This is a genomic window from Citrobacter sp. Cf136 (genome assembly GCF_030333815.1).
Taxonomy (GTDB): Bacteria; Pseudomonadota; Gammaproteobacteria; order Enterobacterales; family Enterobacteriaceae; genus Citrobacter; species Citrobacter freundii.
Genome location: NZ_JAOWFE010000041.1, coordinates 57,672 through 167,286 on the forward strand (window position 1 = coordinate 57,672; position 109,615 = coordinate 167,286).

At 50.7% G+C, this 109,615-nt stretch carries 92 protein-coding genes, 1 tRNA gene and 2 pseudogenes; 48 read left to right on the plus strand and 47 right to left on the minus strand.

The window, feature by feature from the left end:
- Window positions 1–313: 313 nt before the first annotated feature.
- Window positions 314–592: pseudogene (locus tag OGV98_RS22070) on the minus strand (phage polarity suppression protein); the annotation flags it as partial.
- A 126-nt stretch (window positions 593–718) separates the two neighbouring features.
- On the opposite strand from OGV98_RS22070, the gene OGV98_RS22075 reads away from it, so the two are divergent.
- Complete coding sequence (locus tag OGV98_RS22075) at window positions 719–1,219, plus strand: DUF6998 domain-containing protein (RefSeq protein WP_202581046.1); 501 nt, start codon at window positions 719–721, stop codon at window positions 1,217–1,219.
- Between the two features lie 216 nt (window positions 1,220–1,435).
- Here the strand turns inward: OGV98_RS22075 and OGV98_RS22080 are convergent, their stop codons facing one another.
- Window positions 1,436–1,654 carry a hypothetical protein gene (locus tag OGV98_RS22080; protein WP_174501426.1) on the minus strand — a complete coding sequence of 73 codons (219 nt, stop codon included), beginning with the start codon at window positions 1,652–1,654 and terminating at the stop codon, window positions 1,436–1,438.
- 166 nt (window positions 1,655–1,820) lie between these two features.
- On the opposite strand from OGV98_RS22080, the gene OGV98_RS22085 reads away from it, so the two are divergent.
- The 3 genes and pseudogenes from OGV98_RS22085 to OGV98_RS22095 all read left to right on the plus strand — a co-directional run.
- Complete coding sequence (locus tag OGV98_RS22085) at window positions 1,821–5,363, plus strand: inverse autotransporter beta domain-containing protein (protein ID WP_286552157.1); 3,543 nt, start codon at window positions 1,821–1,823, stop codon at window positions 5,361–5,363.
- Between the two features lie 433 nt (window positions 5,364–5,796).
- Complete coding sequence (locus OGV98_RS23670; RefSeq protein WP_373365816.1) at window positions 5,797–6,159, plus strand: ESPR domain-containing protein; 363 nt, start codon at window positions 5,797–5,799, stop codon at window positions 6,157–6,159.
- Window positions 6,160–6,182: 23 nt separating this feature from the next.
- Window positions 6,183–7,685, plus strand: a pseudogene (locus OGV98_RS22095) (autotransporter outer membrane beta-barrel domain-containing protein); the annotation flags it as partial.
- A 215-nt stretch (window positions 7,686–7,900) separates the two neighbouring features.
- Here the strand turns inward: OGV98_RS22095 and iolB are convergent.
- The 10 genes from iolB to OGV98_RS22145 all read right to left on the minus strand — a co-directional run bounded on the left by iolB (window position 7,901) and on the right by OGV98_RS22145 (window position 21,071).
- The gene (gene iolB / locus OGV98_RS22100) at window positions 7,901–8,719 is read right to left on the minus strand and encodes a 5-deoxy-glucuronate isomerase (RefSeq protein ID WP_003845950.1); all 819 of its coding nucleotides are present in this window, start codon (window positions 8,717–8,719) and stop codon (window positions 7,901–7,903) included.
- A 9-nt stretch (window positions 8,720–8,728) separates the two neighbouring features.
- Window positions 8,729–9,619 carry a myo-inosose-2 dehydratase gene (gene iolE, locus OGV98_RS22105; protein ID WP_003845952.1) on the minus strand — a complete coding sequence of 297 codons (891 nt, stop codon included), beginning with the start codon at window positions 9,617–9,619 and terminating at the stop codon, window positions 8,729–8,731.
- Window positions 9,620–9,633: 14 nt separating this feature from the next.
- Entirely contained in the window at window positions 9,634–11,538 is a 1,905-nt protein-coding gene (locus OGV98_RS22110; RefSeq protein ID WP_008321519.1) for a bifunctional 5-dehydro-2-deoxygluconokinase/5-dehydro-2-deoxyphosphogluconate aldolase, read from the minus strand.
- 12 nt (window positions 11,539–11,550) lie between these two features.
- The gene (locus tag OGV98_RS22115; protein WP_048232637.1) at window positions 11,551–12,684 is read right to left on the minus strand and encodes a Gfo/Idh/MocA family protein; all 1,134 of its coding nucleotides are present in this window, start codon (window positions 12,682–12,684) and stop codon (window positions 11,551–11,553) included.
- Between the two features lie 8 nt (window positions 12,685–12,692).
- Window positions 12,693–13,721, minus strand: a complete 1,029-nt coding sequence (locus OGV98_RS22120) for an ABC transporter permease (RefSeq protein WP_003826102.1) — start codon at window positions 13,719–13,721, stop codon at window positions 12,693–12,695.
- An 11-nt stretch (window positions 13,722–13,732) separates the two neighbouring features.
- Window positions 13,733–15,280 (minus strand): sugar ABC transporter ATP-binding protein, encoded by a 1,548-nt coding sequence (locus tag OGV98_RS22125; protein ID WP_003839789.1) that lies wholly within the window; start codon window positions 15,278–15,280, stop codon window positions 13,733–13,735.
- 50 nt (window positions 15,281–15,330) lie between these two features.
- Window positions 15,331–16,260 (minus strand): sugar ABC transporter substrate-binding protein, encoded by a 930-nt coding sequence (locus tag OGV98_RS22130; RefSeq protein ID WP_032949851.1) that lies wholly within the window; start codon window positions 16,258–16,260, stop codon window positions 15,331–15,333.
- A gap of 38 nt (window positions 16,261–16,298) precedes the next feature.
- Window positions 16,299–17,285, minus strand: a complete 987-nt coding sequence (gene iolG, locus OGV98_RS22135; RefSeq protein ID WP_003845960.1) for an inositol 2-dehydrogenase — start codon at window positions 17,283–17,285, stop codon at window positions 16,299–16,301.
- Window positions 17,286–17,628: 343 nt separating this feature from the next.
- Window positions 17,629–19,554: a 3D-(3,5/4)-trihydroxycyclohexane-1,2-dione acylhydrolase (decyclizing) gene (gene iolD / locus OGV98_RS22140; protein WP_202581043.1), complete on the minus strand. Its 1,926-nt coding sequence runs from the start codon at window positions 19,552–19,554 to the stop codon at window positions 17,629–17,631.
- Between the two features lie 11 nt (window positions 19,555–19,565).
- The gene (locus OGV98_RS22145; protein WP_046670418.1) at window positions 19,566–21,071 is read right to left on the minus strand and encodes a CoA-acylating methylmalonate-semialdehyde dehydrogenase; all 1,506 of its coding nucleotides are present in this window, start codon (window positions 21,069–21,071) and stop codon (window positions 19,566–19,568) included.
- 293 nt (window positions 21,072–21,364) lie between these two features.
- Between OGV98_RS22145 and OGV98_RS22150 the strand changes: the two genes are divergently transcribed.
- From OGV98_RS22150 to OGV98_RS22165, 4 genes are all read left to right on the plus strand, one after another.
- Window positions 21,365–22,219 (plus strand): MurR/RpiR family transcriptional regulator, encoded by an 855-nt coding sequence (locus tag OGV98_RS22150; RefSeq protein ID WP_003839777.1) that lies wholly within the window; start codon window positions 21,365–21,367, stop codon window positions 22,217–22,219.
- A 244-nt stretch (window positions 22,220–22,463) separates the two neighbouring features.
- Entirely contained in the window at window positions 22,464–23,030 is a 567-nt protein-coding gene (locus OGV98_RS22155; protein WP_003839775.1) for a Slp family lipoprotein, read from the plus strand.
- A gap of 280 nt (window positions 23,031–23,310) precedes the next feature.
- Window positions 23,311–24,465, plus strand: coding sequence for an efflux RND transporter periplasmic adaptor subunit (locus OGV98_RS22160; protein WP_202581042.1), 1,155 nt, complete (start codon window positions 23,311–23,313; stop codon window positions 24,463–24,465).
- 28 nt (window positions 24,466–24,493) lie between these two features.
- On the plus strand, window positions 24,494–27,610 hold the full coding sequence (locus OGV98_RS22165; RefSeq protein ID WP_199400521.1) for an efflux RND transporter permease subunit: 3,117 nt from the start codon (window positions 24,494–24,496) through the stop codon (window positions 27,608–27,610).
- Window positions 27,611–27,817: 207 nt separating this feature from the next.
- Here the strand turns inward: OGV98_RS22165 and OGV98_RS22170 are convergent, their stop codons facing one another.
- Window positions 27,818–28,165, minus strand: coding sequence for an HdeA/HdeB family chaperone (locus OGV98_RS22170; RefSeq protein WP_102191021.1), 348 nt, complete (start codon window positions 28,163–28,165; stop codon window positions 27,818–27,820).
- Entirely contained in the window at window positions 28,165–28,761 is a 597-nt protein-coding gene (locus OGV98_RS22175; RefSeq protein ID WP_044699615.1) for a DUF308 domain-containing protein, read from the minus strand. The genes OGV98_RS22170 and OGV98_RS22175 overlap by 1 nt, the downstream gene beginning before the upstream one ends.
- Before the next feature lie 281 nt (window positions 28,762–29,042).
- On the opposite strand from OGV98_RS22175, the gene OGV98_RS22180 reads away from it, so the two are divergent.
- Window positions 29,043–29,675, plus strand: coding sequence for a YfdX family protein (locus OGV98_RS22180; protein ID WP_044713267.1), 633 nt, complete (start codon window positions 29,043–29,045; stop codon window positions 29,673–29,675).
- Between the two features lie 74 nt (window positions 29,676–29,749).
- Here OGV98_RS22180 and OGV98_RS22185 read toward each other — a convergent pair whose 3' ends face one another.
- From OGV98_RS22185 to dpaL, 6 genes are all read right to left on the minus strand, one after another.
- Window positions 29,750–32,992 (minus strand): ATP-binding protein, encoded by a 3,243-nt coding sequence (locus OGV98_RS22185; protein WP_286552161.1) that lies wholly within the window; start codon window positions 32,990–32,992, stop codon window positions 29,750–29,752.
- A gap of 4 nt (window positions 32,993–32,996) precedes the next feature.
- The gene (evgA, locus tag OGV98_RS22190) at window positions 32,997–33,611 is read right to left on the minus strand and encodes an acid-sensing system DNA-binding response regulator EvgA (RefSeq protein ID WP_003839762.1); all 615 of its coding nucleotides are present in this window, start codon (window positions 33,609–33,611) and stop codon (window positions 32,997–32,999) included.
- Between the two features lie 469 nt (window positions 33,612–34,080).
- Window positions 34,081–35,367 carry an MFS transporter gene (locus OGV98_RS22195; RefSeq protein WP_102191024.1) on the minus strand — a complete coding sequence of 429 codons (1,287 nt, stop codon included), beginning with the start codon at window positions 35,365–35,367 and terminating at the stop codon, window positions 34,081–34,083.
- A gap of 78 nt (window positions 35,368–35,445) precedes the next feature.
- Window positions 35,446–37,038: an N-acyl-D-amino-acid deacylase family protein gene (locus tag OGV98_RS22200; RefSeq protein ID WP_286552165.1), complete on the minus strand. Its 1,593-nt coding sequence runs from the start codon at window positions 37,036–37,038 to the stop codon at window positions 35,446–35,448.
- A 67-nt stretch (window positions 37,039–37,105) separates the two neighbouring features.
- Complete coding sequence (locus OGV98_RS22205) at window positions 37,106–38,290, minus strand: YgeY family selenium metabolism-linked hydrolase (RefSeq protein WP_003839756.1); 1,185 nt, start codon at window positions 38,288–38,290, stop codon at window positions 37,106–37,108.
- Between the two features lie 32 nt (window positions 38,291–38,322).
- A complete protein-coding gene (dpaL, locus tag OGV98_RS22210) occupies window positions 38,323–39,537 on the minus strand; it encodes a diaminopropionate ammonia-lyase (protein ID WP_202581318.1) in 1,215 nt (404 codons plus the stop codon).
- Between the two features lie 381 nt (window positions 39,538–39,918).
- Here dpaL and OGV98_RS22215 point away from each other — a divergent pair, with 381 nt between their 5' ends.
- Window positions 39,919–41,667 (plus strand): sigma-54 interaction domain-containing protein, encoded by a 1,749-nt coding sequence (locus OGV98_RS22215; protein WP_003845986.1) that lies wholly within the window; start codon window positions 39,919–39,921, stop codon window positions 41,665–41,667.
- A 78-nt stretch (window positions 41,668–41,745) separates the two neighbouring features.
- Here the strand turns inward: OGV98_RS22215 and OGV98_RS22220 are convergent, their stop codons facing one another.
- Window positions 41,746–42,237, minus strand: coding sequence for an anti-virulence regulator CigR family protein (locus OGV98_RS22220; RefSeq protein WP_202581039.1), 492 nt, complete (start codon window positions 42,235–42,237; stop codon window positions 41,746–41,748).
- Window positions 42,238–42,495: 258 nt separating this feature from the next.
- Between OGV98_RS22220 and OGV98_RS22225 the strand changes: the two genes are divergently transcribed.
- The 3 genes from OGV98_RS22225 to galE all read left to right on the plus strand — a co-directional run bounded on the left by OGV98_RS22225 (window position 42,496) and on the right by galE (window position 45,354).
- Window positions 42,496–43,131 (plus strand): carbonic anhydrase, encoded by a 636-nt coding sequence (locus OGV98_RS22225; protein ID WP_003037157.1) that lies wholly within the window; start codon window positions 42,496–42,498, stop codon window positions 43,129–43,131.
- A 215-nt stretch (window positions 43,132–43,346) separates the two neighbouring features.
- A complete protein-coding gene (locus OGV98_RS22230; protein ID WP_061549698.1) occupies window positions 43,347–44,285 on the plus strand; it encodes a glucosamine inositolphosphorylceramide transferase family protein in 939 nt (312 codons plus the stop codon).
- A gap of 52 nt (window positions 44,286–44,337) precedes the next feature.
- Complete coding sequence (gene galE / locus OGV98_RS22235) at window positions 44,338–45,354, plus strand: UDP-glucose 4-epimerase GalE (protein WP_202581038.1); 1,017 nt, start codon at window positions 44,338–44,340, stop codon at window positions 45,352–45,354.
- 46 nt (window positions 45,355–45,400) lie between these two features.
- Here galE and OGV98_RS22240 read toward each other — a convergent pair whose 3' ends face one another.
- The 11 genes from OGV98_RS22240 to OGV98_RS22290 are packed head-to-tail and all read right to left on the minus strand — an operon-like array spanning window position 45,401 to window position 58,524.
- Window positions 45,401–46,792, minus strand: coding sequence for a DUF4832 domain-containing protein (locus OGV98_RS22240; protein ID WP_139935715.1), 1,392 nt, complete (start codon window positions 46,790–46,792; stop codon window positions 45,401–45,403).
- A gap of 30 nt (window positions 46,793–46,822) precedes the next feature.
- Entirely contained in the window at window positions 46,823–47,230 is a 408-nt protein-coding gene (locus OGV98_RS22245) for a hypothetical protein (protein WP_032938074.1), read from the minus strand.
- 2 nt (window positions 47,231–47,232) lie between these two features.
- On the minus strand, window positions 47,233–48,345 hold the full coding sequence (locus tag OGV98_RS22250; RefSeq protein WP_048218463.1) for a glycosyltransferase family 4 protein: 1,113 nt from the start codon (window positions 48,343–48,345) through the stop codon (window positions 47,233–47,235).
- 1 nt (window position 48,346) lies between these two features.
- Window positions 48,347–49,558, minus strand: a complete 1,212-nt coding sequence (locus tag OGV98_RS22255; RefSeq protein WP_202581037.1) for a glycosyltransferase family 4 protein — start codon at window positions 49,556–49,558, stop codon at window positions 48,347–48,349.
- 14 nt (window positions 49,559–49,572) lie between these two features.
- Window positions 49,573–50,562, minus strand: a complete 990-nt coding sequence (locus tag OGV98_RS22260) for a glycosyltransferase family 2 protein (RefSeq protein ID WP_202581036.1) — start codon at window positions 50,560–50,562, stop codon at window positions 49,573–49,575.
- Between the two features lie 4 nt (window positions 50,563–50,566).
- Window positions 50,567–51,937, minus strand: coding sequence for a hypothetical protein (locus OGV98_RS22265; RefSeq protein ID WP_003845999.1), 1,371 nt, complete (start codon window positions 51,935–51,937; stop codon window positions 50,567–50,569).
- Window positions 51,934–53,145: a lipopolysaccharide biosynthesis protein gene (locus OGV98_RS22270; RefSeq protein WP_003037176.1), complete on the minus strand. Its 1,212-nt coding sequence runs from the start codon at window positions 53,143–53,145 to the stop codon at window positions 51,934–51,936. Before OGV98_RS22270 ends, OGV98_RS22265 begins: the two co-directional genes overlap by 4 nt.
- Window positions 53,142–55,271: a GumC family protein gene (locus tag OGV98_RS22275; protein ID WP_003839730.1), complete on the minus strand. Its 2,130-nt coding sequence runs from the start codon at window positions 55,269–55,271 to the stop codon at window positions 53,142–53,144. Before OGV98_RS22275 ends, OGV98_RS22270 begins: the two co-directional genes overlap by 4 nt.
- Window positions 55,272–55,273: 2 nt before the next feature.
- Window positions 55,274–55,831: a polysaccharide biosynthesis/export family protein gene (locus tag OGV98_RS22280; protein WP_003037180.1), complete on the minus strand. Its 558-nt coding sequence runs from the start codon at window positions 55,829–55,831 to the stop codon at window positions 55,274–55,276.
- A gap of 1 nt (window position 55,832) precedes the next feature.
- Window positions 55,833–57,119 carry an outer membrane beta-barrel protein gene (locus tag OGV98_RS22285; RefSeq protein WP_003839728.1) on the minus strand — a complete coding sequence of 429 codons (1,287 nt, stop codon included), beginning with the start codon at window positions 57,117–57,119 and terminating at the stop codon, window positions 55,833–55,835.
- Window positions 57,109–58,524: an undecaprenyl-phosphate glucose phosphotransferase gene (locus OGV98_RS22290; RefSeq protein ID WP_003846001.1), complete on the minus strand. Its 1,416-nt coding sequence runs from the start codon at window positions 58,522–58,524 to the stop codon at window positions 57,109–57,111. Before OGV98_RS22290 ends, OGV98_RS22285 begins: the two co-directional genes overlap by 11 nt.
- 1,040 nt (window positions 58,525–59,564) lie before the next feature.
- Here OGV98_RS22290 and OGV98_RS22295 point away from each other — a divergent pair.
- The 4 genes from OGV98_RS22295 to OGV98_RS22310 are packed head-to-tail and all read left to right on the plus strand — an operon-like array spanning window position 59,565 to window position 64,543.
- Window positions 59,565–60,152, plus strand: a complete 588-nt coding sequence (locus OGV98_RS22295; protein WP_003839725.1) for a fimbrial protein — start codon at window positions 59,565–59,567, stop codon at window positions 60,150–60,152.
- A 54-nt stretch (window positions 60,153–60,206) separates the two neighbouring features.
- Window positions 60,207–60,878 carry a fimbrial biogenesis chaperone gene (locus OGV98_RS22300; RefSeq protein WP_044713295.1) on the plus strand — a complete coding sequence of 224 codons (672 nt, stop codon included), beginning with the start codon at window positions 60,207–60,209 and terminating at the stop codon, window positions 60,876–60,878.
- Window positions 60,879–60,891: 13 nt separating this feature from the next.
- Window positions 60,892–63,450 (plus strand): fimbria/pilus outer membrane usher protein, encoded by a 2,559-nt coding sequence (locus OGV98_RS22305; RefSeq protein WP_192468367.1) that lies wholly within the window; start codon window positions 60,892–60,894, stop codon window positions 63,448–63,450.
- A 10-nt stretch (window positions 63,451–63,460) separates the two neighbouring features.
- A complete protein-coding gene (locus tag OGV98_RS22310; RefSeq protein ID WP_202581034.1) occupies window positions 63,461–64,543 on the plus strand; it encodes a fimbrial protein in 1,083 nt (360 codons plus the stop codon).
- Here the strand turns inward: OGV98_RS22310 and OGV98_RS22315 are convergent.
- Together OGV98_RS22315 and tctD are read right to left on the minus strand one after the other, a co-directional pair.
- A complete protein-coding gene (locus OGV98_RS22315) occupies window positions 64,536–65,987 on the minus strand; it encodes a sensor histidine kinase (RefSeq protein ID WP_202581033.1) in 1,452 nt (483 codons plus the stop codon). The two genes, OGV98_RS22310 and OGV98_RS22315, sit on opposite strands and share 8 nt — an antisense overlap.
- Complete coding sequence (tctD, locus tag OGV98_RS22320; protein ID WP_032938097.1) at window positions 65,974–66,648, minus strand: transcriptional regulator TctD; 675 nt, start codon at window positions 66,646–66,648, stop codon at window positions 65,974–65,976. Before tctD ends, OGV98_RS22315 begins: the two co-directional genes overlap by 14 nt.
- Before the next feature lie 153 nt (window positions 66,649–66,801).
- Here tctD and OGV98_RS22325 point away from each other — a divergent pair, with 153 nt between their 5' ends.
- The 3 genes from OGV98_RS22325 to OGV98_RS22335 are packed head-to-tail and all read left to right on the plus strand — an operon-like array spanning window position 66,802 to window position 69,753.
- Entirely contained in the window at window positions 66,802–67,779 is a 978-nt protein-coding gene (locus OGV98_RS22325) for a Bug family tripartite tricarboxylate transporter substrate binding protein (RefSeq protein WP_003846007.1), read from the plus strand.
- Window positions 67,780–67,793: 14 nt separating this feature from the next.
- Window positions 67,794–68,228: a tripartite tricarboxylate transporter TctB family protein gene (locus tag OGV98_RS22330; RefSeq protein ID WP_008321484.1), complete on the plus strand. Its 435-nt coding sequence runs from the start codon at window positions 67,794–67,796 to the stop codon at window positions 68,226–68,228.
- 10 nt (window positions 68,229–68,238) lie between these two features.
- Complete coding sequence (locus OGV98_RS22335) at window positions 68,239–69,753, plus strand: tripartite tricarboxylate transporter permease (RefSeq protein ID WP_286552175.1); 1,515 nt, start codon at window positions 68,239–68,241, stop codon at window positions 69,751–69,753.
- Window positions 69,754–69,823: 70 nt separating this feature from the next.
- Here the strand turns inward: OGV98_RS22335 and OGV98_RS22340 are convergent, their stop codons facing one another.
- Window positions 69,824–70,714 carry a LysR substrate-binding domain-containing protein gene (locus tag OGV98_RS22340; protein WP_048231848.1) on the minus strand — a complete coding sequence of 297 codons (891 nt, stop codon included), beginning with the start codon at window positions 70,712–70,714 and terminating at the stop codon, window positions 69,824–69,826.
- A 98-nt stretch (window positions 70,715–70,812) separates the two neighbouring features.
- Here OGV98_RS22340 and OGV98_RS22345 point away from each other — a divergent pair, with 98 nt between their 5' ends.
- Window positions 70,813–71,418 carry a short chain dehydrogenase gene (locus OGV98_RS22345; protein ID WP_048218472.1) on the plus strand — a complete coding sequence of 202 codons (606 nt, stop codon included), beginning with the start codon at window positions 70,813–70,815 and terminating at the stop codon, window positions 71,416–71,418.
- Between the two features lie 52 nt (window positions 71,419–71,470).
- Here the strand turns inward: OGV98_RS22345 and OGV98_RS22350 are convergent, their stop codons facing one another.
- On the minus strand, window positions 71,471–73,645 hold the full coding sequence (locus OGV98_RS22350; RefSeq protein WP_202581032.1) for an extracellular solute-binding protein: 2,175 nt from the start codon (window positions 73,643–73,645) through the stop codon (window positions 71,471–71,473).
- A 333-nt stretch (window positions 73,646–73,978) separates the two neighbouring features.
- Here OGV98_RS22350 and OGV98_RS22355 point away from each other — a divergent pair, with 333 nt between their 5' ends.
- From OGV98_RS22355 to csiR, 9 genes are all read left to right on the plus strand, one after another.
- Window positions 73,979–74,803, plus strand: coding sequence for an MBL fold metallo-hydrolase (locus OGV98_RS22355; RefSeq protein ID WP_003037212.1), 825 nt, complete (start codon window positions 73,979–73,981; stop codon window positions 74,801–74,803).
- Between the two features lie 11 nt (window positions 74,804–74,814).
- On the plus strand, window positions 74,815–76,050 hold the full coding sequence (locus OGV98_RS22360; protein ID WP_003037215.1) for an MFS transporter: 1,236 nt from the start codon (window positions 74,815–74,817) through the stop codon (window positions 76,048–76,050).
- A gap of 31 nt (window positions 76,051–76,081) precedes the next feature.
- Complete coding sequence (locus OGV98_RS22365) at window positions 76,082–76,795, plus strand: MgtC/SapB family protein (protein WP_149911901.1); 714 nt, start codon at window positions 76,082–76,084, stop codon at window positions 76,793–76,795.
- Between the two features lie 239 nt (window positions 76,796–77,034).
- Window positions 77,035–78,012 carry a glutarate dioxygenase GlaH gene (gene glaH / locus OGV98_RS22370; RefSeq protein WP_202581031.1) on the plus strand — a complete coding sequence of 326 codons (978 nt, stop codon included), beginning with the start codon at window positions 77,035–77,037 and terminating at the stop codon, window positions 78,010–78,012.
- A 19-nt stretch (window positions 78,013–78,031) separates the two neighbouring features.
- Complete coding sequence (lhgD, locus tag OGV98_RS22375; protein WP_003846018.1) at window positions 78,032–79,300, plus strand: L-2-hydroxyglutarate dehydrogenase; 1,269 nt, start codon at window positions 78,032–78,034, stop codon at window positions 79,298–79,300.
- Between the two features lie 23 nt (window positions 79,301–79,323).
- Window positions 79,324–80,772 carry an NADP-dependent succinate-semialdehyde dehydrogenase gene (gene gabD, locus OGV98_RS22380; protein WP_003846020.1) on the plus strand — a complete coding sequence of 483 codons (1,449 nt, stop codon included), beginning with the start codon at window positions 79,324–79,326 and terminating at the stop codon, window positions 80,770–80,772.
- 25 nt (window positions 80,773–80,797) lie between these two features.
- Window positions 80,798–82,081, plus strand: coding sequence for a 4-aminobutyrate--2-oxoglutarate transaminase (gene gabT, locus OGV98_RS22385; RefSeq protein ID WP_210943739.1), 1,284 nt, complete (start codon window positions 80,798–80,800; stop codon window positions 82,079–82,081).
- Between the two features lie 142 nt (window positions 82,082–82,223).
- Window positions 82,224–83,624, plus strand: coding sequence for a GABA permease (gabP, locus tag OGV98_RS22390; protein ID WP_003839698.1), 1,401 nt, complete (start codon window positions 82,224–82,226; stop codon window positions 83,622–83,624).
- A gap of 45 nt (window positions 83,625–83,669) precedes the next feature.
- Window positions 83,670–84,356 (plus strand): DNA-binding transcriptional regulator CsiR, encoded by a 687-nt coding sequence (gene csiR, locus OGV98_RS22395; protein WP_003037236.1) that lies wholly within the window; start codon window positions 83,670–83,672, stop codon window positions 84,354–84,356.
- Window positions 84,357–84,368: 12 nt separating this feature from the next.
- On the opposite strand, the gene lysM is transcribed toward csiR, so the two are convergent.
- Together lysM and OGV98_RS22405 are read right to left on the minus strand one after the other, a co-directional pair.
- Complete coding sequence (gene lysM, locus OGV98_RS22400; protein ID WP_003037241.1) at window positions 84,369–84,818, minus strand: peptidoglycan-binding protein LysM; 450 nt, start codon at window positions 84,816–84,818, stop codon at window positions 84,369–84,371.
- A 94-nt stretch (window positions 84,819–84,912) separates the two neighbouring features.
- Complete coding sequence (locus OGV98_RS22405; protein ID WP_003037242.1) at window positions 84,913–85,071, minus strand: YqaE/Pmp3 family membrane protein; 159 nt, start codon at window positions 85,069–85,071, stop codon at window positions 84,913–84,915.
- Window positions 85,072–85,255: 184 nt separating this feature from the next.
- Between OGV98_RS22405 and OGV98_RS22410 the strand changes: the two genes are divergently transcribed.
- From OGV98_RS22410 to OGV98_RS22420, 3 genes are all read left to right on the plus strand, one after another.
- Window positions 85,256–85,555, plus strand: coding sequence for an ArsR/SmtB family transcription factor (locus OGV98_RS22410; protein WP_003037247.1), 300 nt, complete (start codon window positions 85,256–85,258; stop codon window positions 85,553–85,555).
- Between the two features lie 9 nt (window positions 85,556–85,564).
- Window positions 85,565–86,092: a rhodanese family protein gene (locus tag OGV98_RS22415; protein WP_046670391.1), complete on the plus strand. Its 528-nt coding sequence runs from the start codon at window positions 85,565–85,567 to the stop codon at window positions 86,090–86,092.
- A gap of 90 nt (window positions 86,093–86,182) precedes the next feature.
- Window positions 86,183–86,362 (plus strand): GDFGVC terminal motif YodC-like protein, encoded by a 180-nt coding sequence (locus tag OGV98_RS22420; RefSeq protein ID WP_003037253.1) that lies wholly within the window; start codon window positions 86,183–86,185, stop codon window positions 86,360–86,362.
- 36 nt (window positions 86,363–86,398) lie between these two features.
- Here OGV98_RS22420 and stpA read toward each other — a convergent pair whose 3' ends face one another.
- Window positions 86,399–86,800, minus strand: a complete 402-nt coding sequence (gene stpA / locus OGV98_RS22425) for a DNA-binding protein StpA (RefSeq protein WP_003839690.1) — start codon at window positions 86,798–86,800, stop codon at window positions 86,399–86,401.
- Between the two features lie 557 nt (window positions 86,801–87,357).
- Here stpA and alaE point away from each other — a divergent pair.
- Window positions 87,358–87,807, plus strand: a complete 450-nt coding sequence (alaE, locus tag OGV98_RS22430; protein ID WP_003037259.1) for an L-alanine exporter AlaE — start codon at window positions 87,358–87,360, stop codon at window positions 87,805–87,807.
- A 36-nt stretch (window positions 87,808–87,843) separates the two neighbouring features.
- Here the strand turns inward: alaE and OGV98_RS22435 are convergent, their stop codons facing one another.
- Together OGV98_RS22435 and pdxR are read right to left on the minus strand one after the other, a co-directional pair.
- A complete protein-coding gene (locus OGV98_RS22435) occupies window positions 87,844–88,194 on the minus strand; it encodes a DUF2002 family protein (protein ID WP_044699663.1) in 351 nt (116 codons plus the stop codon).
- A gap of 248 nt (window positions 88,195–88,442) precedes the next feature.
- On the minus strand, window positions 88,443–89,777 hold the full coding sequence (gene pdxR, locus OGV98_RS22440; RefSeq protein ID WP_134215118.1) for a MocR-like pyridoxine biosynthesis transcription factor PdxR: 1,335 nt from the start codon (window positions 89,775–89,777) through the stop codon (window positions 88,443–88,445).
- A 90-nt stretch (window positions 89,778–89,867) separates the two neighbouring features.
- Here pdxR and OGV98_RS22445 point away from each other — a divergent pair, with 90 nt between their 5' ends.
- The 14 genes from OGV98_RS22445 to emrB all read left to right on the plus strand — a co-directional run bounded on the left by OGV98_RS22445 (window position 89,868) and on the right by emrB (window position 104,040).
- Window positions 89,868–90,299: a carboxymuconolactone decarboxylase family protein gene (locus tag OGV98_RS22445; RefSeq protein WP_003037267.1), complete on the plus strand. Its 432-nt coding sequence runs from the start codon at window positions 89,868–89,870 to the stop codon at window positions 90,297–90,299.
- A gap of 285 nt (window positions 90,300–90,584) precedes the next feature.
- Window positions 90,585–90,830 (plus strand): glutaredoxin-like protein NrdH, encoded by a 246-nt coding sequence (nrdH, locus tag OGV98_RS22450; protein ID WP_003037270.1) that lies wholly within the window; start codon window positions 90,585–90,587, stop codon window positions 90,828–90,830.
- Window positions 90,827–91,237: a class Ib ribonucleoside-diphosphate reductase assembly flavoprotein NrdI gene (gene nrdI / locus OGV98_RS22455; RefSeq protein WP_003037273.1), complete on the plus strand. Its 411-nt coding sequence runs from the start codon at window positions 90,827–90,829 to the stop codon at window positions 91,235–91,237. The genes nrdH and nrdI overlap by 4 nt, the downstream gene beginning before the upstream one ends.
- Entirely contained in the window at window positions 91,210–93,354 is a 2,145-nt protein-coding gene (gene nrdE, locus OGV98_RS22460; protein WP_160179873.1) for a class 1b ribonucleoside-diphosphate reductase subunit alpha, read from the plus strand. Before nrdI ends, nrdE begins: the two co-directional genes overlap by 28 nt.
- A 10-nt stretch (window positions 93,355–93,364) precedes the next feature.
- On the plus strand, window positions 93,365–94,324 hold the full coding sequence (nrdF, locus tag OGV98_RS22465; protein WP_016150870.1) for a class 1b ribonucleoside-diphosphate reductase subunit beta: 960 nt from the start codon (window positions 93,365–93,367) through the stop codon (window positions 94,322–94,324).
- A 354-nt stretch (window positions 94,325–94,678) separates the two neighbouring features.
- Complete coding sequence (proV, locus tag OGV98_RS22470; RefSeq protein WP_003037282.1) at window positions 94,679–95,881, plus strand: glycine betaine/L-proline ABC transporter ATP-binding protein ProV; 1,203 nt, start codon at window positions 94,679–94,681, stop codon at window positions 95,879–95,881.
- Window positions 95,874–96,938, plus strand: a complete 1,065-nt coding sequence (proW, locus tag OGV98_RS22475) for a glycine betaine/L-proline ABC transporter permease ProW (protein ID WP_003037285.1) — start codon at window positions 95,874–95,876, stop codon at window positions 96,936–96,938. The genes proV and proW overlap by 8 nt, the downstream gene beginning before the upstream one ends.
- 67 nt (window positions 96,939–97,005) lie before the next feature.
- Complete coding sequence (gene proX, locus OGV98_RS22480) at window positions 97,006–98,001, plus strand: glycine betaine/L-proline ABC transporter substrate-binding protein ProX (protein WP_043017315.1); 996 nt, start codon at window positions 97,006–97,008, stop codon at window positions 97,999–98,001.
- A 190-nt stretch (window positions 98,002–98,191) separates the two neighbouring features.
- Entirely contained in the window at window positions 98,192–99,376 is a 1,185-nt protein-coding gene (locus OGV98_RS22485) for an MFS transporter (RefSeq protein ID WP_202581029.1), read from the plus strand.
- Window positions 99,377–99,498: 122 nt separating this feature from the next.
- On the plus strand, window positions 99,499–100,236 hold the full coding sequence (locus tag OGV98_RS22490) for an AzlC family ABC transporter permease (RefSeq protein ID WP_003839672.1): 738 nt from the start codon (window positions 99,499–99,501) through the stop codon (window positions 100,234–100,236).
- Window positions 100,226–100,561: an L-valine transporter subunit YgaH gene (gene ygaH / locus OGV98_RS22495; RefSeq protein WP_003037297.1), complete on the plus strand. Its 336-nt coding sequence runs from the start codon at window positions 100,226–100,228 to the stop codon at window positions 100,559–100,561. The genes OGV98_RS22490 and ygaH overlap by 11 nt, the downstream gene beginning before the upstream one ends.
- Window positions 100,562–100,651: 90 nt before the next feature.
- Window positions 100,652–101,182 carry a multidrug efflux transporter EmrAB transcriptional repressor EmrR gene (gene emrR, locus OGV98_RS22500; RefSeq protein ID WP_003037300.1) on the plus strand — a complete coding sequence of 177 codons (531 nt, stop codon included), beginning with the start codon at window positions 100,652–100,654 and terminating at the stop codon, window positions 101,180–101,182.
- A gap of 130 nt (window positions 101,183–101,312) precedes the next feature.
- Complete coding sequence (emrA, locus tag OGV98_RS22505) at window positions 101,313–102,485, plus strand: multidrug efflux MFS transporter periplasmic adaptor subunit EmrA (protein WP_003037303.1); 1,173 nt, start codon at window positions 101,313–101,315, stop codon at window positions 102,483–102,485.
- 16 nt (window positions 102,486–102,501) lie between these two features.
- Complete coding sequence (gene emrB, locus OGV98_RS22510) at window positions 102,502–104,040, plus strand: multidrug efflux MFS transporter permease subunit EmrB (protein ID WP_003037306.1); 1,539 nt, start codon at window positions 102,502–102,504, stop codon at window positions 104,038–104,040.
- Between the two features lie 48 nt (window positions 104,041–104,088).
- On the opposite strand, the gene OGV98_RS22515 is transcribed toward emrB, so the two are convergent.
- From OGV98_RS22515 to OGV98_RS22540, 6 genes are all read right to left on the minus strand, one after another.
- Entirely contained in the window at window positions 104,089–105,456 is a 1,368-nt protein-coding gene (locus OGV98_RS22515; RefSeq protein ID WP_048232664.1) for a carbohydrate porin, read from the minus strand.
- 346 nt (window positions 105,457–105,802) lie between these two features.
- Window positions 105,803–106,318: an S-ribosylhomocysteine lyase gene (gene luxS, locus OGV98_RS22520; RefSeq protein ID WP_003037312.1), complete on the minus strand. Its 516-nt coding sequence runs from the start codon at window positions 106,316–106,318 to the stop codon at window positions 105,803–105,805.
- A 149-nt stretch (window positions 106,319–106,467) separates the two neighbouring features.
- Window positions 106,468–108,024: a glutamate--cysteine ligase gene (gene gshA, locus OGV98_RS22525; protein WP_003037314.1), complete on the minus strand. Its 1,557-nt coding sequence runs from the start codon at window positions 108,022–108,024 to the stop codon at window positions 106,468–106,470.
- A gap of 77 nt (window positions 108,025–108,101) precedes the next feature.
- Window positions 108,102–108,530 (minus strand): YqaA family protein, encoded by a 429-nt coding sequence (locus OGV98_RS22530; RefSeq protein ID WP_003839664.1) that lies wholly within the window; start codon window positions 108,528–108,530, stop codon window positions 108,102–108,104.
- Window positions 108,527–109,093: a fructose-1-phosphate/6-phosphogluconate phosphatase gene (gene yqaB, locus OGV98_RS22535; RefSeq protein ID WP_044699675.1), complete on the minus strand. Its 567-nt coding sequence runs from the start codon at window positions 109,091–109,093 to the stop codon at window positions 108,527–108,529. The genes OGV98_RS22530 and yqaB overlap by 4 nt, the downstream gene beginning before the upstream one ends.
- Window positions 109,094–109,340: 247 nt before the next feature.
- Window positions 109,341–109,417 (minus strand) — tRNA-Arg (locus tag OGV98_RS22540).
- Window positions 109,418–109,615 lie beyond the last annotated feature (198 nt).

The window sequence follows — 109,615 nt, forward strand, 5'->3', positions numbered from 1 at the left end:
AATTACTATCCCAACAAACACGACAAGAAGTTTCAGCAACAAACCAATGGCTAGCATGACAGTACCTTCATGCTTAATTCTGACATTGATCTTTAATAATACGTTCCATCACTGGCGCGCAATGCTCTCCCCGCCACGCCTGCCCGCTTAAGAGGTCGCTTTTAATGCAGGTGCATGAACGGCCTCAGGCCGCACCGGTACTGGTGTTGCATGGGAAATAAAATACGGGGATTTGCATGCAAAACCATGCACCTTATGGATGCATGGCTTTTTTCGGGAAAAATAGCGGAATTTTCGGGGATTTTTTTGCGTGCTACCGTGTGGCCAGTTCTGCACGTCGGCGGGTGTAAATCAGGTTCTGTGCCGGGGTGAATTTCTGGCGATTATCATCCCGCGAGACCGCATCAGGCCTGAATCCGATAGCCGTTAAAATATCGCTGTCCTGCACGGAATAATTAATTTTTTCACCTGCGACCAGCCACACCGACAGGACTTCACGCAGATAATCAACCGAGTGCTGCATGGCGCTCTGTTTTACTGCGGGAAGCTGTTCGTTATACCCCATCAGCTCAGGTGCCAGCGTGGTGAACAGTTAAATGCAAAAAAACTTTTTTGAGTATGATATAGCTCTCCATACTCTATGGAAAGATCCAAGTTAGCTGAAAGCCTCACCAAGACAGCACATTAATTCGTAACGTGTTAAGCCAAAGGGAATCCTATGGGGACTACTTTGCTTCAAGAAAACCATGAAAAAATTTTAAACATACTAAATGAAGCTAAAGATGTGGCGCTAAGGTATTACAAATTAACCAACAAACCTCTCGGAATCACTGGAGAAATAGCTGAACATGAAGCTGCAACTCTTCTCGGGTTGTCACTATGTTCGGCACGTCAGTCCGGATACGATGCGACTGAGATTTTGGACGGGAAAGAATATAGAGTTCAAATCAAAGGTCGATATATGCCTGATCCTAAAAAAGTCTCTGCGAGAATTGGTGCTATTGATATATCTAAGCCATTTGATTCTGTACTTTTAGTTTTGCTTGATGAAAATTATGATGCTTTTGCCATGTATGAGGCATCACGAGATGTAGTAGTCGCAGCTCTTCAAGCTCCGGGGTCAAAGTCTAGAAATGAGCGAAATCAACTAGGCATAGCAAAATTCAAGTCTATTAGTAGTCTCCGCTGGAGCAAGGTTGCTGAACCTGAGATCCTTTAATTGGTACACGTTTAGGTACACAACCGAAGGTTGAATAAGAAAAAAACCTTAGTATTTAACACGTTGAGCATGTTATTCAGACTCCTTCAGCCAGTACTAGGACAGCACTAACAATAACAGGAAGTTAGCAGTCTCAGCAGGACACCGACCAGACGGTGAGGGGACAAAAAAGGATACGCAAAGGAGCCGCGGCTCCCGAGTGACATAAAAGCCCGCTTAAGCGGGATTTTTTATGCTCTTTGCCCCGTCATGAATAGCGTTGGCACGTTCCAGACTTAAATCCGGAGAACGTGATGATAGCTGAATACGAACAAGCAGATTAATTTCCTGATACCCCTTTATATTTAACAGTGAACGACCATGGTTAAATAACACCCCTACAAACTTAAAATCGTCACGATAAAAAGAAACATATTTTTTAAATATATTTGTCATTTAAACATTCGACATAGTTAGCCCCCCCCACGCCACATAGTGTAAAAATATCCAGTTAACTTCTCCATGAACAACTCTTGAATTTTCCTACTAAATACATATATTACGCATCCCGTTCAGTACATAGAATAACCTTTGATTTTTTTAATTGATATTGGAGTTACGAATGTCAAATAAGAAAATTTCGCGGAGCAATGGGGCAACAGGCCCCGTTAATAAGGTTGTCGCATGGTCAACAATCGCTTTGCAGGCCCTGTATCCTGCCCTTCTTAGCTTCACGCCAACCATTAGCCATGCGTCAGCCGTTAAGGCATCGCAGACCGCCGCAGAACAGCAAGAACTGCGCGGCCTGTCTTCTCTCGCCGCGCAAGCTGGCAGAAGTATTGAAAACGGCCATGCGGGCAGTTTTGCTGCCAATACCGTCTCAGCACAGGCAACGAAGGAGGTGGTAGAGTGGCTACAGAAGTACGGTAATGCGCGTATTCAACTCAACGTCGATGACGCTTTCTCGTTGAAAGATTCGTCGTTCGATTTCCTTTATCCGTGGATTGATACAAAGCAGCATGTTTTATTTAGCCAGACATCGCTTCACCGTACCGATGACAGAACCCAAACTAATATCGGTATGGGTTATCGCTACTTCACGGCGGATAATTCAATGCTGGGCGCAAACTTATTTTATGACTACGATTTAAGTCGTCATCACGCACGTATGGGTGCAGGCGTTGAGTATTGGCGAGATTATTTACATGCAGGCGCAAATGCTTATTTAAGATTATCAAAATGGAAGGATTCCCACGATCTGGATGATTATCAGGAACGTCCGGCGGATGGATGGGATATCTATACCCAAGGTTGGTTGCCATCGTATCCGCAACTGGGCGCATCGCTTAAATATGAAAAGTATTACGGCAAGAATGTCGGCCTCTTTGGCAGCGATCATCTTCAGGAAAATCCGTACGCCTTTACAGGCGGGATCAGCTATACGCCGGTTCCGCTAGTTACGCTTTCCGCTGAACACAAGCAGGGGCAGAGCAATACTCATGATTCACGCTTCGGCGTAGAGATTAACTATCGCCCCGGCATCCCGCTGGCGAAGCAGTTGGACAGCGACAATGTTGCGTTGATGCGCGAAGTTCAGCACGGACGCTACGATTTTGTCGAACGAAATAACAATATCGTTCTGGAATACCGCAAAAAATCGGTTCTGAAAATCCGCCTGCCTGAAAGCGTGCAGGGGGAAGGTGGCGCCGTTGTTCCGGTGACGATTTCACTGGATAAATCCCACTGGGGCATTCAGTCGGTAGAGTGGAACGATAGCGCATTTGCCGCCGCTGGCGGGCGCATTTCCGGTAGCGGCACGTCATGGCAACTGAGGTTACCCGCTTATACACCAGGCGGCACCAATCAGTGGCAGATCGGCGCAACGGCGCGAGATGTTAAAGGAAACGTCTCTAACTATGCGGTGATGAGCGTAACGGTGACGGGGAATTCAGCCACTGTCGGCACAATGGATTTTACATTGAACGATGAGCAGCAACCGATCATCGCGGCTGATGGGAAGTCACAGCATCCGGTTAAGCTGGTGCTTAAAGATACCAATGGCAACCCGTTAACAGGGCTTGCACATGACATTGAGTTGTCTTTGGCATTTACGCCTGACGCACAGAGAAATCGTGAGCGTTCGGCACTGGCTCCAAAGCTTGGTGAAGTACAGGAAACCCGTTCCGGGGTGTATACCGCGATGCTGACGCCGGGTTTAACTGCGGGGACGGCACGCATAACCGCTAAAGTCCTGGGTAAAACAGAAACCCTGACAGTGACACTAAAAGCGGTTTCCGCCGAGTCGGCAAAATCGACATTCACAGTAATGCCCATGGAGCAGGTCGTAGGGCACCCGATTAACCTGGCGTTAGAAGCAAAAGATAAAGACGGGAATGCCATCACCGGCGACGACAGCTTACGTTTTTATGCTGTTTCAGCCAGCGGCGAGATCCGTTTTACTGCAGTAGAAGAGAAAGACGGCGTGTACAGCGCTAAGGCAACATCTGAACTGGCTCAGGCGGCACGCATTGGTGTGACGTCACAAAAACATGATTTCTCCGGACTGGAAAAACAAGCCAACTGGATTGCAGACAAAACGCAGCCGGTGGTGCAGGCGTTTAACCTGACCAGAGACAATGCGCTGGCGGATGGCAAACAGAGTAATGTCGCGGTCGTTACCCTGACCGACCCTTATGGTAACGCGCTATCCGGATACACGGTCACCCTGGCGTTACCGTCACAGGTCAAGGTTGCGAATGGCGAGAACGTTGCCACCACCGATGCCAAAGGTGAAGCAAGATTCTCACTGACCAGTTCAACGCCGGGAACCTATGAGGTTACGCTGAACGTGGGGAACATCAGCTCATCCCTAAGCGTCACATTTGCCTCTGCAATGGAGGGGGCAACATTGTCTCTGACAGCCAAAGACAATGGCGCAATCACCGATATTGCAGCAAACGGTCGCGATGGTGCCACGCTTGAGATCATGCTCAACAATACCAACGCGTCGGTTGAAGGACAGAAAGTGGAGCTTATCGTAACGCCACAAGGTCTCGTGTATCCGGACAAAATCACCACCAATAAAGAGGGTTACGCGACGGTAACGTTAACAACGGTTAAGGCGGGTCATTACACCGTTAATGCCAGGGTTACAGATGGGCAGCACAGCGTTGAGTCCTCAAGCGTTGACCTGGAATTCGTACCTGATATTAACAGCGCAGTGCTGAATTTGGCGGCACCTGCTGAGAGCATCGTGGCAAACGCATCAGCTACGCATGAAATTCAGGTACAGGTTGTCGACGGTGAGAACAACCCATTTAGTGGCGACGTGCACCTGACCAGTACCCCTGCCAATGGATTAAAACTGGGCCAGTCAGAACTGACATTGGATGAGAAAGGAATGGCATCGACAACCTTTGTTGTCACAGAAGCCGGGCACTATCAATTGCAGGCAACCTTCATCAAAGAGGGTAAACGTGTTACGGCGGGTAAGGCGATTGAGGTGGTATCAGATCTGCAAAATGCAGCGTTGACGATCGAACCGTCAACCACATCCGCCGTAGTGAGTGATGTGGATAACGTGGCGTTTACCCTGCATCTGAGCGATACATCGGGGAACAGCGTCAGCAACCGTAAGCTGAAGATTACGGCCACAGGCCCATCGCCACGCGATCCTCTGGTGATTGATAATACGCTTGTCACCACCAATGCTTCCGGTACTGCGACCGTAAATGTCCACGGTCAAAAGGCAGGTCGTTACACGCTGACCGCCACATTGGCTGAACACGGTAGCAACGTCTCGGCAAATGCTTCGCTGATGCTGAATGCTGATGCCCAGAATCCAGTACTCACTCTGGAGCAGGATTTTGGCTACGTCGTTGCCAACCTTGAGCCGATGGGCTTTATGGCCCGATTGCGAGATAAATTTGGCAATCCGTTAAACGGCAGTGTCGAATTTAGCGCAGGCAGCAGAGCCAAACCCGACAGCGGAACCTTTACGATGACACCGGATAAAACCAACTTTAAGTTAGGAAATGCCTACTCTGAACTGAGAACGGATACTGCTGGTGAAAGTTGGGTGAAAGTGAAGGCAACGACGGGAGATAAAACGTTGGAAAAAGAACTCACCGTCTGGGTAGTTGAGAATCATCAACCGAATTCCTGATCGGGATATAAACAGGAGATAGCCGCAGCATGGCGGCTATCTCCCTTTCTATATATTGTCCACAAGTCTTCTACCCACTAAGACTCAGAACTGTAATAGGTATAGCAAAGCTAAGTTCACTCTCGACGATTCCCCCTCCCCCGTTGATTTGAAAACAAGCAGCAATATAATAAAGGGGCTGGAAATATCAGCAAAGCCTCAGGTAAAATATTTTCAGACTGATGGCTATATTATCAAAATTAATTTATCACGTGACAAACTACGCAGGGAGACTTGAATCGAGTATCCAGTACCAATGCTTACATCACATTAATGACACATGACATATATCATCAATTCGGAGATCTGCATTTTCACTCTCAAAAATGTAGCCCGATAAATACCTTACCCCAAAAGTGTTAAATTTTTATTATGATTATTTTGCGGAGAGTTTATGAACAAAATATATCAAATAAAATGGAGTAAAGTCCGTAATTGCTGGTGTGTGTGCTCCGAACTGGGAAGGAAGAACACGAAAAAAAAGTCCAGGGCGTTATTAGCCGGTGCTGTAGCGCTATGTTCATCAATGGCCTTTGCTAATGATATTGATGTCAGCACAGATAGCACCGTTGATTTTGGCGAAAAAAACCAGTCTATTAATTACCATATCAATGTAAAAGATAATGCTAACCTGGTAATCAATGCGCCGGACTCTCGCCCCCGCCTGACCTTCACATCAGGTGGTGGACTGGATATTACCCAAGGAACAGTGCGTATCAATGGTGAGCTAAACGTTCTGCTGAGAGGTACGGGTTAGCGAGCCAGCAGGTCAATATATCTTCTGCCGGTATGCTTTCAGGCGCGGGAACGGTACTAGGCAGTATCCATAATGCCGGACTGTTTGTTGCCGGAAATGGAGCATCAGGCCACTTTACTGTTGGCGGAGATCTCACCAATCAGGGTGCGATATCTTTGGGGAATATTGGACAGTCCGCCGGCAACCAGCTGATTGTTGAAGGAAATTACCACGGCAACAATGGTCATATTAATTTTGATACGGTTCTGGGGGACGATCGTTCGGCCACCGATAAGCTTATTGTAAAAGGTGATACTACTGGCAATACTCAAGTAAGTGTCACCAATGCAGGAGGCCAGGGCTCACAAACTCTGGAGGGGATTGAGCTTATTCATGTTGATGGCCGTTCTGATGGTGATTTTACTCAGAGCGGGCGTATCACTGCGGGTGCATATGATTATTCATTGGTTCGAGGTCAGGGGGCTAACAATAATCACTGGTATCTGACCAGTCAGTTGATTAAGCCTGAAAATCCCGAAAAACCAGTTTCGCCCACAGAGCATATGCTTCGCCCTGAAGGAGGAACCTATACCGCGAACCATGCTGCAGTAAACACCATGTTCAACATGCAGCTACACGATCGCTCGGGCAAAGCTCAGTACACAGATGTGTCAACCGGAGAGATGAAAACCACCGGTATGTGGATGCGTCAGGCAGGTAGCCACCAAAGTTGGTATGACGGTAGCAGCCAGTTGCGTACTCAAAGTAATCGCTATGTGATGCAGCTCGGCAGCGATATCGTGCAGGGCTCAACCAACGGGCATGATAGCTGGCGTCTCGGGATCATGGCCGGATATGGTCATGACAATAATCAGACCCGCTCATCAGCAACGGGTTACACCTCGCGAGGTAGCGTCAATGGCTACAGCACTGGCCTTTATGCCACGTGGTTTGCCGATAACACTGATCATAAAGGCCTGTACTTCGACGGTTGGGCACAATATGGATGGTTTGATAACCATGTCAAAGGTGAAGGACTGGCTTCTGAGTCCTATAAATCCAAAGGTCTGACGGCATCTGTTGAAACGGGGTATACCTTTAAAGTTGGCGAATTCTCTGGCAGCAAAGGAACCGTTAATGAGTGGTATGTTCAACCGCAGGCGCAGGTTACCTGGATGGGGGTCAAATCAGATGACCATCGGGAAGCTAACGGAACGCGTATCGAGATGAATGGTAACGGTACTATTCAAACCCGTCTTGGAGCCAGAACCTATCTGAAAAGCTTTAATAAAATGGATGAGGACAAAGGCCGCGAATTCCAGCCATTTATTGAAGCTAACTGGCTCCATAATACACGCAGTTTTAGCACAAAAATGGACGACGTTAGCGTCAGCCAGGAAGGTGCACGCAATCTGGGAGAGATTAAACTGGGTGTTGAAGGCCAGATTACGCCAGATTTAAATCTGTGGGGTAATGTGGGCGTCCAGATGGGAGACAACGGTTACAACAACAGCGCGGCAACGTTAGGACTGAAATATCATTTCTAATCAGCCCGCAACAAAAGATAGCCGGGGTGTTTTCGACAGCACCCTGGCTACTGCCATAATCCCAAATATATCGACGCTTGCATTATTCTCATAGCAAGGCGAGCTATGAGAATAATGAGCACTTAAATAGTACCAACCGTCATCCCATCCCTCCCATTTTACTGATCAAAAGGAGGGGAAAAAACGACTCGCTTTTAACAAAGCCATTCATAACCTTACTTATCAACTGGATACTCGCGATTAATCCACGCATGTTCATCTTCCCAGGTAAACATCCATTTGCGAACCGGCCCCGCCATCACGTTAAGGTAGTAGCTGTCATATCCTGCCAGGGTTGCCACCGGGTGATACCCTTTTGGCACCATCACCACATCGCGGTTATAGACTGCCATACACTCGTCAAGCGATCGGTCGTCGGTGTATACCCGTTGCAGACAGAATCCCTGCGGCGGGTTGAGGCGATGGTAGTAAGTCTCTTCCAGATAGGTCTCCTGCGGCGGATTGTCGGTATCATGCTTGTGACTTGGCCAGGAACTGGTACAGCCTTCGTTGGTCCACACTTCCACCACCAGCAGGCTATCAGCAGGTTTATCTTCCGGTAAAATGTTATGCACATAACGCTGGTTGTGACCTTTGCCGCGCGCTTCCCCGTCGATATCCTTAGGGGCGATCAGCCGTGTTGGGTGTGTGCCTTTCCCCGGCGCAGCGCAGACCGCCAGCTCTAGTCTGGTCACTGCCTGAACCTGTATGGTTTCACCAGCAGTGACATAGACCGCCCACGGTTTTATCCGTTCGAACGGGCTCATCCGTTCGCCGATATCTGTAAAGGTTGCACCCGGCGTGGTGATGGTCGCGCGTCCGGCGACCAATACCAGACAACGTTCTTCGCTGACGGCGGGCAGCGTAAGCTGCTGCCCCTCTTCCAGTTCGTACGCTTTAAAGCCAACATATTCCCAACCGGCGCTTTCCGGCGTCACTGACTGCGTACGCCCCTGCGCGTCCGGCTGCTGCCAACGTGATAATAAACGTGACATATCACCTCCTCAGATAAGACCAGCGTCACGCGCCAGACGGCTAAGGTTGTTATAGCCCAGACGCGCATACGTCAGCGGATGCGCGATGGCCGGATCCTGCTCCGCCTCCACGACTAACCACCCCTGATACTGGTTCGCCTTCAGCAAGGCCATGATCGGCGGATAGTCAACGCAGCCATCGCCCGGCACGGTAAAGACCCCACTCAGTACCGCATCGAGAAAGCTGGTTTTGCGATTTTTGACATCCGCCAGCACGTCGGCACGCACGTCTTTACAGTGAACATGGTTGATACGCGATGCCCAGCGCTGCGCCACCGCCAGCGGATCGGCTCCGGCGAAGGTCAAGTGTCCCGTGTCGAGCAGCAATCCAACTTCATCACCGGTATTCGTCATCAGATTACCCACATCTTCAGCAGATTCAATCACCGTTCCCATGTGGTGGTGATAGGCAATCTGTACCCCCTGCTGTTGGGTGTAGCGCGCAAACTCGGTAAGCTTTTCACCGTATTCTTGCCAGCGCTCTTGCGGGAAGCGCGGACGCAGATGTACCGGCGTCTGCTGCTCGCCGTGAATGCAGCCACTGACTTCGGCAAAGACCAGCACCTTGGCCCCCAACTCGCGCAGTAACGTCAGATGTGACTGCACGGCGGCAATCTCCTCCTCCACGCTGCGTTCCAGCAGACGTCCAGAGTACCAGCCGGAAACCAGTTGCAGGTCGTGACGCTGCAAAATGGGGCCGAGCAGACGCGCCTCGCGCGGGAATTTATTACCCAGTTCGAAACCAGCAAATCCGGCCTCTTTACCCTCGCTCAGACAAGTATCAAGCGACGTCTCAGCGCCCAGTGAAGGAAGATCATCATTCGTCCATGTCAGTGGATTAATACCTAATTGTACCGTCATTATCTTCTCCTGAATTATGCTTGTCCGCGCTCGCGCCACCAGGCGATAAGCTGCAGGTAGTTATCTTTAATGCGCGCCACCAGTTGCGCATCGTCAATATCGTGTTTCAACCACGCGCGGGAAGCGTCGCCAAACAGCGTGCGTCCCACGGCAAATCCTTTCACCACCGCATGACCCGCAGCCGCTTTGAAATCAGCGCGCAGTTGCTCTGCCGGTGCGTCCAGACCAAGGATCACCACGCCACGGCAGTGCGGATCGCGCCGTTCAATAATGTCACTCAACGCCGTCCAGCCAGCAGAAGTCAGCGGTGGGAGTTTCCACCAGTCGGGGTAGATCCCTAAGTTGTAGAAGCGGGAAATAGCGCGCAAATACAGTTCATCACTGCGCGGCATACTGGCCGGCAAAATCACCTCCAGCAGCAACTCATGACCAGACTGACAACAGGCGCGGTACACCTCGGCGATTTTCTGTTCTTGCTCCAGACGCAACGCGTGGGCATCTTCCGGATGGAAAAAAACCAGACACTTCACCACATGTTCCTGCGGCCAACTGATGAGCTGCGAGCCAATATTGCCGTGTTCCATCTCCAGCGGGCGAGATCCCGGCAGTTCGATAGGGCGACCTATCCACCAGCCCTCTCCGGTTATCGAATTCAGCGCATCCTGACCAAACGTACCGTCGCAAAGCAGCCCGGCCTTGCCCTCCAGCCCGGCGCTGTTGGCTGCTTCACGGCTGGCCTGCAAAATAAGCTGTTTCAATGCCGGAATACGCTTCAAAGACGCGCCGCACTGTAGCGCCATCTCTTCAAGCTGACTGCGGTGATCGAAAGCCATCACGCACAGTTCCGGCCATTCGCGGCGACGGGTGGTGACGCGGTGCAGATGGTTTAGACGCGGGTCAAGATCCGGACGCGGAACCTCCGCAGCACGAGAAAGATAATCATCTAGCTCAACTTTGCTCGGCATCGCCGGCGCACAGCCGTGACGAGATACCACCAGCGCACCGCAGGCATTAGCATAGCGGCACGCCTGCTCCCATCCCTCATCGTTGAGGTAGCCGCGCAGCAGGCCGGACATAAACGCATCCCCCGCCCCCAACACGTTCAGCACCTCCACGCGTACGCCTGTCACCGTCAGGCCATCGTCCAGCCGGGCCGGGATCGCGTCGGTATACACCGAGCTACCGAGCGCACCGCGCTTGCAGACCAGCGTCGCGTTACTCACGCCGCGAACCTGCGACAGCGCCTGCAGCGTATCGGTACTGCCGCCCGCGATATGAAACTCCTCCTCGGTGCCGACAATCACATCAAAAAGATGCAACACCTCCTGCAATTGACGGGTGACCTGATCGGCGGCGATAAAACGTGTTTCGCCGTCGCCTAAGGATGTAAGCCCCCACAGCACCGGGCGATAGTCGATATCCAGCGCCGTACGCACGCCGTGACGCCGGGCGTAAGCGAGCGCCGTCAACACCGCCTCGCGGGTTTGCGGATGAGAAAGATGCGTCCCGGTGATGGCAAGACAACGAGCAGAAGCGATGTACTGTTCATCAACATCGCTGGCGGTAATCGCCATATCCGCGCAGTTATCACGGTAAAAAATCAGTGGGAAGGTGTCCCGGTCTTTAATGCCGAGTAGCACCAGCGCTGTCAGGCGGTCTTTATCGGTAATCAGATGGCTGGTATCGCAGCCTACCTGATTTAATTCTTCACGCAGGAAACGCCCCATATGTTCGTCGCCAACCCGCGCCAGCATTGATGAACGCAGTCCCTGCCGCGCCGTTCCGTAGGCCACGTTGCCGGACGATCCGCCAAGATATTTGGCAAAGCTCGACACATCTTCCAGGCGTGCGCCAATCTGCTGACTGTAGAGGTCAACCGCCACGCGGCCCATGCATATCACATCAAACTGCTTTTCCACGTTGATACCTCTTCAGACAATATCGTTCACATTCAGCCAGCGGCCTTCCAGGTGCGAGAGTGCGATAGCGTCAAGCACACGCGACACCTTCCAGCCCTCTTCGAAGTCCGGCCACATCGGCGCATCGGCGGCAATGCCGTCCACCAGGTCGCGCACTTCCACCGTTTTCTGGTCGTTAAAGCCGATGCCATGCCCTGCTCCCATGCAAAACGCGCCGTAGTCCGGATGCGAAGGACCAACCAGTAAAGTGCGAAACCCCTGGCGGTTGACCGGATCGTCATGCAAATAGAGCTTCAGCTCAGCCATGCGCTCCTGGGTAAAACTGATGGTTCCTTTGGTCCCGGTAATCACATACGACAACCCCATCTTGCGGCCACAGGCGACGCGGGAGGTTTCAATCACCCCTTGCGCACCGCCTGCAAAGCGCACCATCGCGTGGGCCTGATCTTCGTTCTCTACCGTCACCATTTGCGAGGAACCGACTTGCGCCGGACGCTGTGGCACCACGATCTTCAAGTCGCCGCAGACCTGATGAATATCGCCAACCAGGTACTGCGCCATATTGACGATATGCGCCGCCAGATCGCCAAGTGCCCCCAGCCCCGCCGTTTCTTTAAAACAGTGCCAGTGGATCGGCGCAAGCGGATCGGCCATGTAGTCTTCGTTGTGGGTGCCGTAGAAATGGATCACCTCGCCAATTTCGCCGCGCTCAATGATCTCTTTCGCCAACTGCGCCGTTGGGTTCTTCATATAGTTGAACCCCACCAGGGTTTTCACTCCTGCCCGCTGTGCGGCCTCAACCATTTCACGCGCGTCGTGGGCGTTCAGCGCCAACGGTTTTTCCGAATACACATGCTTGCCGTGGCGAATCGCTTCCAGCGCCATCTCTTTGTGCAGATGATTAGGAGAACAGATATCCACCACATCAATGGCCGGGTCGGCCACCAGCGCCCGCCAGTCTCCGGTTGAGCGATTGAAGCCAAACGCCTGCGCCCGCTCTGCCGCCAGTTCCGGCGTGACTTCCGCCACCATCTCGCGCACTAGTTTGCCGCGCAGGTTGAACACCGTCGGGGCCTGGGCATAGGCGATAGCGTGCGCCTTACCGATATACCCGGTGCCAATCAATCCAATACGAACCTCTTTCATCATGATCCTCACAGTGCGCCGCGACGGCTCTTGGCGTAGGTATCGAACGCCACCGCCAGAACGATAATTAAGCCGGTAATAATTTGTTGGTAGTAAGCCGAGACGTTCATCAGCACCAGACCGTTAATCAGGATGCCCATGATGATCGAGCCGATAATGGTGCCGCCGATACGCCCGTACCCCCCCATCAGCGACGTGCCGCCAATCACCACCGAAGCGATGACACGCAGCTCAAAGGAGATCCCGGCGACCGCTTCCGCACTTCCCAGACGTGCGCTGAGGATGAAGCCCGCCAGCCCGGCCAGACAGCCAATCAGTACGTAGACGCTCACCAGCACGCGCTTCACGTTGACCCCTGCCAGACGCGCCGCCTCCGGGTTGCCGCCGATGGCGTATACGAAGCGCCCCCAGCGGGTTTTATGCAGCGCCAGATAACCGCCTACGGCCACCAGAGCAAAGATCCAGATTGGAATCGAAATGCCGAGCAGTTCGCCGCGTCCCCACCAGCGGTATCCCGCGTCGAAACCGGCAATCGGCGCGCCGTCGTTGATCACCAGCGTCAGGCCGCGCCAGATGGTCATCCCACCGAGGGTGACGATAAACGGCGGAAGACGCAGGCGGGTCACGCCGAGGCCATGCAGAAAACCAATCGCGGTGCCCATCGCCATACAGATACCAAGGCCAATCAGCCAGCTCATGCCGCCCCAGGCGTTCGGATCGACGGTGGTGAAGTTGTCGCCCTTGATCACATACGCGGCGGTCATAGCGCAGACCGCCAGGATAGAGCCCACCGACAGATCGATGCCGGCAGTCAGAATGACAAACGTCATACCCACCGCCATGATCCCGTAGATGGAGACTTCGGTCAGAATGTTGAAAATGTTGCGTTCAGAAAGAAAATTGCTGTTCTGCAACTGAAAGAAAATCAGCAGCAGGATCATAAAAATCAGCACCCCAAAGCGCTCAAAAAAGGCAATGGGATCAAGACGTCCACCGCGTTTGGCTGGAACCTGCGTTTTAGAAATAATCTGCGTCATGAGTCACTCCGTTATGCCGCATTCAGGGCGTTGTGGTTGATGGCCATCATCGTCATTAGCCGCTCTTCGTTGGCGTCATCGCCGTGGATCTCGCCAGTCACCCGGCCTTCACTCAACGTGATGATCCGATCGGAAACCGCCATGACTTCCGGCAGATCGGAGGAGATCACAATCACCGCCACGCCCTTTTTCGCCATATCAAACAGCACCTGATGGACTTCTGATTTGGTGCCAACATCGATGCCGCGCGTCGGTTCATCCACAATCAACACCCGAGGGTTAAGCGCCATGCAGCGCGCGAGGATCACTTTTTGCTGGTTTCCGCCGGAGAGCTTGCGCACCTCCTGCGCACTGTTGACCATTTTGATCTGCAGCGCCTGGCGGTAAGACTCAATCAGGGCATCTTCTTTGCGGGTATTCACAAACCAGCGCCAGTGCAGCAGTGACGACAGGCTGGAGAGCGACAGGTTGTCGCGGATCGACAGTCCCAACACTGCCCCCTCTTTTTTACGATCTTCCGGTACCAGCGCCAGCCCCTGATCCAGCGCAAACAGCGGATCGCGCGGCTGATACGGCACGCCATCAAGTTCAAAGCTGCCGGAGGTAAAACCGTCGGCGCCAAACAGGCAGCGGGCCACTTCGGTGCGCCCGGCACCCACCAGTCCGGCAATACCTAATACTTCGCCAGCATGCACGTGGAAGCTAATGTCGTGCAGCGCGATGCCATGCGGATCCAGCGGCGGTTTTTCGCGGCTAAGCCCCTTCACCGCCAGACGCACAGGTTTATCTTCATGGTGAGTTTCGCTGGCCGGGCGGCGATTAAAGGCCACATCGCGCCCCACCATCAGGCGGATCAGCTGTTCTACGGTGGTCTGTGCAACCGCGCCATTCCCGGTGAATCGTCCATCCTGAAAAACGGTGAACTGGTCGCAGAGTTGAAAAACTTCATGCAGGCGATGGGTGACGTAGATAATGCTCACGCCACGCCCTTTAAGTTCCCGCACCACCCGGTGCAGACTTTCTACTTCGCTGTCGCTCAGCGCGGCGGAAGGTTCGTCCATGATGATCAGCTTCGCGTTCAACGTCAGCGCCCGCGCAATTTCCACCATTTGCTGCTGCGCCACGCTCAGTCGGGCCACGGCTGTGGTTGGCGCAACGTTCAGTTGCAGGTAATCCAGAATTACCTGCGCCTCCTGATTTACCGCCTTTTCGTCCACAATCAGATTGCGTTTACGCGGTTCACGTCCGAGGAACATATTCTCGGCGACGGTCATATTGGGCAGCAGATTAAATTCCTGATAAATCGTGATAATGCCCTTGTTCTGCCGCTCAACCGGAGAGTCTTCTACCGGCAATGTTTCGCCGTTGAACCAAATATCCCCGCGTGTTTGCGGCTGTGCGCCCGCCAGCGCTTTCAGCAGGGTCGATTTTCCGGCACCGTTCTCACCTAACAGCGCATGAATTTCGCCTGCTCCGACAGTCAGTTGTGCGCTGCTCAGCGCCCAAACGCCGGAAAAGCTTTTCGCCAGGTCGGTCACTTTCAGTAAGGGTTGCGACATCGGTCTGCTCCTCCTCATAGAGAGCCGCCGTAACGGCGGCTCCGGACATATCAGTTACCGGCCTCACCGATACGCTCAGCCTGCTGCAAATTTTCTTTAGTGATAAGCGTTGGCGGGTAGTCAGCCCCGGTGATCGCAGTCTTCTCACGGACGTTATTCACCAACTGGCTCATGGCCGTTTTCACCGCAAAGCCAGGACGTTGATCCGCCGTCACTGCCAGCCAACCGTCGCGCACACGCGCCAGTGCTTCCGGCACGGCATCGAATCCCGTGACCAGAACTTCACCCGGCTTCAGTCCTTGTCCCTGTAACGCTTCAATCGCGCCCAGCGCCATATCGTCGTTAGCGGAGAGGATCACCTGCGGGCGTTTCGGCAGCGAAGGCAGCACGCTTTCAACAATGCGCATCCCTTCAGAACGCATCCAGTTACCCGTCTGATCGGCAACGATCTTGTACTTTTCACCGCCCGCCTTTAGGCTGTCGCGAATACCTTTAGTACGTTCAATGTTGGAGGAGGAGCCTGGCTGGCCGGTCAGCAGAATAATGTCTGCCCCGTCTGGGAATTTGGTTTTGACAAAGTCGCCAATCGCCTGGCCGCCTTTGTAGTTGTTCGCGCCGAAGTGCGGCACTTTTTTCTGGCTGTCAACGGAGCGGTCGAGCGTGACCACGGGCAGTTTCGCATCCTGAATTTCATCTACCGCGCTGGATACCGCGTTGACATCGTTCGGCGAAACAATAAAGCCCTGTGCGCCACGAGTTATGGCGTTTTCCAGGTCAGCGACCTGTTTTGGCGAGCTACCCTGCCCGTCCAGGACCTGTAAATTCACGCCCATCTCTTTTGCGGCTTTCACCGCCGTGCGCTGCATGTGAACTTCAAATGGCATCGCCAGGTTTGGCGTACTGAAAACAATTTGCTCATTTTCAGCAATGGCTGCCCCGGATGTCATGGCGATGAGGACAGCTAAGATCAATTTTTTCATTATTATGTCTCTCTGTGTAGGGTAGGTTGTGGTGACAATCAGAGGAGAACTTCACGCTGGCTATGCAGTGACTCCAGCGCTTTATCCGCCAGATACAGCGCACGCTCGCCATCGTCCCCGCTGCAATCAGGGACCGCTTCGCCGCGCAGTACCGCAACAAAGTGTTCCCATTCCGCGGCATAGGCCGATTTATAACGCTGCAGGAAGAAGTGTTCAGGTAACGCGCTGGTGCAGCCCTGTTTGCCGTAATGCTGCACCTGGTTTTCGAGAATATTGCCCGCGCACAGCAGCCCTTCAGAGCCGTGCAGCTCAAGGCGCTGATCGTATCCGTAAGAAGAACGGCGGCTGTTGACGATGGTCGCCATCGCGCCGGAGGCGTATTTCAGTACGATGAACGCGGTGTCGATATCGCCCGCTTCGCCAATCGCCGGATCCACCAGATTGCTGCCCTGGGCATACACCGAAACCGGCTCTTCGCCCATGATAAAGCGCGCCATATCAAAATCGTGGATGGTCATATCGCGGAACATACCGCCGGATACGCGCACATATTCCGCAGGCGGCGGCGACGGATCGCGGGAGATGATCAGCAGCGATTCCGGTTTACCGATACGCCCGGCCAGTGCGTCAGTTTTCACGCGGCGAAACTGCGGATCGAAGCGGCGGTTGAAACCGATAAACAACGGTACGTCGTACTCTTTGACCACTTTCAGACAGTCGCGTACACGGGCCAGATCCAGGTGGACCGGCTTTTCACAGAAGATGGCTTTGCCGTGGCGTGCGGCCATTTCAATCAGATCCGCGTGGGTATCGGTCGCGGAGGCAATCAGCACGGCGTGAACGTTAGGGTCCGTCATCGCCTCATCCAGGCTTTGCAAACGAGCCTGGTACTGTGTGGCAAGACGAGTGGCAAATTCCTGATTCGGGTCGACGACCGACCAGAGGGTAGTAGCACTGTGACTGGCAATGTTAGCTGCATGTACCTGGCCAATTCGGCCAGCGCCCAGTAAAGCAATGTTAAACATAACGGCTCCCGGTGTTGGTGAATGCGATGAACTAACGACCCTTTAAATAAAACATTTATTTCATTTTTATAAATAGTGAAAATTATATTTTTGGGTGCAAGTTAACACTTTTGAGATGATCGAGATAAAATTTGTTATCAATATCACAACATAAAGACAGGAAAGATGAAGGAATTGGCCCCCTTCCGTTCAGGAAGGAGGTGATGGATGAAGAGAAAGGAAAAATGAAATGAAAATTTCGTTGTCGCAGGTTGCCGGATGACGACGCTAACGCCTTATCCGGCCAGGAGATAGAATCCGCTGTAGGCCGGATAAGCGCAGCACCATCCGGCATTAATCGCTTTTAGTACTGGCGTGCGTTTTTCACCTGCTCAAACGTCTGCTCAGCCGCTTTTCGCACCGACGGAGAGTCTGCCACCTGCGCATCGCCAGTGCGCCACCAGGAGGCATAGTCGTGGGTCATGGTTTTCGGCAGAACTTTGATATCCAGCAGCACAGGCCCTGAATGCACACGGGAGGCTTCCAGCGCCGCCAGCAGACTTTGCTCGTCATGTACGCGCCATGCCCGACAGCCGTAGCTTTCCGCGTTTTTGGCAAAATCGACCTTCACCAACGGTCCATCTAACCGTCCGGTTTGCGGGTTGCGGTGGCGGTTTTCCGTACCGAAACTCCCCATCCCATGCCCCATCTGCAGGTTGTTAATGCACCCGAAGCTGGCGTTATCGAACAACAGGATAGTGACTTTTATCCCCTCCTGAACGGCGGTTTGTAGCTCGGAATGCAGCATCATGTATGAGCCATCCCCCACCATGGCATAAACCGGCTGCTGTGGCTTCGCCAGCCTGGCCCCAATAGCAGCCGCAATTTCATAGCCCATACAGGAGTAGCCGTATTCCAGGTGATAGCTGTCCGGGGTTTTGACCTGCCAGATACGCTGTAAATCGCCTGGCAGCGATCCAGCGGCCCCCACGACGATAGCGTTATCTTCAATGTGCTGATTGATAAGTCCCAGCACCTTCGTCTGGGTCAACCGGGTGTTTAGCGTGTCGCCATATTCCGCCAGCTGAGCGTCAAGATGCCCTGCCACTTCGGGTTCGTCGTCGGGACGCCAGTCGCGATCCCATAAACGTTGGCACTCATTGCGCCAGGCCGCCTGCGCCTGCGTTACCTCATCCCCCCAACCGCTGCGGTAGTCTTTTAGCGTTTCAGTTAACGCCGTCAGCCCGGTACGGGCGTCGGCGATAAGCGCGGTGGCATCAAGCTTCAGCGCGTCAAACTCCGCCACATTCAGCAGCAGGAACTCAACCTCCGGATGAGAAAACAGCGCTTTCGAACCGGTGGTAAAGTCGGTGAGGCGCGTACCGATGCCGATCACCAGATCGGTTTGCGGTGCGAGCTGATTCGCTGCCATCCCTCCAGTTACTCCAATGCCTCCGAGGTTAAGTGGGTGGTCACTAACCAGTGCGCCTTTTCCGGCCTGAGTTTCGGCAAACGGCAGTTGCAGCGTTTCAACAAACGTACGAAACGCCTCATGCGCGCCGGAATATCGTACCCCGCCGCCGCATACCACCAGCGGACGGCGTTTGCGGGCAATCAGCGCCCGCGCCATCGCCAGACGCTGTGGGTCGGGCGGTCGACGTTCAATCAGATGAACGCGGCGCGCAAAGAAACTCTGTGGATAGTCCCAGGCTTCTCCCTGTACATCCTGTGGCAGGCAGATGGTCACGGCACCAGTATCTGCGGGGTCAGTAAGCGTTCGCATCGCGTTTAGCATCGCACTCATTAACTGCTCCGGGCGGTTAATCCGGTCCCAGTAACGCGAGACCGGGCGGAAGCAGTCGTTGGTGCTGATGCCAAGGTCATGGTATTGCTCAATTTGCTGCAATACCGGGTCCGGCTGACGGCTGGCGTATACATCCCCGGGCAACAGCAACAGCGGAATACGGTTCGCCGTTGCGGTCGCCGCGGCAGTCACCATATTCGCCGCTCCCGGCCCAACCGATGACGTCACGGCAAAAATACGCTGGCGCCGATGCTGTTTGGCGAATCCGGTCGCCATGTGCGCAATTCCCTGCTCATTACATCCCTGCATCACCTGCAAATGACCGGGATCCTGCTCAAGCGCCTGGCCAATGCCAAGCACATTACCGTGACCAAAGATGGTGGCGACCCCCTCGACAAAGGGCGTTTCCACGCCATCGACACAGATATATTGTTGATTAAGGAATTTGACCAGCGCCTGAGCCATGGTCATACGTTCGGTTTGCATAAACCCTCCTGTCAGCCCAGCGTTGGCATGGAGAACGCTGCCCCTGTGTCCTGCAGCATCTCCGGCCAGCGTGCGGTGACGGTTTTCATCCGGGTGTAGAAGCGCACGCCATCATTGCCGTGAACATTGAGCGCCCCAAAAATGGACCGCTTCCAGCCGCCAAAACTGTGGAACGCCATCGGCACCGGAATAGGCACGTTAACGCCCACCATGCCCGCCTGCACCTCTTCGCAGAAACGACGCGCACAGCCGCCATCACGTGTGAAAATTGCCGTGCCGTTACCATATTCATGACGGTTAATCAGTTCCACCGCGCTGCTGTAATCTGCTACGCGCACCACAGAAAGCACCGGTCCAAAAATCTCTTCTTTATAAATGGTCATCTCCGGCGTGACGTTATCAAACAGGGTCGGCCCAACAAAATAACCCTGCTCATGGCCTTTAACGCTAAAACGTCGACCATCCACGCGCAGACTGGCTCCTTGAGATTCCCCACTGTCGATATACCCGAGCACTTTATTCCGATGCACCGAGGAGATAAGCGGTCCCATTTCGTTTTCCGGTGTCTGATCAAGCCCCGGCCCGACACGCAGCGCCGCAATCTGTTTTTCCAGTCTCGAGCACAGCTCATCTGCCGTTTTATCACCCACCGCCAGCACGACAGAAAGCGCCATGCAGCGTTCACCCGCCGCGCCGTAAGCGGCCCCCATAATGGCGTTGGTCGCCATATCCATGTCGGCATCCGGCATTAAAATGCAGTGATTTTTAGCACCACCTAACGCCTGGCAACGCTTACCGTGGGCTGACGCTGTCTGATAAATGTATTCCGCAATCGGCGTAGAGCCGACAAAGCTCACGGCTTGCACGCGCGGGTCAGTCAGCAGCACGTCGACGGACTCTTTATCTCCCTGTACGACGTTGAACACGCCGTCCGGCAGGCCCGCCTCTTGCAGCAGTCTCGCCAGAGCCAGGGCGAGAGAAGGATCTTTTTCCGAGGGTTTCAGCACAAAGGTATTCCCGGTTGCCAGCGCGATGGGGAACATCCACATCGGTACCATTGCCGGAAAGTTAAACGGCGTGATCCCGACGCAAACCCCGAGAGGTTGCATCAGCGAATGGCTATCGACGCCGGTGCCTACATTGGCTGAGTGTTCGCCCTTTTGCAGATGTGGGATGCCGCAGGCAAACTCCACCACTTCCAGGCCGCGGGTCAGCTCACCAACTGCGTCAGAGAACACCTTGCCATGCTCTTCGCTGATGATGCGAGCCAGCCTCTCCATGTTTTCTTCCAACAGCGCCTTAAAGCGGAACATCACTCGCGCACGTTTTAACGGAGAATGGCGCGCCCACCCGGGGAATGCGTCGTGCGCTGCCGCAATGGCCTGCTCGGTTTCCTGTGTCGTACTCATCACCACCTGGCGGATCTGCTCGCCGGTGGCCGGGTTGAAGATTGCCTGAACGCGCTGGCCTGAACCGGTGACACATTCGCCGTGGATAAAATTCGCTACTGTCTCCATCCTTAACCTCTCGCTGTTGATACGTGACTGTTACCTAAACACTGTTATCTGTGTACTATATATGAAACAAACATTCCATTTTAAGTTGAAATAAAATAAATAATGATTAATGTGATCAAGGATGGGTTTTTATGTTAACAAGCGGAATCGCATGATTAGCGTGCACTGGCAGAACGTTTCAGCGAACGGCAAACCTGAAGCTTTTGTTTCGTTTTTACAGCCAGATGAATGAGTGACATTTCAAAGACGCGGTTTTGCGTTTAGAATCATAAAACTATGTACCAGGAGGTAAAATGACAACAGCAACCAGCCTGAACGAGCTGCAGCAGCAAATCCGCGATCGCTACGATAGCCTGAGTAAGCGGCTGCAGCAGGTGTCCCGCTATGTGCTGGATAATACCAATAGCGTGGCCTTTGATACGGTTGCCGTCATTGCTGAACGTGCCGGAGTTCCACCCTCAACGCTGATCCGCTTCGCCAATGCCTTTGACTTCACCGGCTTCAACGAAATGAAACAGCTGTTTCGTATGAACCTGGTGGAGGAAACCGCCAGCTACAGCGACCGCGCGCGCATGTTCCGTGAGATGGAAAGCGAAGCCGTGCCGGAAACCCCACTCGATATCCTGCAGGAGTTCGCCCGTTCGAATACTCAAGCGCTCCAGCAGCTGGCTGCCCGTGCCGAACCTGAAATGCTGGAACGCGCCGTACAATTGCTGGCAGAAGCCGACACCATTTACATCGCCGGTCTACGTCGTTCGTTTAGCGTCGCCGCCTATCTCACCTACGCCCTGAGCCATCTTGAGTGTCGCCCTATTTTGCTCGACGGAATGGGCGGAATGCTGCGCGAGCAGATTAACCGCATTAAAGCGCGCGATATCGTGGTGTCGATAAGCTTCTCGCCTTATGCGGAAGAAACGGTGATGGTCAGCGAAACTGCGGCCAATGCCGGCGCGCGCCAGATCGTGATTACCGACAGCCAGATAAGCCCGCTGGCAACATTCAGCGATCTCTGCTTTGTGGTGAAAGAGGCGCAGGTCGACGCGTTTCGTTCCCAGTCAGCGACGCTGTGCCTGGTACAGTCACTGGTCGTGGCGCTGGCTTACCGGCTAGGTGACGGGAGTAATGAACGCGGTCATTCTGTCGGTTGATGAGCGCCGCGAAAATTGATGATCCGCTTTATTACATTCCCGCCAGCGTGACGTGAAATCGTGATGCCTGCAGTTACTTTTATGGTCGTTGAAAATATCGCCATCATTCAGCGACCAGATAAAATACAATCCGTTATTACCATGAGCTACAATTATATTAATTTTAGATAATCAACAATGCGTGTGCTGACAATAATACGCAAAGGTTTACTATAGCCCTGTCTTTTTTAAGCAGGAAAGTAAAATGAAAAATACAAAAGGGTTGATGATTATTGCCCTTGCTTTCACCCTGGCATCATGTGCCGCCATTCCTGAGAATATCAAAGGTAATAATCAACCCGATATCCAAAAAAACTTTATCTCCGTGCATAACCAGCCCGGTTTATATACCGGTCAGCAGGCCCGTTTTGGCGGTAAAGTCATCAATGTGATTAATACCAAAAAAGATACGTTGCTGGAAATCGCCGTTTTGCCACTGAACGACTCTGCTAAGCCACAAATTGACGCGAGCTATCAGGGACGTATTCTTGCCCAGCAGAAAGGTTTCCTCGATCCGGTAAACTACAGAAACCATTTCGTGACTATTTTGGGAACAATTCAAGGAGATGAGTCAGGTTTCATCAACAAAGTCCCGTACAACTTTGTTAAAGTTGATTTACAAGGTATCCAGGTTTGGCATTTAACTGAGTCTGTCAACACCACTTATAATATGTGGGATTATGGTTACGGTGCGTTCTGGCCAGAGCCGATGTGGGGAGCGCCTTACTACGCTAATACAGTAACTCAGGTAACTCCGGAGCTAGTGAAATAATCCCAGAGGTAAGATGGCGCGACTATATTCCGGAGTCAGGTGTTGGCAAACAACCCTTCTCATTACCCCGCGTTTATCTTATTGCGCCATCCTGCTTCATGAGATCCTTCGCTTAACATGCATTCTTCCTGTTACATATAATTTTTAACCGCTAATTCTTTAGCGAAGAAATGGGCTTTACCCTTCTCATGCCTGACCATCTTTTGTTATTTACCGACAACTCCCCCACCCTGCATGCAATAAAAGAACATTTGTGTTTACACATTATTCAGGGATTACTATGAACAGAAAATGCTTACTGTTGATACCATTATTCTTTAGTAGCGTCATCATCACCGCCTGCGATAATAAACCTGCAGTAAAAACCACCATGGAGCCCGAGGTCGGCGTTGTTACCTTAGCCCCCTCCTCAGTAAATATTAAAAGTGAACTTCCGGGTCGCGCGCTTGCGTTCGAGATCGCCGAAATCCGCCCTCAGGTTGGTGGGATCATCATAAAACGCAACTTTGTTGAAGGTGATAAAGTCAGCAAAGGAGAATCACTGTATCAAATTGATCCAGCCCCACTGCAGGCACGACTGGACTCAGCCAAAGGCGCGTTGGCAAAGGCACAGGCTACCGCCAATAATGTTCGTCTGACACTAAATCGGCAGTCAGCATTAATACAATCTAATTACGTCAGCCGCCAGGACTATGACACCACGCGTTCACAGCTTAATGAAGCGCAAGCCAATGTTGCCGTCGCTAAAGCGGATCTTGAACAAGCCACTATCAATCTTCGATACGCCAATGTTACCTCGCCCATTGATGGCATTAGCGGCAAATCTTCCGTGACCGTGGGTGCCCTGGTTACTGCCAATCAGGAAAACTCGCTGGTCACCGTTCAGAGATTAGATCCGATCTATGTTGATTTAACGCAGTCAGTACAGGACTTCTTACGCCTGAAAGAAGAGAAAGCTAACGGCAAAATTGCCCAGCAACAAGGCAGAATTCCGGTTGAGCTGATGCTGGAAAACGGCAAACCCTATCGCCATACCGGTACGCTTGAGTTTTCCGATCCCGCTGTTGATGAGACCACCGGTTCGGTAACCCTGCGCGCCGTATTTCCCAATCCTGAAGGTGAAATTTTACCCGGCATGTATGTCACTGCGTTGCTGGACGAAGGCAGTCAACAAAACGTGTTGATGGTCCCCCAGCAAGGAATTACGCACAACGAACAAGGAAAAGCCACCGCGCTGATCCTTGACCAGAAAAACGTAGTGCAACTGCGTGAAATAAACGCAGTGAAGGCCGTTGGTAATCAATGGTTAGTGACCGCGGGATTACGCCCCGGCGATCGGGTCATTGTGTCCGGATTACAAAGAATTCGTCCGGGAAGCAAAGCCCGGGTCCTCCCTTCAAAACTGAACACACCTGACACGGTAGCTGAACAGTAATATTTCAGGTATTAAGGACACTTTCTTTATGGCCAACTTTTTTATTGAGCGCCCGGTTTTCGCCTGGGTGCTCGCTATTATCATGATGTTTACGGGCGGTATCGCGATAATGAACCTGCCAGTCGCCCAATATCCACAAATTGCGCCCCCAACCATTACCATCAGCGCGGCCTACCCCGGGGCAGATGCAAAGACCGTTGAAGACTCCGTCACCCAGGTGATTGAACAGAATATGAATGGTCTTGATGGCCTGATGTATATGTCATCCACCAGCGATGCGGCAGGTAATGCCTCGATTATCCTGACCTTCAAAACGGGTACGTCACCCGATATTGCGCAGGTTCAGGTACAGAATAAACTGCAGCTGGCGATGCCTTCCTTGCCACAGGAAGTACAACAGCAAGGGATCAGCGTTGATAAATCCAGCAGCAATATCTTAATGGTCGCCGGTTTTATCTCTGATAATAACAGCCTGAGCCAATATGATATTGCCGACTATGTAGCCTCAAACATTAAAGATCCGCTAAGCCGCACTGCCGGGGTGGGGAGCGTGCAGTTATTCGGTTCGCAATACGCCATGCGCATCTGGTTGGATCCGCAAAAGCTCGACAAGTATAACCTCACTCCCGAGGACGTCATTACCCAGCTCAAAGTACAGAATAATCAGATATCTGGCGGGCAACTGGGGGGCATGCCTCAGTCAGCCGATCAGCAGTTAAATGCGTCGATAATCGTCCAGACGCGTCTGCAAACAACCGATGAATTTGGCAAGATCTTCCTTAAAGTTCAGCAAGATGGTTCTCAGGTTCTGCTGCGCGATGTCGCACGCATTGAGCTGGGTGCGGAAAATTATGCCACGGTTGCACGTTACAACGGCAAACCCGCCGCCGGGATTGCGATTAAACTTGCCGCAGGCGCCAATGCCCTTGAAACGTCCCAGGCTGTTAAACAAGAGCTGAACAGATTATCAGCCTGGTTTCCGGCCAGCATGAAAACCGTTTACCCCTATGACACCACGCCGTTTATCGAAATTTCGATTCAGGGTGTTTTTCATACTTTGATCGAGGCAATCATTCTGGTATTCCTCGTCATGTACCTGTTTTTGCAAAGTTTTCGTGCGACGCTTATCCCCACTATCGCCGTTCCGGTGGTTATCCTCGGCACCTTTGCCATTCTCGACGTCGCCGGTTTTTCGATTAATACGCTCACGATGTTTGGCATGGTGCTGGCGATAGGGTTGTTAGTCGATGATGCTATCGTGGTGGTTGAGAACGTAGAACGTATTATTGCTGAAGAGCACTTGTCTCCAAAAGCGGCAACGCATAAAGCAATGGGCCAGCTCCAGAGGGCGCTGGTTGGTATTGCCGTCGTGTTATCCGCCGTATTTATGCCGATGGCATTTATGAGCGGCGCGACAGGAGAAATTTTCCGTCAGTTTTCCATCACCTTGATCTCCTCCATGCTGCTGTCGGTGTTTGTGGCGATGAGCCTGACGCCAGCACTCTGCGCCATGCTGTTAAAAGCACATGATGACGAGCAGGCAAATACGCATTTTCTGTTTACCCGATTCAATCATTTCATGGAGAAATGCACTCAGCACTACACGGACAGCACCCGAAAACTGTTACGTTGCACGGGCCGTTACATGGTCGTTTACTTAGTCATTGGCGCGGGCATGATGGTGCTGTTTTTACGTACGCCGACCTCCTTTTTGCCTGAAGAAGACCAGGGGGTATTCATGACCACGGCGCAATTGCCCTCAGGTTCAACGATGGTGAACACCAGCAAAGTGCTCGGGGAAATAACGGACTACTACCTGACGAAAGAACAGAAAAACGTTGCTTCTGTTTTCACCGTCGGCGGATTTGGTTTCAGCGGTCAGGGACAAAACAATGGCCTGGCGTTTATCAGCCTGAAGCCGTGGTCAGAACGCGTTGGCGAAGAAAACTCGGTTACCGCCATTATTCGACGGGCAATGATGGCCTTAAGTACCATCAATAATGCCGTCGTTTATCCGTTCAATTTACCCGCGGTCGCGGAATTGGGCACCGCATCAGGGTTTGATATGGAGTTGCTGGATAACGGTAATCTTGGGCATGAAAAAATGATGCAGGCCCGAAACGAGCTTTTGGCTCTGGCCAATCAGTCCTCAGGTGAGGTCGACGGGGTGCGCCCAAACGGCCTGGAAGATACGCCGATGTTCCGCATTCACGTCGACGCCAAAAAGGCTGAAGCTATGGGCGTTGCGTTATCGGATATTAATCAGACCATCTCCACCGCGTTCGGTAGTCGCTACGTCAATGATTTCCTGAACCAGGGGCGCGTAAAAAAAGTGTATGTCCAGGCCGATACGCCGTTCCGTATGTTGCCTGATAATATTAATCACTGGTATGTACGTAATGCCTCTGGCGCGATGACCCCGCTTTCCGCCTACTCATCAACCGAGTGGACCTACGGCTCTCCACGCCTTGAACGCTACAATGGTCAGCCAGCAATGGAAATTCTGGGTCAGCCGGTAGAAGGGAAAAGCAGCGGTGATGCGATGAAATTTATGGCATCGCTGATTAATAAACTGCCCGCAGGCGTCGGTTATGCCTGGACCGGTCTGTCTTATCAGGAGGCGCTATCCACAAACCAGGCACCAATGCTGTACGGCATTTCGCTGATCGTCGTATTTCTGGCGCTGGCGGCGCTGTATGAAAGCTGGTCGATCCCGTTCTCGGTGATGCTGGTTGTGCCAATCGGGGTGGTCGGCGCGTTGCTGGCCACCGATCTGCGCGGCCTGAGCAATGATGTTTATTTCCAGGTCGGCCTACTCACCACGATGGGGCTATCGGCTAAAAATGCTATTTTGATCGTCGAGTTTGCCGTCGAGATTATGCAGAAAGAAGGGAAAACGCAGCTTGAAGCCGCGGTGGAAGCCGCGCAAATGCGCTTACGTCCTATTCTGATGACCTCACTGGCCTTCATCCTGGGGGTAATTCCACTAGCAATAAGCAACGGCGCGGGCTCTGGCGCGCAAAATGCCGTCGGTACGGGGGTTATCGGTGGGATGCTGGCCGCGACGGTACTGGCGATCTATTTTGTTCCAGTGTTCTTTGTTCTCGTTGAAAATACGTTAGCGCGATTTAAAGCTCGACGTTGATCCCCTGCCCTATCCCTGGGTTTAGATTATTAAATCCAGGGATGGGACTTCATTTGCCAGGTCTACAGTTATTAGCGGGCACGGCTATCCAGCGAGTTTCTCGTGGATAGCGGGGTAAACATTACGCAGATTTTCTTGTAGGGGAACAACTAGGGCAGGTACAGAGGTTGTCAATTCTAACTAAAGCCAGGCTATCAAAACGGTTAATCAATAGTGCAAACCGGAACCTTTCAAATTTACAGCCAGTTCACCCAGTTTTGTATTCGGATGCTGATGACACATTTTAACCATTTTCGGTACAGCTTCCGTTTCCACCTCATGCAGGGGAACATAATCATCGCCTTTAAAGTCCGAATTTTTATTAACAATCACAAAGGCAATTGCCGTCTTGTATTGCTGACTCATATCAACGAATTCTTTACAGGTCATATCTTGTGGCGCAGCTTCCGTTGCCTGAGTAGCAAAAGCACGGGTCATTGGCGCCATAACAGAGGTCACAAGAATAGCTGCAGAAACCATCATCTTAATATTCACTATGCGCTCCAGAGATAACATTAATTTTTATCGGCGAGCTTATCAGTTTTTACCAGCGTCGCATTTCTACGCAGACTGATAAAAGCTAAAGAACTAAAGATCATCTCGACACCAATAAAGATTGAGGTAAATACATACGATCTGTCGGGATCCATATTCAGCCACACGCCGGCAATAAGCAGGTCAAAAATACCAATAAAAATGTTCCATCCATAACCCGGACTGTGGAACAGTTTGACCCCAGATGCGATACGAAAAATTCCCCCCAGAATAAACAGGCAGCAAAATACCATTGCCAATGAATTCATACCTATCACTGGATTCACTAGGAAACAGTAACCCAGCAGTAACCACGCGATAGCAAAAAAGGCATAGGTAAATTTGGCTTTCAATTGTTTTTTACTTGAGCTAAACAGGCTATAAATAGAATAGAAACCACATACCAGAAACATAAAGCCAGTTGCATAGCTTAAATAAACACCTGCAGCAATCGGATAAATCAAGCAGCAGATGCCACAAATCAACATCAACACCGCCATAATCGTCGCATGCTTTTTATAATGAACGAGTGTTTTTTCATTAAACGCTCTCAGGCTACGCTGATTAAAAACAAACATACATCCTCCGTTATACATAAACGCAATGTAACCTGTTGACACAAGAATTATTACTCACTCAACATATGTTACTTACAATGGAATGATAAGACTTCCGCTAAGGAAGCGTATATAAGAACAAGAGAATGTCGCTATGCGTATATTCCTACACATGTCAGACATCTGACACTTGTAAGATTAAACGGTCATTATTCTATCGTGGTTCTGATTTCGCTCTTTAACATTATTTAATATGCTTATTGCGTTTGGTGACATATACCAAATTTATTCAGGAGAAAGTAATGAAAAAGATTATTCTTGCGGGTGTGCTTGCAACCATGATGGGTTCAGCACCAGTGATGGCTGCTACTGCTACCACAACTACTCCGGCGCAAGCTACTACCGCAAATGTTCAAAAAGAAGCTGCCGATATTATGCAGGTCGCAGTGCAAGGCGCAAATGCGATGCGTGATATTCAGCTTGCTCGTTTGGCCCTGTTTCATGGACAGCCTGACAGCGCTAAAAAATTAACCGATGACGCCGCTTCCCTGCTGGCAGGCGACAGCAAAGATTGGGCGAAATTTGTAAAAACTGCGCCTAAAGCCAAGATGATTGACGATCAGTACGTGGTTATTAACGCTACGATCGCGCTGTCAGAAGACTATATTGCCACTCCAGCCAAAGAATCCGCTATCAAAACAGCGAATGGCAAAATGGCCAAAGGCGACTGGAAAGGTGCAGTGGATACCCTGCAACTGGCTGGTATCAGCGTGCTTCAGACCCAATACCTGATGCCCCTGAATCAGACTCGTAAAGCCGTTGCCAGCGCGCAAAAACTGCTGTCTTCCGGTAAGTATTATGAAGCAAACCTTGCGTTAAAAGGTGCTGAAGAAGGTATTGTGATCGATAGTGAGATGATCGGCGCAGGCCAGTAATACTCAGCACTACGGAGTGTTGAACCAGGACTTTCTCTCCTGATCGGGCAGCTACGGCCGCCCGATCAGGGGGATTAATGACTAATCAGACTGTCTATCTCAATCTCAATTTCCCGCATAACAGCAATAATCTTCTGCAATGCCTCCTGGCGTACTGCCAGAGGAAGATCGTCAGGTCGTCTGGATTCGAAAGGTTCGCACAGGTTTTGTAGCGCAGTGATGCCCAGAATTTGCGCCGAGCCATGCAACCGGTGAAGAGCGCGCAAAAACAGCTGAGGTTCATCTTGCAGAACAGCTTTCTCAGCCGCTTGTATATCATTCAGCGTTGCCTCGCGAAATGTCTCGAGAATCTCGTTCATTAGTGCGCGATCGCCGCCGGTATTCTCCGTCAACACATTGAATTTCAAATGCCGGATTGAACAAGGAGACGAATAACCGGTTTCGATTTTACTCAACTCATGTGTCAGTGTCTGAATCGACACAGGCTTGAACAGGCACAAATTCATACCATTTTGCAGGCATCGATCGCGTGACTGTGGAAGTGCGCTGGCCGTCAGTCCCCATATTTGTAAATTCGGCTGTTGACGACGTAGCGAAGCCGCGAGATCAAACCCGTCTTTTTTCGGCATATTTACATCGGTTATCAGCAGATCGTACGATTTTTTCGCCAGTTTGGCTTCTGCCTCCTCCCCATCACACGCTTCATCCACGTTGTAGCCAATGGCATTCAACTGTCGCTTGAGCAGCAGGCGATTGGTTGGGTTATCGTCTGCAATCAAAATAGACAGACACGGAAGCGGTAACAGAGTACCAGGCGCATCGCCATCCGGTACAATCGACTGTCGAGCCGTTTCAACCGGCAGCGTTATGGTAAACGTGGTTCCTTGCAACGGGACGCTCATCAACTCCAGCGTCCCACCCATCAGCGTCACCAGTTCTTTACAGATAAATAACCCCAGACCGGAACCGGTTTGTTGACGCCCGCAACGCCCCTGAGCGTAACGATGAAACAGCCCCGCCTGCTCCTCTTCACTAATCCCGCAACCGGTGTCGCTAATGGCAATGGTCAGGGTACCGTGATTCTCCCCGTCAGGCGTCAAACGGGCCGTCACATGAATACTGCCCTGCTCGGTAAACTTCAACGCATTACCTACCAGGTTGGTGAGAATTTGCCGCAAAGCCTGCTGATCGACAAATACCCGTTCGTTTGCCGGCAACTGGCTAACGCAAGCCAGCGTAATGCCTTTCTGTCTGGCTAAAGCATCGAAAGAGTGGCACTGCAATTCAATGAGCTGCGAGAGATCCGTCCATTGAGGAACAACCTGGTATTTACCAGACTCAATCTTATCCAGATCCAGAATCTTACCGATCAGCCCAAGCAATGACTGGGCTGTCGCCCCGGTAAGGGCAATCGCCTCTTTTCGCTGTGCCGGGCTGAGTTCTGAACTCGACAGTAATTCCACAAAGCCAACAATCGAGCTTACCGGGGTACGTAATTCATGGCTCATACTCGCCAGAAAGCGACTTTTGGCCTTGGTTGCTTCAATCGCTTTATTCTTTTCGTTTTCCAGTTCTTGAGATAATGCCTCTTTGAGATGAAGCTGCTCTTCCAGTAGCCGCTGAGATAGTTTCCTTTTCTTTACCTCACGGGAGAGTGAGATCCCCCAGATCAGGCTAATCGCTATCAGCAGCAGCGCGAATATCCCCAGTTGATAGAACTGTTTGCTATATCGACTCCATAAATCAACCTGCGTATTGGAAATTTTCGACCACTTCTCCGTCATCTGCAAAATCTCACGTGGCGGTATGGCCTGTAGCGCTTTATCCATAACAGACTTCAACATAGGCTCGTGAGAAGAAATCGCAAAACTTACAGAGGCACCAGGCATATCTGGAAGCCTAAAAAAGTGCATATTTTTCTGATAGTAATGATCGACCATAAACCTTGCTGACAATTCGGTAGCAATTGCCGCATCAGCGCTGCCCTCCTTGACCATGACCATCGCAACACTGCCAGTATCAGCATTAACCCAGGTGGCCTGCGGATAGCGTTGCTTCAGCTCGCTTTCCAGCACATGCCCGGCAGGTAGCGCAATACGAATCGGCTTCTCCAGTAGCGAGTCGGCGGTTTCCTCACGGGAAGTGATCATCACAAATGCCACATTCATCAGAGGATCGCTAAAGGTCGAATTGTGCGGGTTTTGATGAGTGAGCGTGATAGTGGGATACATATCCCACTGTTCGCCGCTTATTTGCTTTGTCTGCTCACTTTTAGAGCTAGCTAAAATGGGTTCAAAATCGAGCCCCGTTTGCAGATGAATAATATTCAGTAAATCGCCAAGAATACCGCGTAATTCACCGCTGCGATCGACCAGCGTATAGGGCGGGTAATCTGGGTTGATTAAAATGCGGATGACATGCTTTTTCTTCAACCACGCTTTTTCCTGAGCGGTGAAAGGTATAGGTGCATTCAGATAGGCCAGGTTGCCGCGGTTCAGCCAGTTCTGCATGACTTGCATATGAATTTCATTACTGATTGACGTAATGAAACCATCAAGAATATTTCTTAATACCGGCTGATCTTCGTTAACGACAAAATAATTATATTGTTCTTGCTTATCAAAGTAGTGCGTAATAACCAGTGATTGTGAGAAGTATCGAGAGATGCAATGGCTGCTGGTGATATTGTTACCAATATAATATTGGTTATCACCATTCACTACCGAGGCCATGGCCTGATACTCGTCGTCATAAAATGAGACTTTAGCCTCAGGAAAGGCCCCCTGGATAACATCGAGAAAAGGGCAATCCCGCACACACGCGACGCTAACCTGATGGTTCGTGGTCAGCGGCAGCATAGTGTTTTTTAGCGATGTTACAAGCGTCGGCCACGTCGTCAGCAATACCGAAGTACGCAACAAATTTCCGCCAACATCCTGGCGTCGGGACAGTTGAGTAATCAGTGTATCAACATCGTTACTGGCGAGCGCGGCCAGCGCCTCTTGCTCATTATCATACTGCTTTATAATGATTTTTAGATTGAGGTTCTTTTGCATTAACGCGAGGTAATCTGCGTTGACTCCCCGATAATATTCGCCGCTATTTTGATAAACAATGGGGGAGACTTCAGGTAACCAGGTACCAACAACCAAGGTTTTTTTATGCGCTAACCAGTTTGTTTCTTCCCTGTTCAAGCTGATATTTTGTACTGAAGTATTATAGTTACTTTTTAGCTCAACTTGCCGAGCTGAGCTTACACCCGTAGACAACCCGATGGTAAATATGACCATCAAAAAAATAAACAAGCGTTCCAGCATTACTCTATCCTATTTTATTTCTCTGCGCATAATCATAAATTTCCATTAATGATGAACAATCTAATTTTTCCATCAACCGGCTTTTATAGGTACTCACTGTTTTATTACTGATATTCATTTTGCTGGCAATTGAGCTGTAATCCATGCCATTAAGGATATAACGCAATACTCTCATTTCCTGATTCGACAACGTATCAAGCTTATCCTGCTCGCTGACGGATGAACCAGTAAAATGCTCAAGGGAAAAGGGAAAATAGCTATAGCCATTTTTTGCTGCTTCGATTGCGGCAAGAATATTATTCATACCTTCTTTTTTACTCACAAATCCGTTGGCACCGTATTCGGCGCTACGTTTGCCGTAAAAAAATTCATTTTTGGCTGAAATGATAATGATTACACCAGCATAGTGCCGCTTTCTCAGCTGCTCCAGCACTTCGATGCCACTGATACCGGGAATATCTACATCGATAATCAATAGCTCCGGCTTAGTTTTTTCAACGGTTTGAACCACTTGATCTCCGCTGTCGAGTTCGGTGGTCACAGCGATACCATTAGTATCGAGTAAGTTGCGGATGGCAATGCGTGCCAATGGGTGATCGTCAACGATTATCGCGTTCATTGCGTATAAGAATCCCGATAAATAAAGAGAGGCGATGGCTGTAGAGCAGGCGAGCCTTCAACATTATAGTTTCTGAAAATAAGGCTTTATCAGGTAAATCCTAACATAATCACGCGTATATTTTATTCATTTTTTATAAAAATGCAGAACAAAGTATAAACGCAACACTGTAATTTACAAATTTTAAACCTTGAGCCTATCTAAATATCAAACCATTAACACAACATAAAAGGAATATTCCTACACGCGTAGGACAAATCTCTCATTTATTATGATTTATTCTTAATGATTTGGGACATATAACCGGCATATTGTTCATCAGAACTGCAAGGGGGGATATGCGAATAGCTATCTAAAAATAAATTTCATACCAGGTCAAATATGGAGAACAAGAGTACAAACCTGCTGAATTTAGAGAGAAACTCCCCGCAGCTCTGGAGCAGCAGTGCCACAGGGAGGCAGCGATTAATCAGGCTTTACTGGGCAATGCCTCTACTGCATGCGAGCTTTTCACAGTCAGTGTAACGACGGCAGAACACAACAGTGCGGCGATCATAAAGATAAAGGCGCTGTTATAGCTTCCGCCGCTGCTTTGGATCAACCAGCCGATGATGGGCGCTGATACAACCCCTGCCATCTGGCCGCCAAAGTTAACAATACCGGATGCCCGCCCCATGATGTTGCTGGGAATGGTATCCATCAGAATACCCCAGAACGTTGCCATAGCGAAGAACATGAACAAGGCTGAAATACACTGATAAACCACCGCCATATCTGCACTGCTCACGCTGAAGGTCAGATACAGGAAACCCGCGGCAATAACAGAGGTTACGACATACAGCGTTTTACGCTGGGGTTTGAATTTATCTGAGCAATAACCGCCTAATAATGTTCCACCGGCCCCGAACAGGAAGGGAATGGCCGCCATGACACCGGTCTTTGCCAGAGAAAACTCTCGTACGGTAATCAGGTAGCTTGGCAGCCAGGTTGAAAAACCCCAGAAGGTGATATCAAACAAAAACCAGATACTAGCCATTTGCCAGAGCACCGGCATTTTGAGTACGTCTTTAAACGCGATAGCACTGGTGTTTTGCAGGCTCCCTTGGTCGTCAGCAGCCAGCTCCGCCAGGTCTTGTTGCGTAATGGCAGGGTGATCTTTCGGGTTGTCACGCGTAAATAAGTAGATACCTGCGGCGATAAACAGACCGGGAATACCCAGCACGATAAAAACCATGTGCCAGCCAAATGCCCCGATGATGCTTGCCGCCACGACTACCGCCAGCGCTGGGCCTAAGGTGTTTACCGTTGACTGAATCGCCGTGGCGCGGCCACGTTCTTTCGACGGGAAATAGGTTGATATCATCTTCCATGAGGCCGACGGGAAACATCCCTCACCGATACCAAAGAAGAAACGTACTGCTAACATCAGCGGCAGCGTTAGCACAGCGCCGGTTAAGCTGGTGAACACAGACCACCATGCAATACCAATGGCCATGATTTTTCGCGAGCCAAACTTATCCGCCAGTAATCCTCCGGGAATTTGAAACGCGGCATAACCAATAAAAAAGGCGCTAATAATTAAACCTTGTTGAGTCGTATCAAGATTTAAATCTTTGCCAATATAAGGGAGTGAAACGCTCATCACCATTCTGTCGAGAAAAGAGAGCAGCCACGCCAGCCAGATCAGTGTCAGGACGGTATATCTTGCTTTCCAGGTCTTGGGTTTACCTGAAGGTAAAGACGTTTGTAGGTTCATTGTGATGTCCTTAGGGTGTAGTGATCTACCGCGGCCATAAATAGTCGCGATAGATCCATGCGTGTTTAGCGTTATTTATTAATATTGTTTTCTAATAACCGTACCGCTACAGGCATAACTTTCCGTGCCATTGATTAAGGCAATGCGCCCATTAACCATGACAATTTCAATCCCTTCCGGGTACTGATTGGGTTCAACAAAAGTGCCTTTATCCGCAATGGTGTTCGGATCGAACATCACGATATCCGCTGCATAACCGACCTTCAGCAGTCCGCGATCCTGCAAACCCAATACTTCAGCAGGTTTCCCCGTCATCTTGCGGATTGCCGCTTCCCAGCTCAGACATCCCTCTTCACGAACATATTTACCGAGCACGCGAGGGAATGCGCCAAACACGCGCGGATGCGGTTTGCCAGCCCCCATCAAGCCATCGGTACAGACGTTTTGTTCAGGTCGACAGAGAAACTTAATCACGTGCTCTTCGGTACCGTAGAAGTCGACCATCCCCACGGCGTTTTCCTCTTCAAAGAGCAGATCGAAGGTGGCGTTGTACGGATCTTTTCCACGCAGCTCGCCCAACTGGACGAGGTTCAAACCGACAGCATCCTGATTTTTTGCCGTTTTCACGCTGGTGACAAAAATCTGGTCCAAACCGGCAAAATCGATAAAGTTATCCCAGCCAGGAATACCCTGCTGAATATCGTCAATCATTTTGGCGCGCAGTTCGGGCGAGGCGAGACGCTCAAGTAATTTGTCCGTACCACCGGAGTGAACCCAGGGCGGCAGGATCACGCCGAGCATCGTGCTGCCCGCCACATACGGATACTGGTCGAAAGAGATACGAATCCCCTCTTTCTGCGCCTGTTCCAGCATGCCCAGCATTTGGTCGATCAGCCCCCAGTTTTTCTTGCCGCAAACCTTCATATGCGAAATATGCAGCCAGACGCCGGTGGCTGTGGCTATATCAATCAGTTCCTGGGTTGAGTTGATAATATCGTCAGCTTCACTGCGCTGATGCACCACAAAAATCCCGTCATATTTCGCCGTGACCTTACACAGTTCAATCATTTCGGCAGTATCACCAAAGGCGCAAGGCATATAGATAAGACCAGTGGAAAGTCCAAATGCCCCGGCTTTTAACTCCCGCTCAAGGACCTCACACATCTTCGCCACATCTTCACGGGTCGAAGGACGCCCATCCAGGCCCATCGCTTCCATGCGCACGTTGCCATGAGGAACTAAATACGCGAGGTTTGTCGCCGGATGACGCGATGCCAGCAGATTGAGATAACCGTCTGTATTTTTATATTTCCAGTCAATTTTGTCGGTGTCACCGTCCAGTCCGGCGATATTTTTACGCCAGGCTGGAATATATTCTTCCGGTAGCGGCGCTAAGGCGACGCCATCCTGGCCCAACAGTTCGGTGGTGATACCCTGACGAATTTTTGCCGACAGAGCGGGGTTAATAATGGCTGACAGGTCAGAGTGCGTATGGGTATCAATAAAGCCAGGACAAATTATTTTTCCTGTTGCAACAATAACCTGCTCATTAACGCCAACCTCAATTTGGCCGATTGAGACAATACGCCCTTCATCAACCATCACATCGGCAATTCTGCCTTCACTGCCCGTCCCATCAATTACATTTCCGTTTTTGAAAATGGTTTTCATCGTTATTCTCCATGGCGGTGCTGCTGAGCTACACCGCCTGTAAGGTAAGAGGTGGTTATCTTTATTTTTATTGGCGATAGAGTGTCTGGATAATGCTGTAATAGCCGCTGGCCGAGCCGGTTAATTGCTCGATCTCGATATACTCATCAATGGTGTGTGCCAGGTTTTCTCGTGAAGGACCGAAGCCGATGGTTTTGATTCCCGCTTCGCCCGCATAGTGGCTACCGTTGGTACAAAATGAGTACTGTGTAATGGTTGGATTAAAGCCAGCCTCGCGAACGCCCGCCAACGCTGCCTGCACGAATTCGTCGGACTCGTCGTACACCCAGCCTGGGAAGAAACGCTCTCCCTCAATCGTGGCGCCGGTATAGCAAGACTCCTGACCCACCGCGTAGGACACTCGGGCCTTAAACTGCGGATCCTGAGCAATAAGTTCCGCAAGCGCATTTTCCAGCGGAGCAATCACGCTTTCTTTGGTTTCACCCACCAGCAAACGGCGATCGTAGGTTGCGCGACAGTAATCCGGTACTACCGAGGCCCCCGGGTACGGCGAAGATTTAATGTCGGTCAGTTCCAGAATGCCTGGCCCCAGAACCGGATGCGTTGGCGGCGTGATTGTGCGAATTTTGTCGATCAATTGCGCCATTTTGTACACCGCGTTAATCCCCGCCTGCGGGTTAGCGGAGTGCGCGGGTTTACCAAATGTTTCGACCACAATTTCAGCGCGGCCACGCTGACCAATTTTCAGGTTTAACTCGGAAGCTTCACCGATGATCACGTAGTCTGGCTTATAGCGCTCGCTGACCAGGCGAGCGGCAATACCTTCAAAACACTCTTCATGCACGATGCACGCAACGTAGATTTTACCGGCAAAATTTCGCTGATTGTCCTGACCGAAAAAGCCCACGGCGGAGATCATCGCCGCCACGGCACCTTTCATGTCAGTTGTGCCGCGACCATAAATTTTGCCATCTTCAATATCGCCGCCGTATGGGTTGCGGGACCACTTCTCTTCGTTCACCGGCACGGTATCGATATGTCCATCGAGAACCAACGTTTTCCCTGGCTGGTTGCCGACAATACCGCCAACAATGTTGCCGTACTTATCAACGTGGATGTCATCGAATTGGTAATGCTGCATCATTGTTTTTATGGCATTAACCACTTCACCTTCCTGACCGGAATAACTTTTTTGTTGGATCAGCGCCTGACAGTTTTTAATGACTTCTTCAATGCGGTTTGCAGATAACATGGGTTTCTCCGTTATATCTCTTAATCAGGGAATTATTTGTTGATGCCCGGGTACTGTCCGCCCCAGACAATATCCAGATATTGTTGCGGGTCGGTATCCCCTTCGGTGCTGACTAACAGCACGCGAGAGTGCGCATCCAGCCCCAGTTGCTCACGCGTTTGCGCCAGTTCAGGTGAGGTCATCAACAGCGCCAGCAGACCGGTAGTAACCGCACCTGACTCACCCGAAATAATCTGTGGATCGCCTGCCAGCGGGTTGCCCAACATGCGCATGCCTAACGCTGCAACTTCATCCGGGCAGGAAGCAAATGCGTTGGCATAGTCGCGCAGCAGTTTCCAGCCGATACTGTTCGCCTCACCGCAGGCGAGACCGGCCATCACGGTTTGTAAATCACCGCCCACCGCAATGGCATCCCCCTCTTTCGAACGGGCTGAGCGGTAGAGGCAATCGGCAATTAACGCTTCGGCGACGATCACTTTCGGGCGATTCTCACCCCAGGCAGCCGCCACCATTCCCTGAACCATGCCGGCAAACGAGCCGACGCCTGCCTGCACAAAAATGTGAGTCGGCGCAACCTGATGCAGCTGATCTATCGCCTCGAGCATCAGCGTGCCGTAGCCCTGCATAATCCACTGCGGGATCTTTTCGTATCCTTCCCAGGCGGTATCCTGCACGACAATCCAGCCATACTTTTCGGCCTGCTCCGCGGTCATACGAACCGCATCGTCATAGTTCATATCGACGATCTCAGCGGTAGCGCCTTCGTTACGGATAGAGGTCAGACGTTGCTGCGAAGAGCCCTTTGGCATATAAACCACGGCGTTTTGCTTCAGTTGGCGCGCCATCCATGCCACGCCGCGACCGTGGTTGCCATCAGTGGTGGTAGCAAACGTGACAGTTTGCAGATCGTGACGAACCTCTTCGCTGGTCATCACGTCAAACGGCAGTTCACTGATATCCTTACCAACCAATTCAGCGATATGGCACGCCATCGCATAGGAGCCACCCAGCGCTTTGAAGGCTTTCAGGCCAAAACGCTGAGATTCATCTTTGAGGTAGATATTTTTTACGCCCAGTTTTTGTGCAAGCGCCGGTAACGTATATAGCGGCGTCGGCGCGTAGCCCGGAATAGACCGATGAAAATTCAACGCTTTTACCAGTTCCTGGCGGCTAAACGGTGCCAGCGGCGCGTTCGGATGTTCGGTAAACGGTGTCTGGTTGATAAAAAATGATAAGTTTTCCTGCATCATAAAACCTCATTGTCCTGGTATTTCACTCCCTGTAATCGGTGCAATACAGAGATATTTCCGTTATCGGTATTGGCAATAGAGCAAAATACTTACCAGCTTTTTATGAATTGAGTAAATTCTTATAAATATTTTAATAAAGGCTTTAATTTCAATAAATTAAATGAAATTTTAAATTGACAACCGAAAATATCAACGCCTCAGTTTATCGCCTCATTTTGATAAATTCTCATCATTGATAAATAGTGTGATCGCGGAAGATAAAATAAGAAAAACATTCAAAAACAGCGTGGTAGATTGATTTTTCGCAAATCATTTTTGCATTGTTTCGCCTATTTATCATTTTCCTTGAGAAATGTGACACACCGTCGGAGAAGTACCATGATTTCAGTACTCAGCAATATTCAGGATGATATATGCAATTACGCCGATGCTATTTCTGGCATAACGGGCACGGACGTTGAAATCATTGATGAATCTTTAATGCGCATCGCGGGTACCGGGAAATACCGGCATATGCTCAATGAGAACGTGGCCAAAAATGGCTACATTTATCGTCACGTATTGCAGGTGCGAGAAACGGTACTGATCAAAAACCCCGGCGAGCATCCGCTGTGTCAGTTATGTGAAAAACACCACTACTGTTCTGAAATGCTGGATTTGAACGCACCTATTTTTCTCAATAATCGCGTGATTGGCGTGATCGGGATTATTTGCTCAACCCAGGCACAGCGTGACACGTTACTGAGCCAGATTGATAAATTTGTCACCTTTATTGAGCAAATCGCCGTAATGATCTCCAGTAAGGTCTTTGAATGCCTGGAACGCTTACGCGCACAGGAAACGCTTGGCGCATTTCGGCGTCTGATCGATGCCATGGACCGCGGCGTGGTGGCGATTGATGGCAAGGGTCTTATCTGGCATGCCAATCATTCAGCCGATCGCATCCTCAACCGCGAGGTTCAGGGATTACCTCTGACCATTGAAACAACCGGGGACAGCCTGTATGGCGATGAAGAAGCGTGGCTGACGCTTGAAGGTCAGAAACATCATGTACTGTGCAAACAAATTTCGCTCTCCTCACAGGATAACGATCGCTTAACCATGGTTATCTTTCGTGATGCACACGACTACCTGAGTAACCTTACTCCATCCCCTTATGAGTCCGACATACAGGTACGACTAATTGGTCACTCTCCCTCAATGGAACAGCTCAGAAGTACCATAGGTAAAATCGCCAACAGTTACGCCAGCGTGCTCATCACCGGGGAAAGTGGCTCGGGGAAAGAGGTCGTGGCATTTGCCATTCACCAGAGCAGTCCCCGTAAAGCCGCGCCTTTCGTAACAATCAACTGCGCGGCTATCCCAGAACAACTGCTGGAAAGCGAACTGTTTGGTTATGTTCGCGGCGCATTCAGCGGGGCCGATCCCAAAGGGCGAATGGGGAAATTTGAACTGGCCAACGGCGGCAGCCTGTTTCTGGATGAGATTGGCGATATGCCACTGCACCTGCAGGCCAAGCTGCTCAGGGTATTGCAGGAAAAGGCGATCACCCGCGTTGGCTCTAATAACACCATCAATATTGATGTGCGCATTATTGCCGCAACTAACAAAAACATTAACGCGATGGTGGAAAATAACCAGTTTCGTGAAGATCTTTTCTATCGCCTGAACGTGGTCCCTCTGGTACTTCCTTCCCTGCGTGAACGCCGGGCTGATATTGCGGTCCTCGCACAGTATTTTGCCGATGAGTTTTCGGTCAGTTACCAGCGACCACCGCAAAAACTGCCTGATGACGTTATTAATCGCCTTTATGCCTGGCACTGGCCGGGTAACATTCGTGAATTACGCAACGTGATCGAATACATTTTTGTGATGCGCGGAGAAGCCGCTGGGATCAACGCCAGCCATCTTCCCCCTTACCTGCTTACCGCCGCTGACGGTAGAAAAACGACGATGACCACGCAACCCCGACAGCTTGCCAGCAAAGGAAAACAGGCGGAAAGGGAGGCTATCGAAAACGTCATCCAGCGATTCGGCTCAAGCGTTGAGGGAAAAAAGCAAGCCGCGACAGAACTGGGGATCAGCATTGCCACGCTCTATAGAAAAATAAAACTGTACGGACTGTAAGCTTTCCTTATTAACTGAGAAGCCCGCACAACGCGGGCTTCTCATCGGTAGAACAGAGCACATTAAGCCCGAAAATACTTAATCAAACACACCATTAATTACCGCGGTGACAATCGCCGTACTCAGTGCAATCAACACCAGATTGTCGCCCACAACCTGCCATTCATAACCTGGATAATACGGCAATTGATTCAGCATAGAGGATGGAACACTTTTCTTAGCGATCCCCGGAGGAAGCGGCTTTCCTCGCGCCAGATTTTTGGCGATACCCGGAGGCAGTGACTTATAGCCCGTCAAACCATATCTGACGGCATACTGTCTGGCCACGTTATAGCTGATGTCACTATCAACATGGTCCGGCTTACCATAATTTTTACGTTGTTCTGCCTGCGAATTGCCTTTCTGGCTATTGCCCTTATTCCCGCTATTACCATGATTGCTACTATTTCCATGGTTGCCACTATTACCATTGCCGTTGCCATTACCGGGGTTGGCCAATACTGGGGTGGCGCACATCGTCATCGCGGCAACGGCGACTAAAGCTGCAGCTAAAGCACGAAGTCTGGACATGATGATTCCTTAAAATGTGGATACATATAAAAATGTACGGTATCGCGTGAATACTGGCTATCGCTACAACTCCGATTTATTGGCAAAAAAGGGAAAGCACATAGCACACATCACGCTATTCGCCTCGCCGCGGTGGAGAAAAGTTAGCCAAAGATGTTGCAGAACTGCTATAAAGTCTTTCTCTTCTGTCGGCTGGTGTTAAACTGGAAAGTGTGATCTTCATCATAACCTGCTTAAACAGAGAAAAGAGACACTGCTATGCAACATATCATTGAGGGCTTCCTCAACTTCCAAAAAGAGATTTTCCCTCAACGTAAGGAACTCTTTCGCAGCCTGGCATCCAGCCAAAATCCTAAAGCGCTTTTCATCTCCTGTTCCGATAGCCGCCTGGTGCCAGAACTCGTTACTCAGCAAGATCCCGGACAGCTTTTCGTTATCCGCAACGCCGGTAATATCGTCCCCTCTTTCGGCCCGGAACCGGGTGGCGTATCCGCAACCATCGAATACGCGGTTGTGGCACTTGGCGTGACGGATATCGTCATCTGCGGACACTCCAACTGCGGCGCGATGAAAGCCATCGCCGATAGCCAGCCTCTGGATCCGATGCCTGCTGTGGCTCACTGGCTGCACTATGCCGATGCCGCGAAAGCCGTGGTCGAGAAAAAAACCTGGGCTAACCCAATCGATAAAGTTAACGCCATGGTGGAAGAGAACGTTATCGCGCAGCTCAACAACATTAAAACGCATCCTTGTGTCGCGGTTGGACTGAGAAATAATGCTCTTCGTCTGCACGGCTGGGTATATGACATCGAAAGCGGTGAAATCCGTACCCTGGATAAAAACAGCAAAACCTACGTTTCCCTTGCTGAAAACCCGCAGGTGCATTTCGAGTAATTCTTCCACTGGAGCAAGGATGCTCTGGATAATTTTTACCTACTTTGGTGCTATGGACAAAAAACATCCTTGTCACTAACATTAAAATAACCGCAGGTTTTACCACGCGGTTTTCGCACATTCATACAACATTGCGACATTGCGACAAGTCTCATGAGCTGCCCCGCAAGTAGCTGTTCATACATGGTGCAAGCGATAAAAAGGAGCCGGTACGAATGCAAGCGAAAATAAAAAGAATAATAAACATGTTATTCTATCATGAGTCGTGGGATATCATGATTATTAAGGATCATGGTACACACTTATTTCCTGATAACACGCTGGAAATATTGAATAAATCTGCTGCGCAGCAGTTAAAAAAGAAATATACGTTTCAGGCCGATCCTTTTCTTATTGAAAAAGACGACAAACTGTATGTTTTTTATGAAGCTTTTAGCTTCCGCAACTCGAAAGGCACGCTCCGCTGCCGCATTCTTGATCGTGAACTAACTGAAATTGATGATGTGAAACTTGAAGGATTTGACGACCTGAGGTGTCATTTGTCATTTCCTTTCCTGATTAATATCAACAATCAACTCTTCATGATCCCGGAATCATCAGAAAGAAAAGAAGTGCTCCTGTTCCAGTCGGTAGAGTTTCCTGCGCGCTGGAAGAAAATTAAAGTTCTACTCTCTGACACCGAAGTCACAGATAACATTTTTCTTTCAATAAATGAGACTTGCTATCTTTTGTCGACCACCATGGATAATAAAATAATTATTCATTCCGCAGAGCATCTTCATGGTCAGTGGCAGCGGATCACCCCTACATTAAAGGTGAGTAATCATCATCATCGAGGAGCTGGTACCCCTTATCTTGTCGATAATAAAATGTACTTCCTCACCCAGGAATGCACGCCCGAAACTTATGGAAAATCAATCTATATCAAAGAATTAGTGACACTGAACGACGCTAATTTTGATGAGAATCTGATCGAACAAATCAATTCGTCGATCAACCACAGTGACGGCGTCCACACGCTGAATTTCTCAAATAACTATATTGTTTATGATACAAAAATAAACCAATTCAGCTTTTTATCTATACTTAAAAAAATATCTTATAAATGCATGGTGAGGTATCGCATTTATAACCTTACCAAACGTTACCAATAACGCGTTCTCTATGGTACTGGCGTGACTCAATCCCCGTTTATCTGGAGTCTGTATGGCAATTCTGGTCACTGGTGGTGCAGGTTATATTGGTTCACATACTGTTTTAACGCTACTGGAAAGAGGCGATGATGTCGTTGTCATCGATAATCTGGCGAACGCCAGTCAAATCTCGCTGGACAGGGTCGCGGAACTCACTGGAAGAGAACCTATTGTCTATATCGCCGATGTTCTCGACAGACAGACCTTAAAAAACATTTTTACCAACCATAACATCACCGATGTCATTCATTTTGCAGGGCTCAAATCGGTTTCCGAGTCGATAAAAGAACCTCTTGCCTACTATGAAAACAACGTCACCGGAACGCTGGTTTTACTGGATGAGATGCTGGCCGCAGGCGTTAACCGATTCATTTTTAGCTCATCAGCTACGGTATACGGTAATCCGGAAAGCGTGCCGTTGAGCGAGCAATCACGCACGGGCGGTACCACCAATCCGTACGGCACGTCTAAGTTAATGGTCGAACATATCCTGGCCGACCTCTCCCGTGCACAACCCGATTTCCGCATTACCTGCCTGCGCTATTTCAACCCGGTTGGCGCTCATCCATCGGGTCGCATTGGTGAAGATCCTAACGGTATCCCAAACAACCTGGTGCCATACATCTCCCAGGTCGCAATTGGTAAGCTTAAAACCGTATCGGTGTATGGTAATGACTATCCAACCCCTGACGGAACCGGCGTGCGTGATTATATCCACGTCATGGATCTGGCGACCGGTCATTTAGCCGCGCTGGATTGCATGAACAAAGGCGCGGCTTACAAGGTGATTAATCTCGGTACCGGTGTCGGTTATTCCGTGATTAAGTTAATTGAAGCATTTGAAAAAGCAGCGCAGACTAAAATTAATTATAAGGTTGTCGCCAGAAGACCTGGAGACATTGCCGAATGTTGGTCTGACCCATCGCTGGCATATAAGGAGTTAGGTTGGAAGGCCATCTACAGCCTTGATGAAATGATGCGTGACACCTGGAACTGGCAAAAAAACAACCCGAATGGGTATCAAATTTAATGTTCACAGCAGCGAGCCTGACCGTCAGGCTCGCTGCTGTGTCTGACTATTGTACTGTTATTGTTGATACCCGGTACCAGCCGCTGCTCTGCTTCCCTTCATTGGCAAAGTTAATTCTCGCCGCACCCGACTTATCCAACATCGCAACCTCAATCGCGTACTGCCCTTTTGCCAGTCGGCCTGGCATAGATAACGCAAAACTGACCTGATACTTACCGGGGAGCCAGCGGCGAATATCCTCCGCGGAATTCCCCTGAGCCACCACCTTATTAGCATTGTCCACAACACGGAATGCCAACATATAAGGCAGATAAATCGGAGCGATACCCTCATTGTACCAGGTACTGTTCAATGTCAGCGTTTGTCCGCTGTCCCACACGGACTCATGGCTCAGGGACGCCAGGCGAAATCGATAGCCTAATTTGGTCAGCGCATCGTCGACAATCGGTCGATAGTCGCTGGGTATCGCTCTCGATTTCAGGTTAATGGTACTGGCGTGCTGTTTGACCGCCCAGTCAAAAATACCCTGCACTTCGGCACGCGTATAATGAAAAGTATTCTTCCAGTCTTGCATATATGAACAGATTTCCAGACTGACCGGCGCACGTTTCCAGGCGTCGTTGAACCCTGAATAACTCTGCTGCGCAGCCAGCAATCGCTGCGGGTAATCATCAGTCATATGGTTCCAGGAGTCCGAAAATACGCGCAGGTCCCCCCAACAGTCCGCACGCCATCCTGCCCCACGCTCCACCGCATTCGCCAGACTTTGTCCGCCGCTTATCAGCATGGTTTTTGGCGTCACCGGAAAAGCAGAAAAGTGCATCGCGACGTAGCGATCCAGTTGCGCCGTGGTGTATCGCTCCAGTAATGGCTTCAGGTTCGGGAAGTTGCTGTTATGCCATTCTCCCCATGATCCCACCATGCCAATATCAACAAACGCGAGATTCTCATTACCATCGTAGCGCTTACCAAATGCGTTCAACAGACGCTGGCTGTATTGAATGAACAGAGGATCGTCTAAATCCGGGGCAAATGTCTTTTTATCCGGCGTCCAGGTACCTTTCACGCCTTTTTTAATCAGCCAGTCAGGAATTTGCGAGCCGCTTTCCGGCTCTGCCAGTACCATAAATCGTAGCCCGACATTCATCGCTGGACGATGTGCCGCCGCGTATTTGAAGGCATCATCCACCAACGCAAAATTGTACTGGCCTTCGACTGGCTCCAGGTCCCGCCAGTAAAAACGGTCGTATTCAAATCCGGTATTGGGATAGTCCGCCAGCCCCAGCGTTTCACCGTATCCCTGATGAAAACTTGCCACGCCAATCCCCGGATTGGTCAGCGGGCCAGTTAATGCTTTGGGGGTTACGGTCGTTAATGCGGAGATGACCGTTAACGGAAAGGACATTAACAACAGCGCAGAAACCCATTTACACTTCATCGCAGTAATGCCTCCACAGGTTTGTTAACGCTAGTGGTTTTTCAGACTTAACCACCAATCCCAGATACCTACGTGAAAATTTTGGAACACATCAATACCTAACGCGGATTTGATCATATACAGCGTCAACAATACGCAGCAGGTGACGAACAGCACGGCAATCAGCAGCAAAAAAGTGAGCAACATTCTCGACAGGGTCGATTCCTGGCGGTGCTGGCGGCGTAAATCTCTGCCAAACAAAAAAACCAGATAATAACGCTTACTGAAAAAGGGAAAGCTTCTGCGAATATCGATCTGATGCCGCGAAGCCAGCGTCGAGGCCAGGATCGCATTTTCCACCCCTTCTTTTTGTTCAGGGGTCAACCCCTGCGCAATCGTCTCATCAAGATGAGTATAAAATCGTTCGATGACGGGGGGACGATTTTGAGGACTGGTCAAAATTAACCTATATCTTTATCAATTGAGTGATAGACGTTAACCGTCTTTTTGGCGATTTCATGCCAATTGTAGTTTTGCAAATATACACGATAGTCCACGCTATTTGCTGTTACCCCTTGGCCTAATTTTTCGGCCAGATCGGTTACATCTCCCACCTTAAAATAGGTCTCGGCAGGCAGTTGAACTTCAAGGTTAGCAGGAATATCACTGACGACGGCCGGAAGAGAAAATGACATTGCCTCCAGCAGCGCAATGGGCAATCCTTCATGGTATGAAGGCATCACAAATAGCCTGGCCTGCGAAAACACCGCCTGCAGCTCATCACCACGTAAGAAACCGGTCATCACGACACCAGGCGTGTCGGCGGCAAGCTTTTTGAGGCGAATGCTGTATTCGGTTGGATGATCCGCATCACCAATTAACACTAACGGCATGGTCAAACCACTGTGTTGATAGGCGGCAATGGCATCATGCATTCCTTTTTCTTCCACAAACCGCCCAACCACAACGAGATAATTTTTCGGCTGCAGCCCAAAGCGGGAGAGCGTATTGTCGATGGTGAGCTCTGATAACAACCGCGGCTCATTTACGCCATTGTGAATTAAATGCGCATCATAGCGACCATGTTTTTTCTGGATCAGTTGATTAATAACTTCAGAAATCACAATCACCTCGTTGGCATATCTCACCGCCCAACGTTCGCCCAGCAGCAATATTTTTTTTGCAACGAAACCCCATTTCTGACGATCGTAATCAGGTCCGTGGTGGGTGAAAACCACCTTCTTACCCATCACGCGTAAGAGTGGGATCACAAGGCCAGGGCCGATAGCATGGACATGCACAATATCCGAATGGTCGATACGTGTCCTAAACGCCGCTAAAACGGAATGGACAATAGCTTCCAGCGAGCGCTTTTTGGGTGCCCACAGCGCGTAGGTTTCGACTTTTTTATAGACCGATCGTTTGTAATTTACATATGGCGAGCGAGCAATCACGCAAATATCCGCGTCGAACTGCTGCTTAATGGCAGGATAAAGATTCTGACAGTGTGTCTCCACACCGCCCAATACATCGGGAATACCACGCGTTCCAAAAACCGTTATTTTTTTACTCATTCTATGGCCTGCTCAGCAGTTCTTTATACAACGCCTGTAAGGTATCCATATGTTTACTGAGCGCATATTTTTCACTCAACCGCGCACGGCCATGTAAGCCCATATTCCGCGCCTTCTCTTGCGAGTCAGCCAGGGCGTCCATCGCATTTGCCAACTCCTGCGCATTGCCTGGTTCGAATAAAATCCCTTCGATACCGTCACGAATTTGTTCCGGGATGCCGCCAATGCGCGATCCAATAACCGGCTTGCCTAAAGACATCGCTTCCAATATCGCCATAGAACAGTTTTCATAGCATTCAGAAGGAAGGATCACCGCTCGCGCATGCTTAATAAGCTTGTCGAGGGCTTCTCCTTGTTGCACATAACCTAAAAATTCAACATCAGGGTATTTGGCGGCTAATTCATCATGCAACGGACCGTGCCCCACAACTTTCAGCGGCGCGCTGTTCTGCATTTTTTTATGCGCTTCCAACAACGTTGCCACGCCCTTTTCACGGCTCAGACGGCCAAAGTACAGCATATAGCCCTCATCGCTTACTTCGGCCAGGGGACGACTGTCATCAACGCCATTGACGATGACATCAATGCGCGAATTTTGCAGCGTACGCAGCAGGATACCTCGTAAAAAAACACTCGGTGAAATAATCACATCCAGCGCCTGATAGTTTTGTGCAATGTACTGCCAGGTTGCCTCCAGGGAGAGCAGTAAGCTTTTTGAGGCTGAACCTTCCTGGCAACGATACCTGAAGGCATTGAAAACCGTCCCGGTAATACAGGAATCGCACACTTTGCCGTCGCGCAGCATGGAATACGAGGGGCACACAATCTTATAGTCATGCGCAGTCAGCACCGTTTTGCTGCCAAAATTACGCGCAACTTTAATCAACGCCGGTGTTAACTGATGGTAGATGTTGTGAAAGTGGACAATATCCGGGCGCTCTTTTTCTAATAGCGCCAGCATTTTTTTGCAGGCCTGCGAATTATGAATAAAGTTAACCGCCGTTTTGATACCGCCCAGCAGATTGCTCTCTTTGTGGTAGTCCACATTGCTGACGAAATAATCCGCATAGTCCGAGGGGAGATTATTATCATGATGCATAGAGAAATCAATAACCTGCACTCCGGCCTGTTTCAGCATATCGCGCTCTTGAAAATAAACCGTTTCCGCGCCGCCTTTAATGAAAAAAAACTTGTTAACTAATAATACTTTCATGGCGCCTGCCCCGGTTATTCATGAATGATTTTACTGTTGGGTGGAGTCAACGGATCGCGTACTGGTTTAGTCAACCCTTTAACCAGCCCGGCAGAAAGCACGGCCAGGTTCATTACGCTTTGCAGGCCGTTTAATAACGATCGATTCTGTACGGTTTTCAGGGCAATAAATGCAAGTAAGGGCAGAAATGCAATGTCGAAAAGTTCAAGATTGAAGGTCACCGCCGCAATGAACAAGCCAATCAAGTAAACAGAAAAAATCGCCTCGTTCCTGACCATTTTTAACGCTTTGCCGAAATAAGGTTTTCCCCAGGCACAACGTAAAAGCTCGCCAGGGGCCTGATAGTATCCGCTTTTCCAACGGTGCTTGAGCATCTGAAAGGTCGGCATGGTATGCGAAGTATGAATAAAATAAGGAATATCCAGACGCCGCAGTTTATAGCCCGCATCGATTAAACGCAGACCCAGCTCAGCCTCTTCATACGCGTGCAAATTACGGTTAGTCAGATAACCAATTTTCTCAATCGCAGAGCGACGATATAATCCACCACCGCCTAAATGGTCACTATCCCCGAGCGGATAGATTTTATTAATGCGTTGCTTACGAGACTTAAATTCATAGTTAACGGCATCATCCATTTCAACGGTTCCCGCAACGCCTGCATATTCTGGTTCAGCCTGCAAAAAGGCGACGGCCTGATCCACAAATCCTTCTTCCAGCTCCATGTCGCCGTCCATCAACAACAGATATTCCCCTTCACTATACAGATAACCTAACTGGTGCCCGACGCCACAGCAGCGATCGCCAGGGTCAGTTAAGGACACTACGGTCACCCCTTTATCGATCGCAAGCTGTTGGGTGTTATCCGTTGAGAGACTATCTGCCACAATAATTTTATGTGGATAGTCAATAAGCTGCTTACGGATGCTGTCAATCGTCTTCTCAATACATTCAGATTCATTGAGTGTTTTAATACTCACTGAAATAAACGGTTTATTGTCCATACAATTACCCTACGCAGCGAAGGACGGTTCGACGAATCACTAAACTTGCACCTAGTGATAAATAGAACAGGAATTGTAACATCGGTGTAATCATCAGTATCTGGCTGTAAGGTAAGCTAATTAAGCAACTGATAGCAAAAGCGTTAAACGCCGGTGCAAAACTCAGCAACTGGAGATCCTGCTGGTCCAGTTGTTCAAGTCTCAGTAATGGCTTTGGCTGACAAACTTTCAGGATATAAATGAATAAGCTAACAAAGAGTAATGTACCAATCGCCCCCACTTCCCACAGCAGCATACTCAGGGAAGTCGAGTCGAGGATTAAGTTGTAGATAATATTCAAAAATCCCGGCGACACCGTACTACCACTGTTAGTGGCGTTGAGTCCGTAGCCAAATAACGTTCCTGAAAGCCCCCACAGATCGTTATTTTTCAACCAGAACAGGAACGTCGTAAAGCGCCCTAATTCACCGGTAGACATAATGTAGTTTGGATCAAAGATATAGCTTAAGGAGTCGATAAAAATACTTAACGAGCTTTTCGATGGATCGCCGCCGAACGCCGTAGAATAATAGTACGCTAGGATCACAATCGACAGGCTAATGAGCAACAGCATTCCCGCCACAATAACCAATAACGTCTTCAGATTAACCTTACTAACGTCTTTGACGTAGCTCGGTGAGAGCCACACCCACGCCAGGAATATTGGCGATAGCAGGATGACAAACTTCACTTCACCAATTATGCATAACCCGATACCGAGAACAATATGCAGCGCCATGGATTTGAACGTGGTGAGCCCATGCTTATATTCGGAGACTTTTAACAACATAATTAACAGGCAAAACAGCCCCATTGCGGCAGTATTCCCGCCCCCCATGGGGTCACCGCCAAACGTGCCAACCACGGAGTCCCATTTCTCATCTTCGCCGCGCACCGCGACGCGCTGGGGAACGACCAGTAAAACCTGATAAATCATTACCGGGATCTGCGCGTAAAAAACCCAGTACAGATAGCGTGTTACACGATAAATCTGCGACTCCCGGCAAAACCCTAGCAGCAAACAGATCATCACCAGCGACAATGCAATTTCGTTTTTAAATGCCACAATCGCGACGGTGATCCCGCCCTGAATCAACGTCGATGTCCCAGCCAGTACCAGGAACGAGAAATACAACGCCAGAACAATCGTCTCTTGCGCATCCAGTTGCAGCGAGCCATCACGCGTCTGCATCACCAATAATCCCACCATCAATAAGGTGAGGAAAAAAGGTATCCACAGCACTGACTGCATACCGGTAAAGTATTGCACCAAGCCACACAGGATCAGCGTGACAAAAGTATAAACCTGTAAATAGTATCCGGTATTCAGTGTCATATTATCACCGGCTTGTCTTTCAGGAGATTGGCTCGCTTATTCATTTTCAGATAAATGAAGGCGTAGCGAATAAATGTCAGTGAAGAAAACAAGATGACCGACGTTGCATAATCTTTATAAAAATAGGGCGTCACGACAAAAGCGAATAGTACAATCGCCAGCTGTTCCAGTTGGATACGCAGAAAATAGCGATGGGAACCAAAAATAAGTTCTATCACCGTCAGAGGGCTTATCGCCAGCGCAGGGAATAAATAGGGCAACATGTAGCGCGACGTCTCAATGGAGTTAATCCAGTCTTCGCTAAAACCGAGGCGCATCACAATCGGATAGAAAATAAAAACCCCAAGGGTACAGATAACCCCTAGTACCAGCAATAGCATACGTACCTTGGTATATTCCTGATAGTTAAAGGTATTATTTCTGAAGTCGATAGACCACTTGGAGAAAATAGTATTGCGTACCGCGTTGCCGATGATCACCACCGGTGCCAGGCAAAAGCGGCTAACCACGGAAAAATAACCCGCCGTCAGCGCCGAGAACCAAAAGTTAATCAGCATAATCGGCAAATTGCTGCTGGCCATCGCCAGCACTTCCGCACTGCCCACTTTGGTAATGTGATGAATATTCTGTTTGAAAAAATGCCAATTACTGGCGGGTCGCAGATGTCTGGCTGCCACCGAACGAATATCAAACGAATGCAAAATACAGCTTATGGTCAGCGCCATCGTCGCGCAGGCCCACGACCAATAAAACAGCTGTACATAATGCGTAACCAGAACCGAAAGTAATACCACCACTGAAACAGAAATACGCTGGAAAATCAGAAAACGAAAGTTGGCCGTGCGTAGCGACAGGTTTTCCGAGATCAAAACCCACGCCGTTGCCAACGTCAGCAAATAGAGAAACAGGATGTTCTGGTGAAACAGCCACGCGGTGAGCACGGCGTAAGGTAAGGCAATGATCGTGCTTTGGATCAGGCAAAACACAACATTCTGTACCAGTTCGTCATCCTGCTGTTTAGGAATTAACAGCTGTGATGCAAAGGTACACACCTGAGCGCCCACCACGGCGATACTGTAGTTGAGTGCATAAAGCCCCACCTCAGCCATATCGTACTTGTGTGAAATCAACCAAATAGACAGTGCACCAATCAACTGCGAGATGACTGATGAACCGGCTATTGTGGAAGCGCTCTTCAGTAGACTCATACGCGGCCTGGCGTGGTCATCAGTTGATCGGTACTGAAGTTCAGTGAACGCAGACCTTCTTGCGTCTCAAGATCTTTTTCTTCAACCGCATTGAGTACCGCGCCAATTACCACGCCGTTATTCTCTTCCAGCTTATCCAGCGCGTTGGCGATTTGCCCGGCGGACCCCGTCCCGGCTTTCACGATGAAAATCACCCCATCAACGGCGCGTTTAATCAGTTGAACATCCTGACTCTGATTCACAGCAGCGACATCAATAATAATGCGCTGATAGTGCGATTTCAGTTCGCGCATTAAGGGCTCAACGTGCCCCGACGACAGCATCAGTAAAGAAGAGATGGTTGTCTTGCCGTGCGGAATAAAATCGAGATGATCACTGAGCGTAATCCGCGCCTTTTCAAGCTGAACCTCCCCGCGCAACAGTTCTGCCAAACCTGCGGATGTTGCCGACGCCAGTTCAGAAGAGAGCCCATCAGTGTTAAAGAAATCCGCATCAATAAGCAGTGTTTTCTGGTCGAAACTAAAAGAGTTAGCTAACAGATTCGCCAACAAAGAACGCCCATCGCCGTGCTCCGTCGACGCCACCGCAAGCGTCTGTAAAGGTCGATTATCCAGCATAATCCGGGTACGGATACCGTGCACAATATCGGCATTCAGCGGGTTCTTCATGATCATGTCCCGCACCTGCGCGCGCCCTGAGGTTCCGCTAAAACGACGGATTTCACCCAGCGGAGCAACATTGAGCCGTTTTTTCATGCGACTGAGGGTACCGATTGAGTTATCCATTGCCGCTTTAACAATGAAATACATGATACTGAACACCACCACCAGCATGACCACCATCAGCAACAGCAAAGATTTATTCGGTTTCGCCGGTTTTAATGCGGGTACCGCAGGGTCGTATAACACCGCATCAGCATTCACGCCGGACAGAGACAGCTCTTGAGTACGTTGATAAAGCGATTTATACAGGTCTTCCATTTTATCTAACGACAGCTTTTGACTGTTCCAGGCATCCCGTTTTGACGCCATTTTCTGGAAGATCTCTTTCTGCTCAGTCACCTGCTGTTGATAGTTTTTTTCGTCCGCCAGCGCCGCCAGATATTGCTGGCGTAAACCGACTTTCAGCTCACCCAACACTCGTCCAGTCTGGTTTTGGATCGACTGAACATCGGCCTCTGCTTTTAAAATGGCGGGATTTTTTGGCCCGTAGACTTTACGCTGTTCGGACAACGTTCGTTGCGCCTGAATCAACGCAATGCGCAAATCCTGGATCTGAGCATGATTAGAGACCGAAGGCAGCGAGATAACGCTCTCAATGGACTTACCTCCCCCGTTCACCTCGTTATAGACGGATTCAGCGGCAACCCGACGCTGAGTTGCATCGGCCAGGCGATTGGTTACGATACTTAACTGCTCGGTTTCAAAACCATCGATTCCACGGAAGGTCAGCAGCCCGGCATTTTTCAGATAGTTGTCCATCTCGTCTTTTTGCTTAGCTATCGACTTCTGAATCTCTTCCATTTTTTCAAAATTCAGTTCGCGAGCTTTCTCCACCTTCAGACGCTTCTGCTCCACCGTGTAGTTGATGAAAGCCTGCGCGACGCCATTCGCAATGTCAGCCGCAACCTGTGGGGACGTTGATTCATAGGTAATAGACGCCAGGTTCGTCGTACGAATACCAATGACATTCAGATTTTTCGCCAGCGTTTTCAGCGCTTGTTCCATTCTCAGTTGCCGACTTTCATTGCTATCAGCCCCCCGAGCACCGGCTTTTTCCCCGGTAAACTCCGGGTTTTCATCCAGCTTCATATCACGTATGGCTTTCTCCAGCACAATACGTGAATGCATCAACGCATATTGTGTTTCGTAGTAACCACTACGCGTTGAATCGAAACCATCAACCTGTGGAAACGGAGAAACGTTATCAGCTTGCGCCTTAATCAGCACCGTCGCCGTTGAAACATACTTTGAGGACATCATGCTGATTAATGGATACGCGACGACCCCGGCAACGATACCGGCCAGTGCGATTTTCCAGGCGTTCTTTTTCAACTCTTTGGCAAAGCGGGAGAATTCGACACTGCTTTCTCGTTTTTTGCCGTTTTCCACTATAGATAGTTTCATCGTTAGAAGAACCCCATGCCAATAATCACGACATCCCCTGGATGAACAGAGTGCGTTAAATCGACATTCTCAAGCAGCTGATTGCTACCCGACAGACGAATGTTGATATCTTGACGGTCCGCACGGTCTGTAAACCCACCCGCCTGCGCAATAGATTTCTCGACGGTAAGCCCTGGCTCATAGGCGAAGCCATTTGGACTTTTCACCTCGCCTGAAACATAGTATTTGCGGAACTCGGCAATGCTCACCGTCACCATCGGAGTGGTAAAATAATCTCCGGTCAGGCGTTGAGTTAATTCTTTTGTCACTTGATCAACGGTTTTATCTTGTAATTTAAGAGCACCAACAAACGGGAAATTAATTTCCCCACTCTTATCCAAAATAAACCGCATCGTCATATCGGGTTGACCATGAACAGCGATATTGACCGTATCCCCCGCCCCAAGTCGGTAATCCTGCTGAACAGTAGCAGGATCGTCCATTAATCGCGGGCTGGACGTTGTGCATCCGACCAACAGGATACTGAAAAGCAAAACCGCGCACAGTTCTATTATTTTCATTTTAGATCTGAACCTTAGCTTTAAGCATAATCATAGAATTATCATAACCCAACGTTCTAATAACTTCCTGATTGTCGTTGGGACCGATATAAAACGAGTCAGTATCCCTATTCGAATTTAATGTATCTATCTGATATTTAATCTCAAAATTAACCGACGGCGTATAGTCATAGCTCATGGTTACGCTAAACACACCATCTTTATCATGTCGATCCTTGTTCTGTTTTTTATAGTCTTCCGAAGTGAATGAGTAGTCCAATAAAGTAGAAAAACGAGTGCCTAACCAGAAATGCTGGTAAGAAAGGCCATACTGGGTCACTAAAATATATCCCCCAACTTCCGATGGGTCTTTAATGCTTTGCGCAGAGTGGGCCGTGAAAACTGATTGTTGTAATGGCTTCCACTCCGCTTTTATGTCCCAGTTTAGACCATTAAAATCATGCGAGTTTGCGTTGTTTTCAAATGTTTTATACAGCCATGAAATATTCATGTCGACATTGGTTTTCCCCGTCAACTGCGACTTCAGGCCATACAGCAAATAGTACTCATTAGTGTCTTTTTCTGAGTTGTTATCATAGCGACGCTGGTTAGTAATAAAACTATAGCGAAAGCGCGTTCTGGATGTGTACTGGTCAAAAATTTCTGCCACCAAGCTATTTTCGTGCCATTCCTGTTCCTGAATATAATTGTAGAAGTCTTCACTGCTGTCCCGTACATCAGACGTGTTGCCGAAAGTGAGTTTTTTATACAACAACGCCAGTTCCGCTTTCCCACGCCCATCAGGTGCGCCGTAACTGTAACGCAATTCACTGTTGATAAAATTCGTCGTCAGTGGAGATGTAATCCCATACTGCTCGAATTGGCCCGGGAGAAAACCCTCGGTAATACCGCGACCACGGGATTCATGCCCAAGCGTATCCTCCAGATTGAGGGTTAGACCATGCTTGAGCCCGTACCGCCAGGCACCGTTAAAACGGAAAAAATGATCGTTATAGTTATCAGCGGAATCACTGGAGTAGTTACGATAATCTCCGGAATACATCAGTAAATACTTATCCTGACCACGCTCTCCGATCATACTCAGTACAGGCGCTGCGCTCTGAAACGAGGAACCAATAGCATCGCTGCTATGTGGCTGATAAGAAACGTTATCATTATAACCATAATCCACAGCGACCTTGCCCTGGAAGTCGATTCCCGCAAAGCCAATGTGTGATTTCGGGGTTAAATCAGCCCATGCGGGCTGCGATATCACGATTCCGGTAATCACTATCAATTTAGTATGCATTCTTACCGACAAATCCTTTGAAAATAGTTTTAATGATGATTTTTATATCCAGCCATAACGACCAGTTTTGAATGTACTCAATATCGTACTGAACCCGTTTTTCCATCTTATAAAGCGCATCGATTTCCCCGCGGAAACCGTTGATCTGTGCAAGCCCAGTGATCCCAGGCTTCACTTTATGGCGGATCATGTAATTTTCGACCTGTTTGCGGTACTGCTCATTATGCGTTACCGCATGAGGTCTGGGACCGACAATCGACATACTTCCCTGCAAAACGTTAATAAATTGCGGAAGTTCATCCAGCGAAGTGCGGCGTAAAAAGCTCCCGAATTTGGTTACCCGCGGATCGTTTTTCGTGGCCTGAATAACCGTATCGGAATTCTCCATGACGCGCATAGAACGAAACTTCCAGACCTTAATTTTTTGCCCGCTAAGACCATAGCGGTCCTGTTTGAAAAACACCGGCCCGCGGGACGTGAGTTTGATACCAATGGCAATAGCCAGCATCAGCGAGGAAATCATCACCATAATGATGCTGCCAAGAACCAGATCTTCCGCCCGCTTAATAAACGACCCCGCCCCTTCAAACGGTGAACTGAAGATACCGATAGTTTGCAGGTTGTGGATGGAGCGTAACTTGGACATGTTGTTACTATAGGTATAAAAGTCAGGGACAATATAGGTATCTACGGTGGTGTCAGACATCATCGCTAAAAAATGACGAATTCGGTGTAAAGCAACCATCGGTAAAGCGATGTAGATTTCGTCTATATTTCCCTGCCTGGCTTCCTCAACTAAATTGCTCACCGAGCCGCGAAAGGGACTTTTTATTTTCTCCACCACATCGCCGCAACGGGATGGACTGCGCTCATCATAAAATGCCAGGTCTAATTTGATATTGGCATATTCAGTGGTCAATGCGTTTTCCGCCGCCAGACCGTTCTCAGTAAGCCCAATCACAGCAACGCGAATATTTTTCCTGGCGGTGTATTTGAAAAGAAAAAAGCGGATATAGTATAGAAAAGGTAATGGAATGAAGTACCAGTAAATAATGGCTGAATAAAACGGTGAAGGCAGTCTGTCTAAGTAGCCGAGTGATTCAGGCTCAGCCACCGTCATACTGACCAGTTCGTTAAAAAAAATCGCCAGCAGCGTACAAAAAACCAAGCGTTTTTGATTACGCAAACCGATCGTCTTAATCTTTTGCTGGTACATTTTAATGTATTCAGCAAACAGTAAGAAAAAGATCGAGAAGAGAAGACTCAAAATCGCAATGGTGTTAAAGGGCACCAAACCCAGCAGATGGGCGCTAAAAATTAACACCACATTGATAACAATGAAATCGACCAGTTTTAAAAAGACCGGATATCCTTGACTGCTAATCTTTAGCGAATTTTTAAGCATATCTCAACCTATTATCGATTGATCTTTAATTGTTTTTTTCTTATTTCATGATGTTAATTATATCACAAGCTTAAAAAACACAAGGGTAGATTGTCAGCAAATGTAAAAAGAAAGATAGTAAGTTGTGACAAGCACCTCACAAGATATCAGCATCAATATGATTTTATTGACTATTAAAATCAAGCTCGATTTATTATCCACATTAGAAAATATAATTACCTGCAACAAAAATCGCATTGACAGATAACAATTCATGAACTAATAGCAAGTGCAATTGTATGATGAATACCCGGGTCACTTACTGGGGTAGGCTCATCGGGAGCCTCTCACTTGCCGCCTTCCCACAACGAGAAATCCGTAGCATATATAAGCGTATATAATATCCTTTAGAAAAATAACACGGGAATATATTAACAAGAAAATGATTAGCAAGCTTACTGTAAGCGTAATGCTTACTGATTGGATCATAGAATTATCGTCATTCTGATGTACAAAAATGAAGAACAATCAAATTCAGCACAAAAAATTTAGTTTAAATAATTGTAGCAACTCCGATGACTGGAGATGACCAACATGACTTTACAGGTATAAAAAACACACTGTAACTGATCAACCCCAAAATGAATATCACATCTCGCTAATATCAACATTCTGCGAATTTATACATCTAACAACAGCAATTTCAACACAGATCAACCCGCTCATTCAAAACACCAAAAAAGAATAAATGACAACATTGATATTTTGTTAAATGTACCACAACGATAATCCCATACGTTATTTATAATCATGTATACACCGTGTTAAAAAACCTGAAAAGATTACTGAAACACCCTTTCATCACACATAAAAAATTATGTTTACTTATTTTTCGCAAATAAATAATATCCGCAGTGGATTACTTGTTGAGCAATTTACAAACGTTAATCGTTTCTTTCAAATGAAGTCCTGCATCATTTTTTGACATTGATGTACTCCGGCTGAATCTGCGCCTCTGACAAGTACTCTTCTGGGTAAATAATAAATTTAACGGAGTTATGATGAAGAAAATTACACTCACCTGCACCGCGCTGGTTGCTTTGTTTGCGGCTAATGTTGGCGCGGCAGGAAGTACTAATTACGCCACCACCGCGGGAGCAGGTTCTAAAGCCACCGCGACGGTCCATTTTACCGGTGAAATTGTTGCCAGCACCTGCGTGGTGAACACCGCCAATCCAACAAATACAAACGTCGTATTACCACAAGTCACCAACCAGTTATTTGGCGGCGCGGGCTCTACCACCGGCGATACTCAGTTTACGTTGCAATTTACCGGCTGTAGTGGCGCAACGGGAGCACACAGCTATGTGGTGGTCTTTACCGGTAAAAATCCTGGCAGTAATACCACATTGTTGGAAGCAACTCGTACAACAGGAGCAGCCACCGATGTCGGCATTGAAGTGGACAATAAAGGTAACTCAGGTAAAGCCCTCGATTTCTCCGCTAGTCAGAATGAAGTGTCATTGACACCGAACCAAAACGGCGATGCACATATTGATTTGGTCGCCAAATATCAGCAAATAGGCGCAACGCTGCCTGCGGCAGGCACAATTACTGCGGATATGAATTACACCGTCATTTATAAATAACGGACGTTGATTGCTATGGATGGCACTGTTCCCTGAATCTGGAAAGTGCACCTGATGAATAAAGTCTTCTTTTATCTGTTGCTGTGCGTGGTTAGCACCGCACACAGCGCGATTAATTTGGGTCAAACACGCGTTATTTATAATGAGAACGATAAAGCAGCGATGTTTGACGTCAACAATAATACAGACAAGCCATATATGGTACAGACATGGCTGGATAAGGGTAATCCGGATGAGACGCCGGCCAATCTGCCAATGATAATTACCCCGCCGATCCTGAAACTCGACGGCCATAAATCCGCCGTGTTGCGGGCGATTTACCAGGGCAACGGGTTTCCCCAGGATGTTGAATCGGTATTGTGGATTAACGTGCAGGAAATCCCCACCATTGAAAACGAGGAAAATACCTTACAACTGGCGCAACGTATTCGCATCAAACTCTTTTATCGCCCTGCGGGGTTGAATATGACGCTACCTGAAGCGGTTGAGAAATTACAGTGGCAATGTCACGGAAATACTCTGCGTGCCGTTAATCCGACACCGTTACATATTTCTCTGACGCAATTGCATATTAACGGCCAAAACGTTGATGCCGATATGGTTAATCCTCATGGCGAACGCACGTTTACGCTGTCGCAGCAAAAAGTTAGCCACATCGACTTTAACTGGGTAGATGATTACGGCGGTACTAACGCGGTCAATAACGTCCCGATATCGTGTTATTAAGCCAGGGGTTGCAATGATGATAAAAAATAAGCAACCGCAACGGTTTAAGGAAAGGGTCTTTACGCTGTCAACGTTGGTCCTGTGTATGCCTGCTTACGCCAGCGGTGCGCCACAGTTTAATACCCGCTTTGTGCATGGTGCGCAAAATATCACCTCCGTGGTGCAAATCGCCCGTAATGATGGGCTTAGCGAAGGGACGTTTGAATACGATATTTATATTGATCATAGCTTCGTTGAGACGCGCAATGTTGCCTTCAAAAGACGTCAGCCAGAAGGCAAGCCACAACCCTGCCTAAGCGCTGACGATCTGCGCAGATACGGGATTAAAATCCCGGATGACCGCAGCGATACCTGCATTGAGCTCACAGCGCTGATAGCAAACAGCCGCCTGACGGCAGATGCAAACTACCAGCGTATTGATATTTCAGTGCCGGAAGCTTTTCTGCTCTCGACCGCACACGATGCAGTCCCGGAGTCTGCCTATGACGATGGGATTAATGCCGCTTTTGTCGGCTACAACGCCAATACCACCCGCCTGGTCGAACAGGGTCAGGATCATGACTCCGTCTTTGCCAGTTTTGCCAACGGCATCAACCTGGCGGGATGGCATTTCCGTAACCAGTCCACGTTCAGCTACGCCAGCGGTTCAGGCCGCCAGTGGCAGGCGGTTTCTACGTGGGTGGAGCGCAATATTGTTGCGCTACGTAGCCGCTTGCGCATCGGGCAAACCTACACGGATGACAATGTGTTCGACAGCATCCAGTTTACCGGGGCGCAGCTCACCAGCGATGAAAATATGTTGCCTGATAGCCAACGCGATTTTGCCCCGGTCGTTCGTGGCGTCGCCAACAGCAATGCCACAATCGAAATCCGGCAAAATGGCTACCTGATCTACAGTAAAAACGTCGCGCCGGGCGCGTTTGACATCGACGATATTAACCCCAGCAACCAGAGTGGCGATCTGGATGTTAGCGTTATTGAAGCCGATGGCAGCCGTCGCAATTTCAGCGTGCCTTATTCGGCGGTACCGAACATGCTGCGCGCAGATAACAGCCGTTTTCAGTTTACGGCCGGGGAATACCGTGACGGTTACAGTGGCGGCTGGCGGCCCCGTTTTGTCCAGGGAACGTTGAGCTATGGCCTCAGCTCTGGAACCACGCTGTACGGCGGTTTACTGGCGGCGGAAAGTTACAACGCGATTGCCACTGGGGTCGCTCAGGATCTGCATCAGTTCGGCGCGATCTCCTTTGATATCACCACCGCCCGAGCACAGCTTGCCAGCGGAGAAGCGTCCACGGGGCAAAGTTACCGTTTCCTGTATTCTAAATCGCTGAACCAGTACGGCACGGATTTCCGTCTGGTTGGCTACCGCTACAATACATCCGGCTATTACAGCTTTAGCGACACCATTAACGAGCATAACAGCTGGTCCTCGGGTTATTACGACATCGCCTATGACGACCCCAATCAGCAGCTGCGTTACCCTGGCGAGCAGCACAACAAAAAGCATTACTACACCAGTAACTACAATAATCGCCGCCAACGTTTTGAGGTTTCTGTTAATCAGCGTTTGTGGGATAACGCCTCGCTTTACGTCAGCGCCAGCCAGCAAAACTACTGGCACAACGGGAGTCACGACCGCACGATACAGCTGGGTTACAACGATACGCTGGGGAAAATCAACTGGAGCGTATACGTGCAGGACACCCGCAACCAGTACGACTACCAGGACCGCAGTATCAACCTGACGTTATCCATCCCATTTGATTTCATGGACAGCCACGGCTTTGTCTCTGCCAACGTGATGCATAGCCAGCAGAATGGCGACAGCTACTCCACCAGCTACAGCAACACCGCATTTGACGATCGTCTGAGCTGGGGCGTTCAAGGCAGTACCACCGATCGACAGGATTCCGCTGCCGGCGTTAACGCCGCCTGGCAAGGCGACAAGATGAACGTTCAGGGAGGCTATAGCGCCGGGCGCAACTACCAGAATATGAATATGGGCATCAGCGGCGGGGCGATGCTGCACGCAGGCGGCGTTACGCTTATGCACTCTCCGGGTGACACCATGGTGTTGGTCGAGGCTCAAAATGCCGACGGCGTCCATATCCAGCAACAAAACGGCGTGGCGATAGACGGTAACGGCTATGCGGTCCTGACTGCGGCAGATGCCTGGCATTACAACGTGGTGAGTCTGAATACCGCCGATATTGGCGCCGGTCTGGATATTCCCCAGGCACAGAAAAAAATTGTCCCGACAGAGAAAGCCATCGGCAAAGTCGTGTTTGAAACCTTCAGCGGGCGCAACTATCTGGTGAATGCCGTCATACCTGGCAACATAGCCCCGCCGGTTGGTGCGATCGTTCGGGATGCAAAAGGCCGCAATCACGGCCTGGTCGGTTTGCATGGCGCTCTGTATGCCAGCGGCGTGGAAGATAATTCGCGCCTGGAAGTGCGCTGGGGCTCACATACCAATGAACACTGCTTTATTCAAATGCCGGATAACCATCACCAACCGGTGAAGAAAATCGGATATACACAAATTACTGCCCAGTGCGTCGGTTCGTAAGGTGCAATCAATGAATCCGTTAAAAATAGTTAAACTCGTGGTGCTGTTTTGTTTGCCGATCTTCAGTAGTACAAGCTATGCGGTTACCTGTACAGCAAACAGCGTCTCTGTACACGTTGATCCGATTAAAATTAGCCGCAGCACCGCCGCCGGAGACACCGTCTGGGTGTCCAATTCACAGACCGTTAGCGTCACCTGCAGCGACACGGACCATATGCCCCAGGGTGAAGCGGCCAGAATCTACATCGATCCCGACCATGAGTTTGCGCATTTTTTGCAGGGAACCAATATGAAACTGGTGGTGAGCATCGATGGTCGTTCTTACGATCAGAGCGCGCAGGCCGTCACCACGCAATATCAGGCAACGCTGCCCCGAACAGGTTCAAACGGCTACTGCAATAGTAACAGCCACAGAAATACCAGTGCCTGCCTGGCACTTCCGCAAACTTTCTCTGTCACCTTTAACCTCAGTCTGGTCGCCACCGGAAAGCTCCCGGATCCTTTGCCCGCACTGGCGGGTCGCACCATCAACAAAGTTTTCGTCGTCGACGGTATTGGCAGCATTAACTCTTGCAGTACGCATTGTTCCGCCAGCAATCCGGCAAAAAACTTTGGCCCCGCGCTGACCGGCCTGAATAACATCAGTTATATCAACTGCGAACCGATCGTCTTGATCGCCTCTGATAAGGGAACGGATACCGTCGAGTTTGGCAGGATCAGCATTACCGAAGCCAAAGCGGGCAAGGATAACAGCCACAGCAAACAGTTTGCCGTTATCGCTGCAGAAGCTGCCGGGAAGCATGAATGTCGCGGCATCAATTACGCGATAACCTTTACCGGCACCACGCACAACAGCGGCACGGTTTTTACCGGTCAGGGTACGCCGGATATCGGCGTTACGCTTCAGGATGCTGCACGGCCCGGCGCCGGGGATATTATCAGCGGCAACCGCATCGATTTTACCAGCGGCGCGTTTAACAACCAGAGCGACAGTCGGCGCAAAGAGTTCATGGCGACCCTGTTCTGGCTGAAGAACCCTCCTCAACCAGGCGCATTTAGTATCCCGGTCAATGCGACAGTGACCTTTAAATAACGGGCGCAGGACGACACCGATCGTCCTGCCCTTCTCGCTCCAGACATAAAAACCGCATCCGTACGCTTAACCCGCCTAATGCTTCACTCCGGGATAGCTGTGGGTGCGTACGATGCAGGCGAGCAATGTCGTTGACCAGCGCCAGACCGATTCCTGCCCCAGGAATATTGCCGACGTTATCCAGACGATGAAACGGGAGCAGCGCCTGATGCACCATTTGTTCATCAATGCCTGGCCCGCTATCTTCAACCACCAGCACCACAGCCTCTCCTTCTCGCCGCAGTCGGGCAGTCACCACGCCATACGGCGGCGTGTATTTCAGTGCGTTATCCAGCAGATTCCCGCACAGTTCCCCGAGCAAGACTTCGTCGCCCTCGACCCACACCGCGTCCTGATCCCCTTCATAGCCCAGATCGATCCCTTTACTACGCGCTTGCGCCAGCCGGGTAAAACAGCTGCTTTGCACCACCTCATACAGATTAACTGGCGAGAAATGCCTTTCCCCTTGCTCTTTGCGCTTCACCGCAGACAACTGCAACAGCCTTTCAGTCAGTTGAATGGTGTTATCCAGCGTGGTACTCATGGCTTGCAGACTCTCGTACCACTGCTGCGGCTGCTGACTGGCGAGAGCCACCGCCGCCTGAGTTTTCAGCACTGCCAACGGCGTTTTAAGCTGATGGGAAGCATCCGCGCTGAAGCGCTCCTGGCGAGAAATCAGGCCGCGAAGTCGGTCCAGATAGCGGTTAAACGCCACAATCAGTAGACGGGTTTCCGACCACGGCAGCAGCTCCGGCAGCGGCGTCAGTAGCCCCGGCTCACGACGCACCATCAGCGATGACAGCTGGCGCATCGGGCGCAGCACCCGGCGCAGCAGCCAGCCAACCAGCACCAGAGTCAGTAGTACCAGCAGCCCTTGCGAAACCCACGAGGAAAACAACAGCTGTCGCGCCAGATAACGCCGCGATTGCAGCGTTTCGGCAACATAAATCTCCGCCATGCCAACAATGCCACCTTCGTTGACAGGCTGCAGCAGACGCGCCACACGGATTGCCTCACCGCGATATTCAGTGTGATAAAACCATGCCAGCGCCGGATAAAGCCGCGTGCGCGAAGTTGCAGGTGGCATCGCCGGTAAATCGTCATAACCAGAGATAACCTTCCCCGCCGGATCAACCACTTTGTAATACAGTCGGTCGTTCATATTCAATTCAAAGCTGTCCAGCACCACCCATGGCACATTCACTTCTAACTGTTTATTGCGCACCACCAGCCGCTCGGAGACGGTCCTGGCGGATGAAAGCAGCGTGCGGTCATACGCCTGGGTCGCCGCCTGTAGCGCACTGACATAGCTGTTAAATGCTGACAAGCCCCACAGCAACATTAGCGGCAGGCCCAAAAACATCAGCAGTTGCAGGTATAGCGATTGGGGTTTAACCCACTTCATCGCTACGCTCCAGCACATAGCCCAGACCACGCAACGTGGCGATGCGCACATCACTTCCCTGTAGCTTTTTGCGCAAACGATGGATATACAGCTCAATGCTTTCAGGACTGACCTCATCACTCAGGCTGAAGACCTGCTCAAACAACTGCTGGCGTGAAACCGGTCGCAACCGACGGTACATCAGCACCGTCAACAGCGCCTGTTCTCGCGGCGTGAGCGCCAACGACTGCCCCTGCAACAGAAAATAGCCTTCATCGTGAAACGCCAGCTCCCCCAGTTGCTGTATGCCTTGCACCTGTCCCGCACTGCGACGCAGCAAGGCTCGCAACCGAGCATCCAACTCCTCTATTTCAAACGGTTTTGCCAGATAGTCATCGGCTCCGACGTTCAACCCTTTCACCCGATCGGCCACCGCGCTACGCGCCGTCAGCAGCAGGACAGGAAGCGTCTGCCCGCGTTTGCGCAGCCGCTTAACGACTTCCAGACCATCCAGCCCCGGCATATTGATATCCAGCACCGCCAACGCGTATGTTTCGCCATGTAAAAGATGGTCGGCCGCCAGGCCATCAAAAACGCAGTCAACGGCAAAACCGTTTTGCACCAGCGCTTTCTCCAGCCAGTGAGCTAACTCACGGTTATCTTCCGCTAATAAGAGACGCATATCACATCCTGTAAAGTTTCTGCCGCATTGAAAGGGAATTGAAAGGTTAATGTTTTAACAATCACGCAACCGAACTGCTACACATCGGCTCACATAATCACAAAAATCTTCTTCCGTACCCGAAAATCCGGTTTTCCGGCGTGAGGATAAACAATGAAAAAACAGTTACTTCGTACCCTTACTGCAAGCATTTTACTGATGAGTACCTCTGTACTGGCCGAACAAGCGCCATCGCGCACTGAATGTATCGCCCCTGCTAAACCCGGCGGTGGTTTCGATCTCACCTGTAAGTTGATTCAGGTGAGCATGATGGAAACCGGTGCTATCGAAAAACCGATGCGCGTAACTTATATGCCTGGCGGCGTTGGGGCCGTGGCCTATAACGCTATCGTCGCTCAACGCCCGGCTGAAGCGGGAACCGTGGTGGCCTTCTCCGGCGGCTCCCTGCTGAACCTGTCTCAGGGCAAGTTTGGTCGCTACGGTGTGGATGATGTCCGCTGGCTGGCAAGTGTCGGCACCGACTACGGCATGATTGCCGTACGTCAGGATGCGCCATGGAAGACGCTGAAAGATCTGCTTACGGCAATGGAGAAAGACCCTAACAGCGTGGTCATTGGCGCAGGTGCTTCTATCGGTAGCCAGGACTGGATGAAGTCGGCGCTGCTGGCGCAAAAAGCCAATGTCGATCCGCACAAGATGCGCTATGTGGCTTTTGAAGGCGGTGGCGAACCGGTTACCGCATTGATGGGAAATCACGTACAGGTGGTTTCCGGCGATCTCAGTGAGATGGTGCCCTACCTCAGCGGCGACAAAATCCGCGTGCTCGCGGTGTTCTCCGATCAACGCCTACCGGGCCAGTTAGCCAACGTGCCAACCGCCAAAGAGCAGGGTTATGACCTCGTGTGGCCTATCATTCGTGGCTTCTACGTTGGGCCAAAAGTCAGCGACGCCGAGTATCAGTGGTGGGTTGATGCCTTTAACAAACTCCAGCAGACCGATGAGTTTAAAAAACAACGCGATCTGCGCGGTCTGTTTGAGTTCAACATGAGCGGCAAACAGCTCGACGACTACGTGAAAAAACAGGTTACGGATTATCGTGAGCAGGCGAAAGCCTTCGGTCTGGCGAAGTAAACGCAGAGGCAAAGATGATGAGTGATCGTATTTTTGCAGGTATCTGGCTGTTGCTCTGCATAGCCGGGCTGTTCGTGGCCTGGCAAATCAGCAGCGAATACAGCTATGAACCCGTAGGGCCGCGTCCCTTCCCGCTGGGCATTATCAGTCTGATGTTGGTATGCGCCGTGGCGCTGCTGTTGCGCCATCCGGATACCATCAGTTGGCCCCGTCGCCACGTGCTGCAAAAGCTGCTGACGATGGTAATTGTTCTGTTGATGTACGCCTGGGGTTTTGAGTGGCTCGGTTTTCCCATCGCCACCGCCATTCTCACCGTGGTGATTGGCATGCTGTTCGGCGCAACCATCCCGGCTGCGGGTATTTCCGGCGCAGTGCTCGGCATTCTGCTGTGGTATGCCTTTGACCGACTGCTTGACGTCACCTTACCACTCGGCGCCTGGCTGGGTTAACGGAGAAACGATGGATACCTGGATTTATCTTTCTCAGGGTTTCGCGGTGGCAATGACGCCGGAAAACCTGGTCATCGCCTTGATAGGCTGTTTTGTAGGCACCATTGTGGGTTTGCTGCCTGGCCTTGGGCCAATCAACGGCGTGGCGATCCTGCTGCCGCTGGCCTTTGCTTTGCATCTGCCCGCAGAATCCGCGCTGATCCTGCTGGCTACGGTTTACATTGGCTGTGAATATGGCGGGCGCATCTCCTCCATCCTGCTGAATGTTCCCGGCGATGCGGCGGCGATTATGACCGCGCTGGATGGTTACCCGATGGCGCAGCAAGGACGCGGCGGCGTGGCACTCTCTATCTCGGCGGTCAGCTCTTTCTTTGGTTCGCTTATCGCCATTGGCGGCATCATTCTGTTCGCCCCAGCGTTAGCCCAATGGTCGCTGGCCTTCGGTCCGGCAGAATACTTTGCCTTAATGGTTTTCGCCATTGCCTGTCTCGGCAGCATGATGGCGCAAAATCCGCTGAAATCATTTCTGGCAGCGCTTATCGGTCTCGGACTTGCGACCGTCGGCGTAGACGCCAACACCGGGGTTTATCGCTTTACTTTTGACAGTGTCCATCTCTCCGACGGTGTGCAGTTTATCGTAGTGGTGATTGGGCTGTTCTCTGTCTCTGAAATACTGTTAATGCTGGAACATACCAGCAGTGGCCAGACGCTGGTGCGTAAAACGGGCCGCATGTTGTTCAACGCCAAAGAAGGCGCACAGTGCGTAGGGGCCACCCTGCGTTCATCAGTGATTGGCTTTTTCGTCGGCGTTCTGCCTGGCGCTGGCGCCACCATTGCCAGTGCCATCACCTACATGACCGAGAAAAAGCTCAGCGGCAACAGCGACAGCTTTGGCAAGGGGGATATTCGTGGCGTAGCAGCACCAGAAGCCGCCAACAACGCCTCGGCCTGCGGCTCTTTCATCCCGATGCTGACGCTCGGCGTGCCGGGCTCCGGTACCACGGCGGTGATGATGGGCGCGCTGACGCTGTACAACATCACCCCGGGGCCGGCGATGTTCACTGAACAGCCGGATATCGTCTGGGGGCTGATTGCAGCGCTGCTGATCGCTAACGTAATGCTGCTGGTGATGAACATTCCACTGATCGGTCTGTTTACCCGCATGGTGACCATTCCGCTGTGGTTTTTGGTACCCGCTATTGCGGCAGTCTCCGCGGTAGGTGTGTACGCTGTCCACAGCACTACCTTCGATTTGGTGTTGATGGTCGCCCTCGGCGTGCTGGGCTACATTTTGCGTAAAATGCACTTCCCAATGTCGCCATTGATTCTGGGCTTCGTTCTCGGGGAAATGCTGGAGCAGAACCTGCGCCGGGCGTTGTCTATCAGTAACGGGAGTATGGATATTCTGTGGGCCAGCGGCGTGGCGAAAGTGCTGCTGGTGATGGCGGTACTGGTTATCGTGGTCCCGCCGGTGCTGCGCATGATCCGTAAACGCAACAGCAAACCGCAGGTGGATATCGGTTAGTAACGCGCCTTGTCCGGCCTACGATTAATCGCCACTGTAGGCCGGATAAGCGCAGCGCCATCCGGCATTTTCATCTTAATTCCTGAACTGCACTAAGAACGTGCTCAACAAACCGTGTCAGCTTGGGCAACGGACGCAAATCCTGTCGCCACAGCAAATGAATCGGCCGCGGCTGTGGCGTAAATCCTTCCAGAATACGAACCAACTTGCCAGTAGCCAGCTCTTCTGCCAACAGCACCTCCGGTTGCAATAACAGCCCAGCCCCCGCTACCGCCGCCATACGCAGGCCATGACCATCGTTACAGCGCAGGATTGCATCGCGTTTCCATCTGACTTCCCCCGTCACGCCAGGCAGTATCCACTCGTTGCGAGCCGTCCACACGGTATGGGACAGACACAGATGATCCACCAGATCCGCGGGCGACCGGGGGGTGCCATGGCGGGCAAGATATTCTGGCGAAGCACAAATTGCCATACGGTAGGGACACAGGTATTTCGCCACCACGTCAGTCTGATGGATATCGCCAATGCGGATCGCCAGATCGACACCTTCATTAACCAGATCAACCATCCGGTTGGTTAGATCCAGTTCAATGCGCACCTCTGGCCAGGTCTGTAAAAACGCAGCGGCCAGTGGCGAGATCACGCAAGCGCCAAAAGACGTGGGCGCGCTTATGCGCAGCGTCCCTGCTGGTGCCAGCCGCAGACGCTCTACCGAACGTTCGGCTATCGATACCTGCTCCAGCACGCGACGGGCTTCTTCAAAATAGACGCGTCCGGCATCGGTCAGACTCTGGCGACGCGTATTGCGCTCCAGCAAACGCGTGCCGAGCTGCGCTTCCAGTTGGGCGATATATTTTCCCACCATCACCGCAGACATCTCGAGCCTCGTCGCCGCAGAAGTAAAGCTCCCGCTCTCCACCACGGCGACAAACGTTTCCATGCCGCGTAACTTATCCATATTGCAAACCCCTGGTTAGTAATCATCTAACTTTTAGCCAGTTTATCCGATTTCATTTTCATTAAAGAATAGCGGCTCACACTATTGCGGAGGTGGTTATGAAAATCGTCATTATTGGTGCCAGTGGTACAGTGGGTCGCGCAGTCACAGAAACGTTAAGCCGTAAACATGAGGTGATCCGCGTAGGTCGCACGCAGGGGGATTACCAGGTCGATATCACCTCGCAGGAGAGTGTCGAGGCATTGTTCGAAAAAGTCGGTCGGGTAGATGCGATCGTTTCCGCCACCGGCAATCTGTTCTTTGGACCGCTGTCGACAATGACCGACCAGGACTTTAATCAGGGGCTTCAGGATAAACTGTTAGGCCAGATACGTCTGGCCTTAACCGGGCAGCATTTCCTCAATGATGGCGGTTCGATAACGTTAATTAGCGGCATTATCGCCCACGAGCCCATCGCACAAGGCGCAAATGCGGCAACGATCAATGCCGGTCTGGAAGGATTTGTGCGCGCCGCTGCCTGTGAGCTAAAGCGTGGTCAGCGTATTAACCTGATAAGTCCGACCGTACTGAGTGAATCCGCCGAAGCCTTTGACGGGTTCTTCCCCGGCTTTGAAAGCGTCCCCGCCGTCACGGTCGCCAACGCCTATCGCCGCAGCGTCGAAGGCATCCAGAGCGGGCGCATTTATAAAGTGGGTTACTGTTAACCGTTTTTTCTCGCCTCTTACGTCATCAGTAAGAGGCGAGGAGTCGCATATTTCAGGCACCCGTTTCGTTTCTGATCCGCGCATTGATGTATTCCACGGCCTGCGTGACGTCCATAATGCCGTTAATCGCATTCGTCACGCCTTGCCCGATAATAATCTCTGCCTGTCGCAGGTTAAAAGGCTCACCTTTACTTCCCTGAGACTCCCGTATTCCCGTCATGCCTTTTTCATTCAGTAAATTAAACCACGGGTAGAGATTGAGAACATTTTGATCGTGACATATTCCAGACCAGGCGCTGTTGCCCCCCAATAGAACCAGATGGCGCGAAATTTCATCGGAATAAAGCCAATGAAAAAACTGCTCAACCTGTTTTTTCTTCTTACTGTAGCGAGACATTCCAATAGAGCCACCGCCCAATTGTGGAAGCTGCCCCGGAACGGGAGCATAGCCAATCGTGGGGGCGATAGTCGTATGCGCAACATCGTTAAACAAATTGAGATACATAATCAGCATGGCGAGATTTCCACGCTCAAACTGTTTAACCGCATCACTCCACCACTCGCCAGGGAGATTCACGGCGATAGAAAGCTGGTGCAGATATTCTTCGAGTGCAGCGGCAGCAAGCGAAGCATCAAGTTGTACCGGCTCGCCCTCACGCACCAATCGTCCCCCTAACGCGTAGTAACGCAGCAAGTACTCAGTGGCGATAAGTCCTGAGCTGCCCAACGTCACCGCCGTTCCCATCGGACGCTGTCTGTTTTCTGGCTGATGCAATTGACTAAAGAAAGCGGCAATTTCATCAAATTGTGCGAAATTCTCTGGTAGCGTTAACTCTTTGCCTGTTGATTCATAAAACATCCGTTTAATCGTCGCATCTTCAAACAGATCTCGTCGATAAAACAGAAGCTGCATACTGGCATCAAAGGGAATTGCCCATGCAGTCCCATTCACCTGGCTGAAGTGCTGCTGAATTTGCTCAGAGAAGTTATCCAGCAATAACGGGAGCTGGGGGGAGACCGACTCCAGCGGCAATAATGCTTTTTCTGCAAACCAGGGAAAACATGCCATATCGATTCGCAGTAAATCGTAATAAGGGTGCAGGTGAAGATGAGAGAGAATTTCAAAAACCTCATCATACGGATAAACCGCAAGATTAACCTTAATACCGGTCTGGCGATAAAAGTGAGGTAACAGTTTCTTCAGCGCATCGGTCGAAGGGCTGGGCAAAATTAACATATTCAGCGTCGCCTCCGTCTCATGAGGCGGAGCGTATTGTCCATTCCAGGAAAAACCGCAATTCGTCAGAATACGGTGCTTCTCTTTACTTTTGGGTTGGCGAATACATGAAGCAATAGTTGTCCCCAGGCGGGCATAATCCATCTGATAGCTGGTGATTCCATCAAAAGATGCAGGAAGATTATCACTCAGTTGTACTATCGGCGGGCAGGACTGAGAACTCCCAAACCAGGACGCTTGCGTCAACGCACGCGTCTTCTCACTGTCCTGAACAATAAACAGATCGGGTATCGCCCCCCGGAAAAAGTCAAACGCGACGGTGTTAACTTCACTGGCATGCGCAGGTATAACCGTAAGCTTTGTGTGCGGACTTAACTCCCGGCATACCTTCTGTATCGCTTGAGTAAAGTGTGCGCTGTGGGCAAATTCCAGCGGTTCGCAGAAAACACCAATATGACCCGGCTGCTGCGCCAGTGCCCTTCTTGCGGTTTCTTCCCCTGCGGTCACATAGTCAAGGCTAATATAACAAACTGCACCGGCTGGCTGGCGATACGCAAAAAGCACATTCTCCGGGGAGAGCCTGAGCATATCGTAATAGGGCTGGCTGTTGTCCAGGCAACTCACGGTGACAACAGCCTGGTAAGACTTTGCCGCCAGTGTTTGCAAAATATCCAGTTCCAGATTGGGCAAATCATTAGTCAGGTAAAGATCAACCGGTTCGCTGAGTGAAGGTTGCCAGGCCTGGTGTAATCCCCGATAAAGTTGATAGTAACGTTCCGCATTGATGTCCGGCAGAATCAAGGCCACTCCCTGACTTTTGCTGGCTCTCAATGATTGCGCCTGCGCATTCAACTGATAGCCAACTTCTCGGGCCGCACGTTGAACCGCTTCAATCTTCTCAACGCTTACATTTCCTCTGCCATTGAGCACATTCGAGACAGTCCCATGCGACACACCGGCAATTCTTGCTATGTCTTTGATAGTTGGCATTTTTACATCCTTCCCCTGATGTTTTGATGCTAGCACGGCGCTCATCAGGAAACTATCTCCTGCAAGATAATTTGAACGTTACAATATTAAAAAGTACATTTTATCAACACACTCTGATAACTATCTCTCAACCCCACATAGCAAGAAAAATGAACTAAAAATTTCAACACCATGAAATATAAAAATAAATTATTAAATTCTTGAAGAGGATCACTTATGCAACAAAAGATCGTTGTTGCCTTGAAGCTGCAGGATAATAATTGACACGTTCCAATTACGTTTCATTACATTTTCGTTCAAAAAACAACACTCTGTTTTGATCAAGAGGGAAACATGAATATTCATTTTCTGGGAACCGCAGCATCCGAAGGGATACCCAATCCTTTTTGCCGTTGTGAGCACTGTCAGCAAGCCCGTATTCGCAAAGGCAAAGATATACGCACGCACTCCTCAGCGATCATCGACGATGAACTGTTGATTGATGTCGCGCCTGAATTCAGCCAGCAACTGCTGCGAGATGGCCTGGACGCAACAGAGATCAAATCGCTGCTGTTCACGCATACACATCCCGATCATTTCAACGTCGGCGATCTTTTTAGCCGAATGGAAGGGTACGGATTTGAGATTACTCATCCGTTGCACATTTTTGGTAATGACCGTGCGATTAACGGCGCGGCACAAGTATTACCAGGCTACAGCGCAGAAAGATTTGCTTTTCATTGCCTGGTTCCCTTCGTAACCGTTGAAACCCGCGGATACCGAATCACTCCACTGCTGGCGAACCATGCCAAATGGGAGCTTTGTTATACCTGGTTTATCGAAAAAGATGGTCAGTCAATTTTCTATGGACATGATTCGGGCTGGTTCCCTGAACTCACCTGGCAATGGTTAAAAGGGAAAAAGATCGATTTAACGGTGCTGGAATGTACCTACGGTTTTAATGGTGATAACCGTACAAATAACCACATGAGTCTGGAAACCGTTTTCGCCGCCAGAGACAGGCTTGCAGAACTGGGCTGCCTTGAGAAAAATAGCCAACTCATCGTCTCGCATGTCTCACACAGCGGCGGTCTACTGCACGACGATCTCGTGGCGGCGTGCGACAAAGAGAACATTCTTGTCGCCTGGGATGGGCTTAACCTGAGCATCAACCAATAAGGATATGCAATATGGACCTTAATAAAACACCACGCCTGCTGGTTATGATGTTCATACAATATTTCATGCAGGGCGCCTGGAATATGACCATGGGACTGGTATTAAGTACCTATGGTATGGCGACCATTATTGGCTCATCTTATGCTTTGCTTGGTCTGGCGACCATTCTTTCGCCACTCTTTATTGGCATGGTAGCCGACCGTTTCTTTTCGTCACAAAAAGTCATGGCGATCCTGCATTTAATTAATGCTGGCGTACTGTTGTTTGTTCCACAATTTATTGAGGCACAAAACACGGGCATGACGTTGACCATGATCTTCCTGGTCGGTCTGCTTTTTTATCCAACAACTGCGCTGGCTAACAGCATCAGTTTCAGCCACATTAACGGGGTGAAATACTTCCCCTTTATTCGTGTGTTCGGCACATTTGGCTTTATGGTCATCGGTTTTATTATTGGTGAAATGGGCTATTCTGGAAATACCATCACCTGGTATATTGCGTCAGCCTCCGGTGTCGTGCTCGGCCTTTACTGCTTTACGTTGCCAAACACCCCACCGAAAGCAAAAGGAAGCGTATTTACACTCCGCGATCTGTTATGTCTGGACGCTCTGGCACTCTTCAAGGACCGCAGTTTCTCGGTTTTGATGCTCAGTATTTTTGTCCTGATGATCCCCAAAACAGCTTATTCCGCCTATATCCCGGTCTTTTTAAAAGCGCTTGGATTCGATAACGCCGCGTCAATGATGCAGGTCGGCATCGCCTGTGAAGTCATTTTTATGTTCCTGCTCTCGTTTTTCTTACTGAAAGCCGGCTTCAAAATTACTCTCATGTTGGGCGCCGTTTGCTGGATCATCCGCACACTGTTGTTTGCTCATGCATCACTGGATGCCAACATGATGTTTGTGCTGATCGGTCTGATGTTGCAGGGATTCTGCTGGGACTTTTTCTTTACCGTGGGCGACATTTATGTTGACCGTAAAGCCGCGCCAGAGATTAAAGCACAAGCCCAAAGCTTGCGATTTATCGTCTCCAACGGCGTCGGTTTGCTATTTGCCTCTACCGTATGCGGTCAAATCTTCAACAGCACCGTGACGGAACAAGGCCCACAGGCGTTACCGCAATGGGAAACATTCTGGCTAGTTTCCGCAGGCGTTGCCGCAGTGGTCAGCGTATTCTTCCTGATATTCTTCCGGGACGATATTTCAAAACGCAAAGCAGACCTCCCATTGAAAAAAGCAAACTCCTGATCGTTAAAGACTCTTTCATTAAGGTAATTGCATGAATAATCTGGCCGCCATCATCAATGAGCAAGGATTGTTGCCTTTAACTACGATCATCAAAATCAGCATTGCATTTATTCTGGGTGGCATTATAGGCCTGGAAAGAGAATCAAAAGGGAAACCGGTTGGCTTCAAAACTTGCGTTATTTTATCCGTAGCCAGCTGTGTGTTAACTGTCGTATCAATACAATCTGCAGAATACTATGCTGAAATTTCGATGAACATCCGTAGCGATCCTATGCGTCTGGCGGCTCAGATTATTAGTGGCGTTGGTTTTCTCGGTGCGGGAGTCATTCTGCACCGACACGACGATGCTATTTCTGGTCTCACTACTGCGGCAATTGTCTGGGCATCTGCTGGGGTGGGAATCACCTGTGGGGCCGGTTTTTATTTTCATGCTTTTTTTGCCACGGCTTTATTTTTATTGGCAATTAAATTAAGCCCGTTCATTATTTTCTTACAGACTAAAAACCAGTTCCCCGGAAAAGTAAAAGTCAGGGTTATTCTTGATGAACGCAATGCGCTCGAAAATCTGATAACCCGCATCCATCAACAGAAAAACATTATTGAAAACATAACGATCAGGGATATTAAGAAGGGTAAAATCGAGGTTAATCTCAAAATCGTAATTCGTAAGAAGATGACCTTACCCGACTTGTACCACGATCTCACTCATGTTGAACACGTCTGCGCTATTGCTCTTGAACATTAAGATGCTTTATTTCCCTCATTAAAATCAGGTGGTTACCACCTGATATAACCGCTCTATCCCCGTCTTCGCTTTAAATCCCTATTGTTTGCAATGTTAAATATTTGTTGCTTTTGATCACAAATAATAAACAAACAAGCTCATTATGTGCGCGTTTTTCAAAAATGTAGATATTTTTAATTTATGGCTACGAAACGAGCTGCGCCATATCTCCCTGACAATCTACTGAGAGGAACGATTTGATGAACGCACTGACTGCCGTAAAACCGAACGCTGAAGATCCAGCCCAGCACTACAGCGGTTTCACGCTGAAACCATCAGCCCAGTCCCCACGCCTGCTGGAGCTGACTTTTTCCGCTGAAACCACTGAGCAATTTCTGCAGGCCGTCGCGCAGTGGCCGGTGCAGGCGCTGGAATACAAATCCTTCTTGCGCTTCAAATTGGGCAAGATCCTCGACGACCTGTGCGGCAATCAGTTGCAGCCTCTGCTGCTGAAAACGTTGCTCGATCGTGCCGAAGGCGCACTGCTGATCAATGCCGTTGGCGTGGATGATGTGGCGCAGGCAGAAGAGATGGTCAAGCTGGCGACGGCGGTAGCGCATCTAATCGGACGCTCGAATTTCGATGCGATGAGCGGTCAATATTACGCACGTTTTGTGGTGAAAAACGTCGATAACTCAGACAGCTATCTGCGCCAGCCTCACCGAGTGATGGAATTGCACAACGACGGAACCTATCTCGAAGAAATCACCGATTACGTGCTGATGATGAAGATTGACGAGCAGAACATGACCGGCGGTAACTCGCTGCTGCTGCACCTCGACGACTGGGAACATCTGGATCAGTACTTTACCCATCCGCTGGCGCGTCGCCCTATGCGCTTTGCCGCGCCGCCAAGCAAAAACGTGAGCCAGGAAGTGTTCCATCCGGTATTTGACGTTGACCAGCAGGGTCGTCCGGTGATGCGCTACATCGACCAGTTCGTCCAGCCAAAAGACTATGAAGAAGGCGTCTGGCTGAGTGACCTGTCCGACGCGCTGGAAACCAGCAAAAGTATTATTTCCGTACCGGTTTCAGTGGGTAAATTCCTGCTGATCAACAACCTGTTCTGGCTGCACGGTCGCGATCGTTTCACCTCGCATCCTGACCTGCGCCGCGAACTGATGCGCCAACGTGGTTATTTCGCTTACGCGACAAACCACTACCAGACTCATCAGTAAGCGCGAAGGAAAAAAGCGGATGTATGATTTTGTGATTATTGGCGGCGGCATTATCGGTATGTCGACCGCCATGCAGCTGATTGATGTCTATCCGGACGCCAGAATTGCGCTGTTGGAAAAAGAGTCCGGCCCGGCCTGTCACCAGACGGGCCACAACAGCGGCGTCATTCATGCCGGGGTCTATTACACTCCCGGCAGCCTGAAGGCGCAGTTTTGCCTGGCCGGAAATCGCGCCACAAAAGCCTTTTGCGACCAAAACGGCATCCGCTACGACGTCTGCGGAAAAATGCTGGTTGCCACCTCCCCTCTGGAAATGGAGCGCATGCGCGCGCTATGGGATCGCACCGCCGCTAACGGTTTGGAGCGCGACTGGCTGAATGCGCAGGAGCTTCGAGAGCGTGAACCGAATATCACCGGTCTGGGTGGCATTTTTGTTCCGTCGAGCGGGATCGTCAGCTACCGTGAAGTCACCGCCGCGATGGCGAATATTTTCCAGGCCAAAGGCGGTGAGATTATTTACAACGCCGAGGTCAGCGCGCTGAAAGAGCACGCTACGGGCGTGATTGTCCATACCCGTCAGGGCCAGGAATATGAAGGCGCGACGCTGATTAGTTGTTCTGGCCTGATGGCGGACCGACTGGTGAAAATGCTCGGCGTTGAACCTGGCTTTATCATCTGTCCGTTCCGTGGCGAATATTTCCGCCTGGCGCCAGAACATAATCAGATAGTTAACCATCTGATCTACCCCATCCCCGACCCGGCAATGCCGTTTCTCGGTGTTCATCTGACCCGGATGATTGACGGCAGCGTCACGGTCGGCCCCAACGCGGTGCTGGCATTTAAACGTGAAGGCTACCGTAAGCGTGACTTCTCGCTCAGCGATACGCTGGAGATCCTCGGCTCTTCTGGTATTCGCCGCGTGCTGCAAAACAACCTGCGCTCAGGGCTTGGCGAAATGAAGAATTCGCTGTGCAAAAGCGGTTATCTGCGTCTGGTACAAAAGTACTGTCCGAGCCTGACGCTTAAGGATCTGCAACCATGGCCTGCAGGGGTGCGGGCACAGGCGGTATCACCTGATGGCAAGCTTATCGACGATTTTCTGTTTGTCACCACGCCACGCTCAATTCACACCTGTAACGCGCCTTCTCCGGCGGCAACATCGGCAATCCCTATCGGTGCACATATTGTCAGCAAAGTTCATGCGCTGCTGGAGAACCAGAGTAATCCCGGACGCACGCTGCGTGCGGCACGTAGCGTGGAGACATTACACGCCGCATTTACCCGTTAAACCGATTAAGACAGGAAGCAATCATGCAACTTAACGATCCAACCTTATTTCGCCAGCAGGCATTGATCGACGGCAACTGGCGTGACGCCAACAGCGGCGAGACCATCGCGGTGACCAATCCCGCCAACGGTCAGAAATTGGGTAGCGTACCTAAAATGGGGGCAGATGAAACCCGCGAAGCGATTAACGCCGCTAACCGCGCTCTGCCGGCCTGGCGTGCGCTGACTGCCAAAGAGCGAGCCAATATCCTGCGCCGCTGGTTCAACCTGATGATTGAGCATCAGGACGATCTCGCCCGCCTGATGACCCTGGAACAGGGTAAACCGCTGGCGGAGGCCAAAGGCGAAATCACCTATGCCGCCTCATTTATTGAGTGGTTTGCCGAAGAGGGTAAACGCATCTATGGCGATACGATCCCTGGCCATCAGGCCGATAAGCGTCTGATCGTCATCAAGCAGCCGATCGGCGTTACCGCCGCGATTACGCCGTGGAACTTTCCCTCAGCGATGATCACCCGTAAAGCCGGTCCCGCGCTGGCGGCAGGCTGTACGATGGTGCTTAAACCCGCCAGCCAGACCCCCTACTCCGCACTGGCACTGGCAGAACTGGCTAATCGCGCCGGGATCCCGGCTGGCGTTTTCAGCGTGGTGACCGGTTCTGCGAGCGCGGTCGGTAACGAGCTGACCGGCAACCCGCTGGTGCGCAAACTGTCATTTACCGGCTCAACCGAAATTGGCCGTCAGTTAATGCAGCAGTGCGCCAAAGACATCAAAAAGGTATCGCTGGAACTGGGCGGCAATGCGCCGTTTATCGTCTTTGACGATGCCGATCTTGATAAAGCCGTGGAAGGTGCGCTGGCCTCGAAATTCCGTAACGCCGGGCAAACCTGCGTCTGCGCCAACCGCCTGTACGTGCAGGACGGTGTGTATGAGCGTTTTGCCGAAAAACTTCAGCAGGCTGTGAGCAAACTGCATCTCGGCGATGGTCTGCAACCTGACGTCACTACCGGACCGCTGATCGACGATAAAGCGGTTGCCAAAGTGCAGGAACACATCGCCGATGCGCTGGATAAAGGCGCGCGCATTATCGCGGGCGGTAAACCTCATGCGCTCGGCGGTAACTTCTTCCAGCCCACCATTCTGGTAGATGTGCCTGACAACGCGAAGGTCGCCAAAGAAGAGACGTTCGGACCATTGGCTCCGCTGTTTCGTTTTAAAGACGAAGCCGACGTCATCGCTCAGGCCAACGACACCGAGTTTGGTCTGGCAGCCTATTTCTACGCCCGTGATTTGAGCCGCGTCTTCCGCGTTGGCGAAGCGCTGGAATACGGCATTGTCGGCATTAACACCGGCATTATCTCCAACGAAGTCGCCCCGTTTGGGGGAATCAAAGCCTCCGGTCTTGGCCGTGAAGGATCAAAATACGGCATCGAAGACTACTTAGAAATCAAATATATGTGCATCGGCCTTTAATAAAATAAATACTGGAGAACACCTGATGAGCACCAACAAAGAACTTATGCAACGTCGCAGCAACGCCGTTCCCCGTGGCGTAGGCCAGATCCACCCTATTTTTGCCGAGCGTGCAGAAAACTGTCGGGTCTGGGACGTTGAAGGCCGTGAATTCCTTGACTTTGCTGGCGGTATTGCAGTGTTGAACACCGGTCACCTGCACCCGCAGATCGTCTCTGCGGTAGAAGCGCAGTTGAAAAAGCTGTCCCATACCTGTTTCCAGGTACTGGCCTATGAGCCATACCTGGAGCTGTGCGAAATCATGAATAAGAAAGTGCCGGGTGATTTCGCCAAGAAAACCCTGCTGGTGACCACCGGTTCTGAAGCGGTAGAAAATGCGGTGAAAATCGCCCGCGCCGCCACCAAACGCACCGGCACAATCGCCTTCAGCGGTGCTTACCACGGCCGTACCCACTACACCTTGTCACTGACCGGGAAAGTGAACCCATACTCTGCCGGAATGGGGCTGATGCCGGGCCACGTGTATCGCGCGCTTTATCCTTGCCCGCTGCACGGCATCAGTGACGACGATGCTATCGCCAGCATTCACCGCATTTTCAAAAACGATGCCGCGCCAGAAGACGTCGCCGCCATCGTAATTGAACCCGTCCAGGGCGAAGGTGGTTTTTACGCCGCTTCCCCTGCTTTTATGCAACGTCTGCGCGCTATTTGTGACGAACACGGGATCATGCTGATTGCTGATGAAGTACAGAGCGGTGCGGGCCGCACCGGTATGCTGTTTGCCATGGAGCAGATGGGCGTTGCGCCCGATCTCACCACCTTCGCCAAATCCATCGCCGGAGGCTTCCCGCTGGCAGGCGTGACCGGACGCGCCGACGTCATGGACGCTATTCCACCGGGCGGTCTGGGCGGTACCTATGCCGGTAACCCAATTGCCTGTGCCGCTGCGCTGGCGGTACTAAACATTTTCGAGCAGGAAAATCTGCTGCAAAAAGCCAACGAGCTGGGGCAAACCCTGCGTGAAGGCCTGTTGGCTATCGCGGAAACCCACCGCGAGATTGGCGACGTACGCGGGCTGGGCGCGATGATTGCTATCGAACTGTTCGAAAACGGCGACCACACGAAACCAGACGCCAAACTGACTGCGGAAGTGGTGGCGCGTGCACGTGAGAAAGGACTGATCCTGCTCTCCTGCGGACCTTACTACAACGTGCTGCGCATTCTTGTCCCGCTGACTATTGAAGATGCGCAAATCCGCCAGGGGCTGGACATTATCGCCCAGTGTTTTGCCGAGGCAAAGCAGGGTTAAACCCGTATCAAAACGGGGAGTTTTAAGCCGGATAAGGCGGAGCCGCCATCCGGCAAACAGGGTCAATAACAATAATACGCGTGCCCCGGCGCGGGAATGCCGGGGTGCTCTCCCAAGTGAAATACTTTCGAGAGGTTTAAAGATGGGGCAAGTGTCACAATCACATGATTTAGGGGGCGGGCTGAAATCACGCCACGTCACCATGCTGTCTATTGCCGGGGTAATCGGCGCAAGTCTGTTTGTCGGTTCAAGCGTGGCGATTGCAGAAGCCGGTCCCGCAGTATTATTAGCCTATCTGTTCGCCGGATTGCTGGTGGTGATGATTATGCGCATGTTGGCCGAAATGGCCGTCGCCACACCGGATACCGGTTCTTTTTCCACTTACGCCGATAAGGCCATTGGCCCGTGGGCGGGTTACACCATCGGCTGGTTATACTGGTGGTTCTGGGTGTTAGTTATCCCGCTGGAGGCGAATATCGCCGCCATCATTCTTCACTCCTGGGTGCCTGGTATTCCTATCTGGCTGTTTTCTCTGGTTATCACGCTGGCATTAACCGGCAGTAATTTACTGAGCGTCAAAAATTACGGTGAGTTCGAGTTCTGGCTGGCGCTGTGCAAAGTGATTGCCATTCTGGCGTTTATAACCCTCGGCGCAGCGGCGATTAGCGGTTTCTACCCTTATGCCGATGTCAGCGGGGTTTCGCGCCTGTGGGATCAGGGCGGCTTTATGCCCAACGGTTTTGGCGCCGTGATCAGCGCAATGTTAATCACCATGTTCTCCTTTATGGGCGCAGAGATAGTTACCATCGCCGCCGCCGAATCCGATACCCCGGATAAACATATCGTTCGCGCCACCAACTCGGTTATCTGGCGTATCTCCATCTTCTATCTGTGCTCTATTTTTGTGGTGGTGGCGCTGATCCCGTGGAACATGCCGGGACTGAAAGAAGTCGGTTCTTACCGCTCGGTACTGGAGCTACTGCATATCCCGCACGCGAAATTGATCATGGATTGCGTCATTTTGCTGTCGGTGACTAGCTGTCTCAACTCCGCGCTGTATACGTCCTCGCGTATGCTCTACTCCCTGAGCCGCCGTGGTGATGCCCCCGCCTTTATGGGTAAAACGAACCGCAGTAAAACGCCTTATGTGGCGGTGTTGCTGTCTACCGGTGCCGCATTCCTCACCGTCATCGTCAACTATTACGCCCCGGCCAAGGTGTTTAAATTCCTGATCGACAGTTCCGGTGCCATCGCACTGCTGGTCTATCTGGTCATTGCCGTTTCTCAACTGCGGATGCGCAAAATCCTGCTGGCGCGAGGCGGCGAAATTAAACTGAAAATGTGGCTCTATCCGTGGCTTACCTGGCTGGTCATCGCGTTTATTATCTTTGTGCTGGTGGTCATGCTGTTTCGCCCGGCACAACAGCTGGAAGTTATCTCTACCGGATTGTTAGCCATAGGAATTATTTGCACCGTGCCCATTATGTCACGCTGGAAAAAACTGCTATCTTGGCAAAAAGCACCATTGCAAAATACGCATTAAACCTGTTCCCGGCGCAGGCCGGGAAATCCTTTCAGGAGTATGACCATGACCGCCATTCCCCAACCGACGGCCATTGATGGATACCGCTGGCTGAAGAACGACATCATCCGCGGTGTGTATCAGCCTGATGAAAAACTGCGTATGAGCCTGCTGACCTCACGCTATGAGCTTGGCGTGGGACCGCTACGCGAAGCGCTTTCGCAGTTAGTTGCCGAGCGGTTAGTGACGGTAGTAAATCAGAAAGGGTATCGTGTTGCCCCGATGTCAGAGCAGGAGTTGCTCGATATTTTCGATGCCCGCGCCAATATGGAAGCCATGCTGGTCGCGCTGGCCATTGAACGCGGCGACGACGCCTGGGAAGCTGAAATTCTGGCGCGCGCGCATATGCTTAGTAAGCTTGAAGCCATTGATGCCAGCGAACAGATGCTCGACGAGTGGGATCAGCGCCATCAGGCGTTTCACTCGGCGATTGTCGCTGGCTGTGGTTCACAATATCTGCTGCAAATGCGCGAACGACTGTTCGATTTGGCGGCGCGCTACCGGTTTATCTGGCTGCGAAAAACGGTGCTGTCGGTGGAGATGCTGGAAGACAAACACGATCAGCACCAAACGTTGACCGAAGCAATTCTGGCACGCGACGCCGCGCGCGCCAGCGAATTAATGCGCCAGCACCTACTGACGCCGATTCCGATTATTCAACAGGCGATGTCCGGTAAATTGCTGACGGAATAAGCCTGAATAATATTACTGCTCCGGAATACGTAAAACCTGCCCAGGATAGATTTTATCCGGACTTTTCAGCATTGGTTTATTCGCTTCAAATATCTGGTTATACAGGTTGGCATTACCGTAAACCTGTTTAGCAATAGCGCTCAGGGTATCTCCTGATTTCACGGTATAAAACTGGCTTTCGCTCGCGGGCGCAGAGGTTTTAACCTGATCATCTACGCTGGCAATACCGGAGATATTACCAATCGCGATCAGAATTTTTTCTTTCGCCTCCTGACTTAATCCATCACCAGAAACAGTGGCTTTGCCTTCGTTAATTTGCACGTCCACTTTATCCGCATCAGGGATGCCAGTTTTGTTCAGGTGTTCCTGCACTTTTTTTGCCAGATCGGCTGTGTCATGGTTTCCAGTGACCGCATCCCACAGTTTTTCACCCGCATCTTTTACAAAATTGAAGAGTCCCATATCCACCTCGGTAATTAACAATTAACACCCAAAAGTGTAGCAGAGGAGAAAGGGGCCAAAGAAAACGGCGCCAAAGCGCCGTAGTTGAAAGGAATTAATTACGCGTCTGTATCCAGAAGGCATGGATCAAACCAGGGATGTAGCCCAGCAGCGTCAGAACGATATTGAGGATAAATGCCCAGCCGAACCCCTTCCCCAGCAGCACGCCAAGCGGGGGCAGAATAATAGTAAAAACGATTCTCCAGAAACCCATACACACTCCCTACAAGCAAAAAATTAATCATTGTTTAAAAAGAGATTTTATCTCTAAGAGTAGCCATTCTACCCAACTCCGCCAGCATTCCGCGGCTGTTTTACCCTCCTTTACGCTCTTTACGCTGGCGTACGTTGGTTGTTTATTTTAGAATATGCTTAATTTAGATTATGCTTAAATACATATGACTGAACTTGAACAACTCCAGGCCAGCGCTGAACAAGCTGCCGCCCTGCTAAAAGCGATGAGTAACCCGAAACGGTTGCTGATTTTGTGCATGCTCTGCGGTTCACCCGGTACCAGCGCAGGCGAGTTAGCCCGTGTTACCGGCCTTAGCCCTTCCGCCACTTCCCAGCATCTGGCGCGTATGCGTGAAGAAGGTCTGATAGAAAGCCAGCGCGATGCCCAGCGCATCCTCTACTCCATTAAAAATGCGGCCGTGAATTCGCTGATCGCCACATTAAAAACACTGTATTGCCCATAAGGAGCCATCATGACTATTGGGACGATTTCCCCGCGCGAGGCGCAGACACTGGTCGCGCAAGGTGCAAAACTGATTGATATCCGCGACGCTGACGAGTATCTGCACGAGCATATTCCTGAGGCTCATCTGGCGCCGTTGCCCGCGCTTGAACAGGGATCGCTGCCTGCGAATTTACGCGCCGAGCAGGTGATTTTTCACTGCCAGTCAGGCAAACGTACACAAAATGCGGCAACAAAACTGAGCGCCATTGCTGCGCCCGCGCAGGTCTGGCTGCTGGAAGGTGGAATTGACGGCTGGAAAGCCGCAGGGTTGCCGGTGGCGAAAGACAGTTCACAACCGTTACCGCTGATGCGTCAGGTGCAGATAGCCGCGGGTAGCCTTGCCTTACTCGGTGTTATTCTGGGTTACGCCGTCAGCAGTGCTTTCTTCCTGCTGAGCGGTTTTGTCGGGGCCGGGCTGATTCTCGCTGGCGTGACCGGCTTTTGCGGCATGGCGCGTCTGCTGGACAAAATGCCCTGGAACCGACGTACTCATTAAGCGGTAATCATTGAAACAGCACTGTACCCGCCGGTTGACGTGATCTATGGTGAGTTCTGCGATAAATGATAAATAAAGGAGCGCAACAATATGTTTAAACCTGGCGATCTGGTTCAACCGCGTATGGGCGGTCCAAAACTGAAGGTTGTTGAAGTCAATGACGATCAAATTGTGGCGGTACAAGCCAGTAATGAAAACGGTGATAAATTCACGCTGAAAGCAGCTGATGTCACGCGATATACCGAAGAGGGTGATTTCGGCGTTTGCTGAAAATAAGCGGTGAGGATCTCCTCACCGCCTTCGTAATTAGATCAAAAAGTCATCAAGAGATTTACCGGTAGCCAGCGCCTGGGCAATTGGCTTCGGTGTGCGACCTTGCCCAGTCCATGTTTTCGTTTCACCATTGAGATCGATAAAACGATATTTCGCCGGGCGCGGTTGGCGTTTTTTAACTGAACGTGTCGTAGCAGGTGTTATGCTCAGCAGCTCCTCCGGGCTGATCCCGTCTGCCTGCATCTGCGCCAGCAAGGCATTAATTTTTGCCTGCTGTTCTGCGCGTTGGCGCTGTAGCTGTTCTTCTTCATCGCGCCGTTCTTTGGTCACTACCCTGAATTTTTCAAGCATATCTTCCAGTACATCAACGGAAAATTCACGAGCCATTGCACGCAGCGAGCGGATATTATTTAAGTTTTTTAACATTGAACTCATATTAACAAAACCTCTTTAACGTAAAACATAAAAATGGTATTACGCTAAATATTGTATGCAACTGATTATTATATTTCCAGTCTAATTTATTCGCAAATCATTAAACAAATAGCCAACTCTGATATTTATAGCATCCATTCTGCTATCGCTCAGACAATATATTCTATGACCCTGATTGCAGCTTTGAATATACCTGCAAGGTATCTCAGTACGTCACTTAAGAAACAGGCCACGGCATCGCGTGGAACCAACGAGTATACATATTGCACATCAGTCAACATTCAGAAAAGGAGCGCAAAAAATCCAGAAAAACAAGCAAAAATAACTCTTTGATCTAAAAGAATTTTAATTAACACAGCAACGAAAACACCAAAACGAACAAAAAACAAACCATTACAGAGCATTTTATCGACAAAAAGACAATAAATAAAAATTTTAAGCTAGTTGCTAGTTATTATCCAGGCATATATCCTATTAAAACGCGAAAGCAGCAAGACAAATCACTAGCAGTTAAGGTATTCAAAACCTTTTTCCCCCTTTTTACAAGGAGCATTAACATGTTCTCTCCGCAGTCACGCTTGCGTCATGCAGTAGCAGACACGTTCGCGATGGTTGTTTATTGTTCTGTCGTGAACATGTTGATCGAAATATTCCTTTCTGGAATGAGCTTCGAACAGTCGCTGTATTCCAGATTAGTCGCTATCCCTGTCAACATACTGATCGCGTGGCCATACGGCATGTACCGTGATTTGTTCATGCGCGCGGCGCGTAAAGCCACGCAGGCAGGATGGGCAAAAAATCTGGCGGATGTGCTGGCTTATGTCACCTTCCAGTCGCCGGTGTATGTGATTATTCTGCTGACGGTTGGCGCGGACTGGCACCAGATTACGGCTGCAGTAAGTTCGAACATCGTGGTATCAATGCTGATGGGCGCTGTCTATGGCTACTTTCTTGATTATTGCCGCCGCTTGTTTAAGGTCAGCAGCTATCATCAGGCTAAAGCCTGACACGCTTCTTTGCGACTGGCACTGCCAGTCGCGTTATTAGTTAGAATTAACGTCGCCAAACAACCCGCTCAGATAACGCTCAAGCGCAATTCGCGAGCTAAAGCCATGCGGAATACCATAATGCTCATGAGTATCTCCGGCTAAATACAGCGGGAATTGCTGATAATGATCGCAGGTTTTAATATCCGTCGCCGGTTCTGCCAGCGAAGAGCTGCGCTCTTTTAGCGTGGGATGGATAATTAATGCGGTACGTCCCATGCGTGCTTCACGGTTAACGTACACATAATTTTCGCCACGACGATAGCCGTACGTTTTCTGCGTCACTACATCAACGGTAAAGCCCACTTTTTCAAGTACGCGCGCCACCTCATCAGGTCGTAAATACATATTATTTTCCTCGTTATCTTTTACTGCGGGCTTACCTTACCTGATTCAGCATTAGCAACGCTTTCAGAAAAGTCCATAAACGGGTGGCGATGGTGGGACGCATATCGTAAGAACCTTATATACCCTAAATAATTCGAGTTGCAGGAAGGCGGCAAGGGAGCGAATCCCCAGGAGCTTACTAAAGTAAGTGACTGGGGTGAACGAACGCAGCCAACGCACATGCAACTTGAAGTATGACGGGTATAGATTTATGTCAGCGCCATCCGCAGTTGGTACGCCGCCTGTTGCGCCATTTCCGCCGAGCTGATATTGGTAAATGACAGCAATATTCCCCCCTTTCCTTCTGACGTTATTCGCCAGCGGCTTAACGCCTGAACAGCTAACCCGGCCTGATTCGCTTTGCGCACCAGCGCAATATCATCTCCGTCCACACTCATCACCAGTTGAATCCCACCTTCCTGAGGAATGACGCTAAATCCTTGTTCGGTCAGGGCGTTTTCCATCCATTGTCGTCGTTCGGCATAATGTTGTCGCATACGTTTTAAGTGTCGCCAGAAGTGGCCGTCTCGCATAAAATCCGCCAGCGTTTGCTGCCATAGAACCGGAACGCTACAGGCCGTTAGCGCCGCTTGTTGGCGAAAGTGTTCAACCTGGGTCAGGGGCACCACCAGCCATGCCGTACGCAAAGCCGGAAACATCGATTTGCTGAACGTTCCGGCATAAATCACCCGCTGGGGCGCATCCAGACTTTTTAGCGGCGGCAACGGCTTACCGTGGTAACGAAATTCACTGTCATAATCATCTTCGATTACCCACGCCTGCGCACGAGTCGCCCACTCCAGCAACTGGTGGCGACGGTCTAAAGACAGTGCTACCCCCAGTGGGCTTTGATGTGCGGGAGTGAGCAGTACAAAACGCGCCTGCGGGTAGTCGCGGATCCCGGCGCTGACATCCAGACCATCGGCATCCACCGCTACCGGCTTCAACTCAATGCGTTCTTGAGCCACCACAGGCCGAATCAGCGGAAAGCCGGGATCTTCGACCCACATTCCCTCTCCGGGATGCGCCAGAGCGCGCAGGATTAACGTCATTGATGCCGCATAGCCTGAAGTGATAAAAATCTGCTCTGGCTGGCATTCAATGCTGCGTGAGACCCGCAGGTAATCCACAATCGCCTGACGTAACGCCCGCTCGCCACACACATCGCCCACCGCCAGATCAAAACGCGTTTGGGTGCGCAAACGCCGTCCCATCACCCGCGCCCAGACTTCGCGCGGAAAAAGATCGAGTGCGGGTAATCCCATCTGAAAAGTTTGCGGTCTGGGATTTTCTCCGGCAAAGATGGCAGGAGATGCAGACGCCCTTTCTGGTTGCAGTTGCTCACTGACAAACGTTCCTGCCTGTCCACGCCGCGCGAGCCAGCCCTGCGCCACCAGCTCTGCATAGGCATTTTCCACCGTCGAGCGTGATACTCCCAGCTCCTGGGCCCAGGTCCGACTGGAGGGCAATCTGGTACCGGGCTTGAGTTCACCTTTCTCAATTGCGTTTTTTAACTGACGGGCGATTTGCTGATAGCGCGGCATTTATGGTCTGCTTTTTTGGCAACAATATGGCTCTCTGTAGCAGTCCATTATAGTGCTACATTGCGGGTCATCCAAACGAGGAGAAATACCATGACCATGTTACGCCAGCCCTATTATGAACTCAGCCCTGAAATCTATAACGCTCTGGTTCAGGCAAGCAAAGCGCTGGAGAACTGCGCGCTGGAACCTACGCTGACGGAACTGATTTACCTGCGGGTCTCGCAAATCAACGGCTGCGCCTTTTGTCTGGAAATGCACAGTAAAGCACTGCGCAAATCCGGAGTTGCGCAGGCCAAACTGGATGCGCTGGCAGGCTGGCGGGTGAGTCACCACTTCAGCGAGCAGGAACGTGCGGCGCTGGCGTGGGCCGAATCGGTCACTCAAATTGCCACTAGTCACGCCGAAGATGACGTTTATCTGCCGCTGCTCGACCATTTCAGCGCGAAAGAGATTAGCGACCTGACATTTGCCATTAGCCTGATGAACTGCTTTAACCGCCTGGCGGTGGGGATGCGCATGTGATTCTGCGCTTCCGGATGGCGGCATAAACTCCTTATCCGGCCTGGGAAGTGCTTTCCTGTAGGCCGGATTAGACGCGACGCGACGCGCCGCCATCCGGTAACCTGCGATGGAACATATCACTTCCCCAGCCACGCCCATCACCCAGCCCATCATCAATCTAAAATTCCCATATCTTGTATGGTTGAATATTTTTAAAACTACATCTAGTATCTTTTCTATCAGGACACACACAACCCGACGCCCTCTATCGCGCCGATCTTTTATTTTTAAATGGAAATACGAATCATGCGTATTATTATTTACACTCGCAATAACTGTGTTCAGTGCCATGCCACCAAACGGGCAATGGAAAGTCGTGGTTTTGACTTTGAGATGGTAAACGTCGATTTACAGCCCGATTTGGCTGATAACCTGCGCGATCAAGGGTTTCGCCAGTTACCGGTCGTAGTCGCGGGTGAAACCAGTTGGTCAGGGTTTCGTCCGGACATGATCAACCGTCTGCATCCGGAACACCGTGTGGCCAGCGCATGAGTCAGCTCGTCTACTTCTCCAGCAGCTCCGAAAATACGCACCGCTTTATGCAGCGTCTGGGGCTGCCTGCCATCCGCATTCCGCTTAACGAACGCGAGCCGATCCGGGTAGACGAACCTTACATATTAATCGTGCCGTCCTACGGCGGCGGCGGCACTGCTGGCGCGGTCCCAAGACAGGTGATCCGCTTTTTAAACGATACGCACAACCGGGCGTTAATCCGTGGAGTGATCGCCTCCGGCAATCGTAATTTCGGTGACGCCTACGGTCGCGCGGGTGATGTCATCTCACAAAAATGCGGCGTGCCGTGGCTCTATCGCTTTGAGCTGATGGGCACCCAAAGCGATATCGACAACGTTCGAAAAGGAGTGAGCGAATTTTGGCAACGACAACCGCAGAACGTGTAATGCAGCCAACGCTGGATTATCACGCCCTGAACGCCATGCTGAATCTGTATGATAAAGCCGGGCACATTCAGTTCGATAAAGACCATCAGGCGGTGGAGGCTTTCTTTGCCGCACACGTCCGCCCCAACTCGGTGGCGTTTGCCAGCCAGCAGGAGCGCCTGGAAACGTTGGTGGATGAAGGCTATTACGATGCCAGCGTGTTAGCCCGCTACGATCGCGCGTTCGTGCTGAAGCTATTCACCTACGCCCACGCCAGCGGATTCCGTTTCCAGACGTTCCTCGGCGCATGGAAGTTCTACACCAGCTATACGTTGAAAACGTTCGACGGTAAGCGCTATCTCGAAGACTTTGAGGATCGGGTAACGATGGTGGCACTCACGCTGGCGCAGGGCGATGAAGCACTCGCGATGCAACTGACCGATGAAATGCTCTCCGGGCGCTTTCAACCCGCCACACCAACCTTTTTAAACTGCGGTAAACAGCAACGCGGTGAGCTGGTCTCCTGCTTCCTGTTGCGTATTGAAGACAACATGGAGTCTATTGGTCGGGCGGTCAACTCCGCACTTCAGCTCTCCAAACGCGGCGGCGGCGTGGCATTTTTGCTCTCCAACCTGCGCGAGGCAGGTGCGCCCATTAAACGCATTGAGAACCAGTCCTCTGGGGTGATCCCGGTAATGAAAATGCTGGAAGATGCGTTTTCTTATGCGAATCAACTCGGGGCACGTCAGGGCGCAGGCGCGGTGTATCTGCACGCACACCATCCGGATATTTTACGTTTTCTCGATACTAAGCGCGAAAACGCCGACGAGAAAATCCGTATCAAAACGCTCTCGCTTGGCGTGGTGATCCCGGATGTTACCTTTCGACTGGCGAAAGAAAATGCCCGGATGGCGCTGTTCTCACCTTATGACGTGGAACGGATTTACGGCAAACCGTTCGGTGATATCGCCGTGAGTGAGCGGTATGACGAACTGGTGGCCGACGAACGCGTGCGCAAAAAATACATTAACGCCCGCGAATTCTTCCAGCGGCTGGCCGAGATCCAGTTTGAGTCTGGTTATCCCTACATCATGTTTGAAGATACGGTGAATCGCGCCAATCCGATTGCCGGTCGGATCAATATGAGCAACCTGTGCTCGGAGATTTTGCAGGTTAACAGTGCCTCCACCTACGATGAAAATCTCAATTACGCGCAGATCGGGCACGATATCTCCTGCAATCTCGGCTCCTTGAACATTGCCCATACCATGGATTCACCCGATTTTGGTCGTACCGTGGAAACGGCGGTTCGCGGCTTAACCGCCGTTTCGGACATGAGCCACATCCGCAGCGTGCCTTCGATCGACGCCGGGAACAGCGCGTCGCACGCGATTGGTCTTGGGCAGATGAATCTGCACGGGTATCTGGCGCGGGAAGGGATCGCCTACGGCTCGCCGGAAGGGCTGGATTTCACCAATCTCTATTTCTACACCATCACATGGCATGCGCTGAATACGTCAATGAAGATCGCTCGCGAGCGGGGTCAAACCTTTGCCGGATTCAAACAGTCACGCTACGCCAGCGGCGAGTATTTTAACCAGTATCTGCAGGGCGACTGGCAGCCAAAAACCGACAAGGTCCGCACACTGTTTGCCGCCAGCGGCATTACGCTGCCGACGCGCGAGATGTGGGCGCAACTGCGTGAAGATGTGATGCGCTACGGTATTTATAACCAGAATTTACAGGCGGTTCCGCCCACCGGTTCTATCTCCTACATCAACCATGCCACGTCAAGCATTCACCCGATCGTGTCGAAAGTGGAGATTCGCAAAGAGGGCAAAACCGGGCGCGTTTACTACCCTGCCCCGTTTATGACCAATGAGAATCTGGCATTGTATCAGGATGCCTACGAGATCGGTCCACAAAAAATCATTGATACTTACGCTGAAGCAACGCGGCATGTCGACCAAGGGCTTTCACTGACGCTCTTTTTCCCCGATACCGCCACCACGCGCGATATCAACAAAGCGCAGATTTACGCCTGGCGTAAGGGCATCAAATCCCTGTACTACATCCGACTACGCCAGCTGGCGCTGGAAGGCACCGAAATCGAAGGCTGCGTGTCATGCGCGCTGTAAGGAGGAGAAAATGACATTATCCCGCGTGAGCGCCATCAACTGGAACAAGATTGAGGATGATAAAGATCTTGAGGTATGGAACCGTCTGACCAGTAACTTCTGGCTCCCGGAAAAGGTCCCGCTCTCCAATGACATTCCGGCCTGGCAAACGTTGAACGCAGCCGAACAGCAGCTAACAATCCGCGTTTTTACCGGGCTGACGCTGCTCGACACCATTCAGAATGTTGCCGGAGCACCAGCGTTAATGACTGATTCGTTAACGCCGCATGAAGAGGCGGTGCTGTCGAATATCAGCTTTATGGAGGCGGTGCACGCCCGTTCCTATAGCTCTATTTTCTCCACCCTTTGCCAGACCAAAGATGTGGATGCAGCTTACGCCTGGAGTGAAGAAAATACCCCACTCCAGCGCAAGGCGCAGATCGTTTTGGCGCATTACGCCAGCGACGAACCGTTGAAGAAAAAAATAGCCAGCGTGTTTCTGGAATCCTTCCTGTTCTATTCTGGCTTCTGGTTACCGATGTATTTCTCCAGTCGAGGTAAACTGACCAATACCGCCGATCTCATTCGTCTGATCATTCGTGATGAAGCGGTTCATGGGTATTACATTGGTTATAAATATCAAAAAGGTCTGGAGCATATTTCCGAATCAGCACGCGAAGAGTTAAAGCATTTTGCCTTTGACCTGTTGATGGAATTGTATGATAACGAAGCGCGTTATACGGAAGAATTGTATGCAGAGACCGGCTGGGTGGATGACGTCAAAGCCTTCCTTTGTTACAACGCCAATAAGGCATTAATGAATTTGGGATATGAGGCGCTATTTCCGCCTGAAATGGCGGAGGTTAACCCGGCAATCCTTGCCGCGCTGTCGCCCAACGCTGACGAAAACCACGATTTCTTCTCGGGTTCCGGTTCATCCTATGTGATGGGAAAAGCGGTCGAAACCGAAGATGACGACTGGAATTTCTAGCACTCATTTTCACGGGAAATACCGTACATTTTTCTCGGAAATATTTTAACAGGATCACACTTTTGTCGTGCAAATATAATTGTGTGATCTACACTCAATATCAGACGCATTATTCGCCTGCATTCCAGCAATTCAGGCGACTTTTCATTGCCATTTACAAAAAATATTAAGCCGCTCACATTCGCGCTCAGCCCTTATATCACGGGAAGTCCCGCCACCTGGCCTTTGGCAATATTCATGCCACAACCAAATTCAGGGTTGTCTCAGATTCTCAGTATGTTAGGGTAGAAAAAGGTCACTATTTCCATCAGGTAATATATCGATATAAACAAATAACAGGAATCATTCTATTGCATGGCAATTAAATTAGAAGTTAAAAATCTCTATAAGATATTTGGAGAGCATCCGCAGAGAGCCTTCAAATATATTGAAAAAGGACTTTCAAAAGAGCAGATTCTGGATAAAACGGGGCTATCGCTTGGCGTTAAGAACGCCAGTCTGGCCATTGAAGAAGGCGAGATATTTGTCATCATGGGATTATCCGGTTCGGGTAAATCCACAATGGTACGCCTTCTCAATCGCCTGATTGAACCCACCCGCGGGCAGGTATTGATTGACGGCGTAGACATCGCCCGGATATCCGATGCTGAGCTTCGCGAGGTGCGCAGAAAAAAGATTGCGATGGTGTTCCAGTCCTTTGCCCTGATGCCGCACATGACGGTGCTGGACAATACGGCATTCGGCATGGAATTAGCCGGTGTTGGTGCGGATGAACGTCGTGAAAAAGCGTTAGATGCGCTACGTCAGGTTGGTCTGGAGAATTATGCTCATGGATACCCGGATGAACTTTCCGGGGGTATGCGCCAGCGTGTAGGCCTCGCCCGCGCATTAGCCATTAACCCTGATATCTTATTAATGGATGAGGCCTTCTCAGCCCTCGATCCATTAATTCGTACTGAGATGCAGGATGAACTGGTAAAACTACAGGCGAAGCATCAGCGCACCGTGGTCTTTATATCGCATGATCTCGACGAAGCTATGCGTATTGGCGACAGAATTGCCATTATGCAAAACGGTGAAGTGGTCCAGGTCGGCACGCCGGATGAAATCCTGAATAATCCAGCCAATGATTATGTACGCACCTTCTTCCGTGGCGTTGATATTAGCCAGGTCTTCAGTGCGAAAGATATTTCACGCCGTAGCCCCGAAGGTTTAATTCGTAAAACGCCCGGGGTGGGTCCACGTTCGGCGCTGCAATTATTGCAGGACAAAGATCGCGAATATGGTTACGTGATCGAACGCGGCAATAAATTCGTTGGCGTTGTTTCAATCGACTCCTTAAAAACAGCGTTAAGTCAGGCGCAAGGTATTGAAGCGGCATTGATCGATGAGCCGTTAGCCGTAGATGCACAAACTCCTCTCAGCGAGTTGCTTTCTCATGTCGGCCAGGCCCCGTGCGCGGTGCCGGTTGTTGATGAGGAACAGCAGTATGTGGGCGTCATTTCAAAACGCATGCTGTTACAGGCTTTAGATCGTGAGGGGGTAAACAATGGCTGATCAAACTAATCCGTGGGATACCACACCAGCGGCCGACAGCGCCGCACAAACTGCCGATGCCTGGAGCACGCCATCCGGTGCGCCCACTGACGGCGGTGGCGCGGACTGGCTGACCAGCGCCCCCGCGCCGGCACCAGAGCATTTCAATATTATGGATCCGTTCCATAAAACGCTGATCCCACTGGACAGCTGGGTCACAGAGGGGATCGACTGGGTCGTTACCCATTTCCGTCCGGTCTTCCAGGGCATTCGTGTCCCGGTGGATTACATTCTCAACGGTTTTCAACAGCTGCTGTTAGGTATGCCAGCCCCGGTGGCGATTATCCTGTTCGCGCTGATTGCCTGGCAGATTTCCGGTGTTGGGATGGGCGTTGCTACGCTGATTTCCTTGATTGCCATCGGTGCCATCGGCGCGTGGTCGCAGGCCATGATAACCCTGGCGCTGGTGTTGACCGCGTTGCTGTTCTGCGTGGTGATCGGTCTGCCGATGGGGATCTGGTTGGCGCGCAGTCCACGGGCAGCAAAAATTGTTCGCCCGCTGCTGGACGCCATGCAAACCACACCCGCGTTTGTCTATCTGGTGCCGATTGTCATGTTGTTCGGTATTGGTAATGTCCCGGGCGTAGTAGTGACGATTATCTTCGCCCTGCCGCCAATCGTACGTCTGACTATTCTGGGGATTAACCAGGTGCCAGCCGATCTGATTGAAGCCTCGCGTTCGTTTGGTGCCAGCCCGCGTCAGATGCTGTTTAAAGTGCAGCTCCCGCTGGCAATGCCCACCATTATGGCTGGGGTTAACCAGACGCTGATGCTGGCGCTCTCAATGGTCGTCATCGCGTCGATGATTGCCGTGGGCGGGCTGGGTCAGATGGTTCTGCGCGGAATTGGTCGTCTGGATATGGGGCTTGCCACCGTCGGCGGAGTTGGGATTGTGATCCTCGCCATCATTCTGGATCGCCTGACACAGGCCGTTGGTCGCGATTCGCGTAGCCGTGGCAACCGTCGCTGGTACACCACTGGTCCCGTTGGGCTTATCACTCGCCCTTTCACGAAGTAATTCACCCGTTGCCCGGTGGCGCATGCATACCGGGCCAACACGTCCCTCCAATAATTAAGGAACAACGATGCGACAGAAAATTATTATTGCCACAGCGTTTGCCACCCTTGTCTCCACCAGCACTTTCGCTGCCGACCTGCCGGGCAAAGGCATTACCGTACAGCCAATCCAGAGCACTATCTCTGAAGAATCCTTCCAGACGCAGTTAGTCGCCCGTGCGCTGGAGAAACTGGGTTACACCGTTAACAAAACCAGCGAAGTTGACTACAACGTCGGCTATACCTCCATTGCCTCTGGCGATGCAACTTTTACCGCCGTGAACTGGCAGCCGCTGCATGATGATATGTACGCCGCGGCGGGCGGAGACAAAAAGTTTTATCGCGAGGGGGTATTCGTTACGGGTGCCGCACAGGGTTATCTGATCGACAAAAAAACCGCTGAGCAGTACAAAATCACCAATATCGCCCAGTTAAAAGATCCGAAGATCGCCAAAATCTTTGACACCAACGGTGACGGAAAAGCCGATATGATGGGCTGTTCACCAGGCTGGGGTTGTGAAGCAGTAATCAACCACCAGAACAAAGCTTTCGATTTGGAAAAAACCGTCGAAGTCAGCCACGGTAACTATGCAGCGATGATGGCTGACACCATTACCCGCTTCAAAGAAGGTAAACCCATTCTTTACTACACATGGACACCGTACTGGGTCAGCGACGTAATGAAGCCGGGTAAAGATGTGGTCTGGCTGCAGGTGCCGTTCTCTTCCCTGCCTGGCGAGCAGAAAGATATTGATACCAAGCTGCCAAACGGCGCCAACTACGGCTTCCCGGTGAACACGATGCATATTGTCGCCAATAAAGCCTGGGCGGAGAAAAACCCGGCTGCAGCGAAACTGTTTGCCATCATGAAGCTGCCGCTGGCGGATATCAACGCTCAGAACGCAATGATGCACGACGGGAAAGCGTCTGAAGCCGACGTGCAGGGTCACGTTGACGGCTGGATCAAAGCCCACCAGCAGCAGTTTGACGGCTGGGTGAACGAAGCGCTGGCCGCGCAGAAATAACCCACTCACAGGCCTGATGAGCGTATTGCCATCAGGCCAGTAACCGCATAAATGCCGGATGGTGGCGCGATGCGCCTTATCCGGCCTATCCACCCTCCTCCAATCGCACAATCCATCACTCAACAAATCAGCAACATTTAATCACTTCCGTTATGATTGTTTTCTGCAATCCATTATTCAGTTGAAAACCATGACGAAAACAACTCAGGGACTTAGCCCTTCGCTAATCCTGTTAATGTCTATCGCCACCGGCCTCGCCGTCGCCAGTAACTATTATGCGCAGCCGCTGCTCGACACCATCGCACGCAACTTTTCGCTCTCTGCCAGTACCGCAGGGTTTATCGTCACCGCGGCCCAGCTCGGCTACGCCGCCGGCCTGCTGTTCTTAGTGCCGCTCGGCGATATGTTTGAACGCCGGATGCTGATTGTCTCCATGACGCTGTTAGCGGCTGGTGGCATGCTGATCACCGCCAGCAGCCAGTCGCTGGGTATGCTGATCCTCGGTACTGCCCTGACCGGGCTGTTCTCGGTCGTGGCACAGATTTTGGTTCCGCTGGCGGCAACACTTGCCACACCGGACAAGCGCGGTAAGGTCGTCGGCACGATTATGAGCGGCCTGTTGCTAGGTATTCTACTGGCGCGAACCGTGGCGGGATTACTGGCGAATCTTGGCGGCTGGCGCACTGTATTTTGGGTCGCATCAGTATTAATGGCGCTGATGGCGGTTGCACTGTGGCGCGGCCTGCCGAAGATGCAATCCGATACCCATCTCAACTATCCGCAGCTGTTAGGCTCCGTATTCAGCCTGTTTATTCACGATAAATTGCTGCGTACCCGCGCGATGCTGGGCTGCCTGACTTTTGCCAATTTCAGTATTCTGTGGACCTCGATGGCGTTTTTGCTCGCCGCGCCGCCGTTTAACTATTCGGAAGGAATGATTGGTCTGTTCGGTCTGGCGGGTGCCGCAGGGGCGTTAGGCGCACGTCCGGCGGGCGGTTTTGCCGATAAAGGTAAATCCCACCTGACCACAACCATGGGGCTACTGTTACTACTGCTCTCCTGGCTTGCTATTTGGTTTGGGCACGCTTCAGTCCCCATGCTGATTATCGGTATTCTGGTGTTGGACCTCACCGTTCAGGGAGTGCACATCACCAACCAGACGGTTATCTATCGCATTCATCCTGACGCGCGTAATCGCCTGACCGCCGGATACATGACCAGCTATTTTATTGGCGGAGCGGCAGGTTCGCTGATTTCGGCCTCTGCCTGGCAGCATGCAGGCTGGGCTGGCGTTTGTCTGGCAGGTACGACCGTTGCCATACTCAACCTGTTGGTCTGGTGGCGAGGTTTTCACCGTCAGGAAGCCGTAAATTAAGCGTATAACGCATGTTTACCGCTGATTGGGCTCCACAGGGTGTTAAGGAGCCCATCAGTCTGCTAAGGTTATAACTCATTGAACCAAGTTATATTAATTTCGGTAATGAAACCTATAACCCTATGGAAAGCCCTGTACCCCAGTCTGAATCCAGTTCGGCAACGTTAACGGAAGGATTCAAAGACAGCCTGCCAATTGTTATCAGCTATATTCCGGTCGCTTTTGCATTTGGTCTCAATGCCACTCGCCTTGGCTTTACGCCGGTTGAAAGCGTCTTTTTCTCCTGCATTATCTATGCGGGAGCCAGCCAGTTTGTCATTACCACCATGCTCGCCGCAGGCAGTTCGCTGTGGGTCGCCGCGCTAACCGTCATGGCCATGGATGTCCGTCATGTTTTGTACGGCCCTTCCCTGCGTAGCCGGATCGCCCAGCGACTGAGTAAACCCAAAAGCGCGCTGTGGGCTTTTGGCCTTACCGATGAAGTCTTTGCCGCTGCAACGGCGAAACTGGTACGGGATAACCGGCGCTGGAGTGAAAACTGGATGATCGGCATTGCGCTATGCTCCTGGGCCTCCTGGGTGTTTGGTACAGTGCTCGGCGCGTTTTCCGGCAGTGGTTTACTCAAAGATTACCCGGCGGTTGAAGCGGCACTGGGCTTCATGCTCCCGGCGCTGTTTATGAGCTTCCTGCTCGCGTCATTCCAACGAAAACAGGCGCTTTGCGTGACTGCGGCCCTGGCCGGGGCGCTGGCTGGCGTCATGCTGTTTTCCATCCCTGCCGCTATCCTTGCAGGTATTGTCTGTGGATGCCTGACGGCGCTCATCCAGTCATTTTGGCAAGGAGGTCCTGATGAGCTATGAAGTTCTGCTACTTGGCCTGTTGGTCGGCTGCGTAAATTACTGTTTTCGCTATTTGCCGCTCCGTCTTGGGGTCGGCAATGTTCGCCCGACGAAGCGCGGCGCGACGGGCATATTACTCGACACTATTGGCATTACATCAATTTGCGCCCTGCTGGTGGTGTCTACCGCGCCAGAAGTGATGCACGACGCTCGTCGGTTCGTGCCTACTCTGGTGGGGTTTGTCATACTGGGTGCAAGCTTCTATAAGACCCGCAGCATCATCATTCCAACGTTACTGAGTGCTCTGGGCTATGGATTAGCCTGGAAAATGCTGGTTGTCTTATAGATAAAAACAATCATTTTAAATTAATAATACATTTACTTTATTTGTCACTGTCGTTACTATATCGGCTGAAATTAATGAGGTTATACCCAAATGGATAGTTCGTTTACGCCCATTGAACAAATGCTAAAATTTCGCGCCAGCCGCTACGAAGAGTTCCCTTATCAGGAAGTGCTTCTGACTCGTCTATGCATGCACATGCAGGGCAAGCTGCTGGAAAATCGCAATAAGATGCTGAAAGCTCAAGGGATTAACGAGACGTTGTTTATGGCGTTGATTACGCTGGAGTCTCAGGAAAACCACAGTATTCAGCCTTCTGAACTGAGTTGTGCGCTTGGCTCGTCACGTACTAACGCTACCCGCATCGCGGATGAGTTAGAAAAACGTGGCTGGATCGAACGTCGCGAAAGCGATAACGATCGCCGCTGTCTGCATCTGCAATTGACCGAGAAAGGCCATGCATTTTTGCAAGAGGTGTTACCGCCTCAGCATAATTGCCTGCACCAGCTCTGGTCGTCTCTTAGCACCACCGAAAAAGATCAGCTTGAGCAAATTACCCGTAAACTTCTGACCCGTCTTGATCAGATGGAGCAGGATGGCGCGGTGTTAGAAGCGCTGCGCTAAGGCGTCGACTCGCTCAGAAATCCAGATTTATAAATGAAAAAACCGACAGGCCAGCACGCATACTGCTGGCCTGTCTGATAAACAGGTCGGCTCAGCCGATGTGAATAAAAAGAAGATCGTGGAGAACAACATGAGCGCAAATGCGGAGACTCAAACCCCGCAGCAACCGGTCAAGAAGAATGGCAAACGTAAAAGTCTGCTTCTCCTTCTGACCTTGCTCTTTATTATCATTGCCGTGGCATATGGGATTTATTGGTTTTTAGTACTGCGTCATTACGAAGATACAGACGATGCGTACGTGGCAGGGAACCAGGTTCAAATCATGGCGCAGGTATCAGGCAGCGTGACGAAAGTCTGGGCTGATAACACTGACTTTGTAAAACAAGGCGATGTGCTGGTCACCCTCGACCAGACAGATGCCAAACAGGCATTTGAAAAAGCCAAAACTGCGCTGGCCTCCAGCGTGCGTCAGACGCACCAGTTGATGATCAACAGCAAGCAGTTACAGGCCAACATTGAAGTGCAGAAAACAGCTCTGGCGCAGGCACAAAGCGATTTTAATCGCCGAGTCCCGCTGGGCAACGCCAACCTGATTGGCCGCGAAGAGCTGCAACATGCGCGTGATGCCGTCGCCAGCGCTCAGGCTCAGCTTGATGTCGCAATCCAACAATATAATGCTAACCAGGCAATGATTCTCGGCAGCAAGCTGGAAGATCAACCAGCCGTACAACAGGCCGCCACCGAAGTGCGCGATGCCTGGCTGGCGCTGGAACGTACCAGAATTGTCAGCCCAATGACCGGTTATGTATCCCGTCGCGCCGTACAGCCTGGTGCACAGATTAGCCCAACCACGCCGTTAATGGCGGTTGTTCCGGCCACCAACCTGTGGGTGGATGCCAACTTCAAAGAAACACAGCTCGCCCACATTCGTATTGGTCAACCCGCGACGGTTGTCAGCGATATTTATGGCGATGACGTGAAATATACCGGTAAAGTTGTCGGCCTCGATATGGGAACGGGCAGCGCCTTCTCCTTGCTGCCAGCACAAAACGCGACCGGTAACTGGATCAAAGTCGTCCAGCGTCTGCCGGTGCGTATCGAACTGGATGCGCAGCAACTGGCACAGCATCCTTTGCGGATCGGTTTGTCTACGCTGGTTACAGTCGATACCTCCAATCGTGACGGACAAATTCTGGCAAGCCAGGTCCGCACCACGCCAGTATCAGAAAGTAATGCACGTGAAATCGACCTTGCTCCGGTCAATAAGATGATCGAAGAGATCGTGCGGGCCAACGCGGGCTAATTCAAAGGTGCGTGTGATGCAACAGCAAAAACCGCTGGAAGGCGCGCAGCTCGTCATAATGACGATCGCGCTGTCCCTGGCGACATTCATGCAGGTGCTGGACTCCACCATTGCTAACGTGGCGATCCCCACTATCGCCGGGAACCTCGGCTCTTCATTGAGCCAGGGAACCTGGGTGATCACCTCATTCGGGGTAGCGAACGCTATCTCTATTCCGATCACCGGCTGGCTGGCAAAACGCTTTGGCGAAGTAAGACTCTTTATGTGGTCAACTATCGCCTTCGTCATTGCGTCATGGGCATGCGGGATGTCCACCAGCCTGAACATGCTGATTTTCTTCCGCGTAATCCAGGGTATTGTCGCCGGTCCATTAATTCCGCTGTCACAGAGCCTGTTGCTGAATAACTATCCACCCGCCAAGCGTTCCATCGCCCTCGCGCTATGGTCGATGACGGTGATTGTTGCCCCGATATGTGGTCCTATTCTGGGGGGCTATATCAGCGACAACTATCACTGGGGCTGGATATTTTTTATCAACGTGCCAATCGGGGCTGCGGTGGTATTGATGACCCTGCAAACCCTGCGCGGTCGGGAAACCAAAACCGAGCAGCGGCGCATTGACGCCATTGGTCTGGCACTGCTGGTCATCGGTATCGGCAGTTTGCAGATTATGCTCGACCGCGGCAAAGAGCTGGACTGGTTCGCCTCGCAGGAGATTATCATCCTGACGGTGGTCGCCGTGGTTGCTATCAGCTTCCTGATCGTCTGGGAGCTTACCGACGAGCACCCGATTGTCGATCTCTCGCTGTTTAAGTCGCGCAACTTTACCATCGGCTGCCTGTGTATTAGCCTGGCCTATATGCTCTACTTCGGCGCCATCGTCCTGCTGCCGCAGCTATTGCAGGAGGTTTACGGCTATACGGCAACCTGGGCTGGTCTGGCGTCCGCGCCGGTAGGGATTATTCCGGTGATCCTGTCGCCAATTATCGGCCGCTTTGCACACAAGCTGGATATGCGTCGGCTGGTGACGTTCAGTTTTATTATGTACGCCGTCTGTTTCTACTGGCGCGCGTGGACGTTCGAGCCGGGTATGGACTTTGGCGCATCGGCCTGGCCGCAGTTTATTCAGGGGTTCGCAGTAGCCTGCTTCTTTATGCCGCTGACGACCATTACGCTGTCCGGTTTACCGCCTGAGCGTCTGGCGGCTGCATCGAGCTTGTCTAACTTTACGCGAACGCTGGCCGGCTCTATTGGTACATCGATTACAACAACGATGTGGACTAACCGTGAGTCGCTGCACCATGCGCAATTGACGGAATCCGTTAACCCCTACAACCCAAATGCTCAGGCAATGTACGACAAGCTGCAGGATTTAGGGATGACGCACCAGCAGGCGTCAGGGTGGATAGCCCAGCAGATCACTAATCAGGGTCTGATTATTTCCGCCAACGAAATCTTCTGGATGTCGGCGGGGATCTTCCTGGTTTTGCTTGGTCTGGTATGGTTCGCTAAACCGCCCTTCGGCGCGGGCGGCGGCGGCGGTGGAGCGCACTAACTATCTGATAAAAGGGATCTGCGGATCCCTTTTTTATTGTGGCCAGCATCAGAAATAATATTTGAATCTCAGGCGTCCGCCGTAACGTGCATCTTCGCTGTTGTCGCCATTGTTCGGATCGGCCTCAACCCATGAGGCATAAGCACCGAGATAGATATTAAAGTTTCTCATATTCATTACGTTAGGGAATAAGTATGAGGCATGGATGGTGTGAATATCATAGCTGCCCGGATCGGTGATCCAGCAGTCTTCCTCGCAAACGGCCTCCAGGTTAGTGGCATTGAAAGCGTCAATGTTGTTATGCGCATAGATATAGCCCAGTTCGAATCGATGCCACAACGCGTTCACCCCAGCGGTAAAATCGGTCTCATCGGTCGCGTCCATATAAGCAGTATTCAGGTTAATCACCGCGCCGTCTTCCGCATCGGTTTTTTGTCCGTCCCAGGTCATGGTAAAACCATACCCCGTACGATCGGACTGATCGATCCACTTCCCGTTCTCATAATAGCCGTAGGCGTTGTTAACGACGTTACTTTCCATCGCCACTGCCGTCGAGAAACGCCCGTTTTGCCAGGCGATCACCGGGCGCACGTAAGCCACGTTTTTATCATTGGTTAAGTCCATCCCGTGGTACTGCTTCTCGGTATAGAGCGTACTGCCATTTTCCATCAATGTATTCACTTCAAAATACCAGTTATCGATGGTTTTACTTATCAGGAAATTACCGCCGCTGTCGCTACGTCCACGCCCCTCTTTCATCATATAAATATAGCCATAGCCATCACTGTAAAGATCATTCGCCGTATTACCTGAATATTCAATAAACGTATCCTGATTCAGCGGGAACATATCGTACGCTTCAAAACGTCCGACCTTAATTTGCCAGTCTTTTTCCTGGCCAAAAAAGAACACTGCATCATCGAGATTCATTTTTCCGGTCAGGTCTGCCAGCGGCTGAACTGAGAATCCGGCGAAATTACCGTTGTTCAGTCGTTGGTAGCCATCAAACCCTAATAGCAGACGCCCGTTGATATCCCAACGTTCATTCGTTCCCGGCGCCCAATCTTTATTTGCTGAAGTTCTGGTTGATGTCAGGCTACCAGAACGGCTTGCCGCATCCATATTAAACTCAACGTCGCCATAGAACTTGATATCGCTAAAACCGGATAGCGTTAACTTGGGTGGATTTTCCGTAGAGGCGGAGGGTTCAGCAGATTGTACTTGCACCGTCGGCGCTGCGGCTACCTGCTGCTGCCTCAGCGAGCGAATTTGCGATTCAGCATCTGCGGCTCGCTGTTCGGCATTAATCACGCGCTGCTCCAGTTCAGCAAGACGCTGTTCAATAGCGGTATTTGCTGCCCAAAGGTTATGCGAAAAGCAAGCGCCGACCACAAGCGCTAAATATTTCACCTTCATTTTTTATCCCTAAAGTTTAATGTATACCAGATAAGATTTGATAAAAACCCCATCCACCAGCGATGAAAAGAGTCTTTTTATTACCTGGATATCTGGCGTATTCCATTATGTTTTTCTATTAATTATTTATGTTTTTTGATTTATGTGATCGGTGTGAGCTGGCATCGTTAATTATCCATTATTTTCTGTTTACCAGATCACGTTTTGTTATTTAACAGGTCACCAATTAATTAGCTTAAATTATATTCCTGTCGTAAATATAATAGATATAGATTATATGACAAAATAAAAAACCCCGGACATAAACCGGGGTTAATTTAAATACTGGAACAGCTAATCAATAAGACTAAATATGCAGTTCCTGCAATTTCTCTTTCGGCAGCGCCAGCTCTTCATTGCTGTTCACGCGTACATCACGCTCCAGAATATGACGCGCGATATCCTGTGCTTCGCTAAGAGAGTGCATCTGATACGTACCGCACTGGTAAACGTTCAGCTCCGGGATCTGGTTCTGATCCTGTACTTTCAGCACGTCCGCCATTGCCGCTTTCCACGCATCGGCAACACGCTGCTCGTCCGGCGTACCAATCAGGCTCATGTAGAAGCCGGTACGGCATCCCATCGGAGAGATATCAATAATCTCAACGCCATTACCGTTCAGATGGTTACGCATAAAACCTGCAAACAGGTGCTCCAGCGTATGGATACCTTTCTCAGGCATGACTTCTTTGTTCGGAATGCAGAAACGCAGATCAAACACGGTGATTGCGTCGCCATGCGGGGTGTTCATCGTTTTTGCAACCCGGACCGCGGGAGCTTCCATCCGGGTGTGATCGACAGTAAAACTATCTAACAACGGCATTTAGCCACCTCCGATAAATTTTTTAAAAATAATCTGAACTCTTTGTTCCGGGGCGAGTCTGAGTATATGAAAGACGCGCATTTGTTATCATCATCCCTGTTTTCAGAGATGAAATTTTGGCCACTCCCGAGTGGCCTTTTTCTTTTGTATCAAGCGTGCTTTTCCAGCCACACGCTAAACGGCTCAGTATCAGCCGCTTCGATCTCCTGCTGACGACGCTTCGAAGCCTCGGTTTCAGCAATAAATTCAGCTTCCTGCAATATTTCTAATGGCTCTTCACGCAGCAGATTTCGGTAAGCCTCACCCAGCGCTTTGCCCGTACCGCCAATGCCTTCATCAATCATAGACCGTAGGATCCGGGCAGAGAAAGTCAGTTCAGGATTGTCAAAACAGACAACCAGTTCATCACAGACCTTCTGATACTCCTCTCCCCCATCGATGCTGTCCAGCGTTTGTGCCACGCGTTTCAGATCGCGGAACAAATCTTTCCCAACCTTAGGCAGCGGGAACTGGGCCGTTTCACAGCCAATACCTAACGTCAGTCCTGGCTTGCGACCTTCGAGAATCACGCGATTCCAGTTTTTACGCGTACACAGCAATTCATCGCTGCTCATTTCCGGGGCATCGGCCAGCGCACACCAGACCATAAACAGATCGAGGAAGCGTACCTGCTGCTCGTCCACGCCGATCGGTGAGAACGGGTTGATATCCAGCGAGCGTACTTCGATGTACTCGATACCGCCACGCAGAAGCGCATCAGATGGTGTTTCACCACGACGAGTGACGCGTTTCGGACGAATAGGCGCATACAGCTCATTTTCAATCTGCAGAACGTTGCTGTTGATTTGCAGACGCTTACCGTCTTTCTCCAGACCGATCGCCGCGTACTCCTCGGAAGGAGTCTTAATCGCGCGCTTTAATCCTGCCACATACTCATGCAAATCGTTAAACGTAATTCCAAGATTGCTTTGCGACTTATTGGTATACCCCAAATCACTCAGACGCAGCGATGTCGCGTACGGCAGGTAGTACATCCCGCAGTCGGTTTTTTCAAACGGCAGGGTTGTCGGTTTTCCTTGCAGGAAAGAGGAACAAATGGCCGGAGAGGCGCCAAACAGATACGGGATCACCCAACCAAAACGGTAGTAGTTGCGGATCAGACGGAAGTAGCCCGCGGAGATCTTCTCTTTAGCATCTTCGCCTTCGGTTACGCCGCACTTCGCCTGCCAGAAAGCCATTGGCAGCGAGAAGTTGTAGTGTACGCCCGAGATTGTCTGCATCAACGCACCGTAACGGTTTTTGAGGCCTTCACGGTACAGCGTCTTCAGGCGACCGGTGTTCGACGTGCCATACTGCGCCAGTTCGATATCCTGGCCTTCGGCAATATAGCAAGGCATGCTCAACGGCCACATACGCTCGTCGCCCAGGTTTCTGGCGGTATAACGATGCAGGTCGCGCATGAATGTGAGCATTTTCTCAATGTCATCGCCTGGCGGAGTGATAAATTCCAGCAGCGCTTCGGCAAAGTCAGTAGTTATCCATTTATGCGTTAGCGCTGAGCCTAACACCTCAGGATGGCCTGTCGTTGCTAATGACCCATCTGCATTAACACGCAGCGTTTCGCGCTCCAGACCACGTTGAATCCCCTTTAACGCCTGAGGATGGTTTTCCAGCCAGGCCAGCGCCTGTGATACGTCCGGGATCAAATTGACCTCCCGCCTGTCAAAATCGTTTTAATTAGCATAATGGTATTGGTTACCCTGAAGGCTATCTCACAACACAATTAGTGCCACCACATAATGCCTTGCGTCGTAACCGCTGCGACAACAACATAGCGCAGCGCCTTGCCAAGGCATAAGAAAAAGAGAACTGGACCCCACGAGATGCGCATCCACCCGGCTAACAGGCACAATAAATCACCTACAACCGGCATCCAGCTTAATAATAGTGTGACAGCGCCATAGCGCCGCAGCCAGCCAGTGGCTTTTTCTTGCCAGCGCGATGTTTTACGCAAAGGAAAGAAACGCCCAAGGATAACGTTAGTTAACCCTCCAAGGCTATTACCCATTGTTGCTGTTAAGACTAAGACCCAGGGATGACTTATCCCGGAGACCAGCAAAGCAACTAAAACAACTTCAGAATTGCCGGGTAATAGCGTGGCGCTGAGAAAACTACTGGCAAACAGTGACAGGAGCGACAGTCCATCACTCACAATAACCGGACATCCACGGCGTCCATTCCCGCAGCGTGCGCCGCCTGTATTCCAAAATCGGCATCTTCAAACACGACGCAACGAGCCGGAATAACCCCCATACGTTCGGCACAAAGCAAAAACGTATCAGGAGCAGGTTTGTGGCGTTGTACGTGATCGGCTGCGACGACAGCATCAAAATAGCGACGCAGTCCAAGGTGAGCGAGCAGCGCTTCTGCAATTGCGCTTTCACTCCCCGTTCCTACCGCCATAGGCCGACGCCCATGCCAGGCTTTCACGACGTCAACCAACGGCAGAGGCTGGACGCTATCCAGCAACATGCTTTTCACCTTGTCAGTTTTCTCGCGCGCTAAGGCATGGGGGTCAAGATCGGCATGATTCAATTCAATTACCGACTGGGCAATACGCCACGTTGGGGAGCCGTTGAGAGCGACCATGGCTTGTTCATCAAACCGCAGCCCATAATGCCCCAATACCTCATGCCACGCCTTACGGTGCGTTGGTTCAGTATCCAGGATGGTGCCATCCATATCAAAAATCAAACCCGCATAACGTTCGTACATCGTCTTCTCACAAGCCGAATGACCAGACGTTATTTTATCGTAATTGATTGATTTTGTCGCTGACAGCGAATTGAGGGGGGTTCAGAGAGTATGTGGAAATAATTTAAAGGGGGAGATGGTGCATCCGGGAGGATGACTCACTAGCGTTCGCCCTGCGGGCCGTTGCTGGAGCAACGTTATCCTTCCTGGTGCTCGCGATTATCTCGCAGACCATGAAACAACAGTTTTGCTGCTATCTCGGAGAAGATGGTGCATCCGGGAGGATTCGAACCTCCGACCGCTCGGTTCGTAGCCGAGTACTCTATCCAGCTGAGCTACGGATGCATCGGGAATTGCTGATTACTACTGATACTGCGAAGAAGATGGTGCATCCGGGAGGATTACTCGGCTGCGCCTCGCCCTGCGGGCCGTTGCTGAAGCAACGTTATTCTACCTGGTACTGGCGATTATCTCGCAGACCATGAAACAACAGTTTTGCTGCTATCTCGGAGAAGATGGTGCATCCGGGAGGATTCGAACCTC

Bases quoted from the DNA above. Each gene is read 5' to 3' on its own strand.
- OGV98_RS22515 (WP_048232664.1), bottom strand. From the start codon at position 105,456: ATGAAGGTGAAATATTTAGCGCTTGTGGTCGGCGCTTGCTTTTCGCAT.
- OGV98_RS22490 (WP_003839672.1), top strand. From the start codon at position 99,499: ATGGAAAGCCCTGTACCCCAGTCTGAATCCAGTTCGGCAACGTTAACG.
- OGV98_RS22145 (WP_046670418.1), bottom strand. From the start codon at position 21,071: ATGGAGACAGTAGCGAATTTTATCCACGGCGAATGTGTCACCGGTTCA.
- OGV98_RS22150 (WP_003839777.1), top strand. From the start codon at position 21,365: ATGACAACAGCAACCAGCCTGAACGAGCTGCAGCAGCAAATCCGCGAT.
- emrR (WP_003037300.1), top strand. From the start codon at position 100,652: ATGGATAGTTCGTTTACGCCCATTGAACAAATGCTAAAATTTCGCGCC.
- OGV98_RS22485 (WP_202581029.1), top strand. From the start codon at position 98,192: ATGACGAAAACAACTCAGGGACTTAGCCCTTCGCTAATCCTGTTAATG.
- OGV98_RS22195 (WP_102191024.1), bottom strand. From the start codon at position 35,367: ATGAACCTACAAACGTCTTTACCTTCAGGTAAACCCAAGACCTGGAAA.
- OGV98_RS22185 (WP_286552161.1), bottom strand. From the start codon at position 32,992: ATGCTGGAACGCTTGTTTATTTTTTTGATGGTCATATTTACCATCGGG.
- gabD (WP_003846020.1), top strand. From the start codon at position 79,324: ATGCAACTTAACGATCCAACCTTATTTCGCCAGCAGGCATTGATCGAC.
- lhgD (WP_003846018.1), top strand. From the start codon at position 78,032: ATGTATGATTTTGTGATTATTGGCGGCGGCATTATCGGTATGTCGACC.
- yqaB (WP_044699675.1), bottom strand. From the start codon at position 109,093: ATGTACGAACGTTATGCGGGTTTGATTTTTGATATGGATGGCACCATC.
- evgA (WP_003839762.1), bottom strand. From the start codon at position 33,611: ATGAACGCGATAATCGTTGACGATCACCCATTGGCACGCATTGCCATC.
- gabP (WP_003839698.1), top strand. From the start codon at position 82,224: ATGGGGCAAGTGTCACAATCACATGATTTAGGGGGCGGGCTGAAATCA.
- dpaL (WP_202581318.1), bottom strand. From the start codon at position 39,537: ATGCAGGAAAACTTATCATTTTTTATCAACCAGACACCGTTTACCGAA.
- OGV98_RS22360 (WP_003037215.1), top strand. From the start codon at position 74,815: ATGGACCTTAATAAAACACCACGCCTGCTGGTTATGATGTTCATACAA.
- OGV98_RS22340 (WP_048231848.1), bottom strand. From the start codon at position 70,714: ATGGATAAGTTACGCGGCATGGAAACGTTTGTCGCCGTGGTGGAGAGC.
- OGV98_RS22255 (WP_202581037.1), bottom strand. From the start codon at position 49,558: ATGAAAGTATTATTAGTTAACAAGTTTTTTTTCATTAAAGGCGGCGCG.
- csiR (WP_003037236.1), top strand. From the start codon at position 83,670: ATGACCGCCATTCCCCAACCGACGGCCATTGATGGATACCGCTGGCTG.
- stpA (WP_003839690.1), bottom strand. From the start codon at position 86,800: ATGAGTTCAATGTTAAAAAACTTAAATAATATCCGCTCGCTGCGTGCA.
- OGV98_RS22330 (WP_008321484.1), top strand. From the start codon at position 67,794: ATGATGAGTGATCGTATTTTTGCAGGTATCTGGCTGTTGCTCTGCATA.
- OGV98_RS22345 (WP_048218472.1), top strand. From the start codon at position 70,813: ATGAAAATCGTCATTATTGGTGCCAGTGGTACAGTGGGTCGCGCAGTC.
- iolE (WP_003845952.1), bottom strand. From the start codon at position 9,619: ATGACGGTACAATTAGGTATTAATCCACTGACATGGACGAATGATGAT.
- proX (WP_043017315.1), top strand. From the start codon at position 97,006: ATGCGACAGAAAATTATTATTGCCACAGCGTTTGCCACCCTTGTCTCC.
- glaH (WP_202581031.1), top strand. From the start codon at position 77,035: ATGAACGCACTGACTGCCGTAAAACCGAACGCTGAAGATCCAGCCCAG.
- OGV98_RS22405 (WP_003037242.1), bottom strand. From the start codon at position 85,071: ATGGGTTTCTGGAGAATCGTTTTTACTATTATTCTGCCCCCGCTTGGC.
- OGV98_RS22295 (WP_003839725.1), top strand. From the start codon at position 59,565: ATGAAGAAAATTACACTCACCTGCACCGCGCTGGTTGCTTTGTTTGCG.
- tctD (WP_032938097.1), bottom strand. From the start codon at position 66,648: ATGCGTCTCTTATTAGCGGAAGATAACCGTGAGTTAGCTCACTGGCTG.
- OGV98_RS22115 (WP_048232637.1), bottom strand. From the start codon at position 12,684: ATGAAAGAGGTTCGTATTGGATTGATTGGCACCGGGTATATCGGTAAG.
- ygaH (WP_003037297.1), top strand. From the start codon at position 100,226: ATGAGCTATGAAGTTCTGCTACTTGGCCTGTTGGTCGGCTGCGTAAAT.
- iolB (WP_003845950.1), bottom strand. From the start codon at position 8,719: ATGTCACGTTTATTATCACGTTGGCAGCAGCCGGACGCGCAGGGGCGT.
- pdxR (WP_134215118.1), bottom strand. From the start codon at position 89,777: ATGCCGCGCTATCAGCAAATCGCCCGTCAGTTAAAAAACGCAATTGAG.
- OGV98_RS22155 (WP_003839775.1), top strand. From the start codon at position 22,464: ATGAAAAATACAAAAGGGTTGATGATTATTGCCCTTGCTTTCACCCTG.
- OGV98_RS22080 (WP_174501426.1), bottom strand. From the start codon at position 1,654: ATGACAAATATATTTAAAAAATATGTTTCTTTTTATCGTGACGATTTT.
- OGV98_RS22205 (WP_003839756.1), bottom strand. From the start codon at position 38,290: ATGTTATCTGCAAACCGCATTGAAGAAGTCATTAAAAACTGTCAGGCG.
- OGV98_RS22225 (WP_003037157.1), top strand. From the start codon at position 42,496: ATGCAACATATCATTGAGGGCTTCCTCAACTTCCAAAAAGAGATTTTC.
- OGV98_RS22410 (WP_003037247.1), top strand. From the start codon at position 85,256: ATGACTGAACTTGAACAACTCCAGGCCAGCGCTGAACAAGCTGCCGCC.
- galE (WP_202581038.1), top strand. From the start codon at position 44,338: ATGGCAATTCTGGTCACTGGTGGTGCAGGTTATATTGGTTCACATACT.
- OGV98_RS22165 (WP_199400521.1), top strand. From the start codon at position 24,494: ATGGCCAACTTTTTTATTGAGCGCCCGGTTTTCGCCTGGGTGCTCGCT.
- OGV98_RS22270 (WP_003037176.1), bottom strand. From the start codon at position 53,145: ATGAGTCTACTGAAGAGCGCTTCCACAATAGCCGGTTCATCAGTCATC.
- iolD (WP_202581043.1), bottom strand. From the start codon at position 19,554: ATGCAAACCGAACGTATGACCATGGCTCAGGCGCTGGTCAAATTCCTT.
- OGV98_RS22130 (WP_032949851.1), bottom strand. From the start codon at position 16,260: ATGAAAAAATTGATCTTAGCTGTCCTCATCGCCATGACATCCGGGGCA.
- OGV98_RS22160 (WP_202581042.1), top strand. From the start codon at position 23,311: ATGAACAGAAAATGCTTACTGTTGATACCATTATTCTTTAGTAGCGTC.
- proW (WP_003037285.1), top strand. From the start codon at position 95,874: ATGGCTGATCAAACTAATCCGTGGGATACCACACCAGCGGCCGACAGC.
- nrdH (WP_003037270.1), top strand. From the start codon at position 90,585: ATGCGTATTATTATTTACACTCGCAATAACTGTGTTCAGTGCCATGCC.
- OGV98_RS22200 (WP_286552165.1), bottom strand. From the start codon at position 37,038: ATGAAAACCATTTTCAAAAACGGAAATGTAATTGATGGGACGGGCAGT.
- OGV98_RS22290 (WP_003846001.1), bottom strand. From the start codon at position 58,524: ATGCTTAAAAATTCGCTAAAGATTAGCAGTCAAGGATATCCGGTCTTT.
- emrA (WP_003037303.1), top strand. From the start codon at position 101,313: ATGAGCGCAAATGCGGAGACTCAAACCCCGCAGCAACCGGTCAAGAAG.
- alaE (WP_003037259.1), top strand. From the start codon at position 87,358: ATGTTCTCTCCGCAGTCACGCTTGCGTCATGCAGTAGCAGACACGTTC.
- OGV98_RS22250 (WP_048218463.1), bottom strand. From the start codon at position 48,345: ATGAGTAAAAAAATAACGGTTTTTGGAACGCGTGGTATTCCCGATGTA.
- OGV98_RS22325 (WP_003846007.1), top strand. From the start codon at position 66,802: ATGAAAAAACAGTTACTTCGTACCCTTACTGCAAGCATTTTACTGATG.
- OGV98_RS22075 (WP_202581046.1), top strand. From the start codon at position 719: ATGGGGACTACTTTGCTTCAAGAAAACCATGAAAAAATTTTAAACATA.
- OGV98_RS22365 (WP_149911901.1), top strand. From the start codon at position 76,082: ATGAATAATCTGGCCGCCATCATCAATGAGCAAGGATTGTTGCCTTTA.
- OGV98_RS22310 (WP_202581034.1), top strand. From the start codon at position 63,461: ATGAATCCGTTAAAAATAGTTAAACTCGTGGTGCTGTTTTGTTTGCCG.
- gabT (WP_210943739.1), top strand. From the start codon at position 80,798: ATGAGCACCAACAAAGAACTTATGCAACGTCGCAGCAACGCCGTTCCC.
- OGV98_RS22285 (WP_003839728.1), bottom strand. From the start codon at position 57,119: ATGCATACTAAATTGATAGTGATTACCGGAATCGTGATATCGCAGCCC.
- OGV98_RS22230 (WP_061549698.1), top strand. From the start codon at position 43,347: ATGCAAGCGAAAATAAAAAGAATAATAAACATGTTATTCTATCATGAG.
- proV (WP_003037282.1), top strand. From the start codon at position 94,679: ATGGCAATTAAATTAGAAGTTAAAAATCTCTATAAGATATTTGGAGAG.
- OGV98_RS22420 (WP_003037253.1), top strand. From the start codon at position 86,183: ATGTTTAAACCTGGCGATCTGGTTCAACCGCGTATGGGCGGTCCAAAA.
- OGV98_RS22180 (WP_044713267.1), top strand. From the start codon at position 29,043: ATGAAAAAGATTATTCTTGCGGGTGTGCTTGCAACCATGATGGGTTCA.
- OGV98_RS22085 (WP_286552157.1), top strand. From the start codon at position 1,821: ATGTCAAATAAGAAAATTTCGCGGAGCAATGGGGCAACAGGCCCCGTT.
- OGV98_RS22215 (WP_003845986.1), top strand. From the start codon at position 39,919: ATGATTTCAGTACTCAGCAATATTCAGGATGATATATGCAATTACGCC.
- OGV98_RS22120 (WP_003826102.1), bottom strand. From the start codon at position 13,721: ATGACGCAGATTATTTCTAAAACGCAGGTTCCAGCCAAACGCGGTGGA.
- OGV98_RS22300 (WP_044713295.1), top strand. From the start codon at position 60,207: ATGAATAAAGTCTTCTTTTATCTGTTGCTGTGCGTGGTTAGCACCGCA.
- lysM (WP_003037241.1), bottom strand. From the start codon at position 84,818: ATGGGACTCTTCAATTTTGTAAAAGATGCGGGTGAAAAACTGTGGGAT.
- OGV98_RS22280 (WP_003037180.1), bottom strand. From the start codon at position 55,831: ATGAAAATAATAGAACTGTGCGCGGTTTTGCTTTTCAGTATCCTGTTG.
- OGV98_RS22170 (WP_102191021.1), bottom strand. From the start codon at position 28,165: ATGTTATCTCTGGAGCGCATAGTGAATATTAAGATGATGGTTTCTGCA.
- OGV98_RS22125 (WP_003839789.1), bottom strand. From the start codon at position 15,280: ATGTCGCAACCCTTACTGAAAGTGACCGACCTGGCGAAAAGCTTTTCC.
- OGV98_RS22315 (WP_202581033.1), bottom strand. From the start codon at position 65,987: ATGAAGTGGGTTAAACCCCAATCGCTATACCTGCAACTGCTGATGTTT.
- nrdI (WP_003037273.1), top strand. From the start codon at position 90,827: ATGAGTCAGCTCGTCTACTTCTCCAGCAGCTCCGAAAATACGCACCGC.
- OGV98_RS22240 (WP_139935715.1), bottom strand. From the start codon at position 46,792: ATGAAGTGTAAATGGGTTTCTGCGCTGTTGTTAATGTCCTTTCCGTTA.
- emrB (WP_003037306.1), top strand. From the start codon at position 102,502: ATGCAACAGCAAAAACCGCTGGAAGGCGCGCAGCTCGTCATAATGACG.
- nrdF (WP_016150870.1), top strand. From the start codon at position 93,365: ATGACATTATCCCGCGTGAGCGCCATCAACTGGAACAAGATTGAGGAT.
- OGV98_RS22335 (WP_286552175.1), top strand. From the start codon at position 68,239: ATGGATACCTGGATTTATCTTTCTCAGGGTTTCGCGGTGGCAATGACG.
- OGV98_RS22175 (WP_044699615.1), bottom strand. From the start codon at position 28,761: ATGTTTGTTTTTAATCAGCGTAGCCTGAGAGCGTTTAATGAAAAAACA.
- OGV98_RS23670 (WP_373365816.1), top strand. From the start codon at position 5,797: ATGAACAAAATATATCAAATAAAATGGAGTAAAGTCCGTAATTGCTGG.
- OGV98_RS22415 (WP_046670391.1), top strand. From the start codon at position 85,565: ATGACTATTGGGACGATTTCCCCGCGCGAGGCGCAGACACTGGTCGCG.
- OGV98_RS22355 (WP_003037212.1), top strand. From the start codon at position 73,979: ATGAATATTCATTTTCTGGGAACCGCAGCATCCGAAGGGATACCCAAT.
- iolG (WP_003845960.1), bottom strand. From the start codon at position 17,285: ATGTTTAACATTGCTTTACTGGGCGCTGGCCGAATTGGCCAGGTACAT.
- OGV98_RS22260 (WP_202581036.1), bottom strand. From the start codon at position 50,562: ATGGACAATAAACCGTTTATTTCAGTGAGTATTAAAACACTCAATGAA.
- OGV98_RS22435 (WP_044699663.1), bottom strand. From the start codon at position 88,194: ATGTATTTACGACCTGATGAGGTGGCGCGCGTACTTGAAAAAGTGGGC.
- OGV98_RS22275 (WP_003839730.1), bottom strand. From the start codon at position 55,271: ATGAAACTATCTATAGTGGAAAACGGCAAAAAACGAGAAAGCAGTGTC.
- OGV98_RS22445 (WP_003037267.1), top strand. From the start codon at position 89,868: ATGACCATGTTACGCCAGCCCTATTATGAACTCAGCCCTGAAATCTAT.
- OGV98_RS22220 (WP_202581039.1), bottom strand. From the start codon at position 42,237: ATGTCCAGACTTCGTGCTTTAGCTGCAGCTTTAGTCGCCGTTGCCGCG.
- OGV98_RS22305 (WP_192468367.1), top strand. From the start codon at position 60,892: ATGATGATAAAAAATAAGCAACCGCAACGGTTTAAGGAAAGGGTCTTT.
- luxS (WP_003037312.1), bottom strand. From the start codon at position 106,318: ATGCCGTTGTTAGATAGTTTTACTGTCGATCACACCCGGATGGAAGCT.
- OGV98_RS22265 (WP_003845999.1), bottom strand. From the start codon at position 51,937: ATGACACTGAATACCGGATACTATTTACAGGTTTATACTTTTGTCACG.
- OGV98_RS22350 (WP_202581032.1), bottom strand. From the start codon at position 73,645: ATGCCAACTATCAAAGACATAGCAAGAATTGCCGGTGTGTCGCATGGG.